This is a genomic window from Streptomyces sp. Z26, from assembly GCF_003665095.1.
Taxonomy (GTDB): Bacteria; Actinomycetota; Actinomycetes; order Streptomycetales; family Streptomycetaceae; genus Streptomyces; species Streptomyces phytohabitans.
The window spans coordinates 3362548-3475913 of record NZ_RCHV01000002.1; the positions used below are offsets into that span (position 1 = coordinate 3362548).

The 113366-nt window shown below is 72.3% G+C and carries 106 protein-coding genes, 3 tRNA genes, 2 pseudogenes and 1 CRISPR repeat array (1 of these 112 running past the window's edge); of the genes and pseudogenes, 60 read left to right on the forward strand and 51 right to left on the reverse strand.

Features of this window, described 5'->3' with window-relative positions; all coding sequences use genetic code 11:
* The 4 genes from casA to D7M15_RS14945 form a co-directional block, all read right to left on the reverse strand.
* On the reverse strand, positions 1–1282 hold the 5' portion of the coding sequence (casA, locus tag D7M15_RS14930; RefSeq protein ID WP_240649313.1) for a type I-E CRISPR-associated protein Cse1/CasA. It extends 473 nt beyond the left edge of the window; only the first 1282 of its 1755 coding nucleotides appear in the window; the start codon lies at positions 1280–1282; the stop codon falls past the left edge of the window.
* A complete protein-coding gene (gene cas3, locus D7M15_RS14935) occupies positions 1272–4232 on the reverse strand; it encodes a CRISPR-associated helicase Cas3' (protein WP_165906256.1) in 2961 nt (986 codons plus the stop codon). Before cas3 ends, casA begins: the two co-directional genes overlap by 11 nt.
* Positions 4233–4522: 290 nt before the next feature.
* Positions 4523–5345: direct repeats of the CRISPR family, unit length 28 nt; unit sequence CTGCTCCCCGCGCACGCGGGGATGGACC.
* An 18-nt stretch (positions 5346–5363) separates the two neighbouring features.
* Positions 5364–6017 (reverse strand): hypothetical protein, encoded by a 654-nt coding sequence (locus tag D7M15_RS14940; protein ID WP_121517971.1) that lies wholly within the window; start codon positions 6015–6017, stop codon positions 5364–5366.
* Positions 6018–6118: 101 nt separating this feature from the next.
* Positions 6119–6379 carry a hypothetical protein gene (locus tag D7M15_RS14945; RefSeq protein WP_127201752.1) on the reverse strand — a complete coding sequence of 87 codons (261 nt, stop codon included), beginning with the start codon at positions 6377–6379 and terminating at the stop codon, positions 6119–6121.
* A gap of 228 nt (positions 6380–6607) precedes the next feature.
* On the opposite strand from D7M15_RS14945, the gene D7M15_RS14950 reads away from it, so the two are divergent.
* The 7 genes from D7M15_RS14950 to D7M15_RS14980 all read left to right on the forward strand — a co-directional run bounded on the left by D7M15_RS14950 (position 6608) and on the right by D7M15_RS14980 (position 14142).
* Positions 6608–7795, forward strand: coding sequence for a histidine kinase (locus D7M15_RS14950; RefSeq protein ID WP_121517973.1), 1188 nt, complete (start codon positions 6608–6610; stop codon positions 7793–7795).
* Between the two features lie 5 nt (positions 7796–7800).
* The gene (locus D7M15_RS14955) at positions 7801–8484 is read left to right on the forward strand and encodes a response regulator transcription factor (RefSeq protein ID WP_121517974.1); all 684 of its coding nucleotides are present in this window, start codon (positions 7801–7803) and stop codon (positions 8482–8484) included.
* Between the two features lie 304 nt (positions 8485–8788).
* Positions 8789–9457 (forward strand): O-methyltransferase, encoded by a 669-nt coding sequence (locus D7M15_RS14960; protein WP_121517975.1) that lies wholly within the window; start codon positions 8789–8791, stop codon positions 9455–9457.
* A gap of 381 nt (positions 9458–9838) precedes the next feature.
* Entirely contained in the window at positions 9839–10072 is a 234-nt protein-coding gene (locus D7M15_RS14965; RefSeq protein ID WP_121517976.1) for a hypothetical protein, read from the forward strand.
* A gap of 295 nt (positions 10073–10367) precedes the next feature.
* Positions 10368–11489, forward strand: coding sequence for a DUF1906 domain-containing protein (locus tag D7M15_RS14970; protein WP_346428809.1), 1122 nt, complete (start codon positions 10368–10370; stop codon positions 11487–11489).
* A gap of 155 nt (positions 11490–11644) precedes the next feature.
* Positions 11645–12280 (forward strand): SigE family RNA polymerase sigma factor, encoded by a 636-nt coding sequence (locus D7M15_RS14975; protein WP_240649314.1) that lies wholly within the window; start codon positions 11645–11647, stop codon positions 12278–12280.
* A 200-nt stretch (positions 12281–12480) separates the two neighbouring features.
* Positions 12481–14142 (forward strand): long-chain fatty acid--CoA ligase, encoded by a 1662-nt coding sequence (locus D7M15_RS14980; protein ID WP_121517978.1) that lies wholly within the window; start codon positions 12481–12483, stop codon positions 14140–14142.
* A gap of 165 nt (positions 14143–14307) precedes the next feature.
* On the opposite strand, the gene D7M15_RS14990 is transcribed toward D7M15_RS14980, so the two are convergent.
* Entirely contained in the window at positions 14308–18606 is a 4299-nt protein-coding gene (locus D7M15_RS14990; RefSeq protein ID WP_121517979.1) for a PAS domain-containing protein, read from the reverse strand.
* A gap of 446 nt (positions 18607–19052) precedes the next feature.
* Complete coding sequence (locus D7M15_RS14995; RefSeq protein WP_121517980.1) at positions 19053–19490, reverse strand: SSI family serine proteinase inhibitor; 438 nt, start codon at positions 19488–19490, stop codon at positions 19053–19055.
* Between the two features lie 302 nt (positions 19491–19792).
* Here D7M15_RS14995 and D7M15_RS15000 point away from each other — a divergent pair.
* Both D7M15_RS15000 and D7M15_RS15005 read left to right on the forward strand, forming a co-directional pair.
* Positions 19793–19883 (forward strand) — tRNA-Ser (locus D7M15_RS15000).
* Positions 19884–20083: 200 nt separating this feature from the next.
* Positions 20084–20156 (forward strand) — tRNA-Arg (locus tag D7M15_RS15005).
* Positions 20157–20212: 56 nt separating this feature from the next.
* On the opposite strand, the gene D7M15_RS15010 is transcribed toward D7M15_RS15005, so the two are convergent.
* The 4 genes from D7M15_RS15010 to D7M15_RS15025 are packed head-to-tail and all read right to left on the reverse strand — an operon-like array spanning position 20213 to position 22698.
* A complete protein-coding gene (locus D7M15_RS15010) occupies positions 20213–20734 on the reverse strand; it encodes a GNAT family N-acetyltransferase (RefSeq protein WP_121517981.1) in 522 nt (173 codons plus the stop codon).
* Positions 20731–21147, reverse strand: a complete 417-nt coding sequence (locus tag D7M15_RS15015) for an arsenate reductase ArsC (protein ID WP_121517982.1) — start codon at positions 21145–21147, stop codon at positions 20731–20733. Before D7M15_RS15015 ends, D7M15_RS15010 begins: the two co-directional genes overlap by 4 nt.
* Positions 21140–22264 (reverse strand): ACR3 family arsenite efflux transporter, encoded by a 1125-nt coding sequence (gene arsB / locus D7M15_RS15020; protein ID WP_121517983.1) that lies wholly within the window; start codon positions 22262–22264, stop codon positions 21140–21142. The genes D7M15_RS15015 and arsB overlap by 8 nt, the downstream gene beginning before the upstream one ends.
* On the reverse strand, positions 22261–22698 hold the full coding sequence (locus D7M15_RS15025; protein ID WP_121517984.1) for a metalloregulator ArsR/SmtB family transcription factor: 438 nt from the start codon (positions 22696–22698) through the stop codon (positions 22261–22263). The genes arsB and D7M15_RS15025 overlap by 4 nt, the downstream gene beginning before the upstream one ends.
* Before the next feature lie 80 nt (positions 22699–22778).
* Between D7M15_RS15025 and D7M15_RS15030 the strand changes: the two genes are divergently transcribed.
* The 3 genes from D7M15_RS15030 to D7M15_RS15040 all read left to right on the forward strand — a co-directional run bounded on the left by D7M15_RS15030 (position 22779) and on the right by D7M15_RS15040 (position 25952).
* Positions 22779–23198, forward strand: a complete 420-nt coding sequence (locus D7M15_RS15030; RefSeq protein WP_121517985.1) for an ArsI/CadI family heavy metal resistance metalloenzyme — start codon at positions 22779–22781, stop codon at positions 23196–23198.
* Between the two features lie 171 nt (positions 23199–23369).
* Positions 23370–24356 (forward strand): guanitoxin biosynthesis L-enduracididine beta-hydroxylase GntD, encoded by a 987-nt coding sequence (gene gntD, locus D7M15_RS15035; protein ID WP_240649315.1) that lies wholly within the window; start codon positions 23370–23372, stop codon positions 24354–24356.
* Positions 24357–24518: 162 nt separating this feature from the next.
* Positions 24519–25952 (forward strand): hypothetical protein, encoded by a 1434-nt coding sequence (locus tag D7M15_RS15040; RefSeq protein ID WP_121517986.1) that lies wholly within the window; start codon positions 24519–24521, stop codon positions 25950–25952.
* A gap of 195 nt (positions 25953–26147) precedes the next feature.
* Here the strand turns inward: D7M15_RS15040 and D7M15_RS15045 are convergent, their stop codons facing one another.
* Together D7M15_RS15045 and D7M15_RS15050 are read right to left on the reverse strand one after the other, a co-directional pair.
* Positions 26148–27032, reverse strand: coding sequence for an IS982 family transposase (locus D7M15_RS15045; protein WP_121517663.1), 885 nt, complete (start codon positions 27030–27032; stop codon positions 26148–26150).
* Positions 27033–27126: 94 nt separating this feature from the next.
* On the reverse strand, positions 27127–27699 hold the full coding sequence (locus D7M15_RS15050) for a TetR/AcrR family transcriptional regulator (RefSeq protein ID WP_121517987.1): 573 nt from the start codon (positions 27697–27699) through the stop codon (positions 27127–27129).
* Between the two features lie 260 nt (positions 27700–27959).
* On the opposite strand from D7M15_RS15050, the gene D7M15_RS15055 reads away from it, so the two are divergent.
* A complete protein-coding gene (locus D7M15_RS15055) occupies positions 27960–28319 on the forward strand; it encodes a darcynin family protein (RefSeq protein ID WP_121517988.1) in 360 nt (119 codons plus the stop codon).
* Positions 28320–28375: 56 nt separating this feature from the next.
* Positions 28376–29059 (forward strand): siderophore-interacting protein, encoded by a 684-nt coding sequence (locus D7M15_RS15060; protein WP_121517989.1) that lies wholly within the window; start codon positions 28376–28378, stop codon positions 29057–29059.
* Between the two features lie 110 nt (positions 29060–29169).
* Here the strand turns inward: D7M15_RS15060 and D7M15_RS15065 are convergent, their stop codons facing one another.
* The 5 genes from D7M15_RS15065 to D7M15_RS15085 form a co-directional block, all read right to left on the reverse strand.
* Positions 29170–29823: a hypothetical protein gene (locus D7M15_RS15065; RefSeq protein ID WP_121520807.1), complete on the reverse strand. Its 654-nt coding sequence runs from the start codon at positions 29821–29823 to the stop codon at positions 29170–29172.
* Positions 29824–30489: 666 nt separating this feature from the next.
* Positions 30490–32358, reverse strand: a complete 1869-nt coding sequence (locus tag D7M15_RS15075; protein ID WP_121517990.1) for an ABC transporter ATP-binding protein — start codon at positions 32356–32358, stop codon at positions 30490–30492.
* 295 nt (positions 32359–32653) lie between these two features.
* The gene (locus D7M15_RS28465; protein ID WP_165906257.1) at positions 32654–32803 is read right to left on the reverse strand and encodes a hypothetical protein; all 150 of its coding nucleotides are present in this window, start codon (positions 32801–32803) and stop codon (positions 32654–32656) included.
* Positions 32804–33287: 484 nt separating this feature from the next.
* A complete protein-coding gene (locus D7M15_RS15080) occupies positions 33288–34520 on the reverse strand; it encodes a HAMP domain-containing sensor histidine kinase (RefSeq protein WP_121517991.1) in 1233 nt (410 codons plus the stop codon).
* The gene (locus tag D7M15_RS15085) at positions 34517–35287 is read right to left on the reverse strand and encodes a response regulator transcription factor (protein ID WP_121517992.1); all 771 of its coding nucleotides are present in this window, start codon (positions 35285–35287) and stop codon (positions 34517–34519) included. The genes D7M15_RS15080 and D7M15_RS15085 overlap by 4 nt, the downstream gene beginning before the upstream one ends.
* 133 nt (positions 35288–35420) lie before the next feature.
* On the opposite strand from D7M15_RS15085, the gene D7M15_RS15090 reads away from it, so the two are divergent.
* The 5 genes from D7M15_RS15090 (at position 35421) to D7M15_RS15110 (ending at position 40061) form a co-directional block, all read left to right on the forward strand.
* Positions 35421–36053, forward strand: a complete 633-nt coding sequence (locus D7M15_RS15090; RefSeq protein ID WP_240649316.1) for a hypothetical protein — start codon at positions 35421–35423, stop codon at positions 36051–36053.
* 41 nt (positions 36054–36094) lie between these two features.
* Positions 36095–37153, forward strand: coding sequence for a peptidoglycan-binding protein (locus tag D7M15_RS15095; protein ID WP_121520811.1), 1059 nt, complete (start codon positions 36095–36097; stop codon positions 37151–37153).
* A complete protein-coding gene (locus tag D7M15_RS15100; protein WP_121517993.1) occupies positions 37150–37902 on the forward strand; it encodes an ABC transporter ATP-binding protein in 753 nt (250 codons plus the stop codon). The genes D7M15_RS15095 and D7M15_RS15100 overlap by 4 nt, the downstream gene beginning before the upstream one ends.
* Positions 37902–39200: an ABC transporter permease gene (locus D7M15_RS15105; RefSeq protein ID WP_121517994.1), complete on the forward strand. Its 1299-nt coding sequence runs from the start codon at positions 37902–37904 to the stop codon at positions 39198–39200. The genes D7M15_RS15100 and D7M15_RS15105 overlap by 1 nt, the downstream gene beginning before the upstream one ends.
* A 318-nt stretch (positions 39201–39518) precedes the next feature.
* Positions 39519–40061, forward strand: a complete 543-nt coding sequence (locus tag D7M15_RS15110; RefSeq protein ID WP_121517995.1) for a GNAT family N-acetyltransferase — start codon at positions 39519–39521, stop codon at positions 40059–40061.
* On the opposite strand, the gene D7M15_RS15115 is transcribed toward D7M15_RS15110, so the two are convergent.
* Together D7M15_RS15115 and D7M15_RS29420 are read right to left on the reverse strand one after the other, a co-directional pair.
* Positions 40044–41627: an asparagine synthase-related protein gene (locus D7M15_RS15115; RefSeq protein WP_121517996.1), complete on the reverse strand. Its 1584-nt coding sequence runs from the start codon at positions 41625–41627 to the stop codon at positions 40044–40046. The two genes, D7M15_RS15110 and D7M15_RS15115, sit on opposite strands and share 18 nt — an antisense overlap.
* A gap of 66 nt (positions 41628–41693) precedes the next feature.
* Complete coding sequence (locus D7M15_RS29420) at positions 41694–41819, reverse strand: hypothetical protein (protein ID WP_257578117.1); 126 nt, start codon at positions 41817–41819, stop codon at positions 41694–41696.
* 431 nt (positions 41820–42250) lie between these two features.
* On the opposite strand from D7M15_RS29420, the gene D7M15_RS15120 reads away from it, so the two are divergent.
* Complete coding sequence (locus tag D7M15_RS15120; protein ID WP_121517997.1) at positions 42251–43588, forward strand: XRE family transcriptional regulator; 1338 nt, start codon at positions 42251–42253, stop codon at positions 43586–43588.
* 4 nt (positions 43589–43592) lie between these two features.
* On the opposite strand, the gene cutA is transcribed toward D7M15_RS15120, so the two are convergent.
* Positions 43593–43919 carry a divalent-cation tolerance protein CutA gene (gene cutA, locus D7M15_RS15125; protein ID WP_121517998.1) on the reverse strand — a complete coding sequence of 109 codons (327 nt, stop codon included), beginning with the start codon at positions 43917–43919 and terminating at the stop codon, positions 43593–43595.
* Positions 43920–44128: 209 nt separating this feature from the next.
* Here cutA and D7M15_RS15130 point away from each other — a divergent pair, with 209 nt between their 5' ends.
* From D7M15_RS15130 to D7M15_RS15145, 4 genes are all read left to right on the forward strand, one after another.
* A complete protein-coding gene (locus D7M15_RS15130) occupies positions 44129–44686 on the forward strand; it encodes a hypothetical protein (protein ID WP_121517999.1) in 558 nt (185 codons plus the stop codon).
* Positions 44687–45345: 659 nt separating this feature from the next.
* Positions 45346–47142, forward strand: coding sequence for an SPFH domain-containing protein (locus D7M15_RS15135; RefSeq protein ID WP_121520813.1), 1797 nt, complete (start codon positions 45346–45348; stop codon positions 47140–47142).
* Positions 47139–48503 carry an SPFH domain-containing protein gene (locus D7M15_RS15140; RefSeq protein WP_121518000.1) on the forward strand — a complete coding sequence of 455 codons (1365 nt, stop codon included), beginning with the start codon at positions 47139–47141 and terminating at the stop codon, positions 48501–48503. The genes D7M15_RS15135 and D7M15_RS15140 overlap by 4 nt, the downstream gene beginning before the upstream one ends.
* A gap of 190 nt (positions 48504–48693) precedes the next feature.
* A complete protein-coding gene (locus tag D7M15_RS15145) occupies positions 48694–49992 on the forward strand; it encodes an FAD-binding protein (RefSeq protein ID WP_121518001.1) in 1299 nt (432 codons plus the stop codon).
* Positions 49993–50040: 48 nt separating this feature from the next.
* On the opposite strand, the pseudogene D7M15_RS15150 reads toward D7M15_RS15145, so the two are convergent.
* Positions 50041–50226, reverse strand: a pseudogene (locus D7M15_RS15150) (DUF397 domain-containing protein); the annotation flags it as partial.
* A gap of 244 nt (positions 50227–50470) precedes the next feature.
* Here D7M15_RS15150 and D7M15_RS15155 point away from each other — a divergent pair.
* The 6 genes from D7M15_RS15155 to D7M15_RS15180 all read left to right on the forward strand — a co-directional run bounded on the left by D7M15_RS15155 (position 50471) and on the right by D7M15_RS15180 (position 56089).
* Complete coding sequence (locus D7M15_RS15155) at positions 50471–51109, forward strand: HhH-GPD-type base excision DNA repair protein (RefSeq protein WP_121518002.1); 639 nt, start codon at positions 50471–50473, stop codon at positions 51107–51109.
* Between the two features lie 130 nt (positions 51110–51239).
* Positions 51240–52220 (forward strand): zinc-binding dehydrogenase, encoded by a 981-nt coding sequence (locus D7M15_RS15160; protein WP_121518003.1) that lies wholly within the window; start codon positions 51240–51242, stop codon positions 52218–52220.
* 65 nt (positions 52221–52285) lie between these two features.
* Positions 52286–52912: a TetR/AcrR family transcriptional regulator gene (locus D7M15_RS15165; protein WP_121518004.1), complete on the forward strand. Its 627-nt coding sequence runs from the start codon at positions 52286–52288 to the stop codon at positions 52910–52912.
* A gap of 123 nt (positions 52913–53035) precedes the next feature.
* Positions 53036–53599: a hypothetical protein gene (locus tag D7M15_RS15170; protein ID WP_121518005.1), complete on the forward strand. Its 564-nt coding sequence runs from the start codon at positions 53036–53038 to the stop codon at positions 53597–53599.
* A gap of 7 nt (positions 53600–53606) precedes the next feature.
* Entirely contained in the window at positions 53607–55529 is a 1923-nt protein-coding gene (locus D7M15_RS15175) for an alpha/beta hydrolase (protein ID WP_121518006.1), read from the forward strand.
* A 101-nt stretch (positions 55530–55630) separates the two neighbouring features.
* Positions 55631–56089, forward strand: a complete 459-nt coding sequence (locus tag D7M15_RS15180) for a hypothetical protein (RefSeq protein ID WP_121518007.1) — start codon at positions 55631–55633, stop codon at positions 56087–56089.
* A gap of 219 nt (positions 56090–56308) precedes the next feature.
* Here D7M15_RS15180 and D7M15_RS15185 read toward each other — a convergent pair whose 3' ends face one another.
* Positions 56309–56623: a 4a-hydroxytetrahydrobiopterin dehydratase gene (locus D7M15_RS15185; protein ID WP_240649317.1), complete on the reverse strand. Its 315-nt coding sequence runs from the start codon at positions 56621–56623 to the stop codon at positions 56309–56311.
* A 347-nt stretch (positions 56624–56970) separates the two neighbouring features.
* Between D7M15_RS15185 and D7M15_RS15190 the strand changes: the two genes are divergently transcribed.
* On the forward strand, positions 56971–58029 hold the full coding sequence (locus D7M15_RS15190; protein WP_121518008.1) for a hypothetical protein: 1059 nt from the start codon (positions 56971–56973) through the stop codon (positions 58027–58029).
* A gap of 91 nt (positions 58030–58120) precedes the next feature.
* Here the strand turns inward: D7M15_RS15190 and D7M15_RS15195 are convergent, their stop codons facing one another.
* On the reverse strand, positions 58121–59515 hold the full coding sequence (locus tag D7M15_RS15195) for a cation:proton antiporter (RefSeq protein ID WP_121518009.1): 1395 nt from the start codon (positions 59513–59515) through the stop codon (positions 58121–58123).
* A 6-nt stretch (positions 59516–59521) separates the two neighbouring features.
* Entirely contained in the window at positions 59522–60007 is a 486-nt protein-coding gene (locus tag D7M15_RS15200) for a TrkA C-terminal domain-containing protein (protein WP_121518010.1), read from the reverse strand.
* Positions 60008–60574: 567 nt separating this feature from the next.
* Here D7M15_RS15200 and D7M15_RS28755 point away from each other — a divergent pair.
* Both D7M15_RS28755 and D7M15_RS15210 read left to right on the forward strand, forming a co-directional pair.
* Positions 60575–60913: pseudogene (locus D7M15_RS28755) on the forward strand (metalloregulator ArsR/SmtB family transcription factor); the annotation flags it as partial.
* Between the two features lie 373 nt (positions 60914–61286).
* Complete coding sequence (locus tag D7M15_RS15210; protein ID WP_121518011.1) at positions 61287–61712, forward strand: hypothetical protein; 426 nt, start codon at positions 61287–61289, stop codon at positions 61710–61712.
* Between the two features lie 34 nt (positions 61713–61746).
* On the opposite strand, the gene D7M15_RS15215 is transcribed toward D7M15_RS15210, so the two are convergent.
* The gene (locus tag D7M15_RS15215; protein WP_206337369.1) at positions 61747–62157 is read right to left on the reverse strand and encodes a hypothetical protein; all 411 of its coding nucleotides are present in this window, start codon (positions 62155–62157) and stop codon (positions 61747–61749) included.
* Positions 62158–62500: 343 nt separating this feature from the next.
* On the opposite strand from D7M15_RS15215, the gene D7M15_RS15220 reads away from it, so the two are divergent.
* Together D7M15_RS15220 and D7M15_RS15225 are read left to right on the forward strand one after the other, a co-directional pair.
* Entirely contained in the window at positions 62501–62797 is a 297-nt protein-coding gene (locus tag D7M15_RS15220; protein ID WP_014155093.1) for a type II toxin-antitoxin system VapB family antitoxin, read from the forward strand.
* Between the two features lie 71 nt (positions 62798–62868).
* Positions 62869–63627: a LytR C-terminal domain-containing protein gene (locus D7M15_RS15225; RefSeq protein WP_240649318.1), complete on the forward strand. Its 759-nt coding sequence runs from the start codon at positions 62869–62871 to the stop codon at positions 63625–63627.
* A 52-nt stretch (positions 63628–63679) separates the two neighbouring features.
* On the opposite strand, the gene upp is transcribed toward D7M15_RS15225, so the two are convergent.
* A complete protein-coding gene (gene upp / locus D7M15_RS15230; RefSeq protein ID WP_121520819.1) occupies positions 63680–64315 on the reverse strand; it encodes a uracil phosphoribosyltransferase in 636 nt (211 codons plus the stop codon).
* Positions 64316–64409: 94 nt separating this feature from the next.
* On the opposite strand from upp, the gene D7M15_RS15235 reads away from it, so the two are divergent.
* The 4 genes from D7M15_RS15235 to D7M15_RS15250 all read left to right on the forward strand — a co-directional run bounded on the left by D7M15_RS15235 (position 64410) and on the right by D7M15_RS15250 (position 66234).
* Positions 64410–64610: a hypothetical protein gene (locus tag D7M15_RS15235; RefSeq protein ID WP_121518012.1), complete on the forward strand. Its 201-nt coding sequence runs from the start codon at positions 64410–64412 to the stop codon at positions 64608–64610.
* A 153-nt stretch (positions 64611–64763) separates the two neighbouring features.
* Positions 64764–65315 (forward strand): hypothetical protein, encoded by a 552-nt coding sequence (locus tag D7M15_RS15240; protein ID WP_121518013.1) that lies wholly within the window; start codon positions 64764–64766, stop codon positions 65313–65315.
* Between the two features lie 165 nt (positions 65316–65480).
* On the forward strand, positions 65481–66137 hold the full coding sequence (locus D7M15_RS15245) for a nucleoside deaminase (RefSeq protein WP_121518014.1): 657 nt from the start codon (positions 65481–65483) through the stop codon (positions 66135–66137).
* A 10-nt stretch (positions 66138–66147) separates the two neighbouring features.
* Positions 66148–66234: transfer RNA gene (locus tag D7M15_RS15250), tRNA-Ser, on the forward strand.
* A 106-nt stretch (positions 66235–66340) separates the two neighbouring features.
* Here D7M15_RS15250 and D7M15_RS28230 read toward each other — a convergent pair.
* The 12 genes from D7M15_RS28230 to D7M15_RS15305 form a co-directional block, all read right to left on the reverse strand.
* Complete coding sequence (locus D7M15_RS28230; RefSeq protein WP_127201753.1) at positions 66341–67390, reverse strand: hypothetical protein; 1050 nt, start codon at positions 67388–67390, stop codon at positions 66341–66343.
* A gap of 129 nt (positions 67391–67519) precedes the next feature.
* Positions 67520–68743, reverse strand: a complete 1224-nt coding sequence (locus D7M15_RS15255) for a site-specific integrase (protein ID WP_121518015.1) — start codon at positions 68741–68743, stop codon at positions 67520–67522.
* An 84-nt stretch (positions 68744–68827) separates the two neighbouring features.
* Complete coding sequence (locus D7M15_RS15260) at positions 68828–69046, reverse strand: excisionase family DNA-binding protein (protein ID WP_121518016.1); 219 nt, start codon at positions 69044–69046, stop codon at positions 68828–68830.
* A gap of 457 nt (positions 69047–69503) precedes the next feature.
* Positions 69504–70979: an ATP-binding protein gene (locus D7M15_RS15270; RefSeq protein ID WP_121518018.1), complete on the reverse strand. Its 1476-nt coding sequence runs from the start codon at positions 70977–70979 to the stop codon at positions 69504–69506.
* A gap of 3 nt (positions 70980–70982) precedes the next feature.
* Complete coding sequence (locus D7M15_RS15275) at positions 70983–71870, reverse strand: bifunctional DNA primase/polymerase (protein ID WP_121518019.1); 888 nt, start codon at positions 71868–71870, stop codon at positions 70983–70985.
* 130 nt (positions 71871–72000) lie between these two features.
* A complete protein-coding gene (locus D7M15_RS28475; protein WP_165906259.1) occupies positions 72001–72162 on the reverse strand; it encodes a hypothetical protein in 162 nt (53 codons plus the stop codon).
* Between the two features lie 16 nt (positions 72163–72178).
* Positions 72179–72484 carry a hypothetical protein gene (locus D7M15_RS15280; protein WP_121518020.1) on the reverse strand — a complete coding sequence of 102 codons (306 nt, stop codon included), beginning with the start codon at positions 72482–72484 and terminating at the stop codon, positions 72179–72181.
* A 19-nt stretch (positions 72485–72503) separates the two neighbouring features.
* On the reverse strand, positions 72504–72698 hold the full coding sequence (locus tag D7M15_RS15285) for a hypothetical protein (protein ID WP_121518021.1): 195 nt from the start codon (positions 72696–72698) through the stop codon (positions 72504–72506).
* Positions 72695–72985: a hypothetical protein gene (locus D7M15_RS15290; RefSeq protein WP_121518022.1), complete on the reverse strand. Its 291-nt coding sequence runs from the start codon at positions 72983–72985 to the stop codon at positions 72695–72697. Before D7M15_RS15290 ends, D7M15_RS15285 begins: the two co-directional genes overlap by 4 nt.
* 140 nt (positions 72986–73125) lie before the next feature.
* Complete coding sequence (locus D7M15_RS15295; RefSeq protein ID WP_121520821.1) at positions 73126–75309, reverse strand: cell division protein FtsK; 2184 nt, start codon at positions 75307–75309, stop codon at positions 73126–73128.
* Positions 75310–75462: 153 nt separating this feature from the next.
* Entirely contained in the window at positions 75463–76323 is an 861-nt protein-coding gene (locus D7M15_RS15300) for a DUF2637 domain-containing protein (protein WP_121518023.1), read from the reverse strand.
* Positions 76324–76430: 107 nt separating this feature from the next.
* Positions 76431–77204, reverse strand: coding sequence for a DUF4097 family beta strand repeat-containing protein (locus tag D7M15_RS15305; protein ID WP_121518024.1), 774 nt, complete (start codon positions 77202–77204; stop codon positions 76431–76433).
* A gap of 531 nt (positions 77205–77735) precedes the next feature.
* Between D7M15_RS15305 and D7M15_RS15310 the strand changes: the two genes are divergently transcribed.
* Positions 77736–78506, forward strand: a complete 771-nt coding sequence (locus D7M15_RS15310) for a helix-turn-helix transcriptional regulator (RefSeq protein ID WP_121518025.1) — start codon at positions 77736–77738, stop codon at positions 78504–78506.
* Positions 78503–78976: an NUDIX domain-containing protein gene (locus tag D7M15_RS15315; RefSeq protein WP_121518026.1), complete on the forward strand. Its 474-nt coding sequence runs from the start codon at positions 78503–78505 to the stop codon at positions 78974–78976. Before D7M15_RS15310 ends, D7M15_RS15315 begins: the two co-directional genes overlap by 4 nt.
* Here D7M15_RS15315 and D7M15_RS15320 read toward each other — a convergent pair.
* The 4 genes from D7M15_RS15320 to D7M15_RS15335 all read right to left on the reverse strand — a co-directional run bounded on the left by D7M15_RS15320 (position 78973) and on the right by D7M15_RS15335 (position 83733).
* Complete coding sequence (locus D7M15_RS15320) at positions 78973–79533, reverse strand: HD domain-containing protein (RefSeq protein WP_206337370.1); 561 nt, start codon at positions 79531–79533, stop codon at positions 78973–78975. The two genes, D7M15_RS15315 and D7M15_RS15320, sit on opposite strands and share 4 nt — an antisense overlap.
* Before the next feature lie 11 nt (positions 79534–79544).
* Positions 79545–79991, reverse strand: a complete 447-nt coding sequence (locus D7M15_RS15325) for a winged helix-turn-helix domain-containing protein (protein ID WP_121518028.1) — start codon at positions 79989–79991, stop codon at positions 79545–79547.
* Between the two features lie 614 nt (positions 79992–80605).
* Positions 80606–81694 (reverse strand): restriction endonuclease subunit S, encoded by a 1089-nt coding sequence (locus D7M15_RS15330; protein WP_121518029.1) that lies wholly within the window; start codon positions 81692–81694, stop codon positions 80606–80608.
* A complete protein-coding gene (locus D7M15_RS15335) occupies positions 81691–83733 on the reverse strand; it encodes an N-6 DNA methylase (protein ID WP_165906260.1) in 2043 nt (680 codons plus the stop codon). Before D7M15_RS15335 ends, D7M15_RS15330 begins: the two co-directional genes overlap by 4 nt.
* 1002 nt (positions 83734–84735) lie before the next feature.
* Here D7M15_RS15335 and D7M15_RS15340 point away from each other — a divergent pair.
* The 4 genes from D7M15_RS15340 to D7M15_RS15355 all read left to right on the forward strand — a co-directional run bounded on the left by D7M15_RS15340 (position 84736) and on the right by D7M15_RS15355 (position 89140).
* The gene (locus D7M15_RS15340) at positions 84736–85491 is read left to right on the forward strand and encodes a (5-formylfuran-3-yl)methyl phosphate synthase (protein ID WP_121520823.1); all 756 of its coding nucleotides are present in this window, start codon (positions 84736–84738) and stop codon (positions 85489–85491) included.
* Positions 85472–86911: an aldehyde dehydrogenase family protein gene (locus tag D7M15_RS15345; protein WP_121518031.1), complete on the forward strand. Its 1440-nt coding sequence runs from the start codon at positions 85472–85474 to the stop codon at positions 86909–86911. The genes D7M15_RS15340 and D7M15_RS15345 overlap by 20 nt, the downstream gene beginning before the upstream one ends.
* Complete coding sequence (locus tag D7M15_RS15350) at positions 86908–88077, forward strand: zinc-binding dehydrogenase (protein WP_121518032.1); 1170 nt, start codon at positions 86908–86910, stop codon at positions 88075–88077. Before D7M15_RS15345 ends, D7M15_RS15350 begins: the two co-directional genes overlap by 4 nt.
* Positions 88078–88234: 157 nt before the next feature.
* The gene (locus D7M15_RS15355; protein WP_121518033.1) at positions 88235–89140 is read left to right on the forward strand and encodes a class I SAM-dependent methyltransferase; all 906 of its coding nucleotides are present in this window, start codon (positions 88235–88237) and stop codon (positions 89138–89140) included.
* A 115-nt stretch (positions 89141–89255) separates the two neighbouring features.
* Here the strand turns inward: D7M15_RS15355 and D7M15_RS15360 are convergent, their stop codons facing one another.
* Positions 89256–89672 (reverse strand): MarR family transcriptional regulator, encoded by a 417-nt coding sequence (locus D7M15_RS15360; protein ID WP_121518034.1) that lies wholly within the window; start codon positions 89670–89672, stop codon positions 89256–89258.
* A 112-nt stretch (positions 89673–89784) separates the two neighbouring features.
* Between D7M15_RS15360 and D7M15_RS15365 the strand changes: the two genes are divergently transcribed.
* A complete protein-coding gene (locus D7M15_RS15365) occupies positions 89785–90723 on the forward strand; it encodes an alpha/beta hydrolase (RefSeq protein ID WP_121518035.1) in 939 nt (312 codons plus the stop codon).
* A gap of 204 nt (positions 90724–90927) precedes the next feature.
* Entirely contained in the window at positions 90928–91446 is a 519-nt protein-coding gene (locus D7M15_RS15370) for a DUF4232 domain-containing protein (protein ID WP_240649319.1), read from the forward strand.
* 42 nt (positions 91447–91488) lie between these two features.
* Here D7M15_RS15370 and D7M15_RS15375 read toward each other — a convergent pair whose 3' ends face one another.
* On the reverse strand, positions 91489–91875 hold the full coding sequence (locus D7M15_RS15375) for a VOC family protein (protein ID WP_121518037.1): 387 nt from the start codon (positions 91873–91875) through the stop codon (positions 91489–91491).
* Positions 91872–92216, reverse strand: a complete 345-nt coding sequence (locus tag D7M15_RS15380) for a metalloregulator ArsR/SmtB family transcription factor (protein ID WP_121518038.1) — start codon at positions 92214–92216, stop codon at positions 91872–91874. Before D7M15_RS15380 ends, D7M15_RS15375 begins: the two co-directional genes overlap by 4 nt.
* A 240-nt stretch (positions 92217–92456) precedes the next feature.
* Between D7M15_RS15380 and D7M15_RS28480 the strand changes: the two genes are divergently transcribed.
* The 3 genes from D7M15_RS28480 to D7M15_RS15390 all read left to right on the forward strand — a co-directional run bounded on the left by D7M15_RS28480 (position 92457) and on the right by D7M15_RS15390 (position 94929).
* Entirely contained in the window at positions 92457–92618 is a 162-nt protein-coding gene (locus tag D7M15_RS28480; protein WP_165906261.1) for a hypothetical protein, read from the forward strand.
* 413 nt (positions 92619–93031) lie between these two features.
* Positions 93032–93838, forward strand: coding sequence for an RNA polymerase sigma factor SigF (locus tag D7M15_RS15385; protein ID WP_240649320.1), 807 nt, complete (start codon positions 93032–93034; stop codon positions 93836–93838).
* Positions 93839–94035: 197 nt separating this feature from the next.
* Entirely contained in the window at positions 94036–94929 is an 894-nt protein-coding gene (locus D7M15_RS15390) for an RNA polymerase sigma factor SigF (RefSeq protein ID WP_121518039.1), read from the forward strand.
* A gap of 148 nt (positions 94930–95077) precedes the next feature.
* On the opposite strand, the gene D7M15_RS15395 is transcribed toward D7M15_RS15390, so the two are convergent.
* A complete protein-coding gene (locus tag D7M15_RS15395; protein ID WP_121518040.1) occupies positions 95078–95287 on the reverse strand; it encodes a hypothetical protein in 210 nt (69 codons plus the stop codon).
* A 192-nt stretch (positions 95288–95479) separates the two neighbouring features.
* On the opposite strand from D7M15_RS15395, the gene D7M15_RS15400 reads away from it, so the two are divergent.
* The 3 genes from D7M15_RS15400 (at position 95480) to D7M15_RS15410 (ending at position 99672) form a co-directional block, all read left to right on the forward strand.
* The gene (locus tag D7M15_RS15400; RefSeq protein WP_121518041.1) at positions 95480–95944 is read left to right on the forward strand and encodes a MarR family winged helix-turn-helix transcriptional regulator; all 465 of its coding nucleotides are present in this window, start codon (positions 95480–95482) and stop codon (positions 95942–95944) included.
* A gap of 214 nt (positions 95945–96158) precedes the next feature.
* A complete protein-coding gene (locus D7M15_RS15405) occupies positions 96159–98669 on the forward strand; it encodes an MFS transporter (RefSeq protein ID WP_121520827.1) in 2511 nt (836 codons plus the stop codon).
* 127 nt (positions 98670–98796) lie between these two features.
* Positions 98797–99672 carry a YceI family protein gene (locus D7M15_RS15410; protein WP_121518042.1) on the forward strand — a complete coding sequence of 292 codons (876 nt, stop codon included), beginning with the start codon at positions 98797–98799 and terminating at the stop codon, positions 99670–99672.
* A gap of 45 nt (positions 99673–99717) precedes the next feature.
* Here D7M15_RS15410 and D7M15_RS15415 read toward each other — a convergent pair whose 3' ends face one another.
* Together D7M15_RS15415 and D7M15_RS15420 are read right to left on the reverse strand one after the other, a co-directional pair.
* Positions 99718–100557: a TetR/AcrR family transcriptional regulator C-terminal domain-containing protein gene (locus tag D7M15_RS15415; protein ID WP_121518043.1), complete on the reverse strand. Its 840-nt coding sequence runs from the start codon at positions 100555–100557 to the stop codon at positions 99718–99720.
* Positions 100558–100678: 121 nt separating this feature from the next.
* On the reverse strand, positions 100679–102202 hold the full coding sequence (locus tag D7M15_RS15420) for an MFS transporter (RefSeq protein ID WP_121518044.1): 1524 nt from the start codon (positions 102200–102202) through the stop codon (positions 100679–100681).
* A gap of 384 nt (positions 102203–102586) precedes the next feature.
* On the opposite strand from D7M15_RS15420, the gene D7M15_RS15425 reads away from it, so the two are divergent.
* From D7M15_RS15425 to D7M15_RS15435, 3 genes are all read left to right on the forward strand, one after another.
* The gene (locus tag D7M15_RS15425) at positions 102587–103009 is read left to right on the forward strand and encodes a subtilase-type protease inhibitor (RefSeq protein WP_121518045.1); all 423 of its coding nucleotides are present in this window, start codon (positions 102587–102589) and stop codon (positions 103007–103009) included.
* Positions 103010–103384: 375 nt separating this feature from the next.
* Positions 103385–106618: a glycoside hydrolase family 2 TIM barrel-domain containing protein gene (locus D7M15_RS15430; RefSeq protein ID WP_121518046.1), complete on the forward strand. Its 3234-nt coding sequence runs from the start codon at positions 103385–103387 to the stop codon at positions 106616–106618.
* Between the two features lie 141 nt (positions 106619–106759).
* Positions 106760–107224, forward strand: coding sequence for a DUF2000 domain-containing protein (locus D7M15_RS15435; protein ID WP_121518047.1), 465 nt, complete (start codon positions 106760–106762; stop codon positions 107222–107224).
* A gap of 141 nt (positions 107225–107365) precedes the next feature.
* On the opposite strand, the gene D7M15_RS15440 is transcribed toward D7M15_RS15435, so the two are convergent.
* A complete protein-coding gene (locus tag D7M15_RS15440) occupies positions 107366–110215 on the reverse strand; it encodes an FAD/NAD(P)-binding protein (RefSeq protein WP_240649321.1) in 2850 nt (949 codons plus the stop codon).
* A 219-nt stretch (positions 110216–110434) separates the two neighbouring features.
* Between D7M15_RS15440 and D7M15_RS15445 the strand changes: the two genes are divergently transcribed.
* Entirely contained in the window at positions 110435–110938 is a 504-nt protein-coding gene (locus D7M15_RS15445; protein ID WP_121518048.1) for an Rrf2 family transcriptional regulator, read from the forward strand.
* A gap of 42 nt (positions 110939–110980) precedes the next feature.
* On the opposite strand, the gene D7M15_RS29525 is transcribed toward D7M15_RS15445, so the two are convergent.
* Both D7M15_RS29525 and D7M15_RS15455 read right to left on the reverse strand, forming a co-directional pair.
* On the reverse strand, positions 110981–111466 hold the full coding sequence (locus D7M15_RS29525) for an ATP-binding protein (RefSeq protein WP_346428810.1): 486 nt from the start codon (positions 111464–111466) through the stop codon (positions 110981–110983).
* Positions 111430–111837 (reverse strand): hypothetical protein, encoded by a 408-nt coding sequence (locus D7M15_RS15455; protein ID WP_121518049.1) that lies wholly within the window; start codon positions 111835–111837, stop codon positions 111430–111432. Before D7M15_RS15455 ends, D7M15_RS29525 begins: the two co-directional genes overlap by 37 nt.
* A gap of 221 nt (positions 111838–112058) precedes the next feature.
* Between D7M15_RS15455 and D7M15_RS15460 the strand changes: the two genes are divergently transcribed.
* From D7M15_RS15460 to D7M15_RS15470, 3 genes are read left to right on the forward strand one after another with little or no spacing between them, the layout of a single operon-like run.
* Positions 112059–112889, forward strand: coding sequence for a helix-turn-helix transcriptional regulator (locus D7M15_RS15460; protein WP_121518050.1), 831 nt, complete (start codon positions 112059–112061; stop codon positions 112887–112889).
* On the forward strand, positions 112886–113107 hold the full coding sequence (locus D7M15_RS15465) for a DUF397 domain-containing protein (RefSeq protein WP_121518051.1): 222 nt from the start codon (positions 112886–112888) through the stop codon (positions 113105–113107). Before D7M15_RS15460 ends, D7M15_RS15465 begins: the two co-directional genes overlap by 4 nt.
* A 26-nt stretch (positions 113108–113133) precedes the next feature.
* Positions 113134–113355 carry a DUF397 domain-containing protein gene (locus D7M15_RS15470; RefSeq protein WP_121518052.1) on the forward strand — a complete coding sequence of 74 codons (222 nt, stop codon included), beginning with the start codon at positions 113134–113136 and terminating at the stop codon, positions 113353–113355.
* The last annotated feature ends 11 nt before the right edge of the window (positions 113356–113366 follow it).

Consider the following 113366-nt stretch of genomic DNA (forward strand, 5'->3'; position numbering starts at 1 on the left):
GGTCGTCGGGGGAAAGCAGCACCAACGACATGTCGAGGCTGTCGTCCACGGCGTCGGCGACGACCGACTGCTGCGTGCCGTACCGGCAGCCCAGCAACCGCGCCCGGACCACGTGGTTCCGGTCCAGCGCGTCGCTCTCCACGGCCATGTCGCCCAGCCACGCGAGCACGCGCGGCGAGATGCCCGGGTCCGCGCCTCTGCCGGACTTCTGGACGGCCTCGGGCGGATAGCCGGTGATCAGTGAGGCCAGGCCCCGCCAGGCCGTACGGGACGGATCGTGGGTACGGGGGAGGTAGACCGGGCTCTCGCGCAGCTTCTTCTCCTGCTGCTCGCTGCGCCGCCAGCCCGACATCGGCTCGCGGCCGTGCATGTTGCGGTAGGGGAGGGGATCGCCGTACGCGAGGACCACGCCGTACGCCTCCCGCCCGTCGTGGTGCAGCCGCACCCGCCGGGCCTGCCAGGTGTACAGGTCGCGTGGCCCGTACGGGCGGGCGTCGGCGTCCGTCTCGGGAGCCGCCCCGGGCGGCTGCGGGCGGCGCCAGACGGGGAGGTCCCGGTCGTCGTGCTGGAGGAGGGCGGTCTCGTCGCGGGGGACCAGGTTGAGCAGCAGCGTCTCCCGCAGGCTGAGCCCCTCCACGAGGACACCGCCGAGCATGCCCACGGACCCGACGCCGTTCGGGTAGACCTTGCCCGCCTTCTTACGGGGGTCGCCCACCGCACCGGACTTGATGCCCGCGACGTCCCACGCGTGGACGTGCACCACCCAGCGGGCCGCCTCCGCGAAGGACAACCGCTGCGCGCCGTGCGCGCGCATGGTGAGGAACCGGTCGTTGCTGGGCACGTCCGCGACGATCCGGTCCAGCGGAAAGACGTCTTCCTTGTCCGTGCGCAGGTCCGCCACCTGGAAGAACGGGCGTTCGGGGTGCAGCAGGTCGAAGCGCTCACGGTGCTCGGCCAGGTAGCCGGTGATCCGTGCCACCGGGAACGCCTCCGGTCCGCCCGTCCACAACTCCTCCCACGCGCCGCGCTCCGCGGGGCCGCCGTCCAGGGCGTCGTACAGCACCGCCAGCAGCAGCCGTACGAGGGCGAACTCCTGGGTGGGCAGGTCGCCCGGCACCCGGCGGATCTCCTCCGCCTGCTCGAAGAGCTCGGTGAGGGACAGCTCCTTCTCGACGCCGTCGTGCCGCAGCACCGGCAGCCAGGGCTGCGTGGTCAGGTCGAACGAGGGCACCCCTTCCGCGACGGCGGCCGGAGCGGGTGAAGGATGGGCGTCAGGGGGCACGGGTCACCTCAAGGCCGTCGGCGGACGAGTAGCGAAGGTCGAAGCCTGCCAGTGAGCACTGACAGTCCTCGTCGAGCGTGAGGACCAACTCCCCTGCCAGCCAATGGCAGTCGCGGCCCTGCCACGCGGCGACGTACAGGCCCTCCAGCTCCGTCACCGCCTGGTCCCCGGTCTCGTACGAGAACTCGCGCGGGAGGCGCAGCGCGCTGGCGGCGACCACCTTGGCGCGGTACGCGTCCGGCGGTGATTCGGTCGGCAGCTCCAACCCGCCGCGTACGCGGTCCTTTTCGTCCGGGGGGAGGTGCGGGAGGGTGCGCAGTGCCCCGTCGGCGGTGCGCTGGACGACGAGCACCTCCACGTTGTCCTCGGTGTCGCGCACCTGCTGCCGTCCGGCCTGGGTGTCGTCGGCGTCGCCGATTCCCGCGTCGAGCCAGCCGAGCAGCGAGCTGCCCGGCGACTTGGGGGAGGTGAGCTGGAACGTCCTCGCCTTCCCCCGTTGCCCGATCCGCCGCGCCCCGTCCGCCTTCTTCGCCGCCTCCATCACTTCCTGCCAGCCCTCGGGGCCCTGCGGGGTTGTGCCGTAGGCGTCCTGGACCAACGGGCTGATGTCCTCCGGGAGTCGTACGGTCGGACCGCCGTCGTGGAGATGCGGACGGAGCACCGTCGCGGCGCGGAGGAGCGGCCACATCCCGTACACCGCCTTGGAGCCCGGCACCGGCACCGGCGGCGGCCCGGACGCGCTGGTCCACCCGCCGCCCTGTGCGCCCGCGTCGTCCGGCTCCACGCCGGTGACCAGGCAGCGCGCGGTACGCAGCCGGGCCGGGCGTTCCCTGACGTGGCGGTGGAGGCGGCCCATCCGCTGGAGGACGAGGTCCACGGGGGCGAGGTCGGTGACCAGCAGGTCGAAGTCCACGTCGAGGGACTGCTCGGCGACCTGCGTGGCCACCACGACGTGTGCGGCTTCCGGTCGCCGTGCGGCGCACGTCTCCGGTGGCCCGAAGCGCTCCCGCAGATCGGTGTCGTTCGCCGCGCGGTCCAGGTCCACGAAGCGGGAGTGCGCGACCGTCACCGCCGACGCGCCGAAACGCGCGCTCAGCACGGCAGCGGTCTCGCGCGCCTGTGCCACCGTGTTGCGGACGACCAACGCGCATCCGCCGTCGGACAGTTCGGCGGCGAGCCGGTCCGTCAACACGCTCAGGTCGTCGGGGAGCGCCTCGACGTGGATCTCCGTGGCACGCCCGGAGGCGGCGGGGGTCCGCTCGACAGCCGTACCGCCCGGCGCGACGGCGGTGAGCAGGGGGTACGCGTGCGGGGCTCCCTCCGGCCGCAACGTCTCCGGGTACGCGCCCGCGCCCGCGTACGCCCGGCACAGCTCCCGGCGCCGGGCCGCGGGCAGCGTGGCCGAGAGCACGACCACCGGCACCTTGTAGGCGCCCAGCCAGGCGAGCGCGGCGTCGAGGTAGGTGTTCATGTACGCGTCGTACGCGTGCGCCTCGTCGATCACGACCACCTTGCCCGCCAACGCCAGGTGGCGCAGGGCGAGATGACGGGTCTTCAGCGCGCCGAACAGGAGCTGGTCGACCGTGCCGACCACGAAGGAGGAGAGCATCCCCTTCTTGCGGCCCCGCAGCCACTGGTGCGCCACCAGTTCGGCGGTGTGCGAGACCTCGCCCTTCGCGCGGTGTGAGCCGCGCTTCCGCCGGTCCTCCGGCTCCACGGACAGGAATCGGAACGGGGCGCCCATCAGCTCGGTGAAGCGCGGGTTGAGGGCGGACTTGGCGTGCGCGAGGAACACCGAGCGCGCGCCCCGTTTCCCGTCCTCGTCGGGCAACCGGCCCAGCCAGTCCAGGAGTCGGGGGAACATCGCGTCCCCCGTCGCCCGCGTCGGCAACGCGAAGAAGCAGCCACCCGCGCCCGACCGGGCGGCGAACACCTCCGCTGCGGCGAGCGCCGCCTCCGTCTTCCCCTCGCCCATGGGCGCCTCGACGATCAGCAGACCCGACTCGGGCAGTTCACGAGCCAGTCGTACGGCTGCCGCCTGAACGGGGCGTACGTGGGCCCCGGAAGGGAGGGCGAACCGCGAGCGGAAGTGCGCGTCCGCCTCCTCCGGAGGGTCCACCGCCCGCCACGGCGCCGGGAGTTCGAGCCCCCGCCAGGCCGCGTCGACCCGTTCGGCGGAGGTCTGGCTCTGCGCGTCGGGGTAGTAGGGGAACAGGTCCGGGTTGCTCGCGATCCAGTCCGCCACGATCACCGTCGCGGACAACAGCACCTGCGCGGGCTGGGGAAGCCGTACGTCCCTCCAGGGCCCGAGCCGTTCCTCCACCCCGCACGCCGCTGCGGCGGCGTCCAGCAACTCCGTCTGGACCTCGCGCCACAACGCCTCGGACGCCCCGCGCGTACGCAACAGGGAACTCCTGGCATGGAGCTGCCTGACCTGATCCGAGTCCGGCGGTACGCCGTGGTGCCCGCCGACGACCACCGTGAACTGCCCGCGCGCGGACTTGGGGAACTTGCCCCGCTCCTCCAGCCACTCGTCGAGCAGGAGCTGCCCGGCCAGACCGTGCGGAGCCGCACTCCGCTCGGCGAGCAGCCGTCGCGTGGACATCGCCAAGCCGTGGTCCTGCATCACCCCGGCCAGATCCTCCACCTGACAGGCGAAGGCCGGTGTCGCCTTGCCGATGTCGTGCACGGTCGCCAGCCATACGACCAGCAGCCGCGCGTCCGACTCCCCGTTCGGCAGAGCCCCGGCCACCAACTGCCGTACCTGCCGCGGCAACCAGTGATCCCAGAGCCTCCCGGCCACCGCTCCGCTGTCCGCCATGTGCCGCCACAGAGGCAGCCACGCCCCACTCCGACCGCCCTCACGCTGGTCTGACTTCGCCCACACCTTCCGCGCGGGCGAGGACAACCCCTTGCCCAGCCGGGCGGGATCAGGCCCCTCGTCGTTCATGGAGGGGATTTAATCCTTTGAAAGAGTGACTGTCATGAGAATGCAGGGACTTTGGCTGATAAGTCCTGTTACTCGTTGGTGTGTTGAGGACCCGGGGGCTCTCTACGCGGCCGATTCTCGTGCCTCACGCCGTCCGTCGGGATCGCTCGTTCGGGTGGCATCGCGGGGCCTAGGCTGGGCGTCGCGCGGTGCCAGGCGGTGGCTCGTTCGACGGGGTGGTCGAAATGTCGGAATCTTTGAAAGTTGCTCGGAACGGTCCCCCGGGCCGATAAACCCGCAGGTCAACGAGACTGCTCCCCGCGCACGCGGGGATGGACCAGGTTCGGCAACAGGGGAAAAGTGGGCATGAGCCTGCTCCCCGCGCACGCGGGGATGGACCCTCCGCATCGGCCAGCGCCGAGCCCAGCAACTCCTGCTCCCCGCGCACGCGGGGATGGACCCCTTCAGGCCGTCGAATCCCTTCGGCGTGACGTCTGCTCCCCGCGCACGCGGGGATGGACCCGGGAGCGATCGTGCAGCCACCCGCGCCTGCCCCTGCTCCCCGCGCACGCGGGGATGGACCCGCCTCGGTGCGCGTCTTGATGACGCGGTAGTCGCTGCTCCCCGCGCACGCGGGGATGGACCCCCCATCCGGGGTCGCGGCGGCAGGGGCCGGGGCTGCTCCCCGCGCACGCGGGGATGGACCCCGTGGTGGGACCGGACGGTCTACAAGCACCGCCTGCTCCCCGCGCACGCGGGGATGGACCCCGTGGTGGGACCGGACGGTCTACAAGCACCGCCTGCTCCCCGCGCACGCGGGGATGGACCCACCGACTCGCTCACCGCTGGCTCCTAGCCCACCTGCTCCCCGCGCACGCGGGGATGGACCCACCGACTCGCTCACCGCTGGCTCCTAGCCCACCTGCTCCCCGCGCACGCGGGGATGGACCCACACCGCGATCCGCGCCCTCATCAGCCAGGCACTGCTCCCCGCGCACGCGGGGATGGACCCTCGTCATCCGATGGTGCGACGAGATCGAGCCCCTGCTCCCCGCGCACGCGGGGATCGACCTCCTTACCAGCAGGGTCGCACGACGCCTTGCGGCTGCTCCCCCGCGCACGCGGGGATGGACTTCCGTCCGCCCTGGCGCGTCAGCCCGCGCCGCCGTCCAGGAGGTGGTGGTAGCGGAGGCGGAGGGCGCGTTCCGTGCTGGCGGTCAGGGTGACGAGGACGACCGCGATGTTCGTCCACACCGACAGGTGCACCGGTGCGGTGAACGACCCGATGTGCTGGGCGATTTCCGGGGGCTCGGTGAGTTTCTCCGCCACCTGGGAGAGCAGCAGGAGCAGCGCGGTGGTGAGGGCCACGGCCGAGACGCCGCCGATGGCGCGGCTCAGTGTCGGGTGTCGTCGGGCGAGTTGTGCGCGGCGGCCCTCGGCGGAGGCGGGGTCGGGGGTGAGTTGGCGCGCGTGCCCGTCGGCGGTGACGTGGTGGCAGCGTTTCAGGCCGAAGCCGCTCATCGCGACCTCGATGGTGCCGCCCTCGACGGGGAAGACGGCGGGGAGTCGGCATACGGCGCGCTGTCTGCCGTCGACGTACAGTTCCGCGTCGACGTTGCCGGAGCCCTGGTTCTGACCGTGCCGGACGTCCACGGCGTAGACGGTCCACCGGCCGGTGGAGTCCGCCGTACGGAGGTAGAACAGGGCCCGGGTGAGCTGCTGCCACCAGCGGAAGCGCTTCAGTTCCCGCCCGTCTCCGGGCCTGACGCGCTGGAGGGCCCGACGCCGTCGCCATTCCTTGAGCATGTGCCTGCTCCCGTTCCTGTCCCTGTTCCCGTGCTTGTCCCTGTTCGGGGCCGTTTCCGTCGTCCGCGCGCGCGGTGGTACGCGATGCCGCGGAGGGAGCGTCAACCGGTGCCCGGCCCGGGGGCGCCCCGTCCGGCTGCCGACTGGAGTCGCAGGTGTGCCCAACCGCCGTACGCGATGCCGACGGCCGCGACCAGGCACAGCAGCACCGTCCGCCCCACCAGCCCACCGGGCAACTGGTCGAGCGGCCCCCACCACCGCCCGGCCCCCCGGTCGAGCACCCCGTGGATCGCGGTCGGCGCGGCCAGGGCCGCGAGCGCCATGCCGAGGGCCTCCAGGACCACGTGGCCGCCTCTGCTCATCACGACGTACTCCCTTCCGCGGACGGTCGTTCCGGCCGATGGCCCATCCGGCCCGCCCGGCCGTTCCGGTACGTGGACGAGTCTGTTCAGCCGCCGCCCCCGGCACATCGGACCGGCGTCCACAGCCGCCCCCGACCCCGGTCGGGGGGCCCGTACGACCGGGGGCGGGGACGGCCGTCGACCCAGGTCCGCTGCGAGCGCCCGTACGTCCTCGCGAGAATTGCCGCCATGAACACGGACGTGGTGCTGCCCCGCCCCGGCTGGTGGCAGCAGACCTGGCGGCTCGGCGCGGCAGCGGCGGTGGGTGTCCCGGTGTGGCTGTCCACCGGGGTGCTGCTGCCGGACGGGCGGGCGGCGGAGGCGGGCACCTGGTACGCCACCGGCGACCCGCTGGTGGCCCTCGGCTGCCTGACGCTGCTGCTGTGGCGGCGGCGGTTCCCGCTGGCCGTCGCCATGACGGTCGCGATCGCGTCGACCGCGTCGACGCTTGCCACCGGCGCCGCGCTGCTGGCGCTGACGTCGATCGCCACGCGCCGCCGCCCGGTGGAGATCGGGGCGGTCGTCCTGGCGTACGTGGTCGCGTCGTCGTTCTCCGTCGGGCTGTACCCCGTGGAGGAGGGCGACGGCGCGACGTGGCTGGAACGGGCGGTCATCCCCGCGTTGACGGCGGGGATCGCGGTGGCCGTCGGTACGGCGATCGGGGCGCGGCGCGTGGAGTTGCGGTCCCTGCGCGAGCGGGCGGAGAGCGCGGAACGGGAGCAGGTGGCGCGCGCGGCGCAGGCGCGCGCCCTCGAACGCAACCGCATCGCGCGGGAGATGCACGACGTACTGGCGCACCGCATCTCGCTGGTCGCCATGCAGGCCGGGGTCCTCGGCCACCGTTCCGACCTCACGGCCGAGGAGAGCGGCACCCTGGTGCGCGGCATCGCGGACGGCTCCCAGCAGGCGCTGGAGGAACTGCGCGACGTGCTCGGCGTCCTCCGCGCCGACCCGGACCGGCCGGAGCCGCCGCAGCCGTCCCTCGACCGCGTTCCCGAACTCGTCGACGACGCCCGTACGTCGGGGCTGGACGCCACGTTCACCGGCACGGTGACCGGTACGCCGTCCGACGCCCTCGGCCGTACCTGCTACCGCGTCGTGCAGGAGGGGCTGACCAACGCGGCGAAGCACGCCCCCGGCGCGGACGTACGCGTCACCGTGGCGGGGTCGCCCGGCGGCGAGCTGCGCGTCACCGTGCGCAACTCCCGCGCCGGGGCGGCCCGTACCGTACGTCCGCCCTCGTCCGGCTTCGGCCTGCCCGGCCTCGGCGAACGCGTCACCCTCGCGGGCGGGACGCTCGACCACGGCCCCGCGCCCGACGGCGGGTACGTCCTCACCGCACGGCTACCCTGGCCGCCCCAGCCCCAGGAGAGATGAGGACCGTGGACAGCGAGCGGGAGTTGGTACGTGTCGTCCTCGTCGACGACGACCAGCTGGTACGGATGGCGCTGCGCCTGATCATCGACGGCGAACCGGACCTGGCGGTCGTCGCGGAGGCGGCCGACGGCGACGCCGCGCTCGGTGTCGTGGCCGAACACCGGCCCGACGTCGTCCTGATGGACGTGCGGATGCCCGGCCGTGACGGCCTCAGCGCCACCCGGGAACTCCTCGGCCGCCCCGCGCCGCCGCGTGTGCTCGTGCTCACCACCTTCGACTCCGACGACATGGTGCTCGGCGCGCTGCGCGCCGGTGCCCTCGGCTTCGTCCTCAAGGACACTCCCCCCGCGCGGATCGTCGAGGCGGTACGGACGGTGGCCGACGGAAACCCCGTACTGTCCCCCGAGGCCACCGCGCGCGTGATCGCCGCCGCCACCGGGCCGCGTACCTCCGGCTCCGACGCCCGGACCGCGTCCCGCGCGGCCGCGCGGAAGCGCCTCGCCGCGCTGACCGAACGGGAACTCGACACCGCGCGCGCGATCGCCGACGGCCTGGGCAATCCGGAGATCGCCGGGCGGCTGCACATCAGCGTCGCCACGGTGAAGGCGCACACCAGCAGCCTGTTCGCCAAGCTGGCGGTGGAGAACAGGGTGCAGATCGCCCTCGTGGTACGCGACGCGGAGGAGTGACCACCGCTCACCCGGCCTCCTACCCGCTCCGCCAGTGTCCTTCCCGCTCCGCCGCCGCCGCGCGCGCGGCGAGCGCCGACGTGCTCGCGTGCGCCATGCGGTGCCACCTCGGGGTCGACGGGCCCGGCGGATCCGGCCGGACGGTGTGTCCGACGCAGGGTGGGCGTACGGGTCCGCGCCGCACCCGTACGGGTCCCGCGCCCGTACGGGATGGACGGCGCCCTCCGGCACGTTCACCCTGACGTGGCGGTCCGCGCACCCGCCGTCACGTACCCCGCCGTCACGTACTCCAGGGAAGGAACGCATGTCCCAGAACCAGTGGACCGCCGTCGACCAGTTCCTCACCGACCGGCTGATCGGCCCCGACGCCGTGCTGGACGCGGCCACGGCCGCCGCCACCGCGGCCGGGCTGCCGGAGATCAGCGTCTCGCCGCCGCAGGGCAAGCTGCTGCACCTGCTCGCGCTCGTGCAGGGCGCCCGTACGGTGCTGGAGATCGGCACCCTCGGCGGCTACAGCACCATCTGGCTGGCCAGGGCGCTGCCCGCGGACGGCAGGCTCGTCACGCTGGAGGCCGACCCGGCGCACGCGGAGGTCGCGCGGGCGAACCTGGCGCGGGCCGGGTTCGACGGGCGGGCCGAGGTGCGGGTGGGGGCCGCGCTGGACACGTTGCCGGGGCTGGTGGACGACCCGGCGGCCCCGTTCGACCTCGTGTTCATCGACGCGGACAAGCCCAACAACCCCTCGTACCTGGAGTGGGCGCTCCGGCTCACCCGGCCCGGCAGCCTCGTCATCGGGGACAACGTCGTACGGGACGGCGCCGTCGCGGACCCCGCAGCGACCGATCCCGGCACGGAGGGCAGCCGCCGCCTGGTCGAACTCATCGGCGCTCACCCGCGGTTGAGCGCGACGGCGGTGCAGACGGTGGGCAGCAAGGGCTACGACGGGTTCGTGCTGGCCCGGGTCATGGCGTAGGCGCCGTACGGGGAGAGGCGCGTGGTGCGGGCCGCGCGCCCGATTCGTACGCGGGTTCGGTGGCGGGCGTGCGCGTGCGCCGGGGGCGCACGCCCTGACCTGCGGTTTTGAAGATGGCCGGAAATGCGCAGAAACGGTTCAGCTCGGGCGTCCGGGGGTGGTGTGCGGCGTACGCCCGGCGTGTGGCGAGTTGGGGGCGTGAAGCGGGTTTATCGACAGATCGCCATGCTTGCGAGCGAATAGTCCGGCTCGGGCTGGTGTGACGGGTGTCCCGTGGGCAACTCTGCTTCCGCGACGTCGCAGTCACATCACGGCGGCCGGCCGGTTCGACCGGGCGCCGGGGGGAAACACCGAATCTGCGGTTCATGGAGGAGCAAGAACATGGCACGTATCCGTACCGCCCGCGTCATCGCCGCGGTTGCCGCCCTTCCGCTGGCCTTCGCCGTCATGGGAGGCGTGGCGCAGGCGGACGACGGTCTGAACTCGACCGTCAACAACCAGTGGGCCGTGGGCTCCGGCGCCTCCAACGAGGCCAACAACGCCAGCATCAACAACTCTCCCTTCGCCGTGGTGGACCAGTCCGACACCGTGATCACGTTCACGAACCTCTGGTGAGCGCGGCCTCGTCCTGAGGGGCGAGTGCTGGGGGAGTCGAGGCGGCGGCGCACACGTACTGCGGGTACGGGTGCGCCGCCGTCGTCCTCCGGGCGGGCGTCGCGTACGGCTGCGGGCGCCGTACGCGACGCCCGCGCGCGGGCCCGTACGCGCGTACGCGGGTGTGCGTCTGGTGCGGCGGGGTGCGCGGGCGTACGGGAGGCGCGCCGGGCGCCGTTGCGGCGAACGGCTGAATGTCCCGCCGCGACCGGCATGTCTGTCCCGTCCGGTCGTCCGCGCCGCTTTCACTCTGGCCATGCGACAGACACATCAGCACATTGTGCGACGAACGGTCATCACGATGACGGCGCTCGCCTCCCTGCTGGCCGGACTCGCCACCGCGGCCACCCCCTCCGCGAACGCCGACAGCGCCGACCGCCCGGCGGCCCCGCGCCCGTCCCTCTCCCCGGACGCGACGCCGACGCCGACCGCGACCCCGACGCGCACCCAGGCCCAGGTCCAGGCCCAGGCGCGGACCGGGCCCGACGGCCGGACCCGGGCCGAGGCCCGTGTCCAGGCCCCCGGCCGGTCCGCGAGCGGCGAGCCCCCCACCGGCTCCACCCCCGGGCCCACCACCGGCCCCACGATCGACACCTCGAAGATCGACCCGAGCGCCGCCGTCGACACCGACGCCGCCGCCGACCCGACGACCTCCGGCGCCAAGGTGTTCCAGGGCGAGGCGTTCGACACCTGCGTCGCGCCCCCGCTGTCCACGATGCGCGCGTGGAAGGCGTCCCCGTACCGTGCCGTCGGCGTCTACATCGGCGGTCGCGGCCGCGCCTGCCCGAACCAGCCGAACCTCACCCGCGACTGGGTCCAGGGGGTGACCGGCCTCGGCTGGCGTCTCCTGCCCCTGTACGTCGGGTCGCAGTCGCCGTGCGTGCACGCCGACCGCAAGCGCCCGTACGCGATCGACGCGGACGGCGCGTGGCAGCAGGGCGTACGCGAGGGGCGCGACGCGGTCGCGCGGGCGCGCGGGCTGGGCATGGCGGAACGCAGCGCGCTCTACCTCGACATGGAGGCGTACGACCAGCGCGACGCCAAGTGCGGGCGTACGACCCTCTCGTTCATCCGCGGCTGGAACCGCGAGGTGCGCCGCCTCGACTACGTGCCCGGCTTCTACAGCAGCGCCGTCTCCGGCGTGAGCCATCTGGAGGGCGCGCGGGCCGCGGGTACGCGGGACCTCCCGGCCGCGATGTGGTTCGCCCGCTGGCGCGTCGGCCCGAACGTGCACGGCGAGCCCGTGCTGGCGCCCGGTTCGTGGCAGCCGCACCGGCGTATCCACCAGTACGCGGGGAACGTGAAGCAGACGTTCGGCGGCCGGACGCTCCAGATCGACAAGAACGTCGTGGACGCCCCCGTGGCCGTCGTACGGTGACGCTGGAGTCACCCTGAGGTGTGCCCTGATGCCTGCGCCGTACCTCCTCCACCCGCAGAAGGTGTACTTAGCAACACCCGTACTCCCTGAGGGTGACGCGCCATCGCGACCTCCGGGCGATCCCGGCGGTACCCCCGCGCTTCTAGCGTTGAGCCATGACCACGCCTGGCACCGTAAGGAGCACGAACAGCTCCGAAGCGACCGTGACGCCGCTCACGTTCACGTCGTACGTGCGGACGCGCGGCCCGGTGCTCCTCCGCACCGCCCGCTCGCTGACCGCGAACCCGTGCGACGCCGAGGACCTGTTGCAGACAGCGCTCGCCAAGACGTACATGGCCTGGGAGCGGATCGAGGACCACCGCGCGCTGGACGGCTACGTCCGCCGCGCCCTGGTCAACACCCGCACCTCGCAGTGGCGCAAGCGGCGCATCGACGAGTTCGCCGTCGAGGAGCTGCCCGAACCGGAACCGCTCCCCGGGCCCGACCCGGCCGAACAGCAGGCCGTACGCGACGCCATGTGGCGCGCGGTGCTCAAGCTGCCCGCGCGGCAGCGCGCGATGGTCGTCCTGCGGTACTACGAGGACCTGAGCGAGGTCCAGACGGCCGAGGTGCTGGGCGTCTCCGTGGGCACGGTCAAGAGCGCCGTCTCGCGCGCCCTGGCGAAGCTGCGCGAGGACCCGCAGCTGGTCGCGGACACGCGGGGCGAGCAGCCGGTGGCGCGGGCGGGCCGCGGGGAGCGCGGGGACACCGTGCGGAGTCTGGGACGGGTCGAGGCCGCGACGGCGGCGTGACACCCCGTCCCGTACGCCGACCCGGGTCCCGTCCCGCCCGCCGGCGCCGGTACGCACCGCGCCCCGCGCGACGACCGGCGGTTCCGGTGGCGCCGATCTTCGGGTGATACGCCCTTCCCGCGCCGCGGGTAGTGACATACCGACTGGTATGCACGGAGAATCGCAGCACCTTTACCCGCCCGTAGTCTGGGAGGCACCCGGTGCTCAGCACGATGCAGGACGTCCCGCTCACTCTCTCGCGCATCCTGCGCCACGGCTCCGTCGTGCACGGTGACTCGCTGGTCACGACGTGGACGGGGGAGGGCGAACCGCACCGCCGGACGTACGCGGAGATCGGCGAGCGGTGCGCGCGGCTCGCGCACGCGCTGACCGACGGACTCGGGGTGCGCCGGGGCGACCGCGTCGCCACCTTCATGTGGAACAACGCGGAGCACCTGGAGGCGTACTTCGCCGTCCCCTCCATGGGCGCCGTGCTGCACACCCTCAACCTCCGGCTCCCCGCCGAGCAGTTGGTGTGGATCGTCGGCCACGCCGCCGACCGCGTCATCCTCGTCAACGGTTCCGTGCTGCCGCTGCTCGCGCCGCTGCTGCCGCGGATGGGGAGCGTTGAGCACCTCGTCGTCGTGGGCCCCGCCGACACCTCCGTGCTGGAGGGCTGTCCGCAGACGGTGCACGAGTACGAGGCGCTGCTCGCCGGGCGGCCGACCGGCTACGACTGGCCCGACGTGGACGAACGCGACGCCGCCGCCATGTGCTACACCTCCGGCACCACCGGCGACCCCAAGGGCGTCGTCTACTCGCACCGTTCGATCTTCCTGCACTCCATGCAGGTCAACATGTCCGAGTCGATCGGCCTCACCTGCCAGGACACCACGCTGCCCGTGGTGCCGATGTTCCACGTGAACGCGTGGGGCATCCCGCACGCGACGTTCATGACGGGCATCGGGATGCTCATGCCCGACCGTTTCCTCCAGCCCGAGCCGCTCGCCGAGATGATCGAGTCGGAACGGCCCACGCACGCCGCCGCCGTGCCCACGATCTGGCAGGGGCTGCTGAACGAGCTGGACGCGCGGCCCCGCGACATCTCCTCCCTCCACACCGTCACCATCGGCGGCGCCGCCTGTCCGCCCGCGATGATGCGGGACTTCGAGGAGCGGCACTCCGTACGCGTCTGCCACGCCTGGGGCATGACGGAGACGTCGCCGCTGGGCACCGTCGCGCACCCGCCGGGCGGTCTCACCCCGGAGGAGGAGTGGCCGTACCGCGTCACGCAGGGGCGGTTCGCGGCCTCCGTCGAGGCGCGGTTGCGCGGCCCGGAGGGGCAGTTCATGCCGTGGGACGGCAAGGCGGCCGGTGAGCTGGAGGTGCGCGGGCCGTGGATCGCGGGCGCGTACTACGGGGGCGCCGGTGGGGAACCGGTGCGGCCCGACGACAAGTTCAGCCCGGACGGCTGGCTGCGTACGGGCGACGTCGGCGTGATCAGCCCGAACGGCTACCTGACGCTCACCGACCGCGCCAAGGACGTCATCAAGTCCGGCGGCGAGTGGATCTCCTCGGTCGACCTGGAGAACCAGCTGATGTCGCACGACGCCGTCGAGGAGGCCGCCGTGGTGGCCGTCCCGGACGAGAAGTGGGGCGAACGGCCGCTGGCGGTCGTCGTGTTCAAGGACGGCGCGGACGGCGCGGACGGGGCCGGGTACGAGGAACTGCGGACGTATCTCGGCGATCGCGTCGCCAAGTGGCAGCTGCCCGAGCGGTGGGCGCGGATCGAGGCGGTGCCGAAGACGAGTGTGGGCAAGTTCGACAAGAAGGTACTGCGGGCGCAGTACGCGGCGGGTGCCCTGGACGTCGTCACCCTGTGAGCGGGTGGGCGGTGCCGCCGGTGACCCGTAGGGGACTCCCGTAGGGGACCGCCGTACGGGACGGGGCAGTGGTAAGGGGCGCTCTCCTGGAGGGCGCCCCTTACCGTGTCGCGGGGGCGGCGGGCGAGGGGCGGTCCGGGGACGCCAGGGACGTCCCGGGGACGCTCAGTTGGCGCCGATCTTCGCCAGCAGGTCGACGATCCGCGACTGCACCTCCGCGCTCGTCGAGCGCTCCGCGAGGAACAGCACGGTCTCCCCCGTCGCGAGCCGCGGCAGCCCCGCCGGGTCCATCCCGGAGGAGGTGTAGACGACGAACGGGGTGCGGTGCAGCAGCCCGTTGTCGCGCAGCCAGTCGATGATGCCCGCGCGCCGACGCCGTATCTGCATCAGGTCCATGACGACGAGGTTCGGCCGGATCTGCGTGGCGACGTGCACCGCGTCCGCGTCCGACGGCGCGTGCGCGACCTGCATGCCGCGCCGTTCGAGGGTGGCGGAGAAGGCGCCCGCTATGGCGGCGTTCTCCTCCACCAGCAGGACGCGCGGCGGGTGCTGCTCGCTGTCGCGCGGCGCGAGGGCCTTGAGCAGGACGGCCGGATCGGCGCCGTACGCCGCCTCGCGCGTCGCCTGCCCCAGCCCGGCCGTCACCAGCACCGGCACCTCCGCGGCGACCGCCGCCTGGCGGAGCGACTGGAGGGCGGTACGGGTGATCGGGCCGGTCAGCGGGTCCACGAAGAGCGCGGCGGGGTACGCGGCGATCTGCGCGTCGACCTCCTCGCGGGAGTGGACGATCACCGGGCGGTAGCCGCGCGCGGACAGCGCCTGCTGCGTGGAGACGTCCGGTTCCGGCCAGACGAGCAGCCGCCGCGGGTTGTCCAGCGGCTCCGGCGGCAGCTCGTCGTCCCGCAGGTGGTCGGGCGCGCCGCCGCCCGTGCCGTCGGTGACCTCGACGGCGCCGTTCGGCCCGTCCAGCGGCTCCGGCCCCTCGGCCGCGCCGACATCGGGTGCCCCTATGGCGAACTGCCGCGCCTGCTGGTGCTGATGCTGTTGCTGGTGGGGTTGCTGCGGGGCCGCCGCCGGGTGCTGCTGCGGCGGCGCCGCGGGCTGCGGCGGGACCGGCGTCTGCCCCGTCTGCCCGCCGGGCTGCCCGCCGTTCTCCCCCGGCGACGACAGCCTGCGGCGGCGGCCGGAACCGGCGGGCGGCGCGGGCGTCGAGGGGGTCGACGGGATGGCGGGCGCGGGGGAGGGCGCGGCGGGCACCTGGTACTGGCCGGTGTGCTCGCCCGTGGCCCGGGAGAACGGCACGCCCTGGCCCAGCGTCCGTACGCTTATGCCGCTCGCCTGGTCCTGCCCGTACGGCTCCACCTCCGCGCCCGGCATCGGCAGCGGCTGGGCCGCGGCCGGAGGCTGCTGCGGCAGCGGGCCGCCGCCGAGGATCGGGCTGCCCGCGACCACGGAGTGGTCGGCGAGCCGCGGGTCGGCGGCGGGCTCACCGGGGGCCGGTTCCAGCTCGGGCAGCGGCAGCGGGCCGCCGCTCGGCGGGGGCAGCGGCTGCGCGCCCGGCAGCGCGGGGGGCGCGCCGCGACCGTCCGAGCCGTCACCGGGGGCCGGCGCGGCGACGCCCCCGGCGTCCGTGCCCGGACCCGGGCGGGCGTCGTGCGCCACCGGCTCCGGGGCGGACGGCGGCATGGCGAACGGCGTGTTCGACGAGGGCTGCCCCGCCGCCTGTTCCTCGGCGCGCGCCCGCGCGGCGGCGAGGCGCCGGGCGCGGCGCCCGCCGGGCGCGGCGGGCTCGGCGGCGGGGTCCGTGGGCGCCTCGCCCGACGTGTCCGGGGCCGGGCCGGGCTGGGTGCCGGGCTGCTCGGTGCTGGTGGGCGGGGTGCCGACGGAGGGGGTGCCGCTGGGCAGCGCCGGTTGGCCCGCGCCGTTCGCCCGGCTGTCGGGCGTACCGCCGCCGCCCGGACCGAGCGCGGGCAGCGCGGAGCCCCCCGCGCCGTGCTGCTGCGGAATCGATTGCCCGTGCGGCCCCGTACCGGCCCCGTTCGCCGCCACGGGACGCGCGTCCGCCTCGCCGTCCGGTGCCCCGGCCGGGGGCGCCAGCGCCCGGCGCGCGCGGCGCCCGGCCGCGGACCGCTGCGGCGCCGCGCCCGGCGCGTCCGCCTCCGGCTGGCCGTCGCCCGTACGCGGTCCCCCGGACAGCGGGCGCCGTGCGGCCACCGGCTGCTCCGGCGCGCCGACCTGCTCCAACTCGCCCTGCGGACCCGGCCCGTACGGCCCGGACCGCTCGGGGCCGACCCGCCCCGGTCCCGGCTGACCCGGCCCGGCCTGACCCGGCCCGTACGGCTCGCGTCCGTGCTGCTCCGCGCCGGGCCGCTCCGGCCCGTGCGCCCCGCCCGGACCGGCGCCCGGGAACTGGCCGCGCGGGTCCACCGGCTCCAACCGCCCGCCCCCGCCCGGGGCTTGCGCCTCCGCGGGGCTCGGACGGCCGCGCCGGCGCCCCGTGGGGCGCGGCTGCTGCGCGCCCGCGTCCGGCGACCCGGCCTGCGCGGGGACGAGGGCGCCCGCCGAACCGTCCGACGCGTCGCCGCCGTGCGCTCCCCCGGCGTGCGCGCCGGAGGAGCCACCGCCGTCCGGGGCGCCCGCGTGCGCCCCGGACGCGCTGTGCGCGCCGCCGCCGGGTGCCGCCTGCCGTGCCTCCTGTGTGCCGCGCGCCGGTTGGGCCGGAACGGGCATCACCGTCGTCTCGTTGCCGCCCGGCAGCGCGTGCGCGCCCGAACCGCCGTCACCGGCACCGCCGTCGGGGAGCCGTGGGGCGGAGCCGCCACCCGCACCGCCGCCGTCCGTACCGCCGCCGCCGTGCCGCCCGCCACCGCTCGTACCGGCGCCGCTCGTACCGCCGCCGCCGTTCGTACCGCCCGCGCCGCGCCCGCCGCCCGCGCGCCCCGCCACCGCGGCACCGGCCGTGACGGGCACCTCCAGGACGTACGCGCTGCCGCCGTTCCCCGGCACCTCGTGCGTCTGGAGCACGCCGCCGTGCTGCCGCACGATGCCCCGCGCGATCGGCTCGTGCACCGGGCTGCCGCCCGGGTGCGGGCCGCGTACCTCGATGCGTACGACGTCGCCGCGCTGGGCCGCCGCGACCACGATCGTGGAGTCGCCGCCCCCGTTCGCCGCCACCGGCGCGCTGCCCGTCGCGTCCACGCCCGCCACGTCCGCGACGAGATGCGCCAGCGCCGCGACCAGGCGCTCCGCGTCGACCTCCGCCTCTATCGGCGGCGCGTGCACCGCGAACTGCGCGCGCCCCGGCCCGATCAGCTCCACGGCGCCCTCGACGCCCGCCGCCACCACGCCGTCCAGCGCGACGCGCGCGACCCGCAGCTTCTCCTGGCCGGAGTCGAGACGCTGGTAGCTGAGGACGTTGTCGACGAGGGTCGTCATCCGCGCGTACCCGGCGGCCAGGTGGTGCAGTATCTGGTTCGCCTCCGGCCACAGCTGACCCGCCGGGTCCGCCGCCAGCCCGCTCAGATCGCCGCGCAGCTGCTCCAACGGGCCGCGCAGCGCGTCCCCGAGGACCGCCTGGAGCTGCGCGTGCCGCTCGGCCAGCGACTCGTACGGCCGCCGGTCGGTGAACGTCAGCACGGCGCCCACGAGCTGCTCCCCGTCGCGTACCGGCGCCGTCGTCATGTCGACCGGCACCGGCCGCCCGTCCTTCGCCCACAGCACCTGCCCGACCCGTACGCGGTGCTTCCGCCCGGAGCCGAGGGTGTCGCTCAGGGGCGTCTCCTCGTACGGCAGTTGGCTGCCGTCGGGACGCGAGTGGTGCACGAGGGGGTGCAGGTGCTTGCCGCCGAGGTCGCTGGCGCGGTAGCCGAGGATCTGCGCGGCGGACGGGTTCACCAGGACGACGCGGCCCTCGGTGTCGACGCCGACGACACCCTCGGAGGCGGCGCGCAGGATCATCTCCGTCTGGCGCTGCTGGCGGGCGAGTTCCGCCTCGGTGTCGAGCGTGCCGCTCAGGTCGCGCAGGACGATCATCAGCAGCTCGTCGCCGGTGAAGTGCTTGCCGCGGCCCCCGCCGGACCCCGACGTGCCGTGGTCGGCCCAGGCCGCGTCGAACGACGACTGGTAGGTGGCCCGCCCGTCGGCGACGTTCGCGCTGGTCACCTCGGCGAGGAACTCGGTGCCGTCCGTACGCCGCGCGACCATGCGCGTCGGCTTCGTACGCGCCTCGCCCTCGTCCTCGTCCGGCCTGCGCATCGAACCCGGGATCCGCTTGGAGTCGAACTCCGGCAGCAGATCGAGCAGTCCGCGCCCCACCAGGGCCGTGCCCGGCGTCTCGAACGCCTCCAGCGCGATGGTGTTCGCGTTCACCACGGTGCCGTTGCAGTTCACCAGCAGCAGCGCATCGGGCAACGCGTCGAGTATGGCGGCGAGGCGAGCAGCGCCTCGGGATGGCCTGCTGCTCACGACGGTGCATCCTCCCTGTAACCGCATGGTGCCGGGTAACCGCATGGTGCCGGAGACCGGCCGCCCGGTGGTCCGGCGGTGGCTGCCAGTCTGCCGTCCGCTCCGGGCGTGTCACTAGAGGGGAGTCTACGGGCAGTGCTCGTCGGCCCGGCGGAGTACGGCGGAGAGGAACGCGTGAGGGGGCTGTGTGCGGCCGCGCCGTGCACCGCCCGTACGCGGCCCGTGCACGGCCTGTGCGTGTGGCGGCGGCCGTCGTACGGAGGGCGCGCGCGGGGAGCGCCCCGGACGGACGCGGGTGGACGCGGGGAAACGCGCCTCCGCCGGGCGACCTTCGCAGGTCACCCGGCGGGCGGCGGCTGCCGGAGGCGGGGCGGTCGGGGGAGGGTGGCGTCCCGCGGGTGCGTGATTTCCGGCACCCTCCGGCCGCGCCGGGGCGGGGGTGTGCCTCAGGCCGCCTCGGGGAGGGCGGGGACGAGCGCGTTCCAGCGGTAGATCTCGCAGCCGTTGGAGCGGTCGAAGCGCGCGTCGACCGGCTTGCCGTGCCACGTCCCCTGGACGCGTGCGGTGACGGGGCCGCCGTAGACCATCGTGCACTCGGCGTCCTCCGCGACGGGCGCGAACAGGTCGGTGCCCTTCCGCGCGGCCTTGTCGATCGCGTCGCAGGCGGCGGCCGCGTCGGGGTGGCTGCCGCCCGAGGGGTGGCAGTCGAGCGTGAACGAACCGTTCATCGCGCGGTCCGTGCTGTCCCGCACGGTGAAGCTGAGGCTGTCGGCCTTCGCGGGCGGTACGGCACCGCCGCCCGGCAGCAGGGCCGACGCCGGAGCGGCGGCGGCACCGGCGAGGGCGGCAGCGGCGGCCAGGGTGACTACGGTACGGCGAAGCATGGTGGCTCCCGGTGAGTGCTGGCAGGCGCGCGACCACCGCGCTCCTTGCCGTACTAACGCTCCCCGGCGCCCACCGTTGCGCAACTCGCTCCACCCGTACGGCCGCACGCGCGCGCGGGCGAGCACGTTCGCGCGGAGGGTGGGGGCGTTCGGGCACCGGAGGGGGCGGGTCTCGGGTCGGAGGGGCAAAGGTTTTGCCCGGCCGTACGACTGCCTTGTAACGTGGGGGCCGATTGGTGACAGCCGACGGTGCTGTGCCATCATCTGCAAGCACACTTCGCGGCGACGCCGCAGAGGTGTCTGGAGGCTTCGCCTAGTCTGGTCTATGGCGCCGCACTGCTAATGCGGTTTGGGGCTATCACCCCATCGAGGGTTCAAATCCCTCAGCCTCCGCTCGATCCCCAGGATCACCGAAGCCCCGGCCGTACGGCTGGGGCTTCCGTCGTTCCCACCCCTTCCCCGTACGAGTGACACGCCGCCGGTCTGGCGCGCGGGCGCACGCGGAGGGGTTTCCGCAGGTGGGAGGGGGTGCGGGTAACGGATTTCACCTGCGGCCGAGGGTCATGTAATGTTGTTCCCGCACCGCAGGACAAGCGCTCGTAGCTTAACGGATAGAGCATCTGACTACGGATCAGAAGGTTGCAGGTTCGAATCCTGCCGAGCGCGCAGCAGGTGAGAGCCCCGCCCCGAACCATCGGAGCGGGGCTCTTTCGTGTGTCGGGTCAGTCGATGGCCCTGCTGCGGCGTTCGAGGAGGATCACGTCGCGCCATACGCCGTGGTGGCGGCCGACGCGTTCGCGGGTGCCGATGACGCGGAAGCCGGCGCGTGCGTGCAGGGTGAGGCTCGCGGTGTTCTCCGGGAAGACGCCCGACTGGATCGTCCAGATGCCCGCGGCTTCGGTGGAGGCGACGAGGGCGGCGAGCAGGGTCCGACCGACACCACGGCCACGGGCGTCGGGGTGGACGTAGACGGAGTGTTCGACGACGCCGGCGTACGCACACCGGTCGGAGACCGGGGCCACGGCCGTCCAGCCGAGCACGTGGGTGCCGTCCAGGGTGACCAGGCGGTGCGCGGGTAGCTTCGCCCCGTCGAACGCCGCCCAGGTGGGGGCGGTGGTCTCGAAGGTGGCGTCTCCCTCGTCGATGCCGAGTTGGTAGATCGCCAGGACCTGTTCGGCGTGCCCGGAGGTCATCGGCGCGACGCGTGGCGCGGACGGCACGGTGGCCGTCGTCCCGGCCGTCATGGCGCGGCCTGGACGCCGAGTTCGGCGAGCAGGTCGCGGACGTGCTGCTCGATGGCATCGCGGATCGGGCGTATGGCGTCGGTGTCCCGCCCGGCGGGGTCGTCGAGTTGCCAGTCGAGGTAGCGCTTGCCGGGGAAGACGGGGCAGGTGTCGCCACAGCCCATGGTGACCACCACGTCGGACGCCCGGACGGCTTCGGTGGTGAGCACCGCGGGTGTCCGGGCGGACAGGTCGATGCCGACCTCCGCCATCGAGGCGACGGCGGCGGGGTTGACGGAGTCGGCGGGGGCGGACCCGGCGGAGCGGACCTCCACGCCGCCCCGCGAGAGGTGGTCGAGGAAGGCGGCGGCCATCTGGGAGCGACCGGCGTTGTGGACGCAGACGAAGAGCACGGACGGCTTGGGCTCAGACACGGGCGGAGTCCTCCGGGGCGGCGGCCGGTCCGGCCGGGGGCGTCGGCGGGGGGAAGTAGCGGCGGGCGGCCAGGGCGACGTGGACGAGGCCGATGAGGACGGGGACCTCGATGAGCGGGCCGACGACTCCGGCGAGGGCCTGCCCGGAGGTCGCGCCGAAGGTGGCGATGGCGACCGCGATGGCGAGTTCGAAGTTGTTGCCCGCGGCGGTGAACGCCAGCGTCGTCGCCTTCGGGTAGTCGAGTCCGACCGCCCGCCCGACGGCCATGGAGCCGGTCCACATCACGGTGAAGTACACGAGCAGCGGCAGCGCGATGCGGGCGACGTCCCACGGCTTGGAGGTGATGGCGTCGCCCTGGAGCGCGAACAGCACGACGACGGTGAACAGCAGGCCGTACAGGGCGAACGGGCCGATGCGCGGGACGAGGACGGTCTCGTACCAGGCGCGCCCCCTGGCCCGTTCCCCGAGGCGGCGGGTGAGGAAACCGGCCAGCAGCGGGATGCCGAGGAAGATCAGGACGGAGCGCGCGATCTCCGCCACGGACACGTCGAGGGTCGTCCGGTCCAGTCCGAGCCAGCCGGGCAGCACGCTCAGGTAGAACCAGCCGAGCAGGCTGAACGCGAAGACCTGGAAGACGGAGTTCAACGCGACGAGGACCGCGGCGGCTTCGCGGTCCCCGCAGGCCAGGTCGTTCCAGATGACGACCATCGCGATGCAGCGGGCGAGGCCGACGATGATCAACCCGGTGCGGTACTCGGGCAGGTCGGGCAGGAGGAGCCACGCCAGCGCGAACATCAGCGCCGGGCCGACGAGCCAGTTCAGAACCAGGGAGGGGAGGAGCAGCCGCCGGTCCCGGGTGACGGTGTCGAGGCGGTCGTAACGGACCTTGGCGAGCACCGGGTACATCATCACCAGCAGGCCGAGCGCGATGGGCAGGGAGACGCCCGTGACCGTGACCTCCGCGAGCGCGTCACCGAGGCCGGGCACCAGGCGGCCGAGCCCGAGACCGGCGGCCATGGCCGCGATGATCCACACGGCCAGGAAACGGTCCAGGAACGACAGTCGGGCGGCGACGGGTCCCGCGGGGCTCGCCCCCGCGTCAGCCCCGGCGTTCACGAAGCGGCCCCGGCGGTGGTGCCGGCGGCGCTCCCGGCGGGCACGGCCTCGGCTGCGGCCTGGGCGAGCAGTTCGCCGGTGGGGCGGGTGAGGGTGGCCGCGAGGCGGTCGGTGGTCTCGGGCAGCAGGCGGTAGTACACCCACGTCCCGCGCCGTTCGGAGGCGATGAGGCCCGCCTCCCGCAGCAGCTTGAGGTGGTGGGAGACGGTCGGTTGCGACAGGTCGAAAGCGGGCGTGAGGTCGCAGACGCACACCTCGCCGCCCGCGCGTGACGCGATCATCGACAGCAGCCGTAGTCGGACCGGGTCGCCCAGCGCCTTGAACACCTTCGCCAGCGTCTCGGCCCGGTCCCCGTCCAGCGGAGCGCTCAGCAGTCCGGGACAACATCCGCCGACGCCGTCCTCGCCGAGCCGCAGGCTCTCTTCCTTCGACATGCTTCTATGTTGACGTTCTTCTATCCAGGGCGCAAGGTTGCATAGACACATCTCGATGCAGGCTGATCGGAGAGATCGACATGTCCCGTGTGCAACTCGCGCTCAACGTCCCCGACCTGGAGGCGTCGATCGCCTTCTACTCCAAGCTGTTCGGCGCTGAGCCCGCCAAGCGCCGCCCCGGCTACGCCAACTTCTCCCTCGCCTCGCCGCCCTTGAAGCTCGTCCTCATCGAGGGCGAGCCCGGCCGGGAGACCCGCCTGGACCACCTCGGCGTCGAGGTCGACTCCACCGAGGAGGTCACCGGGGCGACCACCCGGTTGCAGGACGCCGGGCTGGCCACCTTCGAGGAGAACGACACCACCTGCTGCTACGCCCTCCAGGACAAGGTCTGGGTCCACGGCCCCGGCAAGGAGCCCTGGGAGGTCTACGTCGTGAAGGCCGACGCCGACGGGATGGGCGGGAGTGCGGTGCCCGACGGCGCTGCCTGCTGCGGTACGTGAGCGCCGCGGACCCCGTACGCCCGTCGCCGCGCTGCCCGTTCCGGGTCCGGGTGGGCCCGGGTCGTGACCGATGGGCGCGGGGGGAACGCAGGGGGGAAGCTGACGGGGTGTGAACGGGTGTGTGGGGGAAGGCTGTTGCGGACCGATCACCCGCCGACCACGGGACGCGCCTTGCTGCGACACGCCTGGACCATCATCGAGCTGGACGCGGCGCGGGCCGCCGAGGCCCGCGAACTGACCGCCGCCCTGGCGCGCGAGTACCCCGCGCCCGACGACGAGGGATTCCTCCGCGCGGCCCGTGACCGGGCCGCCGCCCTGCCGCGACAGGTGGTGGAGGGGCTGGCCCGGCTGCGGTACGACGACGGGCCGCCGGGGGCGGTCGTCCGCGGGTTCCCGGTGGCCGACGGGGAGTTGGGGCCGACGCCCGCGCACTGGCGGGAGCGCGCGCCGGAGGCGACGCTCCTCCACGACTACTGGCTGGCGCTGCTGGGGTCGCTCGCGGGGGAGCCGTTCGGCTGGGCGACGTTGCAGGACGGGCGGTTGTTCCACGACGTGCTGCCCATCCGCGGTGACGAGGAGGCGCAGACGGGGCACGGCAGCAGCGCGCTGCTGGAGTTCCACACGGAGGACGCCTTCCACGAGCACCGCTGCGACCATCTGTTGCTGCTGGCGCTGCGCAACCACGACCGGGTGCCGACGACGCTCGCGTCGGTACGGGGTGTGGAGCTGTCGGCGGACGACCGGGACGTGCTGTTCGCGCGGCGGTTCGTCGTACGGCCGGACGCCGAGCATCTGCGGCACATGGGCGCGGAGGCGGCGGCGGAGTTCGAGCGGCCCGTCGCGGTGTTCTTCGGGGACCGCGACGACCCGGCGGTGCGGATCGACCCGCCGTACATGGCGGCGCTGCCCGGCGACCGGGAGGCGGCCGCCGCGCTGGAACGTCTCTGCGCGGGGCTGGAGTCGCGCCTCTCCGACGTGGTCCTGGAGCCGGGTGACACGTTGGTGGTGGACAACCAGCGCTGTGTGCACGGGCGGGCGCCGTTCCGGGCCCGGTTGGACGGTACGGACCGCTGGCTGCGGAAGTTGACCGTCACCCGTGACCTGCGGCGGTCGGCGGGGCGGCGTACCGGTACCGCCTCCCGCGTCCTGCGCGGCTGACCGCCCGCCGGGCCGCCCCGGGCCCGCACGGGCCGCCCGGGCCCGTCACCCCCGAAACGCGCTCCGCGCGCGCGGAGCGCGTTTCGGCAGTCGCCCCCCGGCGTACGTCCCCCACGCCCCCGCGTCCCCCCCACCGCGACCACACCCCCCAAGGAGTTCCCCGTGCGCATCGCTCTCGTCTCGGGTGACGGACTGCCCACGTCCGGCCTGCTCACCGTCTTCCGCAACGTCCTGGAGACCGGCCGCGCGCTCGGTCTCGTGGACGGCTCGGTGCCGACCGACCTCGGCTACGCCTGGCGCCCCGACAAGGAGGGCTACTACCCCGCCGGTGGTCCCCGCCCGGCGCACTCGCCGTGGATGGAGATGACGCGACGGCAGCCGCGCGACGGCCTGGACGTCGCCGCGCGCGCGGACCGTCTGTTGGAGGTACGGGACGGGGTGGCCGCCTGGGACGGTCTGGACGCCGCCGCGCGCGCGGAGACGGCACGGCGGACGGAGGCGCTCGCCGCCCCGTTCGAGGCGTACTTCACGGAGTGGCTGGAGGAGCACCGCCCGGACTGGGTGTTCGCGCTCAACATGACGCTCTCCGACGGCGTGCCCGCGACGGCGGGGCTGCACGCGGCGGCCGAGGCGTTCTACGCGGACCGGCCGGGCGGTGTCGTCTTCTGGGACCACGACCTGTTCGGCAGCTGCGCGATCCACGACCCGGGCACGGGCGCCCGCCTCTACCCGTACGAGCCCCACGAGTTGACGCCGCTGCCGCGCGCGGGGGAGCACACCCGTTGGGTGGTGATCTCCGACGGGCTGGCGAAGGAGGCCGCGGGCTATCCGACGGACGCGGTGCCGGAGGTGCTGACGAACGTGCTGCCGCGCGTCCCCGAAGGGCCGTTGGAGGAACGGCACGTGGAGTTCGCGCGGCAGCAACGGCTGGACGAGGGGCGGCCGTTGCTGCTCGACCCGGTGCGCGTCTTCCAGGTGAAGGGCGTGGACGTGGCCGTACGGCTGCTGGCGGGCATGCGGGACGCGGCGCTCGCGGCGGGTGACCCGGTGCCGTACCTGCTGGTGTTCGGCGGGCTCGACGAGGACCCCCGGTACGCGCGGGAGGTCGTCGCGCTCAGCGAACGGCTCGGGGTGGCGGCGGATGTGCGTTTCCTGGACGGGGTGCCGCTGTCCAGTTTCCGTGCGGAGGACGGGAGTTGGCGGCTGGACGAGGTGGATCTGCTGCGGTTGGCCGCCGCGCGCGCGGGTGGTGTCGTCTTCACGCCGGGGGTGCCGGACGTCGAGACGATGGGGCTGGGGCCCGCGTTGGCGGCGGTGGCGGGCATGCCGTGCGCGGTGACGGAGTACGACGTGTTCGAGCCGGTGTACGGCGCCGGGTTCGGCTGCGTACGGATGGGCACGGGGGACGCGGAAGTACGTACGGGGGCAACGGAGTTCGGGGCGGTGCTGCGGCGCTACCGGACGGGGGACGCGGCGCTGCGGGAGGAACTGGCCGCGAACCGGCGGGAGATGGAGGCGCGTTTCCCGGAGGAGCCCTGGCGCCGGTTCTGGCGCGAGCTGGCGGCGGGCGCGACGTCGACGCCGGAACGCCGGTGACCGCCGTTAGGCGATGTCCGGGCGATCTTCTCGGGCCCGCGACGACGGCTACGGCACCTCGCCGCGTTGTCGGCGTCGCCCACGTACGGCCCGGTACGAGGACGATCCTCCGCCTTGCGCCGCACCGCATCCGACGCCGCGAGCCACGCCTAAAAGGTCGCCCGGACACCACCTAGATGAATGAGTCCGATGTCTTCAGTGGTCGTAGGCGATCAGTGATCGTTTGATGGGTGCGCCGGTGGTCCAGTTGTGCCAGATGCCGGCGGCGAGGGCGAGGAGTCGTTGTCCGGTGCGGGCGAAGACTCCGGCCGGGGTTCTGCCGCCGTGTTGTTCGAGGCTGAGCTGGCCTTTGAGGGTGTCGATGACGGCTTCGATCCACTGGCGGACCCGGGCGATCTTCCCGTGCCGGACCGGTTCGTCCTTGCGGTCCGGCCGCACCAGGTGTGCGCCGAGCCGCTCGGCGACGAACGCTTCGAACTCCTTGCCCGCGAAGCCCTTGTCCGCGAGGATCACCTGCCCTTGGCGGACGAGGTGGTGTTCGCGTTCCAGGAGCGCGGTCATCACCTCCCGTTCGCCGAGTTTCGGGTTGGCCAGGCACCAGGTGACAGGCATGCCCTCGGCGGTGGTGACCAGGTAGAGGCGGAAGCCCCAGAAGAAGCGGGAGTGGCTGCGGCAGAAGCCGTAGCCGCAGTGCCCGGCCAGGTCGGAGCGTTTGACGGTCTCGCGGGAGGCCGCGCAGGGCAGCGGGGTGGAGTCGATCAGCCGCAGGTCGTCGTTCCAGGTCGGCACCTGCCTGGCCAGTGCCTCGATCACGCGGCTGATGAGCGGACCTGCGGCGTTGAGGCGCTTGTTGTAGGCGGACTGTTGGGGCAGGTAGCGGAAGAGGTGGCCGAGGCGGGCGTGGGCGAAGCGGATCCAGTGCCGGGTCGAGGGGAACCCGAGGAGGACCTGGGCCACGGCCAGGCACATCAGTTCGGCGTCCGTCAGCTTCGGCGGTCGCCCGATCCGGCGACAAGGCGCCACGTGGTCGTCGATGAACACGTACAGTGCCGCCAGAAGGGCGTCCAGGTTTGTCTTCACACACTGACCAACGGGCGCCCTTCGCCATGGTCGCGACCAGGACGGACATCGGACTCACTCATCTAGGCGACCGGGGGCGGCCCGGCGGGCCCGCTCAGGATTCCTCGGGTTCGAGACCTCGGAGGAAGCTGCGTGCCAGCTCGTGCGTGTCGAGCCGCGCCGGGTCGCGCCCGCTCATGATCCAGAAGAAGGCGGGTCCGATCAGCCGGTCGATCGCCTGGTCGTCGGCCGGTCGGTCCGGGTCGACGCGACGCAGGACGGCGCTCGCGCTGGCGCCGAGCACGTCCTTGGTCGCGATCAACTCCTTGACGGCCGGGTCGTGTTGGGCGGCGGCGACCAGGGCGCGGTAGCCGGCTCCGGCCGCCGAGTGGGCGAGGAAGCCGACCAACGCGTCGAGGTAGGTCGTGATCTCGGCGAGCGGGGTGCACGACGGCGCGACGGCGAGTTCCTCCTCGGCGTCGTCCACGCACGCCTCGAAGAGGATCTCCGCCTTCGTCGACCACCAGCGGTAGACCGTCTGCCGCCCGACGCCCGCCCGCTCGGCGATGCCCTTCATGGTCAGGGCCGCGTAGCCGACCTCGACCAGCAGGTCGTCGACGGCGTGCAGGACGGCATCGCGCGCCTGCTCGCTGCGGGGTCGGCCGCCGCGGCCCTTCACCTGGATCATCGCGTCATGGTAGCGAGACGGCCCGACGGGGCAGGGGCTCCGAATAACTAGACACCGTGCACCGATACCGCCTATGGTTTCGGCACACGGTGAACCGAAACTGGTTCGAGGGGACCCGCACGTCTCGTCGCGGGACCACGGGAGCCATCGGCGTCCGCACGCCCGGGTCTCCCGGGCGGAGCCCGACCGTCCCGGCCCGTCCGAGGGCCCGCGGCGCCGCACCGTGCCGACCGTCCAGCCACCCCGCGAGGAGATCCGCCATGTCCGAATTCGAGCCCGCCGTCACGGCGTTCATGCTTCTCAAGACCCGGCGCGCCTGGTTGGAGATGTCCGTGCCGGAGCGCGTCGCCGCCTTCAAGGAGAACGTGCTGCCCGCCGTCAAGGACAAGGCCGAGGACGTACGTTGGCGGTACTTCGACACCGAGTTCTACACGGCCCGCGTCACCGACATCTGGGTCTGGGAGGCACGCAGCCACGAGGCCTTCCAGCTGGTCGTCGAGGCGTTGCGCGAAACGCCGTTCTGGGACCACTACTTCGAGGTCGTCGAGATCCTCGTGGGCGTCGAGAACGCGTACGCGAAGAACTACGACCCCGACATCATGGCGACCATCCAAGCCTGAGCAACTCCCGGTGACCGCCCGCCGAGTACGACGCCCCGCCCGCTGAGGAGCCCCGCATGCCCACCGTCCCGAACCCCGTCCTCGATCTGCTGACCTTACGCGGCACCGTCACCGAGGCCGAGCAGCTCACCGCCCGGCTGCGTCGACTGCGTGTCGAGGGCGGGCAGTTGGCCGGACTGGAGGTCCTGCCGGGCCAGCAGGTGCGGGTCCTGGTCGGCGGGCTCACCCTCCGTACGTACTCGATCTGGTGCTACGACCCGTCCGGCGCCGTCGAGTTGTGCGTACTGGACCACGCGGCGGACGGGCCGGGCGCCCGCTGGGGCCGCACCGTCGCGCCGGGTGAACAGGTGCGCCTACGGCGTCCCGAGGGCACCTTCACGCTGCGTCCCGACGCCGCCCACCACGTCTTCGTGGGCGACGAGACCGCCTCGGTCGCCTTCGGCGCGATGCTCGCGGCCCTGCCCGACGAGGCTGTCGTGTCCGGGTGCGTCGAGACCGCCACGGCCGAGGACCGGCTGCCCCTGGCGGGCGCCGACCGCCTCGACTGGGTGCTCCGGGGGGAGACGTCGCTGCCGGACGCGGTACGACGTCTCGCCCCCGCACCCGGCGGGATCGCGTACGTCGCCGGGGAGGCACGGGACGTACAGGCCGTGCGGCGGGTGCTCCGGGAAGCGGGGTGGGACCGGCGCGCGGTCCTCACCAAGCCGTTCTGGACGCCGGGCAAGAAGGGCATGGAGTGACGGCCGGGACGTACGCCTCCGTCCGCCACCGGTGATCCGCACGGGGTCCGCGCAGCGTCGGCCCCCGGGGGGCGTCCCCGCGGTGGCCGCGAACTGCCGGGCCCGGGTGGTCAGTTCGCGGCGCCGTCGAGGAGCCAGTGGTAGCGCAGGCGCAACGCCCGTTCCATGCTGGCCGCCAGGGTGGCGAGGACGAGGCCCGCGTTGAGCCAGACCGGCAGGCGTACGGGGGAGACCCGCGTGCCGAGGTGTTCGGCGACGGGCTCGATCTCCGTGAAGGGCGCGACGAGTTGGGGGACCAGGAGGAGTACGGAGACGGTGAGGACGGCCGCCGAGGCGTACCCGACGTAGCGGCTCAGGGCGGGGTGCGCGCGTTCGAGGCGCGCGCGGCGGCCCTCCGCCGAACGGGGGTCCGGGGTGAGCTGGTGTGCGGACCCGGCGTGCGTGACGTAGTGGCAGCGCCGCAGCCCGAAGCCGCTCATCCGCACCTCGACGAGACCGCCCGGCACGGGGAACGCCGCGGGGAGGCGGCACGCGGCGTGGTGGTGGCCGTCCAGGTAGAGGTCGGCGGTCACCTTGTCGGAGCCCATGCCCTGCCAGTGCATGACGTCGACGGTGTACGCCAACGGCCGCCCGTCGTGCTCCTGGAGCCGGAGGTGGAGCAGCGCCCGGAACGGGAGCTGCCACCGGCGGAAGCGCTTCAACGGGCGTCCGTCGCCCGGGGTGACGCGCCGTACCGCCCGGTCGTTCCGCCACTTGTCGAACACGCCCCGCTCCATCCGTCCACTGCCCGCGCCCCGTGCCTGTCCGGCGAGATCCAGTGTTCGTCCGGCGCCACGGGGGTCGGCAGTGACACTTGTCATCACTTGGCGCGGCCCCGCGCGCGAGGGTGAGCCCGTCGGCGAAACAGCGGCGAAACCCCCGCGCGCGGTACACAGGCGCGCATGCGTGTGGTGATCGTGGACGAGGCGCGGGACATCGGGGACGTACGGCGAGGGGAGTCCGCCGCCGAGCGGCTGGCGGCCGAACTGCGGCGCGCCGGGCACGCGGTGGAGGTCGTCGCGGAGGACGGCGCCCCGACCGGCCCGCCGCGCCCGGCCGGTCCGCCCGTGCTGGAGTACGCCGGGCTCGTGGTCGACGTGTCCGCCCGGCGGGTCAGCCGATACGGGTGGCCGGTGGCCCTGTCCGGCCGGGAGTTCGGCGTGCTGGAGGCGCTGGTGCGCGCCGGGGGCGCGGTGGTCAGCGGGCCGGAGCTGCTGGCGCGCGTGTCGGGCGGCGGGGTGGGCGCGCGCAGCAACGCCGTACGGATCGCCGTGAGCAGGCTGCGGGCCAAGCTGGGGCGGCCGGAGGTGGTGGAGACGGTGCCGCGCGCGGGGTACCGCCTGCGGTGCGGGGACCGTACGGAGGGTCCCCCTGCCCCGACCGCCCCCGCCTCAACGGGCGGCCGGGCGGCGGGCGTCGCCCTCCCCGTACAGCCGGGCGTACGTGCCGCCGCGCGCCAGCAGTTCCTCGTGGCGGCCCGACTCCACGAGGCGGCCGTGGTCGAGCACGAGGACGCGGTCGGCGTCCGGGGCCAGCCGCAGGTCGTGGGTGACGAGCAGCGTCGTACGGCCGGACATCAGGCGGCGCAGCGGCGCGACGACCTGGCGGGCGGCGAACGCGTCGAGACCGGCGGTCGGCTCGTCGAGGACCAGTACGGGCGCGTCGCGCAGCAGGGCGCGGGCGATGGCGACGCGTTGCAGCTGGCCGCCGGAGAGCCGGGTGGTGCCGGGGGCGACGTGGGTGTCGTAGCCGTCGGGGAGCGCGTCGATGAAGTCGTGGGCGGCGGCGGCACGCGCGGCCCGGACGATCTCGTCACCGGTCGCGCCGGGCCGCCCGCAGGCGATGTTCTCGCGGAGGGTGCCGTGCAGGACGAGCGTCTCCTGCGGGAGGAGGGTGACGCGTTCCCGCAGGTACTCCAGGGGGAGGGCGTCGAGGGCGGTCCCGTCGAGCCGTACGCTGCCCGCGCCGGGGTCGTAGAAGCGCGGCAGCAGCTTGGCGACGGTGGACTTCCCGGCGCCGCTGGGGCCGGTGATCAGGACCAGTTCGCCGGGGCGGGCGGTGAAGGACACGTCGTGGAGGGCGGGCCGTACGGAGGCGGGGCCGGTCTCGGCTTCGGTGCCCGGGGCCGGGTTCGGGTCGGGGTGGCGGAAGCCGACCCGTTCGAACTCGACGACCCCGCGGACCTCCCCCGCCGGACGCGCCGCCCCCGGCGGGTCGGTGACGGCGGGCCGCGCGGCGAGGATCTCCAGCAAACGTTCGGCGCCCGCGGTGGCGGCGGTGACGGTGAGGCCGAGCTGCCCCAACTGCCGTACGGGCGGGAAGAGATAGCCGAGGAAGGCGGCGAAGGAGAGTAGCTGGCCGAGCGTCATGCGGCCCTCGGAGATCTCCCACGCGCCGAGCCCGATGACGGTCAGGACGCAGACGGTCTCCATGACCCGGACCAGCTGCTCGTACAGCTCGCTGAGCCGGTTCCCGCGTACGGACGCGCGCATCCAGGCGCGTGCCTCGGTGCGCAGCCGCCGTTCCTCGGCGTGGCGCCGGTTGTACGCCTGGGTGAGGACGACGTTGCCGAGGGACTCCTCGACGACGGAGGTGATCGCCCCGTCCGCGACGCGCTCCTGCCGGGCGGCGGTCCGTACGCGGTCCGCGAACTGCCGGGCGGTCAGCCAGAACAGCGGCGCCAGGACGAACGTCGCGAGGGCGAGGTCCCAGCGCAGCACGAGCGCGGCGCCGAAGAAGAAGACGGTGCTGAACAGCGCCGACACCGTCTGGACCACACCGGAGACGACCATCTGCTCGATGGCCTCGACGTCGCCCGTGAGGCGGGTGACGAGGTCGCCCTGCCGGTGGCGCTGGAAGAAGTGCGGGGGCAGGGTCTGCACGTGGGCGAACACCCGCGCGCGCAGTCGCAGGACGAACCGCTCGGCGACCCAGACCGCGGCGGAGTTCCCGACGTAGCCGACCACGGCGCCGAACACGGCCATCGCCAGCCACTGCCCGGCGGGCCCCCAGAACGCGCTGACCGACCCGTCGCGCAGCGCGTTGTCCGTCAACTCCCCGAAGAGGAGGACGGAGCCGGTCTCCGCGAGAGCGGCGGCCACGACGCACAGGCAGATGAACACCAGCCAGCGCCGGTCGCCCCGGGTCAGCGGCCAGAACGCGCGGAAGGCGTGCCGGGCGGTCGTGCCGCGCGGTGCTTCGGCGGGCGTTTCGGCGGACGTTTCCGGGGATATCCCGGTGGAATCGTCGCCGGTTTCCATGAAGGGGGCGCCAGCGGATTTCCGCGCGTTCTCCGGAACGGGCCCAGGGGGGAATTCACGCGCGGACTCCCCGCCGTGGGTGGTCGTGGTCGTGGCCGGTTCCGGTACGGCCCGCAGCCGTACCGTCGGCTGATCGTCGTACGGAGGCACCTCGCCGCTCCTCTGCCGTCTCGTCCGTGCCCGCTGATGACCGCTCGCGCCGCCCGTGCCCGCCGTTCTCGACGTCCGCGCGCGGTGCCCGCGTACGTGCCCGGAGGCGGGCCCCCCACGGGCCCGCCTCCGGAATACGTGCTGGTCAGCAGCCGCCGATGGGGCGGGTCGGCCGGGTGGGGCCGTGGGACGGGCGGGTCGGCGCGGGGCGGCCGGGCCGGATGACGCCGATGCCGCCCGGGACCTTGATGACGTCGATGGGCTTGGCGGGACGGGTCTTGCGGAAGTCGCTCATGGTGTTCTCCTTCTTCTCGTGACACCGAATGCGTGGTGCATTCGTGGTTCGTCATTCGTCGGCCGCCTCCGGATTTCCTTTCCCGGTGGCGACGAGAAATACGTTACGCGGTCCGGAAGGGGTCGCGACACCATTTCCGGTGAGGGCTCGCTTAATTGATGATGAGAGCGTTTCTCATGTGTAACGGGTGGCTTTATCGCCGGGTGATACGGGACCGCGCGGACGCCGAACGGCCGCGCGCCACCCACGGGTTGAGGACGTGGGTGGGCGACGGCGCGTGGGTGTAGGGGGGGTGGCCCGCCGTCATCGGCGCTCGCCGCGTCGACGCCTTCGGACACTGCGCGGCGGACGCGGCGAACGCGGCTGGCGTGACTGGCGTGGCTGGCGTGGCTGGCGAGGCGGACGCGGTGACCGAGCCGGAGTCGTGCCCGCGCGTCCACAGGGACGGTCTCGCGGACACCGTCGGCCGCTGAGGGCCCCCGGGTCAGACGGCGGCGGGAACGGCGGCGGTGGCCGGAGCCACGGCGGCCGTACGCGGGAACCGTACGCGGATGGTGAGGCCGCCGTCCGCGTTCGCCGCCGCGTGCGTGGTCGCGCCGTGGGCGCGCGCGATGGACGCGACGATCGACAGGCCGAGGCCCGCGCCGCCGTCCGCGCGGCCCCGCCGGTGGTCGCGTGCGGCCGCGCGCCGGAACGGCTCGAAGAGCAGCGGTACGTCCCCGAACGGTACGACCGGGCCGGTGTTGACGACCTCGACGCCGTCCGCGTCCACCCGTACGCGTACGTGGCCGCCGGGGTGGTTGTAGCGCAGCCCGTTGGACACCAGGTTGTGGACGGTGTGTTCGAGGAGGACGGGGTCGCCGTCGACGGACAGCGGCCGTGCCGCGTCCACGTCCAGCGTGACGTCGCGCCGCGCGGCCTCCTCGCGCAGGTCGTCCGTGGCGCGGGTGGTCAGCTCGTGCAGCGCGACGGGCTCGCTGTGCTGGAGCTGCCGGTCGGAGACGGCGAGCAGCAGCAGGGACTCGATGAGGTGCTCGCTGCCGTCGGCGTTCTCGATGAGTTTCCGCCGCATGCGGGCGACCTTCTCCGGCGGCGGGTCGTCCGCGAGGCCGATCTCGGCGGCGGCGCGCTGGACGGCGAGGGTGGTGCGCAGCTCGTGCGCGGCGTTGGCGGCGAACCGCTGCCGGGCGGCGACCAGGTGCTCTATCCGGTCGAGCATCTCGTCGAAGGTGTCCGCGAGTTCCTTGAGTTCCCCGCCGCGCGAGTCGAGGGCGAGCCGTTCGTGCAGGTTCGCGCCGGAGAGCTGGCGGGCCCTGGCGGTGATGACGCCGACGGGACGCAGCACGCGTCCGGCCATCCACCAGGCGAGCGCGGCGGACAGGACGGTGAAGACGGCGAGGGAGACGCCGGAGACGGTCAGCAGCCGGTTGAGCGTGGCTTCCCCGGCGGCGTCGCTGACCTGTTGGATCTCCAGGCCCGCCAGCTCGCTGTCGCTGTTCGTCCCCATCGGTCGGGTGGGCGCGAACGCGCCCACCGTCGGCTGCGCGGGACCGCTCGCCTCGATCTCCGACGCGGGTACGGCGCGGGTGACGGCGCTGCCGATACGGGAGTCGAGGCTCTGCTGGAGGAGGACGTACACGAGCGCGGTGAGCAGGACGCCCGCCAGGACGAGCAGGCCGGTGTAGAGGGCGGTGAGGCGGGCGCGTTCGCTGTTCACCGCGTACCGCCGTCCGCCGTGTCCGCCGCGCCCGCCGCGTCCTCCGCGTCCGCCGGTCCCGTCGTGCCCCGCCCGTCGCCCGGCCCCACCCCGGACCCGGCGCCCGTTCCCGTACCGACGCGGTAGCCGGAGCCCGGTACGGTCTCGATGACCGGCGGGTCCCCCAGCTTGGCGCGGAGCTTGGAGAGGGTCACGCGGACGGCGTTGGTGCGGTAGCTGGTGTCCTCCTCCCACACCTGCTCGATCAGGTCGTCGCCGCTGACGACCGCGCCCTCCGCCCGCAGCAGCGCCTCCAGCACCGCGAACTCCTTGCGGGACAGGGCGAGATAGCGCCCGTCGCGGCTGACCTGCCGCCGCGCGGTGTCGAGGACCAGCCCGGCCCGTTCCAGCACCGGCGGCAGCGCGGGCTGCGCGCGGCGGCCGAGAGCGAGGACGCGCGCCAGCAGCTCGTCGTACGCGAACGGCTTGCTGAGGTAGTCGTCCGCGCCCAGCCCGAGGCCCGCCACCCGGTCCCGTACGTCGCCCGCGGCGGTCAGCATGAGGATGCGGGTGAGCAGCCGCTGCCGTACGACGCGGCGGCACACCTCGTCGCCGTGCAGCCGGGGCAGGTCGCGGTCGAGGACGAGCACGTCGTACGCGCCGAAGCGGAGCTTGTCCATCGCCTCCTGGCCGTCGTGTGCCACGTCCACGGCCACGGCGTCGCGCCGCAGACCCTCGGCGATCATCTCGGCCAGGAACTCCTCGTCCTCCACCAGCAGCACACGCATGGCACCTGTCTACCGGAGGTGGGGGTTTCGTCGGTGTAAACGGAAACGCAGAGAGAAACGAAACACGCTCCGGCGGCACGGTCGTCGTGTCGGGCGCACCGTGCGCCGCGACGTCGTCGATGAGGAGACCGTCATGCAGCAGTCGTCCGTGCGGGAGCAGCCGGAGCGGGAGCCGTCGGCGCGCGCCACCGACCCGTCCGTCACCGACCCGTCCGCCACCCTCCCGTACGCCTCCGCCCCGTACGCCGCCCGCCCGGGGCGCCGCCGTCGGCTCGCCACCGCCGTCGTCGCCGTGGCGGTGCTGGGGCTGTTCGGCACCGCCTGTTCCGGGGGTGACGACGACGGTGACGACGGCGGCGGCAAGGACACGAAGGGCTCGTCGTCCACGCGGGACGGCGGCAAGAGCGACGAGGACCAGGCCGTCGCGTGGCGCAAGTGCCTGCGCGACAACGGCGTGGACATGCCCGAGCCGAAGCCGGGCAGCAACGCGGCGCCCGGCCTGGAGATGACGAAGGAGAACCAGGCCGCCACGGAGAAGGCGTTCGAGGCGTGCAAGGACGAGGCGCCGAAGAACGGGCCGGGCTCCGAGATGACGCAGGAGAAGAAGGACGCGCTGATCGAGTACGCCACGTGCATGCGGGAGCAGGGCGTGGACATGCCCATCCCCAAGGAGGGGGAGGCCATGGCCCTGCCCGCGCCGTCGACCCCCGCCGAGAAGAAGGCGTACGAGAAGGCGGGCAAGGCGTGCGAGGACGTACGGCTGTGAAGCGCGCCGCACGTACGTCCCCCGTGCTCGGAGCGCGCGGGGTGAAGCGCGGCGCCGTGGCGGTGGCCGCCCTGGCGATCGTGGCGGTGGTGGGCGGCTCCACCGCGTTCACCGCCCTCAGTTCGGACGGCGGCGACGGCGGTGCGCGCGGCGACGGGCTGCCCCCGGCCACCGAGTCCGTGCGGCGCGGGGACCTGAGCGACAGCGCGCAGGCCGACGGCACCCTCGGCTACGAGTCCAAGCGGAAGATCAACGGCGCCACCGCGGGCACCCTGACCTGGGCCCCGAAGGGCGGTTCGGTGGTGAAGCGGAACGGTCGGCTGTACGCGGTCGACGGGCGTTCCGTACGGCTGATGTACGGCTCCGAACCGATGTACCGCACGCTCAAGGAAGGCGTCGAGGGCGCCGACGTGCGGCAGTTCGAGCGGAACCTCGCGGACCTCGGCTACACCGGCTTCACCGTGGACGACGAGTTCACCGGGCTCACCGCCGCCGCCGTGAAGCGCTGGCAGGACGCGAACGGCGCGGAGGAGACCGGCACCGTCGGCCCCGAGGACGTCGCCTTCGCGTCCGGCGCCGTACGCGTCGAGGGCACCGTCCCGGCCGTCGGCGACCGTACGGCGCCCGGCCAGCCCGTACTGGAGACGACCGGCTCGGAACGCGTCGTCACCATGAAGGTCGACGTCGCGGAACGGGGCACGGTCAAGGAGGGCGAGAAGGTCACCGTCACCCTCCCGGACGGCGAACCGGCGCCGGGGAAGGTCCGTTCGGTGGGCACCTCCGCCGAGAAGGGCGACGACCCGGCCGAGGACTCCCCGAAGATCTCCGTCACCGTCGCCCTCGACGACCCGGACGCGGTGGGCGCGCTGGACCAGGCGCCCGTCACGGTGGAGTTGACGGGCGAGACCCGCGAGGACGTGCTGCACGTACCCGTGGAGGCACTGCTGGCGCTACCCGACAAGGGCTACGCCGTCGAGGTCGTGGAGGGCGACACGTCCCGCGAGGTGAAGGTCGAACTGGGCCTGTTCGCCCAGGGACGGGTCGAGGTGAGCGGCGGCGGGCTGCGCGCCGGGACGAAGGTCGGGGTGCCGGAGCTGTGACACGCGTCGTCGGCCTCACGGGGGTCACGAAGGAGTACGCGGGCGGGGTCACCGCGCTGCGCGAGGTCGATCTCACCGTCGAGGAGGGGGAGTTGGTGGGCATCGTCGGGCCGTCGGGGTCGGGCAAGTCCACGCTCCTGCACATCGTCGGCACGCTGGACCGGCCGACGTACGGGACGGTGGAGATCGCCGGATTCGACGTGGCGGCGCTCTCCGACCGCGAACTGTCCGCCCTGCGGGCGCGGCACGTGGGTTTCGTCTTCCAGGCGTTCCACCTGGTGCCGGGCGTCAGCGCGCGCGACAACGTCGCGGAGGGGCTGCTCTACTCCGGCATGCCACGCGCCGTACGCCGCCGCCGCGCCGACGAGGCGCTGGCCCGGGTCGGCCTCGCGGACCGCGCCGGGCACCGGCCGCACGAACTCTCCGGCGGGCAGAAGCAGCGGGTGGCCATCGCGCGCGCGGTCGTCGGTGAACCCGACCTGCTGCTCGCGGACGAGCCGACCGGCGCGCTGGACACGGCGTCCGGCGAGTCGGTGATGGAGCTGCTGCACGAACTGAGCGCGGCGGGGGCGACCATCGCGGTCATCACGCACGACACGGAGGTCGCGGACCGGCTGCCGCGCCGCGTACGGCTGCGGGACGGCGCCGTCGTCGAGGACGTTCTGGGCCGCGTACCCGACCGGGTGGGCGGGAACGTCCCGGGCCGGGCGCACGGGCTCGTGGCCGGCGGCGCCGGGGCGGACGCCTGATGGCGCGCCGCCGACCCGCGCGCGGCGGGGACGGAACAGGTCCGGAGGGTACGAGCCAGGGGGGTACGGTCCAGGAGGGTACGGGCGGTGCCGGTACGGGAACCCGCCCCCGGCTGGTGGCGGCGCGGCTCAGCCCGCGCGACGTGCTGCACGTGGGCTCGGGCGGGCTGCGCAGCCGGCCGCTGCGCGTCGTGCTCTCCGCGCTGGGCATCGCCATCGGCATCGCCACGATGATCTCCGTGATCGGTGTGTCGGCGTCCAGCGAGGAGCAGTTGATGCGCCGCCTCGACCAGTTGGGCACCGACATGCTGGTCGCGACACCGGGCAAGTCGGTGTTCTCCGGGGAGGAGGTCGAGCTGTCCCGGAACGCCGTCGGCCAGGTCGCCCGTATCGACGGCGTGCAGCACGCCGGGGCCACCGGCACCGTCGACGCGGACGTCCGCCGCAACGCGCGCATCCCCGCCGACGACGGCGTCGGCGTCAGCGTGCAGGCCGCCTCCGAGGGGCTGTTGAAGGTCGTACGGGGCGAGGTCGGCAGCGGCACCTGGCTGAACGGCGCCACCGGCCGCTACCCGGCCGTCGTCCTCGGACACGTCTCCGCCGAACGCCTCGGCGTCGGCCGGGCGGGGCAGCAGGTGTGGCTCGGCGACCGGTACTTCACGGTAGTCGGCATCCTCGACCCGCTGCCGCTGGCACCGGAGTTGGAGCGCTCCGCGCTCGTCGGCTGGGACGCCGCCGAGGAACTGCTCGGCTTCGACGGCCACCCGACGGCGGTGTACGAGCGCTCCGCGAGCGACGCGGTGAGCGCCGTACGCGACCTGCTGCCCGCCACCATCGATCCCCAGAACCCGCAGGACATCGAGGTCACCGACCCGTCCGCGAAGCTCCAGGCGCGGGCCGCGTCGGAGGGCGCGTTCGACAGCCTGCTGCTGGGACTCGGCGGGATCGCGCTGCTCGTCGGCGGGGTCGGCGTCGCCAACACCATGATCATCTCGGTGCTGGAACGGCGCTACGAGATCGGGCTGCGCCGCTCGTTGGGCGCGGCGCGGGGGCAGATCCGCATCCAGTTCGTCACGGAGTCGCTGCTGCTGTCGGGGCTCGGCGGCGCGGTCGGCGTCGTGCTGGGGGCGGCGGCCACGGCGCTGTTCGCACACGTCGACGGCCTGCCCTGGGTCGTACCGGCGTGGTCGGTCGCGGGCGGCTTCGGCGCCACCCTGCTGATCGGTACGCTCGCCGGCCTCTACCCGGCGGTCCGCGCCGCCCGCCTCTCCCCGACTCTGGCGCTGCACGCGGTGTAGGGCGCGTACGGGGAGGGGTCGGGCGCGGGCCCGCACCTCAGCCGGTCGACAGGGAGCCGACTCCGCGGCAACAGCGACGGACCGGCTGACATGGCCCGGCGCCTCTCGGAGGCTCCGGGCCATGCCCCCTGACACGGATCACGACGTCACGGCTCGACAGCAGATGTCGCCGTTGCCGCTACAGGTGCCGCAGGTCTTCCCCGTATCGGGGTCGGCGCCGGTTCCTCCGCAATCGGGGCAACCACCCGCGGAACGCGGCGAGCGAGGGGTGGGCGGGACTACGGTGGTGCCGGCTCGTCCAGTCGAAGGGACACTGCGATGTTCGTGATCCGCCGTGCGACAACGGCCGACCGGGAAGCGGTCGAGGAGCTGACGCGAGCGCGCGCGCACTGGATGGCTGCGCGGGGTGTCAGGGGCGCTCAGGGCTGGGAGCGGTTCGCCGGGGAGTCGGGCCGCCAGGCAGCCGCGCCGGACACGCCCGTGTGGGTCGTCGCGACGGAGGCGGGGCGCGTGATCGGTCGGACGACGCTCGGAGAGCAGACGCCGTTGTGGGGCTGGACGGAGGAGGAGCAGGCGCAGCCCGCGTACTTCCTCAACACGACCCTGACACACCCGGAGTTCGCCGGTCAGCGCGTGGGCTCCCTGCTCGCCTGGTGGGCGGTGGACCGGGCCGCCGCGACCGGCCGGGGATGGGTCCGCCGTGCGGTCGGCCCTGACCCCGGGTTGCTGCGGTACTACTGCGACGTTCAGGGCTGGCGGATCATCCACCGAGTGGAGCGCCACGGGGAAGACGCGTACATGCTGGGGCGTGAGGCTGAGCCGCTCCCGGCCCTCGCGCGTCATCTACTCACCCCCGCCTGACATCCCACGCAAGCCGATCTCGGTGGACGCGATCTGAAACAGCGTCCGATCCATCTCCTCGTGCGGACTTTTCAGGAATTCCGAGTCCACCGTCTTCGCGAGTCCGTCTCCGTCCACGAATCCGGCGTCAATCAGCGCGGCGCCTTCTCGGAGCATGGATTCCAGGAACGGGACGACGTTTTCGCGCATCGCGGCGTTCATCGCGTGGGCGAAGTTCTCCGGGACCGGAGCATGAACGGCTTCCGGAGAGAGGCCGAGGCGGGCCAGGCGAAGCCTGTTCAATGCTTTGTGCTCCCGCCAGGGGCGCGGTAGCCATTCCGCGAATCTGATCAACTCCGGGTCCGCGAGCGGCGATACGGGCCACAGCCCGTTGCGCATGAACTGCGGGGTGCGGCACGCGAATGCCAGGAGCGTGCTGTCGTACAGCACCGGGGACGGTGCGATGCCGTCGTTGATGTGGTCCAGGACGGCCAGCGTCCGCTTTCCGGTCCAAGGCCCCGGGGCCGGGGCCTCCCCAGCGGGTGGGCGTTCGTCGTCGCGTAGGGAGGTGAGTTCGTCACCGCCCGTGCCGCCGAACGACCACCGGACGCCCGTCCGTGTCAGGGCACGCATCATGGCTTCTTCCGCCTCGCTCCAGGGGTCGTCGTACGGGCTGACCGCCTGGCCGTTCGCGCGTCGACCAGCGGGGTTGAGCGGCAGATGCGCCATCACGTCCACGCACATGTCCTGTGCCACCCCGAAGGCGCTGATCATCTCTTTGCGGCGGCGGATCTGCTGCTCGCGGGCCTCGCCGCCGAGGAGCATGGCGGCGGCTGTGATCTCCGGGCGGCCGGGCGCCGCGAGACCGGCCGCGACGTTCGCCGAGTCCATCCCGCCGGACAACTCCACCGCGGCGTGGTCCGGGAAGAAGTGCCGTTGCGCGATCGCGTGCGCGAGCAGTTGTTCGTACGCGTCGAGCACATCCGTGCCCGGCCGCAGCGCCCGAGGCTCGGTGTGTGGAGCCCCCGGCGGGTGGACCAGCGCGAGACCGTCGACGGTCCACCACGCAGTGGAACGCTCCGTGAGCCGGTGCACGCCCTGCCACAGGGTGTCGTGGGTGTACCGATGCTGGAGCCGCAGCAGACGGGCGACCTCACGGTCCACCAGTGCGCCGACGCGGCAGTGCCTGCGGAGATCGGCCAGATCCCATGAACCGTCCAACGTGCCGCCGCCGCTTGCGAGGTAGAGCGGCGCCACGGCCCAAGTGCCCGCTCGGACCGTCGCTGTACGGGGTGTCAGCTCGATGGCCGTCCAGTCCAACGGCCCGTGGCTGGCAGCCCGCAGGCGTGCTCGGTAGGCGTCCGGGCTCATGCGGACCGGCGGACCGGCGGGCGACGGTTCTGCTCCGCGTCTGCGTTCTGTCGAGATCACCGCAACTGCCGTACCGTCGCAGATCATTTCGTGGCAGAGGGCCGGGTGCACGTAGGGCTCGATGCGGGATGCGCCGTGCTGCCACTCGTGGCCGGTCCATGTCCACTCGACCGGGCCGTTCTCCCAGCTGGCGCGCGTAACGCTGAACTTGAGCAAGGAGTTCTCCTCTCGGACTGGAACGGCCCACCGTCAGCAAGGACGGTGGGCCGTGGGACTTCGGGGCTACTCGTGTTCGTCCCGCTCGGTGTTCGTGTCGCTGTTGCCGGAGAACTTCTTGGTCTCCAGCCGTTCGCGGAGCGTCGGCACGGTGAAGACCGGCGTTCCCGAGAACACGTCTTCCAGGTTCATGCGTTGTCCCTCTCTTCTGCTGTTGCGGGCCGTCAGGGAAAGCCACCTGCCCGCGCTGCTGGGCTGGCCGACCGATGCGCGGAACAGGGGCGGCCGTGGGGGCGCCTGCGCGACGGCTCAGGAGGCCCCCGGGCGGTGCTTCGTCTCTCCTGCCGGGGCCTCGTCCTCGGCCGCTTCCCGTCGGCGTTTTCCCCAGGGGAGCATGCGGAGGCTCAACAGCAGCTCGAGAGTGTGGGAGATGAGAAGCGGCACGTCAGCGCTCCCCTCAGCTGTGGCCATGCCCGGACCGTGCCCTCGGTCGCGGGGACTGTTTGCCAACTGTCCTGCTGAGCAAGGGTGCTGACTTCCCGTCGATGGGTACCCCATGATGGGTAGGCTGAGAGTCACATCATTGCGACACACTGTCACCAGCGGGCGCAACGGGGCACCTCATGACCGCGTACCACCCACCGACAGCGCTGCCGCGTGCCCTCCTGAATCGGGAGGACATGCGAGCAGCCATCACAGCCCACGACTTCGGCACCGTGTTTCTCCTCGCACGGGCAGAAGCCCGGATCAGTTACTCGAAGATCGCGGCCGAGTGCGGCATCAAGCCGGAGCGCGTAGGCGCCCTGGCTCGCGGGGACGGCAGCGTGACAACGTTCCAGAAGATCGCCACCATCGCCGACGCCTTACGTATTCCCGGGCACATGCTCGGCCTCGTCCCCCGCGACTGGGAGGCGGTTGAGCAGCCGCCCCGACAATCCGCCGCTCCCATAGGCACTACCGGCACGACCCGAGACGGAGACAGCACAGTGCGGCGAAGGGAGTTCTTCAAAACCTCGGCCACGGCCGGACTGGCAGCCGGCCTACCCGAACTCGCCCCACCCGCGATCGGCCGCCGGATCGGCCGCGACGTCCCGGACCGACTGCGTCAGCGCACCGCCCGCCTCCGTCGCCTCGATGACGTTCTCGGCGGAGGCGACACCTACCGCGTCTATCTCGGTGAGTACCAGTCCACCAAGGCCATGATCCGGGAAGCCAGGTACACCGAGCGGACCGGTCGTGCTCTGCTCTCCGTGCTGGCCGAGCAGGCACAGCAGGCCGGATGGGCCGCGTTCGACGCGGGCAAGCACGCTGACGCTCGTGGCCTGTACGAAGCCAGCCATGAGTCCGCCACGGAAGCCGGAGACGCATCCCTCGCCGGAAACGCCCTCGCCTTCCTCGCCTATCAGAGGCTCGACGGTGATCGGGCCGCCGGAGTCGAGACCGCCGAGCAGTCCTGCCGCACCGCAGGCCCAGACGCCCCACCCGGTGTCCGGGCGCTGCTTCACGAACGCCTTGCGTGGGCCTACGCAGTCGCCGGGGACGAGGGCGGGACAGAACGGGCGCTGAGCACTGCTCAAGCTGCCCTTGATGACAACGACGGCGCACCGCAGCCCGATTGGGTCGCCTGGGTGGACCGGGACGAACTCCGCATCATGACCGGCCGGTGCTGGACCGAACTGCGCCGCCCGCTCCGCGCGGTTCCCGTGCTGGAAGACGTGCTCGCCCGCTACGGCGACACCCACGCCCGGGACAAGAGCCTGTACCTGTCCTGGCTGGCCGAGTCCTACCTGGCCGCTCGGGAAGTCGAGCAGGCCGCGACGGTCGCCAGCCGGGCGCTGGACTTGTCCACCGGAGTCGCCTCCGTACGTCCTCGCCAGCGCCTCGAACCGACGCTGCGGGCGCTCGGCCCTCACCGGGACCTGTCGCTGGTGGCCGTGGTTCTCGAACGTGCCAGGGCGTGAGAGATTAGCCCTCGTCCTGCTGGGTGGTCCTGTCGATCCAACGCAGGTAGCCCTCTGCCCCGGTGAGTGGCACCGCCGAGATCTCCGGGTTCTTCCAGGGATGATGCTCCAGGAGAAGCGCTTCCAGCGCGGCGTACCGGTCGGCGCGGGTCTTCAGCAGGATCTGCCACTCTTCGCCAGTGCCGAACTCGCCTTGATGCCAGAACACCGACGCCACCGGACCGACGATCTGTGCACCCGCCGCCAACCGGGCCGCCACAACCGACTGCGCCAGCTTCACGGCGTCATCGCGGCTTTCCGCGGCCGTGGCCACCTGTAGGTACTCAGCCATGCGGGCGAGCCTAGCCCCGGATCAGGTCCGGGCACATGAGGCATCGAGCCGTCGACGGGTCCTCCGGTGTCCTCTCCCGGAGTGGGCGTCGTACGGCGGTGGGTGGAGCGGTGTGCGGTGCGCGCGTGTTCGCGTACAACCGTCCGTCCCCTTCGGTGGTCACACCATCATCACCCCCCGCGCCACGTGCCTTCACATCCGGGAGCGCCATGACGCAGCAGCAGCGCCCGTCGCGACAGCAGTACGGCCACGCCACCGAGCCCCCGCCGTCCCCGTCGCCCAACAAGCAGGTCCAGCCGCTCTGGCTCGCGGTCGGCGTGGCCGCCGGGCTGATCGTCGTCGCCTCGGCGCTCGGCGGCGGCGACCGCGGCGCCCCCGTGGACGCCGATGGGGAGCGGGCGGCGGCCCGGCAGGGCCCGGAGGAGCGGGCGCGGCCGGAGCCGACGCCCACGCCCGGACCGGTGGCCGCGCCCGTACGCGCCGTGGCGGACGGGGAGTTCGGGAACGGGCGGCACGTCGTGGGGCGGGACGTGGCGCCGGGCACGTACGAGTCCACGGGCGCGGTGGACGGCGCGGACGGCGGTTGCGTCGTCACGACGGCGTCGGCGGGCGGCGGGGCGCCGCAGCGCGCGACCACGTCGGCGGACGAGACCGGCACCGGCACCGGCACCGGTATCGGTGGCGCGGACGGGCGGGTGCTCATCACGTTGGAGGACGACGACGGCACGGTGACCGTACGGGGCTGCGCGCCGTTCACCGCGCGCTGAACGACCGCCGTACGGCACGCCGTTCGGGCCACCGTACGGGCCGGTGCGCGGGCGGACGACGCCCTCCGCGCGCGTGTTTCCCGCCCTCCGCGCGCGCGGAGGTGGTCTTCCGTGCGGACGGAGGCCGGGAAGTGGGCGGACGGTGGTCAGAAAGTCCGCGGACGGATGACGGAAACGGACCGCACCGCTCGTGCCACCCGCACGGAACGACCGGGCAACCGGGCCGCCCGGCTCGCTTCCGGGTCCGCGCACTGACCCGGTGGCCGTGAGCTGCGAGGATGGCCGCCGCGTCGCCCCCGACCACCGCTGCCGGGCCCGTACGGACGGCCCGCCGGGCGGTACGTCCCTCGTGCGGTGGTCCGACTCCCGCGAGCGGTCCGCCCGTTGCCGCTGACCGAACCGACCGGACCGGACCGTGGGCGGCGGCGCGGCCGGGCGCCCGAGGGGCGCCGACCGGGGCGACCGTCCCCGGCACCACGTGGCTCCGCCGCGCGCGCGGTGGGCCGCTGTACGGGGAGCGATCCCGCCGCCCCGCCGCGCGCCGCCGCCCGTCACACGGCGCGACGCGCAACCGTGGGCGGTACACGCGGCGTGTAGAGAGGTTCACGCCCGCGTGGCGCGCGTACGTGCCGTACGCGTGCCGTACGCGCGGCGTACGGATGGCAGAACAACGGCGACAGGGGGCTCGTGTGGCACGTGTTCAGGACGTGAGGAGAGCCGCTCGCGCGGTGGCCGGAGGGGCCGACCCGCGGGCGGTGTTCGAGGAGGAGGTCCGCCGCCGGACCGGTGGCGGCAGCGGTGGTGGCGGCGGTGGCCGCAACGGCGGTGGCGGCCGGGACGACGGGGACGCCGACGCCTACGGGAGCGACGGCGACGGGGACGGCGGTCGCCAACGCCCGTCCCAGCAGGACGGCATGGACCCGTCCGACTTCCCCGCCGCCCGCGAACAGGGCGGCGACATCGACACGGTGATGTCGGAGCGCTCCGTCCCGCTGGACGAGGCGGGCGAGACGCTGAACCGCAGCGAGCAGGTGCGCGAGAACGGCCGCAAGGTGCACGCGATCTGCCCGATGGTGATCCCGCGCGGCCGCTCGTTCCTGAGCATGCTGCCGGTGTCGCTGCTGCTCGTGGTCGGCGCGGTCGGTTCGGCGGCGGTGGCGGCCTCCTCCGGCGGCGTGCTCACGCACCCGCTGTTCGGCTGGCACTACTGGCTGATGTCGCTGGGCGCGGTGGGCTTCGTGTGGTGGCGGCAGGGCATGGTGATGGTGCCCGACGGCTGCCACGCGCTGATCACCCGCTTCGGGAAGCTGGAGCAGGTGGTGGGCCCGGGTCGGGTGATCCTGCTGAACCCGTGGAAGCGGGTGTCGTACATCGTGAACACCACGCGCGAGTACCCGTTCAACGCGCCCGTGCGGGAGGCCCCGACGAAGGGCGGCGTGAAGGCGTCGATCGACCTGTTCATCCAGTTCCGGATCAGTGACCCGGTCGAGTTCGTCTACACGTTGGGCGCGGTGCGCGGCTTCCAGGAGAAGCTGAGCAACGCCGTGAGCGAGACGATCCGCAGCCTCATCTACGAGCAGGAGGCCGCGACGATCTACGACATGGTGGGCGAGGACACCGGGCGGCTGCTGGAGCAGCTGAACCAGCAGTTCCGGCCCGCCGTCGAGCTGACCAACGCCAACATCACGCACGCCGAGCCCGCCGACCGCAACTACCGCATGGACCTGGCCGCGCCGGAGATGGTGCGGTTGGCCAAGGAGGCGTACACGCACGAGTACGCGCTCCAGCTCCGCAAGGAGCAGGACGAGGGCGACCTGAGCCGCGAACTGGCCACCCGGCGCGAGACGTTGTCCTCGATCCAGGCGGACATCGCGCAGCACCAGGCGCGGATGGACACGGCCGTGGAACGGGAGACGAACCGCGCGCGGGCCCTGGCCCGGCAGCGCTACGTACAGGCGGAGTCCGAGGCGAAGGCGAATGCGGCGCTGCTGGAGGCGCAGGCGCTGGACATCCGCGCGGTGACGGCGGCGGAGGCGCCGGAGATCCTGGAGTACCGCTACCAGCAGCAGGTCCTGGACACCCTCGAAGAGGTGGCCGGTCACCTGCCGCGGCTGGTACGGATCGGCGGCGCCGTCGACGACGGGAACGGCGGGAACGGCGGTACGGGCGTGGACTTCCTCGCCCTCGCGCGCGAACTCGTCGGCGAGCACGGCGGGGAGCTGTTCCCGGAGGGCGAGATGGCGGCCGTACGGGCGCGGTTGGCCGAGGTGTCCGCGCGGATCGACAGCAGGCAGGCGGAGATCGCCACCCTGCTGGCGGCGGCGGACCGGCCGACGGTCCCCGACCCGGCCACCGGCGGCACCCCGGACGGCGCCACCCCGGACGGCGGCACCGGCACTGGCACGGAGACCGGCACCGGCACCGGCACCGACCACGACGAGGAGAGCGCCGAATGAGCAAGGGACGCGCCGGCCGCCGGTCGGTGATCACGGAACAGGTCGCCCCCTGGGGCGACATCCCGCAGCTCCTGCGCGGGGGCGAGGCGGGGACGATCGTCCCGGTCATCATCCCGCGCAACCGCCAACGGGTGTGGTGGATGGCCCCGTTGTGGCTCGGCGTCCTCGCGCTGCTGACGGCCGTCATGGCGGGTCTGGCGGGCTCGGACGCCGACACGGCGGCCGGTCTCGCGTACGGCACCCTCGCCACGCTCTCGTACCTCGGCGGCGTGCTGCTGCTGGCGGTCGGCGGGCTGTGGTGGTGGCGTTCGTCGATCGTCCGGATCGAGCAGGGCACCACCGGCATCCTCACCCGTTACGGCGCCATCGCCCGCACCCTCGACCCCGGCCGGCACTTCCTGTGGCACCCGTGGTCCCGGGTGGAGTTCGTCGTGGACACGGCCACGGAGATCCCGTACTCGGCGCCGGTCGTGGCCTGCCCGACGCGGGAGAACGTGCCGCTGCGGTCCATCGAGTTCTTCCTGAAGTTCCGCATCACGGACGCCGTGCTGTTCGTCCGGACCATCGGCGCGGGCAACTTCGACCTCGTGCTGTCCAACGCCGTCCAGGACGCCATCCGGCAGCGCGGCCGCCAGGTGCGTACCGAGCGGGCGTACGACCTGCGCGGCTCGGACGTCGCGGACATGCAGGAGCTGCTCAACCACCAGCTGTCCCGCTACGGGGTGCGCATCACCGGCAGCAACATCCCGGACGTGCAGCTGCCCGCGCAGTACCAGCAGCACCTCGCCACCCGCGAGCGCGTCGCGAAGGAGCGCACCGCGTACGAGCAGGAGTGGGGGCTCACCCGCAAGCGCCGTACGGACAGCCTCCAGATGGACATCGAGCGGGCGAAGAAGGTACGGGACGCGCGCATCGTGGAGGTGCGGGCGGCGCTCAACAAGGCGCGGGAGGACGTCGCGCAGCTGCTGGAGGAGCGGGAGACGGACGCGCAGAACGTGCGCTTCGAGATCGAGACGCGCGGCCGCAGCGGCCTGATCGCGGCCGAGAACGAGGCGCGGGCGCAGCGCAGGCTGGCGCAGGCGTACCGCGACAACCGCGCGGTGCTCCAGTACGAGTTGGCGCGCCGCCGCCTGGAGGTGGGCGCGACCCTCGCGGGCAACGCCCCGCAGCCGCTGGTCGTACGGACGGACGGCGGGGGCGGTGGCGACACCTCGGCGCTGTCGACGCTGATCACGGCGCAGCTGCTGCCGCGCCTCGCGGCGCTCCCCTCGGGCGACGCCGCGGCCGGTGCCCCGGCCGCCGGTGGCGGCAAGGGCGCGGCGCGCGCGAAGGGCGGTTCCGGCGGGGACGGTACGGCGTAGCCGCGCGCGTGGGCGTGACGTACGGGGCGGGCGTACGGGTCGGTGGCGGGCCACGGGTCCGTAGGCGCGCCCCGTACGCCCGCCCCGTCTGGCCGGAACGCCCCGCTGACCGGCACACTCGTCGGAGCGCGCGCCGTACGCGGGGCGTACCCACGGAACGCGTACACCTACGGAGAGGGAGCCGGAGCCCATGACGGGAAACGTGACGAACTGGGCGCGGAACATCACGTTCCAGGCGTCCGGCGGCCTCCGCACCCCGGAGTCCCTCGACGAGCTGTGCGCGGTGGTCGGCGGGGCGGAGCGCGTACGGGCGCTGGGCGCCGGGCACTCGTTCAACCGCGTCGCCGACACCACCGGCACCCTCGTCAGCCTCAGCCGCATGCCCCACCTGACGGAGGTGGACGCGGACGCGCGCACCGTACGCGTCGGCGCGGGCGCGACCTTCGCCCAACTGTGCGCCGCGCTCCGCCCGTACGGCCTCGCCCTCGCCAACCTGCCGTCCACGCCGCACTTCACGCTCGCGGGCGCGTACGCCACCGGCACGCACGGCTCGGGCGACGCCCACGGCTCACTCGCCACCGCCGTACGCGCCGTCGAACTCGTCACCGCCGACGGCGGGTTGAGCACCGTACGGCGCGGCGACCCGGACTTCGACGGGACCGTCACCTCGCTCGGCGCGCTCGGCGTCGCCCACGCCGTCACCCTCGACCTGCGCCCGGCCTTCGAGGTCGAGCAGCACGTCCACGAGGGCCTGCCGTGGGAGGTGCTCACCGAGCACCTCGACACCCTCCTCGCCTCCGCCTACAGCGTCAGCGCCTTCACCGACTGGGGCGGCGACGCCGTACGGCTGTGGCTGAAGCGCCGTACCGGCGACCCGCTGCCCGACCTCGGCTGGACCGGTGCCCGCCCGGCCACGCGCGCGCACCACCCGATCGAGGGACTTCCGGCGGCCAACTCCACCGAGCAGCTGGGCGTCAGCGGCGCGTGGGACGAACGGCTGCCGCACTTCCGTTCCGGTTTCCTGCCCAGCTCGGGCGCGGAGTTGCAGTCCGAGTACCTGGTGCCGCGCGCGGACGGCGCCGCCGCCGTGACCGCCCTACGGGAGCTGCGGCCCTGGTTCGCGCCCGTACTCCAGGTCGCGGAGATCCGCAGCGTGGCCGCCGACACGCACTGGCTCAGCCCCAACTCCGGGCGGGACAGCGTCGGATTCCACTTCACCTGGGTCCGGGACGCGGACGCCGTCGCCCCCGTCGTCGCGCGCATGGAGGAGGCGCTCGCGCCCTTCGACGCGCGCCCGCACTGGGGCAAGGTCTTCGCCACGGCGCCGGACGTGCTGCGCGGCTCGTACGCGCGCTGGGACGACTTCGCGGACCTGCTGCGCCGCCGCGACCCGGCTGGCACCTTCCGCAACGCCCTGGTCGACCACCTCTTCCCGGCGACGCCCGACCCGGCGACGCCCGACCCGGCGGCGCCCGACCCGGCGGCGTAGCCGGGCGCCACCGGGGCCGCCGCTACGCGCCGCGGGGGCGTGCCGTACGAAGGCGGTGAACTGGCCGTCGGTGAAGGCGAGTCGGGGCCCGTGCGGGTCCTTGCTGTCGCGCAGGAGCCGTCCTCCCTCGGGAAGGGCGGCCACCTCGACGCAGTTGCCGCTGTTCCCCGAGTACGAGGACCTCACCCAGTCCGGCCCGATGGCCGTCGCGTACTCGACGTGCGGCTGCTCCATGGTCACTCCATCTCCTCCATGGCGCTCGTGATGAGCGCCCGCGACTCGTCGACGTTCGCGGCGGCCATGTCGAGCCGCCGGAACGGGGTGGTGTACGCCTCCACGTCGGGGACGTCCTCGTAGCACGCCGTGCGGCGCGCCTGCCCCCGAACGGAACAGGCGCGATACCGGCCACCCGTGCGCGGTGACGCGCGGTGCCCGTGTCCCGGTCGCGCGGGGGCGGTGCGGGCGCGATCATCGGGGGATGGACACGACCGTACGCCTCGCCCAGCAGCCGGAAGCCGACGCGCTCCTCAGCCGCGACCCGCTCGCCGCCCTCGTCGGGATGCTGCTGGACCAGCAGGTGGCGATGGAGTGGGCGTTCACCGGCCCGTACACCATCGCCCGCCGCATGGGTCGGGACACGCTCGACGCCGGGGAGATCGCGGCGTACGGGCCCGAGGAGTTCGCGGCGCTGCTGGTGGAGAAGCCCGCGGTGCACCGGTACCCGGGGTCGATGGCGAAGCGGGTGCAGCAGTTGTGCCGCCACCTCGTCGACGAGTACGGCGGCGACCCGCGCGCCGTCTGGCGCGACGCGGCGACCGGTCGCGAACTGCTCGCCCGCCTCAACGCCCTGCCCGGCTACGGGAAGCAGAAGTCGCAGATCTTCGTGGCGCTGCTCGGCAAGCAGTACGGCGTACGGCCCGAGGGCTGGCGCGAGGCGGCGGGCGCGTACGGCGAGGAGGGCGCGTACCGCTCGGTCGCGGACATCACCGGGCCGGAGTCCCTGGACCGCGTACGGGCGCACAAGCGTGAGATGAAGCAGGCGGCGAAGACGGCGAAGACGGAGAAGGCCGCGGAGTCGGAGAAGACGGCGGGCGCGGGCAAGACGCCGAAGGGGTAACGGGGCCGCCGTGGGCGGAGTTGAGGGCGGCGGTCGTACGGGGGTCGTGCGGGCGCGTGTTGACGGGTGCCGTGCGCCCGCATATCGTTCCGATCCGGATCGGAACGGAACGATTGAGGAGTCCCCCGCCATGCGCGCAGCCGTCGTCAAGTCCCCCGACCACCTGGCCGTCACGGAGCTGCCGGACCCGGTGCCCGCCGCCGGAGAGGTGCTGGTCGAGGTCGACGCCGCCGGGGCCGGATACGTGGACGTGACGGCGGTACGCGGCGGCTACCGCACCCCGCTCCACCCCGGCGACATCCCCGGCATGGAGGTCGCCGGTCGGGTCACGGCGGTCGGGCCGGACGTCCCCGACGCCCTCGTCGGGCAGCGCGTACTCGCCCTGATGCTGGAGGCGGGCGGCTACGCGGAACGCGCCGTGACCGGCGCCGACGCCGTACTCCCCCTGCCCGACGGGCTCGACGCGGACGCCGCCGTCGCCGCCGGGATCAACGCGATGGTCGCGGAGATCGCCCTCCGGCGCGCGGGGTTGCGGGCCGGGGAACGCGTACTCGTCCTCGGCGCGGGCGGCGGCATCGGCGTCCTCGCCACCCAACTCGCGCACGCGCGGGGGGCCGAGGTCACCGCCGTCACCTCGTCCGCCGAGCGCGCCGCACGGCTGCGCGCGCTCGGCGCCACGCGCACCGTCGACCGCCACAGCGTCACCGTCCCCGAAGGGACGGGGGCGGGTACGGGCGAGGCGGACGCGTACGGCACGTACGACCTCGTCCTCGACACCGTCGCCGGTCCCGACACGGCCAAGCACCTGCGCCTCCTCCGTACGGAGGGCCGCTACGTACTGTGCGGCGCCGCCGCGGGCGCACCCGGCGCGGACACCCTCACGGCGCTGCTGACCGACTTCCACAAGTCACCGACGCTGTACGTCCTCAGCCTCAACTCCGTGAGCACGCAGGAGCGTCGGCAGTCCTGGCGGCGGGTCACCGAGCTGATCACCGAGGGCGGCCTCACGCCCGTGGTCGACGAACGCCTCCCCCTCGACGAGGCGGACGCGGCGCTGCGGAGGGTGGCGGAGGGGCGGCAGTTCGGGAAGGTCGTCCTGCTGCCTCGGTAGGCTGGCCCGCGCGCGGAGCCCGGTACGGGCGGCAGGGACGCGCGCGCGGACGCGGGGAGAGAGCGATGGCACGGCAGCGGGACGAACGCATCGACCACGCCGTACTGGCCGCCGTCACCGCCCTCCTGCGCGAGGTCGGCTACTCCGCCCTCACCATGGAGGCCATCGCCCAACGCGCGGGCACCACGAAACCCGCCATCCGCCGCCGCTGGCGCACCCGACGGCACCTGGTCGTCGCGGCCATGGCCGAGGAGCGCATCGGGGTGGTGGACGTCGACACCGGATGCACCCACTGCGACATCGTCGAACACCTCGACGCCCTCCGTACGGGCCTCGCGGACCCCGCCCTCGCCCACGTACTGCCCGCCCTCATCGCCGACCTCGCGGACGACCCGGAACTGCGCGCGACCTTCCTCGACGTCGTGTGGGAGCCGCGCCGGGAGGCGTGCCACGCGTCCCTGGAGAAGGGCCGCGCGCGCGGCGACCTCCGTACGGGCGTCGACCCGGAGACGGTGCTCGACCTGTTCGCCGCACCGGTCTTCTTCCGCGTGCTGTTCGGCCACCGCCCGGCGGGCCCGGGCTTCCCGGAGGAGGTGACCCGCGCCGTGCTGGGCGGCGTCGGCCGCGGCGCCATCTGCGCCCGCACGCCGGAACGGGCGGGGGAACGCTTACGCACGCGGGGTGACGGGTAGGGCTGCGGGCGGTCGCGGTGCCCGCACCGGGGCATAATGCTCGACCGGTGCGGTGGCCAGCCCGTTCGGCCTGGCGGTGCTGCCGCCCGTACGTACCTGAAGTGACCACGGGAGGGCGGGCGCATGGGGGACGAACGCGGTTCCGCGATCTGGGGGCTCGTCGGCGGGCGCGGCGTCGAGGGTCCCGGCGAAGCCGGTGACGTACGGATGTCCCTCGCCGGGGCCGACGACGCCGAAGGGGCCCGGCCCGGTACGGAGGGTGGTGGGGACGCCGGTGACCACGGAGGTGCCGGTGACCCCGCCGGCCCGGACGGCGACCTGAAGTCGTCGAGAAACGCCTGGACCCGCGCCGGAGGCGACGTCGACTCCCTGCGCGGCAACATCAAAACCGCGCTCACCGGCCTGGAGAAGGACCAGACGGGCATCGGCGCGGCTTCCCGTACGGGCCGTACGGCGAGCGCCGCGGCCCAGCGCGACGTGTACGCCTCCTGGAAACGCTACCTGGGCGACGTCAGCGCCCGTTGCGGGGTGCTCAAGGACCGCCTGCACAAGGCCGGTACGGACCACTACGCCAACGAGGCGGCCACCAAGGGCGCGTTCGACCGGCTGGACGACGCGTACGGGGACACCCCGGCGCTCGGCGGCGAAAAGGGCATGCGGTCCGACGGCGCGGGGCACGGAGGCTGAGCGCGCGGTGGACTACCAGACGCTCCAAGCCCTGGACCCCGGTGAGTTCGAGGACGCGGCGGGCGGCTACCGCGGCACCAGCGAAATGGCCGGGCAGGCCAAGGACAACATCGACCATGAGATCACCGCCCGCATGCGCACCGACCTCGCGGGACAGGCTCGGGACGCGGCACTCGGCCAACTCCGGCAGCTCTCGCGGAACTTCCACTACGCGCAGGTCGAGTGCGGCCTCGTGAGCGCCGCGCTGCGTGCCCTCGCCGCCGACTTCCGCGCCGCGAAGGCCACGCTGGACGGGGCGGTGGCGGACGCGCGGGCGCAGAAGCTCACGGTGAACCCCGACGGCTCGGTGACCTTCCCGGCGGGTGGCGACGCGGTGGACGGCGAGATCCCGGCGGGCGGGACGGTCACGGGAACACCGAAGGGAACGTCGAACGGTGAGCCGGGCGGCGGACCCGGAGCCGACACACCGACCCTCGACCCCAGCGGCACCGCGGGTGACCTGGCGGACGCACTGGAGCGGCAGGCGGCGCACGCCCACCCCAACCCGCACTACGGCGCGGCTGTCGCGTACGCCGACCGCATCGCCACCGCCGTACAGGAGGCCACCGAGGCCGACGAGAAGTGGGCACCGAAGCTCCGCAAACTCCGTGCGGACGACGATCTCACGGTCTCGCACGCCGACTGGGCCGACGCGGGCCGCGACCTGAGCGCCGTACGGAAGGGCGCCGCCGACTACCTCGCCGACATCAACGGTCCACCGTCCGACGGCACTCCGAAGGAGAACGCCGAGTGGTGGCGGGGCCTGACCGCCGAGGAGCGGGACGCGTACGTCACACTCGACCCGGCGAGCGTCGGCCGCTTGGACGGCGTCCCCGCCACGGTCCGCGACGAGGCGAACCGTACGGTACTGGCCGAGACGCGCGGCACGTACGAGCTGGAACGGGCCGCGATCCCACCGGAACCCGCGCGGTACGCCCCCAACCCGAACGGGTCGTACCCGGCGGCGGTGCAGACGGCGGCCTGGACGGACTGGAACGCGAAGTACGGCGCCCGCAAGGACTATCTGGACAGGGCGATCACGGCGATGCAGCGGATCGACGACCCTTTCGAAGGAAGGGCGGTTCCGCAGCACAAGAAGCTGTACGTTCTGGACTTCGACGCGAGCGGGGACGGCAAGGCGGTCGTGGCTCTGGGTGACCCGGACGCGGCCGACCACACAGCGGTCTTCGTCCCGGGCACGAACACGGAGATCGAAGGGCTCGACGGACAGATCGAACGGGTCAGCAAGTTGCAGGACGCGGCCATGGACCGGGCTCCCGGCGAAAGCGTCTCCACGATCAGCTGGCTCGGTTACGACGCTCCCGAGTTCGGTCCCGCCGACGACCACGGACCTCCCGAGGTGAATCGCGACGTGGCAGGTCAGGGCCGGGCGGAGGAGGGAGCCCGAGACCTCAGGAGTTTCACTGAGGGGCTACGGCAGGCCCGCGAGGATTCCCCAGGGCATCTCACCGTCGTCGGGCACAGCTATGGCACGACGACGATCGGTGTCGCGGCGCGAGAGGGGCAGGGTCTCGATGCCGATGAGATCATCGCTCTGGGCAGTCCGGGCATGGGCGTGGACCACGCGGCCGAACTCCAGGTGGATCCGCGGCACGTGTGGATCGGGTCGACCCAACAGGACCCCGTGGTGAAGCACCTGGCGGGTTTCACCCTGGGGGAGAACCCGGCCATGACGGACTTCGGTGGCCAGCCCATGAAGGTCAACGACGGGGGCCACAGCAGTTACTGGGACGAGGACCGCGCCAGTCTCCGTAACCAAGGGAGAATCATTGCCGGGCTGAAGCCGGAACTCGGGCCCTTCTACGAACGGGGGGTGGCGCACAAGCCCGTCGACATCGGCCCCGACGGCCACCATCCTGTCATCGATTAACCGCTCCGATCCGTTGGGCCAACATGCGTTCTTCCGTACGACCGTCAGCCCTCCGCGTGGCCGGTGGAGCAGTCCTGCTGTCATTCCTGCTGGGAGGTTGCGTGTCCGAGAAGGACGAGCCCAACGAGCCCCTGCCCGTCATGAGCGAGAAGAAGAGCGAGGCGTGGGCGCGGCACTTCGCGGCGTCGATGGCCCGTTCCGCGCGCGTCATGGTGGACGACAGCACCGAGCGTCCGAAGGTCCAGGGGTGTACGGGAAAGAACGGTGAGACCGCGGGCGACGGCCGCTTCTCCATGGACTACGCGGTACGCGCGCCGCTGCCCGTCGCCGACCACGCGACGGCGGTGGGGCGGGTGCGGGAGGCGTTGGAGGAGCGCGGTTACGAGATCACCGGATACCAGGAACTCCAGGGCGACGAGCCCTCGGTGATCCTCGAAGCCGTCAGCCGGAAGGACGGATTCAGCGTCGCGGTCGAAGGGCTCCCCTCCTCGGAGAGTTTGCTCTTCTCGGTGAGCACGCCGTGTCTCCTGCCCCCGGGAGCCAAGCAGGAGAAGGTCTGAGTCGGGGGACGTCACCGCGAGCTGTCATCAAGCTGACAGCAGCCACCCCCGCGCCCCGGCCCCCGGTCAACAGGGCGGTGCTGGACGGCCACCGCGCGCGCGGCACCATCCCGCTGCGGCAGCCCGACCCGTAGGTTCTTCGGCCTCCGCGCGAGCGGAGGCCGAAAACCGGGTGAGGCGGGCGGTCGAGGCGAGCAGCGGGGTCACGGCGTCAGGGCGTCACGGCGCGCCCGCGTCGTGGGCCGCCGCGATGCGGTCGATACGGCGGGCGACGTCGAAGTCCGCCTCCGTCAGCCTGCTGCCCGCCGCGCGTGTGGTGACGCCGAACCGCACCAGCTCGAAGCGGAGGTCGACGTCCGCGTGGTGCCCCATCCGCCGCACCACGTCGGCGACGTGCACCACCATCGCCACGCCGCCGTCGAACGGGATGCGGAACGAGCGGGCGATCTCGTGCCCCACCCGCGTCCAGCCCGGCAACTCCCGCAACCGCGCCTCTATCTCGTCGTCCCTGAGCTCCACGGGCGCCTCGGACACGTCGTCTCCTCACGGTGATCCGGAATCGTAGGCCGTCCCGGCCGGGGCATCCTGCCACGGATGTCGGCCGGACATCCAGAGCCCCCGACACCCTTCCCGGCCAGGGCATTTGCGGATTTCGACGGCCGAAACGGGACCGGCGACCACCCCGGCGCGCACCCTCCGGCGGCCGGATGCGGACGCTCCCCCACGACGCGTGCACGCCCCCGTTCCCGCCCGTTCACGCACCCTTGCCCCCGCCCGTACGCGACGCCCTCCGCAACCGGGCCGCGCGCGGCGGGCGTCCCCGTACGGGAAGCGCCCCGCCGCGCGCGGTCGGGCGGGACGGACGACGAGGGGGCGCGGGGATGAGCGACGGACACCTGTACACGGAGACTTCCCGGAACCCGTTCGCCCGGCTCGTACGGCTCGACGCCGCGGAGCTGCGCTCCGGCCCCCGCCGCACGCCGCTCGACGAACTCAACCTGCCCGCCATGGCCGACGCCTACCTCCGCGGCGGCTGGCTCGGCGCCGCAGGCGCCGAACGCCCGCTCGCGCACCTCCCCGAGGCCCGCGGCAGCGTCCCGGTCACCCGCGTCTCCGGCTCGTCGACGCTCCTGAAGCCGCGCCGCGCCGCCGAGTTCGCGCGGACACTGGGCGAACTCGCCGTGCACCGCTCCGGCGGCCCCGAGGAGATCGGACGGCTCGCCGCCGCGGCGCGCGCGGTCGGCGTACCGCTGTGGATCGCCCGGCGCACCGCGCCCGGCAGCCACGGCCCGGTGACGGTCGCGGTGGACCGGCGCTCCGCGCGCGCGGACGTGTGGGCGGAGGGCGCGCCCACCGTACGGCTGCGCGCGCCCCACGGTGTCTCCCTGGACCGCCGGAACCCGTCCCGCAACCTGGAGTTCGCCCTCGACGGCGAGCCCGCCGTACTGACCGTCGAGACCGGCCGCGTGCTGGCGCGGGACCGCGTGACCCTCGTCTGCGGCCACCGCCGGTGGGAGCTGCGGGAACACGTCAGGCGCAGCTCCCGGCTCCTGCGCGACGGCGTACGGGTCGCGGTGCTCACCCGCCCCGACCGGCCGGTCGGACGCGCGCCGCTGCTGCCGCTGGCGGACGTGGCGTACGGGGACACGGAGCCGGTGGACGAGGTGGTGGCGCACGCGCTCGCGGTGGCGTTCGGGCTGGGCGACAGCACCGGCACCGTCCGCTTCCCCGACCACGGCGGGCGGGAACGGCCCGGCGACCCGGAGCTGTGGGGCGAGCCGTGGTTCACGGGGGTGGGGTCCGGACGCGGGGACTCCGGTCCGGGTGCCGCGGACGACGGCTGGGGTGGCGGCGAAGGGGGAGACGGCGGAGGCGGTGACGGAGGCGGCGGAAGCGACGGGGGAGGGGGCGACAGCGGGGGCGGCGGGGGCGGCGACTGACGCGCGGGCAACCCGTACGTACGCCCCCGCCCGCACGACTCGGCCCGTACGGACCCCCGTCCCGTACGGGCCGCCGCGAGTCAGTCGCGGGTCAGCCGTGCGTGCCGCTGGACGCCGGGTCCGACGCGGGCTCGGCACCGACGGCGCCGACCGCCCCGGAGCCACCGTCGTCGGCGCTCCCCGTACCCGTACCGGCGCCCGTACCCGCGTCCGCTCCCGCGCGGTCCGCCCCGGTGTCCGAACCCCCCGCCTCCGCGCCGGTCCTCGCCTCCTCGACGGCCTCCGCCGCCGCGGCACCGGCCGCCGCCGTCGCCGGGTTCACCGGGGTCGACGGCTTCGACTTCCCGAAGCGCCGCGCCAGCGGCTCCGTCCAACGCGCCGTCAGCGGCCCGAGGATGACCAGGATCAGCACGTACGCCGTGGCCAGCGAACCGATCCGCGGCTCCTCCGCGACCGCCAGCCCCGCGATGACGATGGAGAACTCGCCGCGCGCCACCAGCGTGCCACCGGCCCGCCAGCGGCCCTTCGTACCGATGTCCGCGCGCCGCGCCGCGTACCAGCCCGTCGCGATCTTCGTGCAGACCGACACCAGCGCCAGGATCAGCGCGGGCACCAGCACCGGCGGGATGTCGGTCGGGTCGGTGTTCAGGCCGAAGAAGACGAAGAAGACGGCGGCGAACAGGTCGCGCAGCGGCGTCAGGATGTTGAACGCGCCCTCCGCGACCTCCCCCGACAGCGCGATGCCGACGAGGAACGCGCCGACCGCCGCCGACACCTGGAGGTCCTGCGCCACACCCGCGACCAGCAGCGTCAGCCCGAGGACGACGAGCAGCAGCATCTCCGGGTTGTCCGACGAGACGGCCTTGCTGATGAGCCGTCCGTGCCGCAGCGCGACGTACAGGACGGCGCTCACAGTGCCCAGCGAGATCAGTACGGTGAGGCTGCCGCCCGCCAGGCTGACCCCGGCCAGCAGGGCGGTGAGGATCGGCAGGTAGATGGCCATCGCCAGGTCCTCGAGGACGAGGACGCCGAGGATGACGGGTGTCTCGCGGTTGCCGAGGCGTCCGAGGTCGCCGAGCACCTTCGCGATCACGCCGGACGACGAGATCCAGGTGACACCGGCCAGGGCCACCGCCGCCACCGGGCCCCAGCCCAGGATGAGCGCGGCGGCGGCACCGGGCAGGGCGTTCAGCCCGAAGTCCACCGCCCCCGACGGGTACTGCGTCTTGAGCGTCGTCACCAGCTCGGACGCGCTGTACTCCAATCCGAGCAGGAGCAGCAGCAGGATGACGCCGATCTCCGCGCCGGTCGCGATGAACTCCTCGCTCGCGCCCATCGGCAGCAGCCCGCCGTGGCCGAACGCGAGCCCCGCCAGCAGGTAGAGCGGGATCGGTGAGAAGCCGATGCGTACGGCGAAGCGGCCGAGGATGCCCAGGCCGAGGATGACTGCACCGAGTTCGATGAGCAGGGCGGTGGTGTCGTGCACGGGCTTCTATCCTCCGGCGATCAGTTCGGCGACGGCGTCGACGCCCTCGCGAGTGCCGACGACGACGAGGACGTCGCCGGTGGCGAAACGGAAGTCGGGGGTGGGGGACGGTTCTGCGGACGTGCGGCGCAGTACGGCGACGATCGACGCGCCGGTGCGCGACCGCACCTGCGTGTCACCGAGGGTCCGGCCGCTGTACGGCGACTTGGCCGTCACCGGGATGTGCTCGGTGACGAGGTCGATCTCGACGTGCTGCTTGAGGTGCGCGACCGGGTCGGGGGTGAGGAGTTTGGCCAGCACGGTCGCCTCGTGGGGCGCGAGCGGGGCGGCGTCCTTGCAGGCGTCGTCGTCCTCGGGGTCGTGGAAGGCGAGGATGCGGCGCCCGTCCTGGTGCACGACCACGGACAGGTGGTGCCCCGCGTCGGTGCTGAGGTCGTAGCGGGCGCCGACCCCGGGCAGGCTGGTCTTGCGGGGGTGGGCGGTGCGCTCCATACGGGGCTCCAAGTGGACGTGGCAGTTCGCTGTTCCGTTGAACGTTTCCGCGTGGGCTGTCCGGTACACGTACGGCGGACCCCGGCGGGCGCCCCGTGGAACCGCTCGCGCGGCACCGCGTACGGACCCGTGTGGTGCGGGCGCACGGCTCGCGTACGGACCCTGGTGTGCGGGGGCGCACCGACGGGTGCGTACGGCACGGGAGTTCCCGCCCCGTGACGCCCCCGCCGGAACGCTCCCGCACGGCCGCGGACGACCCCGCGTCCCGTGGCGCCGGGCCGGGCGGAACCGCCCGACCCCCGCCTCGGGAACGGGCTGTCGGCCCCCGCCTCGCACACCGCACAGCCGTGTGGAACCCGTTGCTTGACCAGTACATTACCTGGCGGCAGAAGAGGCATTTACGGCCAGAGCACGCCATCGGGGGCGATAATTCCCGTGAATTCGAGGCAACCCTCCTCTTCGCGGGCGCGTCCTCCCGTGCGGCGCGTACCTCCTGTCACCGTCCGGCGACGGACTGGTGACCATGCCCGATTTGGCGCCTGTATCGACAAGTGTCAACATAGGTCCATGCCGAAAGCGACGGAGCCGCCACCCTCCGAACCCGCCGTTCCGCGCTGCCCGCCCCTCGTCGAACCCGGCCTGTCGCTCGCGGACGCGGCGACCATGGCGGCGACGTTCAAGGCGCTCTCCGACCCGGCCCGCGTCCTCCTCTTCTCCCGCGTCGCGTCGCACCCCGGCGGCGAGGCGTGCGTCTGCGACCTCGGCGACGTCGGGGTCTCCCAGCCGACGGTCTCCCACCACCTCAAGAAGCTGCGCGAGGCCGGACTCCTGACGTCCGAGCGGCGCGGTACGTGGGTGTACTACCGGGTGGCGCCCGGCGTCCTCGCGGCGATGGGCGCGATGCTCGCGGAGGCCGAGGACGGCGCGATCGGCCACGGGGCGTCGCGGGGCGCGGAGGCGGGCACGTCCGCGCGCGGACGCGGGCGCGGGGCCGGGCGGCCCGCGTCGCGCGCCGCGGCCACCGCGACGGCCATCGCGGCGGCCGCGGCGGCGACCACGCCGAAGGCCGTGCCCGCCACCGCACCCGGGCCCGTACCGGCGGTCGACCCGCCCCGCACCCGCACCCGGCGGTGATCCGGGCGGCGCCCGCCCGCCCGCGGCGCCCGCCCGTCACTCCGCTGCACCCGCTCCGCTCGCACACCCGCCCGTACGCGCCTTGGCTTGGGGGGCCGCGACCGCACCCCCGCGCGCGGCACCGGCGAGCCAAGGAGTCACCGCCATGAGCGCAGCGGCCGGACTCGCGCTGACGATGGTCGGCGCCGTCCTCAGGTACGCCATCACCTGGGACAGTCCGTGGGTCGACCTCCGGACACTCGGCACGATCCTCATGGGCGGCGGCCTGCTGGGCCTGGCCCTCGCGGCGGCCCGCGCCCACGGCGCCCGCCGTACAAGCAGCACCCCGGCGCCGTACGCCGGTTCCGCGCCGTACGAGACCCCGCAGCCGTACGAACCCGCCCCGTACGACCCGTACCCGGAGACCCCCGCGGGCCCCGGCGGTCCCGGCGACCCCGACGGGCCCGACGGGCCCTACGCGGCGCACGATCCGGCCGCCCGCTTCCGGCCGTTCGACCCGCACCTCGACGCGCGCCAGGAGCTGCCGCGCGACCCGTACGACCCGCGCGACGGCAGCGGCCCCCGCTGGTGACCGCGCGCCTGGACGGCGCCGACCGCGTGCCCGGTCAGTCCTGGCGCGTGGAGAGGCGGTAGAGGACCGCCGGGGCGACGCCCGCCGCGACCAGGAGCCCCAGCACCGACGACCACAGCACGCTCGGCCCGGTCAGGGCGGAGAGGTAGCCGACGCCGATCCCGCACGCCGCCCCGTACCCGGCGGCCCGCGGCTCCGCCGGCACCGACGGCCGTACGGCGGCGAGCGCCGCCAGCACGAGCGCGGCCAGCACGCCCGACACCAGGCCGACCACGGTGGCCGCGGTGGTGAACCGTTCGTCGCGCGCGAGGAACCAGGCGTACGCCCCGTACGCGACACCGGCCAGCAGCGGCAGCGTCCACCACGCGGCGCCGTGCCGCCGTTCCGTCCGCGGCCCCGGCGCGCGTACGAGCGCGGGGGCACGCGCTTGCGCGTGTGCGTGCATGACGGGCTCCTCTCGTCGTCCCCCGCCGTCCGCCCCTACCAGGGCACACCCGCGCCCACCACCCGGCAACTCGAACACGTACGCCGTCCGCGCCGCCCCTCCGCGCGGGCGCCGACTCCCGCTCCCGGCAGGCCCGTTGGGGCCGCTGCGGGCGTGCGGCGCACGGCGAGGGGCGACCCCGCGCCACTCTTTCGGGTACGACCGCGACGGCCGCCGCGCCCTCCCGTACCGCCCGCTCCCGCCGCGCCGCCCGGCGCGCGGAAGACGCTCCCGCGCCCGTACGCGACGGAGAGCTGTCGCCGCATGGCTGCGCCTGACACCGCTTGCCCGGTAGGCTTTCCGTGTGATCTTCAAGCGAATCGGAAACGGGCGGCCGTACCCGGACCACGGCCGGGAGAGCACCCGCCAGTGGGCGGACGTCGCCCCACGCCCGGTGCGTCTTGACCAGCTCGTCACGACCAAGGGCCAGCTCGACCTGGAGACGCTCCTGGCCGAGGACTCCACGTTCTACGGCGACCTGTTCGCCCACGTCGTGAAGTGGCAGGGCGACCTCTACCTGGAGGACGGGCTGCACCGCGCCGTCCGCGCCGCGCTCCAGCAGCGGCAGGTGCTGCACGCGCGCGTCCTCGAAATGGGATAAACGGCTGAACTGAGCAACTCGCCGCAGATCATCTGGTAGGCATCTTCCCGCCCGCGGATTACTCTGCGCACATGAGCATGCTCACTCCCCCCGGCATGGGCGGTCCGTACCGCATCAAGGGTGACCGCTATCCGCGCATGCACCGCCCCCGCAACCGACGCAGAATCGTTCTCGCCACGGCCACCGCCGCCCTGGCCACGGGACTCGTCGGCTGGGGGACAGTCCAGCTCGTGGACGTCTTCACGGGCGGCGGCGGCAGTACGGCCGAGGCGGCCGGGCGGAGCGGCGACGGGGCTCGGGAGTGCACCGCGCAGGACCACAAGCCCGGCGGTGCCGACGGCTCGTCCGGAGACTCCGACAAGTCCGCCGGGAAGCAGGTCGGCACGGGCCCCGGCGGCGAGACCGGCACCCGTACGGGTGGCCAGCGCGGGACGGCGGGCGGGAAGTCCGAGCTGACGGGCGTGCCGAAGCCCGCCGGGATCACGGTCAACGTCCTGAACGCCACCGCCCGCAGCGGCCTCGCCGCCGACACCGCCGCCGAGTTGAAGAAGCGCGGCTTCAAGGTCGGAGAGGTCAGCAACGCGCCGAAGGCGCTCGACAAGAAGGTCAAGGGCAGCGGCCTCCTCATCGGCGCCACCGGCCCCGACACCTCCGCCCGCTTCGAGGTGCTCGGCAGCCACCTGTCCGGCGCCGACACCCGTTACGACGAGCGCAAGGGTGCCGACGTCGACCTGGTGCTCGGTGACGCGTACAAGAAGCTCACCCCGGCGAAGACGGCGACGCGCGCGATCGCGGCCCTGTCCGAGCCGAAGCCGTCGCCGAGCTGCTGAACCCGCCGTACCGCTGACCCGCCGCACCGGCGGGTCGTCCCGGTCAGCCCCGTCAGCCCGCGGTGCCGTACATGCGGTCGCCCGCGTCGCCCAGCCCCGGCACGATGAACCCGGCCTCGTTCAGCCGCTCGTCCACCGCCGCCGTGACGACCGTGACCGGCGTACCCGCCAACTCGCGCTCCATCAGGGCGACGCCCTCCGGCGCGGCCAGCAGGCAGAGCGCGGTCACGTCGTCGGCGCCGCGCGCGATCAGCTCGTTGATGGCCACGACCAGCGTGCCGCCCGTCGCGAGCATCGGGTCGAGTACGTAGACCTGCCGCCCGGAGAGGTCGTCCGGCATCCGCGTCGCGTACGTCGACGGCTGCAACGTCTCCTCGTCCCTGATCATCCCGAGGAAACCCACCTCCGCCGTCGGCAGCAGCCGCGTCATGCCCTCCAGCATGCCGAGCCCCGCCCGCAGGATCGGTACGACGAGCGGACGCGGGTGCGTCAGCCGTACGCCCGTCGTCGCCGTCACGGGGGTGGTGATCTCCACCGGCTCCGTACGCACGTCGCGCGTGGCCTCGTACGCGAGCAGGGTCACCAACTCGTCGGCCAGGCGCCGGAAAGTCGGCGAGTCGGTGCGCTCGTCGCGCAGGGTGCTCAGCTTGTGCGCCACCAGCGGGTGGTCGGCAACGTGGATGCGCATGCCCACGACATTAACGGAGAACGAGTCGGTGCCGAGGCTGGCGTACGAGCGCCGACTCGGGGGAAAGTAGGCATGTACGCCCGGAGGTGTGCAAATGCCCGAACCCAGCAGAGCTTCCGAAGGACACCCGTCCGAAGCCCGCCGTACCGCCGAGGACGCGGACCGGTTGCGGCGGCGGGCGCGCTTCCTGCGGGAGCTGGACGACGCCAAGGAACTGCGCGACCGCGTGCAGCCGCGCCGCGCCCGAGCGGCGCGTATGCGGCAGCACATGAGAATGCGGACGTTTCGCTGGTGAAGCGGGTGAGCCGGGGACGGTCCTCCGGGAAAAGACCGCCCCGACGCACACGCGAAGACCCTTCGCGAAGCCTCCGTTTCTGCCACGATTCGACAGGGCGGGGGCACGGTTCCCGCCGACACTCGACACACGGAAACCAGTGGGAGAGTCACGGTGTATATCGCCGCACTGCTCGCTCGCACCGAAGACGGGTGGGAAGCGAGTGACACGGAGCTCGACGAGGTGGAGACCCTCGCGGACCTCGCCGACCTGGCCCGGGAGGCCGCGTCCGACGACGAGACGGTACTGGTCTGCATCGAGCAGGACGGCACCTGGTTCGGCGTCGTACGCGTCGACGGAGAGGACGACCCCCGCGTCTTCGTCTCCGACGCGGCCGCCGCCATGCGGAGTTCGTACGGCGAGATCCTGCTCTCCGACGACCTCCTCGGCCGCGAACCGGAGGACCCCGCCGTCCTCGAACAACTCGTCGACCTCGACGGCACCGAGGACGGGGAACCGGCCGACGGCGACGGCGACGCGGACACCGCCGCCGACCCCGACGCCGCCCCCGGCGACGCGGTGCGCGCCGGGCCGATCGGGGACGCGGACCTGCTGACGGACCTCGGCATGGAGGAGAAGACCGTTCTGAACCTCACCGCCGAGGACGCCCTGGGCAGCATCGCCGATGCGCTGGGCTGCCCGGACATGCTGGAAGCGGTGCGCTAGGCGGGCGGCGTGCCGGGCGCGTGCCGGGCGCGTGCCGGTGAGGGCGGACGGCGGCGGACGGCCCGGGACCCGGGCCGTCCGGGACGGGCCCCGGAGCCCCTCGGTGACACCCGCTCCGGCGGGCGACGGAACGGCGCGGCGCCCCCGCCCGCCGGAAACGGAACGATGAACGACCACCACGACAACGGCCGCCCCCCTGCCGGACAGGACGGCGACGACCGCCACGACCGCCACGACGACGACCCCGTACGCGCGCCCTGGCACGCGCCCATGCGCCTCGCGCTGGACGAGGCCGTACGGGCGCCCGCGACCGGCGACGTACCGGTCGGCGCCGTCGTACTCGGCCCCGACGGCGCCGTACTCGGCCGCGGCCACAACGTACGCGAGGCCGTGGGCGACCCCACGGGCCACGCCGAACTCGTCGCCCTCCGCGCCGCCGCCCGCGCCCGCGGCGGCTGGCGGCTGAACGGCTGCACCCTCGTGGTCACGCTGGAGCCGTGCACGATGTGCGCGGGCGCGGCCGTACTCGCCCGCGTCGACCGCGTCGTCTACGGCGCCCGCGACGTCAAGGCGGGCGCCGCGGGCTCCCTCTGGGACGTCGTACGCGACCGGCGGCTCAACCACCGCCCGGAGGTCGTGAACGACGTGCTCGCCCCGGAGTGCGGACGCCTGCTGACGGACTTCTTCCGCGGCCCCAACCCGCCCTCGGCCACCCCGACACCGGCGGACCCCACCCCCGCCCCGGGCCCCGACACCCCCGCCCCGACGGCCCCGACCGCCGCCCGGGATACCGATTTCGAGCCACGGCCCCCGGTGGGCTAAGCTTCCTCTCGGTAGCGTGTCCGAGCGGCCGAAGGAGCTCGCCTCGAAAGCGAGTGAGGGTGCAAGCTCTCCGTGGGTTCAAATCCCACCGCTACCGCTCTGAGCACCACGAACGTAGGGCCGGACCCCCAGAGGGTCCGGCCCTACGTCGTGTCCGTCTCAGTTTCCGTCTCAGTTGCGCTGAGCGTGGCTGACCTCGACCGTCAACGCCCTCCCAAGAGGACACCGAGGTTCTCCATCCCCGCTCGCGCTGCACCCCGGTAGGCAACCGCTACAGAGATCGCGCCGACGGCGCTAGTCAACGGCGCAGCGATCGCCGCTGGCACGTTGAGTAACGCCGCTGTCACTGCAAATCCACCGACCACCAGAGCCACAGCGACGATGCGGAGTGCTTCCAAGTCGCGAGCAGGACTCACCCCTTGCAGCCGAGCCTCGTCCATGAGCGCGCCGAAACGCCCCTCCGCGCATCGCTCTGCCACCGAAATCAATGTCAGACCAAGGTCGCGCAAACCTGTTTGTGGATTTTCATCTATCAGGGCAGCCTGAGTCCGCAGGACAGTTATCACTGCACCTGCGTGACGTCTCAACCTAACACGCTCATGGCGAGGAATATGATGCAGTTGATTTCGAATTTTCCACCCTTTGCGAATTTCGCGTTCAATGAGAGTAAGTGATTGGGCCCTGGCAACTAGATGAGAGCGACTCAGCGTGTCATATTGAGAAGCAATGCCACAAATGGCGGCCCTCTTGTATATGATCACGGAACCCCGATACTGCCTTTCGGTCGATCGCCAATATCCAGATCTGCTCATCGAATGCGACGCCGTATCGCCATCTGGGCTCAGTACCTTCGCAATTGATCCGAATGCATAAAATACCAGCAATGCGAGAATCGAAAAATACGTAAGGCGGTCAAGTGTGGACAGGTATTCTGGTTCAATTGCATTGAACTGGTAATTTCCTGCCCTTCTCATCTTCTGTGTTATATAAAGCCATGCTTCCCATGTTTCGGCGGTAATATGATTGAAACCGTAGAGAGGGATAAGAATGACCCCCGTGGCTGCCCGGTATGCGCGCCCGGGGGTTACCCTCACTGTCGCAGTAATCCATCCCCTTGTAATTCTTTCGATCGATGCGGGAATTTCAGTATCGCGACACAGTAGGCTCAAGCCATCCGCAATTTCCTTATTGTAGTGGTTGTGTAAATGCGAGGACAGCCAGCGCCTGGGGAATGGCAGAAAAATGTGATGCATGTAGTAGTGCTACCTTCCAGGGTCTGCTGCGGCGCAGTTTTGCTGCATCTACCCTCCAGTTAACCAGGAGTAGGGCGCGATCCGCCCTACTCCTGGTATGCTTCGCCCTTCCCCAAAGCTATCCCGTGCCTACTTCTGCTGCTTCCAGATCAGCCCATCCACCTGCTCGGCCACGGTGGTTCTCACCGAGTCGACCATGTGCTGATACCTCGCAGCCATGGCGGTCGACGACCACCCCATGAGCCCCATGACGGCGCGTTCGGGCACTCCGAGGATGAGCAGGACCGTCGCGGCCGTATGACGGGCGTCGTGAAGACGGGCGTCTCGGACCTTGGCGTCCCGCAGCAGCTCCTTCCACTCGTCGTAGTCGATACGGGTCGACGTGCCCCGGCCGGTTCTCGTCGCGAACAGCCAACCCTCATCCGACCATGCGTCACCTGCCGCTACGCGCTCGGCATCCTGACGAATCCTGTGCGTGCGGAGCAGACCCACAAGCTGTGGAGGGAGGCCAACCGCCCGAAGGCCAGCGCGTGATTTCGTGTCGGCGGTCTCCGGGTTGACCCGCTTTCGCTCCAAGCAGTACCCGGCTTTACGGCCGCAGGCGCCTCCGCACCCGTGGGCGTAACGGGGACGCCGACGGCTACGGCGGACCATGAGGACCCCTCTGTTCAGGTCCACATCCGTCCACTTGAGGCCGAGCGCTTCACCCTGCCGCAAGCCGAGCGCCAGCGCGACGGCCCACCGTGCCGCGTTGCGCCGCTCGTCGGCTGCACGCAGTATGCGACGGACCTCCTCCACGTTGTACGGCTCTACCTCTTGCTCGCGCACTCTCGGCGCTTTGGCCAACCGCACCGGATTCTTACCGAGGTGGCCACGCCGTACGGCCTCGTTGAGGGCGGTTCGGAACGTCCGGTGCATCTGGTGAACAGTCGCGGCAGCGCTCCCGTTGGCCTGCATCTTCGCGTAGAAGATCTCGATGTGCTCCGGATTCAGCTTGTCGAGCCGGTGGGCACCCAGGCCGGGAATCAGATGCTTCCGCACGGCCACGCCGTAGCCGACCATCGTGTTCTCGCTCACGCTGAGTGGAGCAACGTTCTCGATCCAGTGCGTCAGCCACGCCTTGACCGTCCAGGGCTTTCCCGGCTTGCGTACGGTCGCGGCTTCTCGCTGCTTCTCCAACTCCCGTACCGCGTGTGTGACTTCCGCGCGAGTCTTGCGTTCGACGTGACGGCGGTCCGGCTTGCCGTCGTCGCGAATGCCGACGGTCACGCGGCCGTGCCACTTCCCGTCCTTGCCGAGATAGATGGAGCTTCGGCCGTTCGGCTGCCGGGAGCGCTTGTCCTTCTCTGCCATTGGCAGACTCCTGTTTCTTGTTCGTCGGGATGGAGGCCGGGGCGGCGGGCTGTCCTGTCCGGGAGTGCCGCCGCCCCGGCGTCGTCAAGCTGCGTGCTGGGTGGTCCGGAGACGGGTGACGTATTCGGGTACGGCGTCGACTGGTACGCGTCGGAGTCCGCCGACCAGGATGGATTCGAGTTCGCCGGTGCGGATGAGGGTGAAGCAGGTGGTGCGGCCGATACGGAGTCGGCGGGCGGCTTCTTCTACCTTGAGGAGTACGAGCGTGGAGTCGGCGTCGGCGGACGCGGCGGGGTCGGTCAAGGCTTGCTCCTGTCAGCGGTGTGCGGGTTCTTCCGGGGCGCGTGCTTGTCCGAGGTGTGGATTTCTGCGTCACTGCGTCACCTGCGTCATGCGCGCTTCTGACCTGTTGCTTTGCGTGACGCGATGCTTTGCCGGTGCGTCACCCGTGACGCGGCCTCTCTGTCACGGGTGACGCGGATGACGCGGCGTGACGCAGCAGATGGCCGTCTGCGTCACGCTCAACTGCGCAGGTGGGCGGCCGTTTGCTGGCCGTTGGTGACGAGGGTGACGCAGCGTTTCCCTACTTAGGAAAAAGAGGGGCGTCTGTTGTGGTCCGGTGGCGCCTCACCGCGTGATGAACGGTGCCGCTGCGCGGCGCGCTCTTCGGGCGGCGTTCCGCCGAACAGCAAGAGGAGCACCGCCGCGCGGCGGGGTGGTGCTCCTCTTGCTTGTCCCCCGAGTGCCGCCGGGGTTCGGTTCAGAACGCCGGTTTCTGCTCGTGCAGAGGCGTGCTCGGCGGGCGGCTCATTTCGAGGTAACGGCCCTCCCTGGTACGGCCGGAGTCGATGAGCAAGCCTCGTGCGGCGAGGGTGGGTTGGAGGCGCTTGAGGCGGTCGGAGAGGACCTTGCCCGTGGTCGGCCACCCCTTCGGCAGGGGACGCAGCTCGTCGCCGCTGTAGAGGCGGCTCAGGAGGTGCAGCCACTCCGTGGAGGTGAGCTGTTGTGCCGCGCCCGGCTCGATGCTCTCGGCGTGCCGGAGGACGGTCTGTGCCAACAGGTCGCCCTCGATGACGTCGTCGTTGAGGTCGTCCAGGCTCGCCCTGTAGGCGGCCAGCGCCCCCAGACCGGTCGCCGCGTCGAGCTGCGCGCACAGGTGCGCGAAGTCCGCCATCCGCAGATCGGTGGGAGTCTCCGCCTCGGCCGCGCGGACCTTCACCGCGAGGTCCAGAAGCGAGCCGAGCACGACCGGCAACACCTCCTCGTACTCCGCCCACAGCTCCGCCTCCGTACGCCGTATCCGGGGGCGTTCCAGCCGTAGCGGCAGGAGGCGTTCCGCGAGGTCGGGCCGGATCACGCCGACGTCGATACCGGTCAGCAGCAGCGGGCGGCGGTAGCGGGAACGGACCACGTCGCCGTCGGTGAACAGGGCGCGCTTGACGTTCTCGGCTCCGGTGACGATGCAGCACATGGCGTCGGACAGGTCCGGCGTCATGTGCGAGAGGTTGTCCAGCGCGGTGACCCACCCGGCGGCCACGGCCGCGATCAGGTTCTCCTCGTCCTTCGGGGCACGGCGCAGGTCACCGGTCATGCCCTCGATGATCCGTACCAGCATCCGCCCGCCGGTCGACTTCCCCGCGCCTTGCGGGCCGGTGAGGAACGGCGCGGGGACGGGCACCGACGGGCCCAGGCAGCCGAGCAGCCACGCGATGGCGAGGCATTCCGTCTCGGCGCCCGCGAAGTTGCACAACCTGAGCAGGGCGTCGATGCCCTTGCCGTCGGTGTCCTTGACCGGCAGGGGGAGTTCGCCGGTGAGTTGGGTGCGGCGCCAGCACACCTCGTGCGGGTCCGGGGTGGTGACGATCCAGCCGGTGGGGTGGATGCGTACGGACTGGCCGTCGGCGCGGCCGAGGTCCAGCCACGTCGCACCGTCGAGGCCGGGGGCGACGCGGATGTGCGTGGCCTGTACGTCCTCGTCCAGGGCGAGGGCCTCGATCAGGTCGAGGGCTTCCTTGAGCGCGGTGCCGTTGAACACGCCCCGGCCGTCCCGGAACATCCCCACCATGAGTTCCTGCCGGTGGCTGCCCGTCGTGCCCTGCGAGCGGATCGGACGGGCGACGGGGTGGCCGTTGCGCTGCGCGTACACGGTGCCGTCGGCGGTGCGGAAGTACCGGAAGTTGGCTTGCGCGTAGTCGGTGATGACCTCGCGGGCCGGAGTCTTCTCGTCCTCGGACATCGCTCACACCCCCAGCGCGGTGCGGGCGTTGGTCCACGCCTCGGCGCAGTGCCGGGCGCTCTCGCCCTTGGCCTGCGCGGCGGCGAACAACCGCGACACGTGGGCGTCGGTCAGGCAACCGCACCGGCCGTGCGTCGACAGGACCGCGAGGAACGTCCCGTACACGGTGGCGTGCACCCCGGCCGTGGCCTGGGTGATGCGCTGCACGCCCATCGTGATGCCGCGTTCCAGGAAGACCGGCGTGCGATGACGGCACACCCCGCCCCCCACCGGCACCGTCGCGGCCACGACACGGGCAGCGGGACGAACCGCGGTGCGCTCCTTCACCGCCAGAGCCCGTACGACGACGGGCAGGGCGGTCATGGTGCCGGTGCCGGGACCGAGCCAACGGGCGTAGGACATGGCCGACTTGATGTCGACGCCCGGCCGCACGTCGTTGCGCGAGGGCATCGCGCCCCGGTAGATCCAGTGCTCACCGCGCGTCGTAGCCACCGTGCGGGTGGCGGGCAACGCGGTACGGGCCCACGCGACGGCCGCCGCGTCGTCCAGGTCGACCACGGTCAGCCCGGCCCCGCCGGGGTGGTACGCCACAGCGGCAGCCTCACGCCACGCGGACGCCCACGCGGCCGAGGTGAGCACGGTGTGGTCGGTGGTGGCGGCGGCCCACGCGTGGCACGGCGCCGGACAGGCACAGGGGCCCGCGCGGAGCATGTGCGGGCGGTCACCACACGCCGACTTCGCGCAGGCGGGGCAGTTGCCGAACGGCAACTTCCCCGCTCGCAGAGGCAGTACCGGCACGTCATTCGCGGCGAGTTGGAGCGCGGTGCGCAGTCGGATTCCGTACGGGTGGTTGTCCGGGATGGAGCGGCGGACCTTGCTGTCAGCTGTCATGCTGGAGATCTCCTGTTCTGCTACGTCGGGATACGGAGACCGAGGGCGGCGGGCTGTCCTGTCCGGGAGTGCCGCCGTCCTCGGGTTACGCAAGGCGGTTCATTCGATGGGGCGTTGAGCCCCCCGTGGATCAGTCGGTGCCGGTCTGGTGGGCGGGGTAGCCGGGGCACGGGGTGTTGGGGCAGTCGCAGCCGTCGCACTCGTTGCAGATCTCTCCGGCGCAGGTGTCGCACAGTTCGTGGCCGGGGCAGCCGAAGGTGGTGCACTCGTCGCAGTAGTCGTCCTCGGTCAAGCGGTTCTCCTTGTGTTCAGCGGTGCTTGGGGCGGGCGAGTTTGAGGCCGATGCCGACTCCGATGGGACCGGTGGTGGCGGCGAGGGCGGCGGCGGTCTGCGCGGCGAACTGGAACAGCGCGAGGATCGCGGCGACGGTGCCGAGGAGGCCGATCGTGGCGGCGGTGCCGACCGCGAGCGGGACCAGGAACCTGGCGGTGTCCGGGCGTTCGGGCGCCGTGGTGTGGACGATGACGAGGGGCTGCCCGGTGGTTTCGGCGCGGCGGTAGGCGTCGGCGGGGATGTGCGGGGCGAGGTGTCCGGGGGGTTCGCGCTGCGTCATAGTGGTGCTCCTTTCTGGGTCAGCGGCCGATGTCTTCGACGGCGCTGGTGAGGTCGGTGACGAGGTCGTTGACGGCGGGGGCGCTGTCGGTGCTGGCGAGGTAGAAGCCGAACAGCACGGCAACGACGGTGGCCCCGGCGCGGAGGGAGCCGAACTTGATGAGCGTCAGCACGGTGACGCCGAGGACCAGGACGAGGGAGACGTTCACGGTCACGGCAGTTCCTTCCGTCCGGGCTGGCCGGTGGGCGGGGTGGCTTGTTCGCGGTAGGTGCGGGCGGCGTGGTTGAACAGCCACCGTCCGGCGCGCAGTCGGCGGCCGTGGCCCCGGCAGCGGCGGCAGTCCTTTCCGCGCTTGGGGCGTCCGGTGACGCGGCCGTACTTGAGCTGGAAGCCGAGCCCGCCGCAGCGGCGGCAGGGGCCGAACGGCGCGGCGGCACACAACGCCGCGTAACACAGGGTGAGTAGGAGGAGGCCGGGTATAGCGGCCAGGACAGGGGTCATCGGGGGCCCTCCCAGGCGGTTTCCGGGCATGACGAGGCCAGGCCGCTAGGAGCTAGCGGCCTGATCAGGGAGTGTTTCGGGTGCTAGCGGGCCCGCTAGACCTAGCGGGGGTTGCCGCTAGGTCTAGCGCCGGTCAACGGTCAGGCCGCACCCTGGTTTCCGTCACGCTCCGCAACAGCGGTGAGGAGGTCGGCGCGTTTGATGCCGCGCCGGTTCGCGCCCTTCCCGCTGTCGGTGGTGCCCCATACCTGGCCCGTCTTGACCCCGTAGGGCTTCAGGGCGGCGGTCAGCTGCTCGCCGGTCCACTCGCCGTAGACCTCCGGCCGCAACTCCGCCAGCCGGGAGACGACGGTTTCGGACCACACCTTGGGCTCCTCCGCCGACGTGACCGCCAGCAGATCGGAGAGCAGGTCGTACGAGGCTGCCGCGTCGGTCTCGGGCTCCTGTCCGAGGGCGTATCCGGCCAGCGTCCCCGCCGCCTCGCGCAACGTCCGCGCGCGGGTGGCGATGGCGTCCGCTGCCACGGCGTCGGCGAAGACGGAACGGACGATACGGGCGTCGGCGCCTTCACCCACGAAGTAGTGGATGCCCTTGTCCGCCCAGGAGAACATCGTGGCCCGTACTCCGCGCTTGTAGGCGGAGGTGCCGAGCACCATGTCGTTCTCCAGCTGGCCCATGACCTTCAGGCAGAACCGCGCTGATGCGTTCGCGGAGATGCCGGTGGGCAGGGCCTTCGCGTCGGGCCGCTGCGTGGCCAACAGCAACACGATCCCCGTCGCGGGGCCGCGTTTGACGAGGTCGGTGCAGATTTCCTCGAACTCGGCGCCGTGCTTGTCGTGCTCGAACCACACCTGGCACTCGTCCACCCCGACCACGATCGGGTGCAGCCCCAACGACGGCTTCGAGGCGAGTTCGCTGGTCACCTTCGACTCCGGGCAGATGTCACGCGGCAGGGACCGGATGACCTTGGTGCGGCGCCGTAGCTCCGCACGCAGTTCGCGGAGGTCGGTGAGGGCGTATTCGATGTCCTCGTCGTCGTCCCCGGCGCGGTGCCGGTAGCCGACGGCGTTGCCGACCGGGTCGAGGTCGCCGGTGCCCTTGAGGTCGTAGGTGTGCAGCTCCGCCCGCGCGTCCAACGCCGCGATCAGCAGCAGGAGGCGTAGGAGGAAGGTCTTGCCCATGCGGGGGATCGCGCCGATGACGGCCGCGATGTACATGAGCGTGATCTCGACCCATCGGCCGCGCGGGTCGGTCCCGAACGCGACCGGCTTGAACAGGTCCACGCTCCCGGTCTTGGCCAGCGGCCAGGCGGGTTGCTTGGCTTTGGACATGTCCCGGTCCCCGACCCACATCACCAGGTGACCCGTGTGCTCCTCCGGCACCCCTTCCGGCCATACACACCCCAGTGGGCGGCGCAGACCGGACGCGAGCTTGTCCCGACGGTCGATCACGTCGGTGACGGTCACGCCGTAGGGGAGGTCGCCCTCCGCACGCCAGCCCGGCCCGTCCCGGGTGATCGGCGCGGTGAACGCGAACCCGTCTCGACCCCGGCTCTGCGCCTGGTTGATCGCCGGGATACCCAGCGCCCCCAACGCGCGCAGCACGATGTCGGAGGTGAGTTTCTGCGCCTTGGGGATCTCCACCGCACGGTGGACGACGGGGGCGTCGGCCGGGGCGCCCAGCCACCCCATCGCGAGGGTGACCACCGCACCCGACAAGGCGAGCAGCCACGTCGGGGCGAGCACGTACAGGGCCAGCGCCGACCCCAACCCGACGACGCCGGAGACGACGGCGACCAGGGTCCGCCAGCGCACCCGACGGTCCCGCTGGCGGCACAGCTTCAGGTACTCGCCCACCGCCGCGTTCCCCGCGTTCGCGGTCGCCTGCCGCAAAGGCTCCCCCTCCGCATCGACCAGCCACCGCAGCGTGCCGCCGACGAACTTCGCCCCGCCCATCGGCGCGCGCAGCGCCAACCGCACCCCGTACCAGGGTGCGCGGACCGCGTGATACGCCGCCACATGCCCCGCGTACCCGGCAACCCACCGCGCGCCGGTCACGAACTCCGGGCGCGAGCGGGCCCACGCCGGAAGCACATCCCGTCGGGCAGCGCCCTGAATCCGGTCGGCCAGACCCGGCCCCGACGCACCACCCGACCCGTCGACCGACATCCGCCCCGACGGAACGGGTACGGCGTCGGCCGACTCGACACCCACGCCGTCACCCGACATGTCGGGGGCGTCGGTCGGGCGGGCGCGGGCCGACCGTTCCTTGTCCAAGTCGACCACCGGGCCACCCGACCCCTCGGGCGGGGTGTCGGCGTTCATCTCCGCTTCCAGCCGGGCGAACAGCTCGCCTTCCCGGCCCTCGTCGTCTGCGTGATTCACTGAAAGTCCTTCCGTGATTGGGGAGGTGCGGGGCCCGGCCCACAGCCGCCAAGCAAGCGGCCGGGCCCCGTGATGTGCTGTTCGCGCCGGATATCAGGCGCCGCCCCCGGCGACCGCCGCGAGTTGCGGACGGTCCGGTCGGGTGGTCGTGGCGCGCTCGTTCTTCAGGGCGTCCCGCAGCTGCCGGGAGCGGTCCTGTCCGCAGCCGAGTGCCTGCCGGATCGGTTCCGCCTTCAACTCGCCGTCCGCCCAACCGGCCGTTGTCTCGCGGGCCTTGACCAGCTGCTGCTCGAACGACAACCGCGGTGCCTTGGCTGCTGTCTTGCGCGGGGCTTTGGGCTTCGCGGGACGGGCCGGACGCGGTGCCGGCCTCGTGCCCTCCGGCCCCTGCTCCGGCTTCTCCAGCTCAGGTGTCGCGGGCGGAACCGGCGGGACATCCGGTGCGGCCGGGGCGGGTCGGGTGTCCTGCGGGGCGAGTTCGCCCAGCTTCAGCAGCACCCGTTCCCGGCGCGGCGTACGGGTGCGCCAGCGCCAGCCGTGCCGCTCCCGCAACTCCGCACGCGCCAACTGGCGACCCCGTTCGAGTTCGAGGGCGTCCCGGTAGCTGGTGGTCTCCCACAAAACCATCCGCCGCCACAACGCGAACGTGGAAGGGAACGCCAGCAGCCACCGCGAACGCCGGATGCGCTCCATGCGCTGACCGGTCGCGGCACCGATCCGGACCGCGTAGACGTGCGCGGCGATCTCGGACAGCACCACCCACAACAACGGCATCGTGCCGTGCGCCACCCGCGCCGACAGGCTGTGCCCGGCCGCGACGTTCAACCAGCACGTGACGCCGGTGAGCACCCACGGAACCCACCGCACCCAGCCCAACGGCATGCCCATGCGGATCAGCAGCAGGTTGGCGGCGTCGCGGGCCTCTTGACCGGCGACGTAGGTGCGCATGCGCATGGGTGGTGCTCCTCTTCAGGCTGCGTCGGGATGCGCGGGGCGGTCGGCTGTCCTGTCCGGGAGTGCGACCGCCCCGCGAATGTGCGGAGGTTCAGACGTGGCGCTGGTCAGTGGTTGCGGACACGGCCCGAGACCGTGTGGGCGTTCACGTTCAGGTGGCGGGCACCGAAGACGCGTACGTCGCCGGAGACGCTGCGGGCGCTGACGTGCCCGTCGGCCCCGCTGGTCGCCTGCACCGTGATGTCGCCGGAGGTGGTGCCGAGAGCGGCGCGGCGGCCGTCGTACAGGCTCACCGTGATGTCACCGGAGACCGACTGCGCGTCGATCTCCTCGGTGACGCGACCGGCGCGGATGTCGCCGGAGGTGGTGTTGGCCCGCAGCTCCCTCACGCCGTCGGCGTCCAGGTCGCCGGAGACGGAGCGGAACTCCATCCGGTCCAGTCCGCCGTAGACCGCCGCGTCGGTGGACTGCGAGACGACCGCGAGGGAGGAGTGCGGGGGCAGGAACACGGTCGCCTTGATCATGCTCACGGTGGGCATGGCGTGCATGCCGCCGGAGACGACGCGGCCGTTGATGACGTTCACGCTGGAGACCGATCCGTGGAACGAGCCGAAGTTCCGCACGATGCGGTTCCCCTGGCTTTCCAGCACCGTGACGTTGTCCAGCATCTCGGGAACCTCGATGGCGAACGCCTGCCCGTTCTGCGTGCTGCGGGCGCGGTCGATGGCGTCGGCGGCCGGGCCCGTGGTGTCGTCCGTACGCAGCACGACCCGGGCGGCGGTCACGTTGTCGAGCACCTGAACGCGGACGCTGCCGACCGGCAGCGAGAGGCCCAGCACGATAGGGCCGGAGGTCGCGGAGACGAATGCGCGCTCGGTCATGGGAGAACTCCTTGGCTGTGTCGGGATGGAAGCCGGATGCGGCGAGCTGTCCTGTCCGGGAGTGCCGCCGCGCCGGAACGGCCGGCACCGCAGAACGCGGTGGGCCGAGCGCCCCGGCCGCGAGTCGAACGCGGCCTACGACCATCGGGGCTGAGGTCTTGCGAATGTCTCCTTCGGGAACACGGGCTCCCTTTGAGGCGTATGGAGACGTGACCTTGCGGTCTGAGCCCTCCGGTTGACCAGGGGTCCGGGTCCCTCGGCCCGCTCTGTCCCGGGCCCCTTGACGTGCACTCGTTCACATCGCTGACGCGACCGAACGAAAAGAACATGTATTACTTGTTCCTCATCTTGCAGAGAAGGATTCGCCCCGTCAAGCCCTTCGGCTGTTCGGTGCTGCGCGCCCTTCGCGTTCGATGTACCTACAGGTTGGCCCCGGTACTGCCGACGATCGACTTCGCAGGTGTACGACTCGGGTCGTTCTTGGCTACCGTGAAGTCGTACCAAGTCGTCCCGGCAAGCCGGAGGTTGGACGTGTCGAACGAGCGGCTGCGCAGCGCGATCGTGGACCTGGGACTGACGCTCGATGAGGTCGCCCAACGGCTCGGCGTCGCGGCCAAGACGGTGGAACGCTGGATCAACGAACCCGACCGGAAGCCGTATCGACGCTTCCAGTACGCCACGGCCTCGCTCCTGAAGTGCGAAGTGTCGTACCTGTGGCCGGACGAACGGACATCAGCGGAGGTCACCGCATCCGGCAACGCGGAGTTGGTCAGGCTGTATCCGCACCGCTCCGTCGTGATGCAGAACCTCTGGACGAACCTCTACGCCCAGGCGAACACCCACTTCGACCTGTTGGCGTACTCCGGTTTCTGGCTCACGGAAGACCCGACGTTCCACCGCATCGTGAAGGAGAAGTCAGCCGACGGGGTGCCCATCCGCTTCATGCTGGGGGAGCCCACGTCCGCGGCTGTGGAAGTGCGGGGCGAGGACGAGGGCATCGGTGCCGCGATGGCAGGCAAGGTCCGGAACGCGCTCGTCAACTACGGTCCGCTGTTCGGCCTTCCCGGGGTGGAATTCCGGCTGCACGGTACGACCCTCTACAACTCGATCTACCGCGCCGATGACGAGATGCTCGCGAACGGACACCTCTACGGCGTCGGCGCCTACATGGCCCCCGTACTCCACCTGCGGCGCGTGCCCGGCGCTGAACTCTTCGACGCCTACGCTGAGAGCGTCGAGAAGGTGTGGGAATCGGCCCGCCCCATCTCCTCACCTGCCGATTGGGAGAGCACTGCCTCATGAGCCGCACCGACTACTTCCGCGACCCGGACGCCCCTCCGGCCAACTCGGTGGTGCCCTCGGTCACCGCCGTCGTCCAGGACGACGCGGGGCGGTTGCTGCTGATCCACAAGACCGATAACAACCTGTGGGCGCTTCCCGGCGGCGGGCACGACATCGGTGAGCGCATCGGCCACACCGCTGTCCGTGAGGTGGTGGAAGAGACCGGCATCAACGTTGAAGTGGACGGCATCGTGGGTCTCTACACCGACCCCGAACACGTGCTGGCGTACGACGACGGCGAGGTCCGACAGCAGTTCTCCATCTGCTTCCGGGCCCATCCCGTCGGCGGCTCCCTGCGCACGAGCAGCGAGTCGAAAGAGGTCCGCTGGGTTGACCCAGCGGACCTGGACGGACTGGACATTCACCCGTCGATGATGCTGCGCATCCGCCACGGCCTGGACGACTCGCGGCGAGAGCCCTACATCGGCTAACCGCCGGTGGACACCTGCGCCAACCGCGTCTCGACTCGTTGCGCCGCCGCGTGAATCTCCGGCGCCGCGCGCTGGATGAACCGCCCGACGATGGTGTCCGGACCGTACCGCCGCAGGATCTCGTCCAGCCGCGCGGTCGGTGTGGTCTGCGTTCCGTCCGGCGTCGTCGTCATGTCGCAGAACACCAGGGCGTCGACCAGCTCGGGCCGCTCCAACTCGAACTCCCCCGCCAACTCCGGACGCAGGCCGCGTTCCTCGGCCTCGAGGAGGGCGCACGAGTGGTGGGCAACGAGGCGTACGACCCGCTCGTCCGCATTCTCCTGGTCGCGGAGGAAGCGAGCGCCGTCCAGCGGGTGGAAGCCGGTGGTGGCGATGGCCGGTGAGTAGCCAACATCGTGCAGCACGGCGGCGGCTTCCAGCAGCTCGGCGTCGTCGCCCATGATCGGACCCAACGAGCGCGCACGTTCAGCGACCCCCAGCGAGTGCGTCCACCGACGCGGGAGCGGATCGGCCAGCATCGATTCGGAGAGCGAGTACGCCCACTCAGTCAGTCCCATGGGCGCCAAGGCTACGGCTGGTCGGTCGGCGTCGGGAGGGCGCGCACGGTTCGCCCCTTGCCGTGAACCGTGGCGAGGAGACCGTTGCCCTCCATCTGGGCGAGAACGCGCCGTACGGCAGTCCGGGACGCGCCGAACCGCTCGCAGAGCTTCGCTTCGGAGGGGTAGGCATCTCCGACGGAGAGCGAGTCTTCTGCGATTACGTCCGTCATGCGCTCAACGAGCGAACGGCGGTCGCCCTCTCGAACTACGCGCCACCCGATCCCGGGGGCGGACTCGACAATGCCGTCAGCTTCAAGGACCTTGAGGGCACGGCGAATCGTGTTTCGCGAGACGCCGTGTGAGTTCACCAAGTCCGACTCTGACGGCAACGGGTTGCCTTCAGAATGCGTCTGAATGTCGCTTCGCAGACGCTCTGCGATCGCCAGGTAGGTCCCGCGCGGACTGGCCTCCGACATTTCGGCCCCCTTACGTCAGTCCATCTTCAACTGTGGGTCCGTCTCCGCATACGCGAGGAACAGATCCCTAGATGCAACTTTCTAGGCAAGCCTAAGGGGTCTTCCCTGCACATGGGGCCAGGTAGTTTGCGTGGTCATGATCTAGGCGCGCTCGAGGTCCATACCTGTCTGCGAGCGTGGGGAGGCAAGTCATCGGAGCGAGCTAGCTGTACCGATCACGAGCGTTGTTCACGCTTACAGGCTTGATCATGACGAAGAGCTCCGGTGTGGTGGAGCTCTCTAGCATTGCACCGCACGAAGGTCTTCGCGTCCCACGCTTTGCCCGGCTGACCATTCACGGCAGACAGCTGTTGGTCGAACGTGTCCGAAATTTTGCTTGGGGTCGCTGGTCTTACTGTCCGAAAATTCCGTCATGAATAGTGTTGCCTGGCGACTCAATACGGTACCCAGGTCGACCGCTCCCTGTGGAGTGCAACAGGGCAGGAGACGACTGGCACGGCCAGGCGTACTGCCCGCCGAGCATGCAGGGGTGAAGTGCTGACAGGTCGCGATCGAGAAAGGATGCGAAGGGCCATGCGGGGCACCGCGAACCGGTTAGTGCCCCAATCAGATCGTCAGAGATCGATCGCCATGCGAGAGTCAAGCACATCTGTAATAGAAGCCAGAGCGGTGAGCTGGGATTTCTCTCTGCGATAGAAACTCGAAGCCAGCTCGTTCTGGCGCCTCAGCGAAATCTTCCCGTTCGCATCCACCGGAATCGTCACTTGCACGTTAGTCTTCACGTTCCGCAGGCTGGCTCGAAATACTCGGTCAAAACCATAGGTGTTCCGAGTCGTGCGCAAGTAGGCCAACAGGTAGGCGGGATCAAGTCGACTATCCAAGATCTCAGCGCGTCCGCAGTGGTCCGTGGTTGCGAAGCGCTCGCCAGCCGGAATGAAGTTCCAATCAAAGATTCCGTCGATTCCCCACAGCAATGACGAGTATTTGAATTCTTGCAGGTTTGATGCTTTAACATGACCAAAAATACTGCGAGCGTTCGCACTGTAGACGGGGATCCCGTCTGGGACATGCTGGCTACGCAGCACGCGATTCCCAATAGACAGGCGGAAGAAGCTCTCGTTGTCAAGATTGATCGCGATGCTGGGAGGGTCGCAGAAAAATGGAGAAGTGGCCCTGTCGAGGGTTTCGTGAACTTCACGAAGTCGCGCTTGTGCCGCTTCGATGCGCCGAAGCTTGGCCCCTATCTCTTTCATCCGGGCGAGGTCGATATTACCTGTCGAAGTGCTGGGAATCCGAATCACTTGCTCTAGTGCAGTCTGCGGGTAGATTTTGGTGTACTCATTAAGGCGTCCGTCCACCCGGCGGCCTACCGCAGCCGCTACAAGTTGAGGCTCCATGGCGAATCGGAGATACGTCAGGTCCGCCTGATCGATAACGGGCTTAGGGATAAGTACGCCGCGGTCCCGGTTTGCGGAAAACCGACCTTCAACCTCTTGTACGCGCCCGCCGTAGCCATTCATGACCCAAGTGAGAAAGCGTCCGTCGAATTCGTACTCGTCCACATAGCCGAATGGCCTTACAAGGGAGGCTGAGAATACTGGATACGGGCCGGGGTGCGCATCCATGTAATCCCGAATGAACTTAGCCCTCCCATTCACGGCTTCAAATAGGTCACCAATGGGGAATTCCGCGTAGGTCGTCACTCCAGCTCCTTCAACAGATCATCCAGGGCTGTGCGGGCGTCACCGATTAGAGCCCGAAAGGCATCTTGGTCTACCTCGAAGATCTCCTCAACCACTCCGAGGTCGACTTTCTCTTCATGGGTCCAACTGCGGTCTACCAGCCAGTTGGAGAGTCCGTCGAAGTTTGACCAATCGATGATTTTGCAGCGAGGATCCGAAGGGCTATAGCTCGCAGGGGCGGCTTTGAAGTATGCAAACTCTCGTACCATCGAGTGCAGGTCATTCGCCTCGATCGCCACTCGGCGCGTATCCCTGGATTCGCCGATCTCAGACACGATATAGGTAAAGATCGGCGATTTCTGTTCCCCTGGAGAAGTCTTCTTCTTCAAGCCAAGGATATATGTCTTTTTGGGAGTTGAGTAAAAGGTTCTACTCGGCAGTGCCGCCACACATAGAACCTCACACTCCTCCGTGATGTAGGCAAGGATCGGTTCCTGATTGAGTAGTCCATCAGGAACCACAACGAATGCCTGACCGCCGGGCTTAAGGTGGCGAATGATCCACTGAATTGCGAGAGACTCGGTTCCTCTACCGCCAGCGGTGTAGTAGTTACTCAGAGAGGAAGCTTCAATCGCATTCTTGATGCTGGCTGACCCGCTCGTCACGTATGGAGGGTTAGTCAGAATCAGGTCATAGAGCTCGTCCTCATCTACACGCTCATAGGTTCCCAGGTTTGAGCGAATGAGCCTGAATACCGAGTTGAAAGCGTTGTTTGAGAACTCCTTCAAGTATGCTTCAGAATGGTACGCAGTCAAAAGGTCAGAAAGATACACGAGCATGTTGGCTTTTGCCAGAATGATCGTGCGCTCATCGTCCTTCTCGTCTGATCCCTTATCGTAGCCGCGGATTTTAATTCGAGGCTTCACTTTCCCATTATTGGGAACAAACTGGTCTGTCAGATTCTGATTCTCGGCGATTGCTTCGAGGAGGAATCCGCCCACTCCACAGAAGGGATCGCAGAGGCTATCGCCATCGCGAAGCGTATGAGCGTTGGACATGCGTACGATTGCCTGCACTACATTGCGCGGTGTGAAGTATTGGCCCAGTGAGCGGATTCCGGCCTGCTGACGGAGAAAGGACTCGTAGAGGCGTGTCTTGAACTGATGATCGATGTACTCGAGAGATCCGTTTCCGTCGTCGTATTCCTGGAAGGATCGGATTACCTCACCAAAAAGGCTAGCCTGTGCGAAGTTGGGGTTACCGGCCTCGTTGACGAAGATAGTTCCATTGATGACCGTGGTTTGGTCTTCCCCCTTGGGGAAAAGCTTCCGAATGCGGTCGCGGGTAATGTTCCCGTAATGGTGCAGTGCACTATTATCGCCTTCGGTTGCGAGCAGTTCTACTATCTTGCGGAATGAGTAATTACCGGTTAGTACTCCGATGTCGCTCAAGAACTTAAAGAGAAGGATTTCAACAACGTTGTAAAGGCACTTTTCCGGTTCCTTGCCTGTATTGATCCAGATCTTTTGCCAGACTGTCTTGGCCAATCCGCTGGGATCAATAATGTGATGCTCTGTGAGTGCGTTGTTCTCCTCGGTCAAGCTCGAGTCTGCCAGGTTGATTATTTCGACGATCCTGGCTTCGGATTCCAGGGTGATCGACTGATCGTCGATCTTGGTGATATCGAAATGGAATGTAAGCGGATTACCGTTCTCGTCCAGTACGGGTTTCTCAGTTAGTGCGTTATACCAATAAGATTTCTTCCCGTCGGTGATAATCAGGAGCTTACATACTGCCCTTGCGATGGGGCTGTAGTGCTTAACAACTCCGGATAGTTTGGCTTTGGTGAGCTCTTTCGGCTGCTTTGCCTCGATTACCGCCTTGATTCCCCCCATGGGTAGGAAGACGATGCCATCGGGCTTGCGGAGAAGTTCATCGTCTGCCAGCTTTGAGCGGACGAACTTACTCTTCCGTAGTTGCGAGAGGGTGGTGCTTCCAAGGGTCAGGTAGCCGAACCGACCCAGCTTCCTCGCGTTGCGCAGTACCAGGTCCTCGCTCATCGCCATTCCAGTCGTATGCCAGGTAAGTGTGGAGTCCGCAGAGTCTTGCACGATCCCCGGCAGCGCCACAAGTCGCTCGGGATATGTGTCTCACATCTTCTATAAGTGCCTGGCACAGGCAGTGGTCGAGCGACGCAGCGTGCTTCCTCACGGCGTCGACGCGTCGCATGCGCCCCGTGGCCCTCCAGTGGCGTCGCAGCCGCGACGGCAACCAACTGTGCTGGCAGCAACCGCATGCCTACGCTTCCGGTGGCTACGTTCTGCTCACCGTGCCGTGAGAGCTTGGTCGAGGCGCCGGGGCCATGCCCGATACTACCGATCAGAAGTTACAAACCCTTGATGCGTAACAATGCCACTGGAACCCGTGTGGACCACGGCTCCCGAGCCCGGGCGCGAGCCCGGTACGCTGTATCCGATCCGCCCCATGTGGGACTGGGTTGCCCGAACGGCTAAGTGAATGGTCTTGAAGGCCGTTGTGCCCAGCAAACCCCGCGCCAGCCTCCTCGGTAGATGTGAGCACCGGATCCGTCTCAGTTTCCGTCTCGTTCAGTGCCGTTCAGGACCGTTCGGAGGTGGCTGTGCGAGGGGCCACCGGGCGGATCTGAACGGGTGTGCACGGCCTCGGATTTGCTCTGATCTGTCTGTTCAGACCTCGAAAGCGAGTGAGGGTGCAAGCTCTCCGTGGGTTCAAATCCCACCGCTACCGCTCTGAGCACCACGAACGTAGGGCCGGACCCCCAGAGGGTCCGGCCCTACGTCGTGTCCGGGGGTGGACAGGCCGGTCGTGGGCGGGAGTTGGTGGTCCCCCGGGCGTGGGCCGGTGCACGCCGGTGTGGTGCGGCGCGTCGGGGGTGGGGGCGCGCGCCCCGGGGGAAATCCGCGCGCCCTACCGGTGCTCTCGGGTCGGTGGAAATGATGAGCACACCGCACGCGGACCTGGTGATCCGCGCCCCTGCCTCCGGGCCGGGCGGACCTGCGGCCATGCGGCGGAAGGGGCCCCTGGTGTTGCTTCTCATCTCCCCGGACGGCATCGACGAGGCGCTCGACTGCGCGAAGGCGGCGGAGCACCTCGACATCGTGGACGTCAAGAAGCCCGACGAGGGCTCGCTCGGCGCCAACTTCCCCTGGGTGATCAGGGAGATCCGCGCCGCGGTCCCGGTGGACAAGCCGGTGTCCGCGACGGTGGGGGACGTGCCGTACAAGCCCGGCACGGTGGCGCAGGCGGCGCTCGGCGCGGTCGTCTCCGGTGCCACGTACGTGAAGGTCGGCCTCTACGGCTGTACGACGCCCGACCAGGGGGTCGACGTCATGCGCGCGGTGGTGCGGGCGGTGAAGGAGTACCGTCCCGAGGCGCTCGTCGTCGCCTCCGGTTACGCCGACGCGCACCGTGTCGGCTGCGTCAACCCGCTGGCCGTGCCCGACATCGCCGCCCGTTCCGGCGCCGACGCGGCCATGTTGGACACGGCGGTGAAGGACGGGACGCGGCTGTTCGACCACGTACGGCCGGACGCCTGCGCCGAGTTCGTACGGCTGTCGCACGCGTCCGGTCTGCTCGCCGCCCTCGCGGGCAGCGTGAAGCAGGAGGACGTCGGCCCGTTGACCCGGATCGGTACGGACATCGTGGGTGTACGGGGCGCGGTGTGCGAGGGCGGTGACCGGAACGCGGGGCGTATCCGGCCGCACCTGGTGGCGGAGTTCCGCGCGGAGATGCACCGCCAGGCCAGGGAGTACGCGGCCGGTGTCCCCGCAGCGGGCTGACCACCGTCGCGGCGCCGGTGCCGGCACCACCGCGCGCCGGGCGGCGCGGTTCCCCGTCGTCGACCCGGCCACCGGTGAGCCCTTCGACGAGGCCCCCGACCAGCACCCGGACGAGGTCGACGCCGTCGTCGCCCGCGCCCACCGGGCGTGGCGCGGCTGGCGCGCCGACGCCCCCGCCCGTACGGCCGCGCTGCACGCGGCGGCCGACGCGGTGGAGGCGGCGGGCGGCGACCTCGCGCCGCTCCTCACGCGGGAGCAGGGCAAACCGTTGGCGGAGGCGTACGGGGAGGTGGCCCGTACGGCGGCCCGCCTGCGCTACTTCGCCGAACTGGCCCCGGAGACCCGGCCGATCACCGACGGCCGCCCCGTCCGCGGCGAGGTCCGCTGGCGCTCCCTCGGCCCCGTCGCCGCGATCGTGCCGTGGAACTTCCCCGTCCAGCTCGCGGCGGCGAAGTGCGCGCCCGCGCTCGCCGCGGGGAACACGGTGGTGCTGAAGCCGTCCCCGTTCACGCCGCTGGCGACCCGGTTGCTGGGTACGGTCCTCGCGTCCGTCCTGCCCCCGGACGTCCTGACGGTGGTGACCGGCCGCGAGCCGCTCGGCGCCCGGTTGGCGTCGCATCCGGGCATCCGGCACGTGACGTTCACCGGTTCGGTGCCCGCCGGGCGTGCTGTCGCCGGTGCGGCGGCGGACTCGCTCGCCCGCGTGACCCTGGAGCTGGGCGGGAACGACGCGGCGATCCTGCTGGACGACGTCGAGGTGGAACGGGTCGCGGACCGGCTGTTCTGGGCCGCCTTCCGCAACTGCGGGCAGGTCTGCATGGCGGTCAAGCGCGTGTACGCCCCGGCGCGGCTGCACGCCGAGGTCGTCGAGGCCCTCGCGGAGCGCGCGCGGACGGTCGCCGTGGGGCCCGGCCTCGACCCGGGCACCCGGCTGGGCCCGGTGAGCAACGGCCCGCAGCTCGCCCGCGTCGAGCAGGTCGTACGGCGGGCGTTGGCGGACGGCGCCCGCGCGGCGGCCGGTGGCGGACGGCCGGACCGGCCCGGTCACTTCTTCGCGCCGACGGTCCTCACCCGGGTGCCGCCGGAGAGCGCGGTGGTGACGGAGGAGCAGTTCGGGCCGGTGCTGCCGGTGGTGGCGTACGGGAGCGTCGAGGAGGCCGTGGCGGCGGCGAACGGCACGCGGTACGGCCTTGGCGGCTCCGTGTGGTCCGCCGACCCGGACCGGGCGGAGGCGGTGGTCGACCGGCTCGACTGCGGTACGGCCTGGATCAACCACCACGCCGAACTCTCCCTGGCCCAGCCCTTCGCGGGCACCGGCGACAGCGGGGTGGGTGTGGCGGGCGGGCCGTGGGGGCTGTACGGGAACCTGCGGCCGTTCGTGGTCCACCGCCCGCCGGGGGAGCCGGGAGAGGCGACATGAGGTTCCGGGCGGCCGTACTGCGCGGGTACGAGACGCCGTTCGCCGTCGAGGAGGTGGCCCTCCGCGCGGAGCCCGCCCCCGGCGAGGTGCTGGTGCGGATCGCGGGCTGCGGGATGTGCCGTACGGATCTCGCGGTCCGGCGGTCGGCCGGGCGCAGCCCGCTGCCGGCGGTCCTCGGCCACGAGGGGGCGGGGGTCGTGGTGCGGGTGGGCGCCGGGGGCGGGACGCAGTCCGGGCCGGACGCCGAGCTGCGCGTCGGGGACCATGTCGTGCTGAGCTTCGACTCCTGCGGCCACTGCCCCAACTGCCGTGCCGCCGCCCCCGCTTACTGCGACTCCTTCGCCGCCCTCAACCTCCTCGGAGGGCGCGCGGAGGAGTCGCGGCCGCTCACCGACGCGGCCGGAGGGGCGTTGGCGCCGCGGTGGTTCGGCCAGTCGTCGTTCGCCGAGTACGCGCTCGTACGGGCCCGGAACGCCGTACGGGTCGACCCCGCGCTGCCCCTCGCCCTGCTCGGACCGCTCGGCTGCGGCTTCCTGACCGGCGCCGGAGCGGTGCTGAACGCCTTCCGCGCGGGCCCCGGCGACACGCTCGTCGTCGTCGGCGCGGGCGCGGTGGGCCTGGCCGCCGTGCTGGCGGCGACGGCGGCGGGCGCCACGACGGTGGCGGTCGACCGGCACCGCGGGCGGCTGGAGCTGGCCGAACGGTTCGGCGCGACACCGCTGCCCGCCGGGACGCCGGGACTGCCCGAGCGGATACGGCGGTTGACGGACGGCGGCGCGCGGTTCGCGTTGGACACCACCGCCTCGGCCCCGCTCGTCAACGACGCGCTCCGGGCGCTGCGCCCCACCGGCAGCCTGGGCCTGGTGGCGCGGTTCCACACGCCCCTGCCGCTGGAGCCGGGCACGCTGGACCGGGGCCGCGGCATCCGGCACATCTGCGAGGGCGACGCCGTACCGGCCCTGCTGATACCCCGGTTGACCCGGCTGTGGCAGGCCGGACGCTTCCCCTTCGACCAACTGATCCGCACGTACGCCCTGGACGACGTCAACGAGGCCGAACGCGACTGCGAGGCGGGCCGGGTGGTCAAGCCGGTCCTCGTCCCGGACGGCGCGGCACCAGGCGGCGCGGGGCCGTACGGCGGGGCACCGTACGGCGCGGCCCGGTGAGTGCGGCCCGGTGAGCGCGGCGTACGACGGCCGCCGCCCGTACGACCGACCCGCCGTCGTCGCATCCGACGGGCGCGCCACCGCGTCCCACCAGCAACGGCACCACACATTCGACCAGCGGGACTCCCGAAGTCCCGCTTCCGTCAACGGAGGAGACATGACCGACACGGCGCCACCGCTCCCGGACCGGGACGGCGTACACGGGGGCGTGGGCCTGACCGCGCTGCTCGTCGCCGCGGCACGGGCGATCGAGACGCACCGCCCCGACAGCCTCGCGCGCGACGTCCACGCGGAGCACTTCGTACGGGCCGCCCCGGCGTGCGCGCGCTGGCCGGTGCACCCCGACCAGGTGCCGGACGGTGACGCCGACCCGCTGTGGGGCCGGTTCGCCCGGTACTTCGGCCTGCGGACCAGGGTCCTCGACGACTTCGTCCTCCGCTCCGTCCGTACGGGCGGGCGCCAAGTGGTCCTGCTGGGCGCCGGGTTGGACACCCGGGCATTCCGGTTGGACTGGCCGTCCGACTGCGTGGTCTACGAGTTGGACAGGCCGGGCGTGCTGGACTTCAAGCACCGTGTGCTCGCGGACCCGCCGGCGGCCCCGGCGGTGAAGCGCGTCCCCGTACCGGTCGACCTGCGGGACGACTGGACCGCCGCGCTGACCGCCGCCGGATTCGACCCGGCCGCGCGCAGCGTCTGGCTCGCGGAGGGGCTGCTGTTCTACCTGCCGAGCCACGCCGAGACCTGCCTGATGGAGACCGTCGACCGGCTGACGGCCGGGGGCGGCGCCCTGGCGTACGAGGCGAAGGTGGAGGAGGACCTGAGGGCGTACCGCGACAGCTCGATCTACACGGCGGCGCGGGAGCGCATCGGCATCGACCTGCTGGATCTCTTCGAGGAGGGGCCGCGGCCGGACTCCACCGTCGACCTGACGGCCAGGGGCTGGTCCACCACCGTGCACACGCCCTTCGACTTCACCCGCCGCCACGGCCGGGGCCCGCTGCCCGAGCCGAACGACGCGCTGGAGGGCAACAGATGGGTCTTCGCGCACAAGACCCGGATGTGAGGCGGGAGCGGGCGGCCTCCGTACGGGTACGCGCCCCGGACGGGTACGGGTACGGGTACGGGCGCGGGTCGGGGGAGGTCAGCGGGCCGGGGTGGGCCCGTGGCGAGGCGTGCGCTCACTCCGGGGTGTCGAGCATCTGCCGCAGAATGCGCCGGAGCTCCGTGCGGTCCCGCGGTGTGACGCGCGCCAGCCTGCGGTCGAACTCGGCGGCGAGCGCCGCGAGTGCGCGCTCGCGGGCGGTCTCGCCCTCGGTGGTGAGGACGAGCCGGTGCCGCCGCAGGTCCTCGTCGTCGATCTCGCGCCGCAGGAAGCCCTTCGCGACGAGGTTGCGCACGTAGACCGTCATGCTCGCCTTGGGGATCATCAGCGCCGCGGCGAGCTCGGCCGGGTACGGGGAGGCGGTCACCTCGGCGAGGACGAAGAACTCCTTGGTCTCCAGGCCCAGTTCGGCCAGTTCCGCATGGCAGGCGTCCATGGTGACGCTCAGCAGGCGCTGGTTGAGCGTCCACAGCTGTGCCCCGTCGGCCGTCACGTGGGTCCTCCGTTCCCAGGTGGTACCGTTCTGAACTAGTTCGAAACTGTACCAAGTGCTGCTTCGAGCATGACAAGTATCGAGCGGCCCCCGACGTGAAGGGCACCACCGGATGATCCGCCACCTCACCATCCCGCGCGGGCCGATCGAGCTCGCCGCCGACCTGCACCTCCCCGACACCGACACCGAAACCGGCCCCGGCCCCGACGCCGAACCCGCCCCGGCCCGTACGGTCGTGCTCGCCACCCCCGGCAGCAGCGTCAAGGAGCAGATCGGCGCGGAGTACGCGTCCCGCCTCGCCGCCCGCGGCATCGCCGCGCTCGTCTTCGACCCCGCCCACCAGGGGCGGAGCGGCGGCGAACCACGCGACCTGGAGGACCCGTACCGCCGCGGCGAGGACCTCTCGTACGCGATCGACGCGCTGCCCACCCTCCCCGGCGTCGACCCGGAGCGCGTCGGCGTCCTCGGCATCTGCGCAGGTGGCGGCTACGCCGTGCACACCGCGCGTACGGACCACCGCATCAGGGCCGTCGGCACGGTCGTCCCCGGCGACATGGGCACCTCCTTCCGCGGCTTCCAGCCGGACGGCGCCGCGGCGGCGCTCGACGCGATGGCCGACGCGCGTACGGAGGAGAACCGCACCGGCCGGGAGGTCCGCGTCCCGTGGCTGCCCGACACCCCGGCGGAGGCCGTCGCGGAGGGGCTGACCGACCTGGACACCACGCAGGCGGTCACGTACTACCGTACGGAGCGCGGCGGCCACCCCCGCTCCACCAACCGCCGCCTCGCGCGCGGCGATTCGCTGCTCCTGGGGTACGACGCCTACCACCTCGTCGACCCGCTCATGACCCAGCCGCTCCAGGTCGTGCTGGCCGGGCGTCGGGGCAACACCGGCTCGTACGAGTCGGGCATGCGGCTGTGGGAGCTGGCGCCGAACCCGGTCGACCTGATGGTGATCGAGGAGGCGGGGCACTACGAGATGTACGACGAGCCCGCGTACGTCGACGCCGCCGTGGACCGCCTCGCGGCGTTCTACACCCGCCACCTCTGACCGCCCGCCCCGCCCACCGGCCCGCGCGCCCACCCGCCGGGGGTGCGTCCGTTCGATGAGGTGACGGTCCGACGCCGCGGCTCGTGGCGGGACAGAACCCGGACATTCACACGATCATTTGAAGATGGTTCCGGCCGTAGTGTCGATCACGTCAGCAGGACCCAGCCGTCACCAGCAGTAGTGGAGTCTCCGATGCGTGCACGTATGTCTTCCCGTCCCGCCCGTCTTGTCCTGGCCGCCGTCGCGGCGCTGGCGCTCGCCGGTGGGGCCGCCGCCACGGCGACCGCCGCCTCGTCCGCCACCTCCGGTGGGGTGGAGCCCACGTGCGGGACGAACGACCTGGACTTCTCGGTGAGTGAGAAGTCGCAGGCGGGTGGCTACTACCAGATCACGGCGAAGGCGAAGCCGGGGGTCACGTGCTGGTTGGAGGGTGTGTACCCGTCGGCGTCGTTCGGTTCGTCGGCGGACAGCGAGGTGTCCCCGGCGCAGCAGGCGGTGTCGGACAGCGTGCGGCTGACGGGTGACACGGAGGCGTACGCGGGGATCAACCCGAAGCCGGTGAACGAGGACGGCGGCTTGCAGTACGACTTCCTGCACCTGTCGCTGCTGGGCGACACGACGCACTCGGTGACCCTCGAACTGCCGAGCACCGCCACCGTGATCGACCCCATCGCCACCAACTGGCACGCCGACGCCTCCGACGCCGTCCCCTTCCCCAACTGACCGCGCACGCCCGTACGTGATGCCGCCGCACGGCGGCACGCGTCACGCGGTGTGCAGGATCTGGATCAGGTTGCCGCAGGTGTCGTCCAGGACCGCCGTGGTGACCGGCCCCATCGTCAGCGGCTCCTGCGTGAACCGCACGCCGAGCCCGCTCAGCCGCTCGTACTCCGCCCGCACGTCGTCCACGGCGAACGAGGCCGCGGGGATGCCGTCGTTCACGAGCGCCGTCTTGTACGGGGGTACGGCGGGGTGGCCGGAGGGTTCGAGCAGCAGTTCCGTCCCCTCGGGGGCGTCCGGTGAGACGACCGTCAGCCAGCGGTCCGTACCCAGCGGGACGTCGTGCTTGGGCAGGAAGCCGAGCACGTCGGTGTAGAAGCGCAGGGCGACCTCCTGGTCGTCCACGTGCACGGTGGTGAGGTGGATCCTCATGGTGTGCCCTCCGGGGCTTCGGGTGTACGGGATGTTGCCGGGGCGGATGTGTCGGGTGGGGTGGACGCGCGGGGGCGCAGCCACCGGGTCGCGATGACTTCCAGGGGGCCGGTGTTGAGGTCGTGGAACTTGTAGCGGCCCTCGCGCCGCGTACGGACCAGGTCGGCGGCTTCGAGTACGGCGAGGTGCTGGCTGACCGCCTGCCGGGACAGGCCCAACCCGTGTTTCGTCAGCAGCCGCGCGCAGATCTCGAACAGCGTCTGGCCGTCCCGTTCCACCAGCTCGTCCAGGACGTGTCGGCGGGTGGGATCGGCGAGTGCCTTGAAGACATCCTCCGTCATGGGAGCCACCATAGGCAAGTGGTGACTTGCCTATCAAGGGCTGTCGGGGGTGCCTCGTGGACGGCCCGCGCGGGACGGGGGCGGGGGTGCGGGTCGGGGTCGGGAGGGCGGTCCGGCGGGCAAGGGGCCCTGGAATCCCCGGGCTTCGTCCCACCCGAACTGCTCCGGGCCCGTGGCGCTCTGGTTAGACTCGCGCGATCGCACAGGGGGTGCGGGGGCCGTTGTGGAGGGCAAGTCGAAGTGGACATAAAGAAGGTCGCGCAGTACATCCTCGTCGTCTTCGTGCTGTACACGATCATCAACTCACCGGAGCGGGCCGCCGACCTCGTCCAGGTGGGCTTCGAGGGCATCTCGGACGCGGCCGAGGGTGTCGGTGACTTCATGACCGAACTCATCAAGTGACGACCGCCGGTCCGCCACCGGCTCCCCGCGCGGCGACCCCGTGGGCCCGCGCCCGCCCCCGTACGCGCGCCCGGCCGCCCGTACGCGCCAACTGACGCCCGCCGTACCGGCGTAGCGTCCTTCGCCGTACCCGCCTCCCGGCTCCTTCCGCGCCCCCGTCCGCGCCGCCGTCGCGCGGGGTGCCCCCGTGCTCCCGCGTACGGCGCTTCGCGCGCGCCGTGCGGCCCGCGTGAGCCCGCACCCCTGTTCGGCGTGCGAGTGGCCCAACTGGCCAGCAACACGGAATGACTCGGTGCTTGCACACTGTGCACATGTCTTGTGATGCTATGACCGCTTTTGCCAGAGATGGATCACGTGGACCGCGACCGCGAAGGGGTGGTGGCTGAGTGGACAGCTCCCCGACCCTGCCTCAGGTGGCGCCGCCCCCGGCGTCGCCGGGGGGCGCACCCCGTAGCCGGAGCGCCGCCGCGCGCGCCTTGACGCAGGTGCTGTTCGAGCAGCTGAAGGACCAGACGCCGGGTACGGCCGAGCACACCCGGGTGCGCGAGGCGCTCGTCGAGGTGAACCTCCCGCTGGTGCGCTACGTCGCCGCGCGCTTCCGCAGCCGCAACGAGCCGATGGAGGACGTCGTCCAGGTCGGCACCATCGGTCTGATCAACGCGATCGACCGGTTCGACGCCGAACGCGGCGTGCAGTTCCCGACGTTCGCCATGCCCACGATCGTCGGGGAGATCCGCCGCTACTTCCGCGACAACGTGCGCACCGTGCACGTCCCCCGGCGCCTGCACGAGATGTGGGTGCAGGTCAGCGCCGCGACCGAGGATCTGACGGTGCTGCACGGGCGGTCTCCGACGACGGCCGAGATCGCAGAACGGCTGAATCTCGCCGAGGAGGACGTCCTCGCCTGCATCGAGGCCGGGCGCTCGTACCGGGCGACCTCGCTGGAGGCGGCCCAGGAGCGCGAGGACGGGCCGCCCGGACTGCTCGACCGGCTCGGCTACGAGGACCCGGAGCTGGACGGCGTCGAGCATCGCGATCTCGTACGTCACCTGCTGGTACAGCTCCCGGAGCGGGAGCAGCGCATCCTGCTGCTGCGCTACTACCGGAATCTGACGCAGTCGCAGATCAGCGTCGAACTGGGCGTCTCGCAGATGCACGTCTCCCGGCTGCTGTCGCGCAGCTTCGCGCGGTTGAGGGCGGCGAACCGCATCGACGCGTAACCGGATCGAGTGAGCTGGTTCCAGCCGAGGTGGCGCCGGTCGGCAAAATTTTGTCGACTTGGCGCTACGTCGCGTTGCTGACTTGTGACATTCTGCGAGAGCTGCGTTTGCCGTGGCGGCGCTTCCGGTATTCAGGGGGAGGTGCCTCCCTCAACCGAGGGCGCCGCCCGACCCGTCCGCGACCTCTAGGGGGTGGCATGTCCGTAGAATTGGGCAGCTCGAAGGTGCTCTCCGAGAACACGACCGCCGACGCTTCCCGCGTTGTTCCCGAAGTCTCCGAGGACCTCGCGGTTCCCGAGCCCCGGCAGCCCGCCGCGGCCGGTGCCGCGATCGACACCCGCACCCTCTCCCGCTCCCTGTTCCTGCGGCTGGCAGCCCTCGACATGGACAGCCCGGAGCGCACGTACGTCCGCGACACCCTGATCGAGCTGAACCTCCCCCTCGTGCGCTACGCGGCGGCCCGCTTCCGCAGCCGCAACGAGCCGATGGAGGACATCGTCCAGGTCGGCACGATCGGTCTGATCAAGGCGATCGACCGCTTCGACTGCGAACGGGGCGTGGAGTTCCCGACGTTCGCGATGCCGACCGTCGTCGGGGAGATCAAGCGCTTCTTCCGGGACACCTCCTGGTCGGTACGGGTCCCGCGGCGCCTCCAGGAGCTGCGCCTCGCCCTCACCAAGGCGAGCGACGACCTCTCGCAGACGCTCGACCGGTCCCCGACGGTGCCCGAACTCGCCGCGTGCCTCGGGGTGTCGGAGGAGGACGTGGTCGACGGCCTGGCGGTGGGGAACGCGTACACCGCCTCGTCGCTGGACACGCCCGCAGCCGAGGAGGACGGCGGCGAGGGCTCGCTCGCGGACCGACTCGGCTACGAGGACACCGCGTTGGAGGGCGTGGAGTACCGCGAGTCCCTGAAGCCGCTGCTGGCCAAACTCCCCGCGCGGGAGCGGCAGATCATCATGCTGCGCTTCTTCGCGAACATGACGCAGTCGCAGATCGGCGAGGAGGTCGGCATCTCGCAGATGCACGTCTCCCGGCTGCTGACCCGTACGCTCGCGCAACTCCGCGAAGGGCTGATCGCGGAGAGCTGAGGACGTGCGCCGTACGGGATGGCGTGTACGGGGTGCCGGTGCGGACCGGCGTCGCGTACGGGGCCGGCATCCCGTACGGATTCGGGAGGCCCGGGGGACCGGGCGACCCGGGGGCAGGGAGACCTGGGGGCCGTAGGGCCCGGGTGGGTCAGGAGAGCGCGAGCCACGCGACGGCCGCGACGACCGCCACCACGGCGACGACGCCGACGATCAGACCGATACGCGGGCCCGACGAGCCCTGGACCGCGGCCGGACGCTGCGGACCGCCCTCGTCGACGAAGGCGCGGAACATCTGCGTGCTGCCCGCGGGGTCCGGAGTGCCCTGGGGGTTCTGCGGTGCGTTCGGGTTGTGAGCCATAGGGCAGGACACTAGCGAACGTGGTGGGGGCCCGACAGTCCGGTCCGCGCCCCGCGCGTACTTGACCGGGGCTTGGGGTGGAGCACGCGCACTCTTTGTTGAATGTTTGCCTCGGATGCCCGGATTGAACTTGCCTGTAGCAACTAACCGGTCTTACGGTTGCCTAAAGCAACAAAATCCGGAGGGTGACCCGTGACAGCAGGCCGAGCCGAGTTCAGGGAGCTCGCCCGGCAGCTCCGATCCGTCCACGCCGTCAACCGCGAGCTGGCCCGGCAACTGCCGTCCGAATGCCCTCCCGCCTCCGCCGGACTCCTGTCCCTGCTGCGCAAGCACGGCGAGATCCGGATGAGCGAACTCACCGAACTCCTCGGCATCGACATGTCGGTCACCAGCCGCCATGTCGCCCACGCCGCCGAGCGGGGCTGGCTGGAACGCCTCCCCGATCCGCACGACGGCCGGTCGCGACTGCTCCGGCTGACCGAGAGCGGCGACCGCCAGCTCGACGACCTCTCCGAACGGGCCACCGAAACGCTCGCGCACCACCTGTCCGACTGGCCGGACGACGACGTCGCGGCACTGAACGCACTGCTGGACCGGCTGCGTACGAGCTTCTGCCCCGCTCAGATTCCCACCGCACGAGACTCACGCACCAAGTAAGGAAGCAATGGCCACCCCCACACCCTCAGGTGTGCACGAAGCCGGAGCAGCCCGGCCCGAGTCCATATCCGGCGCCGGGCCGGCGTCCGGTTCCGCGTCCGCCCCCTCGACGGGCTCGTCCGGTGCCGGTTCCGGCCCGAACGGCTCCGGCCCGAACGGCTCCGGGCACGGCGGCAAGCACGCGGCGCACGCCGCCTCCGGCGGCCACGCCCCCATGACGCACAAGCAGATCATGGAGGCGCTGTCCGGGCTGCTGCTCGGCATGTTCGTCGCGATCCTGTCGTCCACGATCGTCTCGACCGCGCTGCCCGAGATCATCTCGGACCTCGACGGCAGCCAGAGCTCGTACACCTGGGTGGTCACCGCCACCCTGCTGACCATGACCGCGTCGACCCCGCTCTGGGGCAAGCTCGCGGACCTGACCAGCAAGAAGATGCTGGTCCAACTCGCCCTGGTGATCTTCGTGCTGGCGTCGGCCGGCGCGGGACTGGCGCAGAACACCGCGACGCTGATCGGCTTCCGCGCCGTCCAGGGCATCGGCATGGGCGGGCTCACCGCCCTGGCCCAGATCATCATGGCGGCGATGATCTCGCCGCGTGAGCGCGGCCGTTACAGCGGCTACCTCGGCGCGACCTTCGCCGTCGCCACCGTCGGCGGCCCGCTCCTCGGTGGCGTCATCACCGACACCGAGTGGCTCGGCTGGCGCTGGTGCTTCTACGCGGGCGTGCCGTTCGCCGTCCTCGCGCTGACCGTCCTCCAGAAGACGCTGCACCTGCCGGTCGTCAAGCGGCAGGGCGTGAAGATCGACTGGCTCGGCGCGTTCGTCTTCGCGGCGGCCGTCTCGACGCTGCTGATCTGGGTGACGCTGGCGGGCGACGAGTACGACTGGATGTCCTGGCAGACGTACTCGATGGTGGGCGGCGCGTTCGTGCTGGCGCTGCTGTTCGTCTTCATCGAGACGAAGGCCAAGGAGCCGATCGTCCCGCTGCGCCTCTTCCGGAACCGGACGATCACCCTCGCGTCGCTCGGCTCGCTGTTCGTGGGTGTGGCGATGTTCGGGGCGACGGTCTTCCTCAGCCAGTACTTCCAGCTGGCGCGCGGCAAGTCGCCGACGATGTCCGGGCTGATGACGATCCCGCTGATCGCGGGCCTGTTCGTGTCGTCGACGGTCTCCGGCCAGATCATCACCCGTACGGGACGCTGGAAGGCGTGGCTGACCGCGGGCGGCGTCCTGCTCACCGCCGGGCTCGGGCTGCTGGGCACGATGCGCTACGACACCCCGTACTGGCACGTGGCCGTCTTCATGGCGCTGCTCGGCCTCGGCGTCGGCATGATGATGCAGAACCTGGTCCTCTGCACGCAGAACCAGGTCGACGTCTCCGACCTCGGCGCGGCCAGCTCCGTGGTGGCCTTCTTCCGCTCGCTGGGTGGCGCCGTGGGCGTCTCCGCCCTGGGCGCGGTGCTCGGTCACCGCATCACCGAGTACACCCGTGAGGGCTTCGTCGACGCGGGCATCGACCCCCGCGCGGCGATGGGCGGCGGTGGCGGCTCCATCCCCGACGTCGGCAGCCTCAAGGAGCCGGTGCGCTCGATCATCGAGAGCGCCTACGGGCACGGCATCGGTGACGTCTACCTCTACTCGGCGCCGATCGCGTTCCTCGCGCTGGTCATGGTCGTGTTCATCAAGGAGGTACCGCTCCAGACCAAGTCCGCGATGGAGCAGGGCCGTCCGGACGCCGACGGCGCGCCCGCCGGGTCCGACGCGGACCGGCAGGAGGACGGGCACGGGGCACCGCACGGGGCGCACGCCGCCCCCGCGCGCGGCGCCGAGCCGGCCGACCCGGCGCGGGCGCCCGAGCCCGCGGCGCTGGCCGTCGAGGTGCCGCCCGCGACGGCGTTCACGCCCGCCGACCCGGCGGGCGACGCGGTGGCCGACCCGGCGCCCGCGCCCGTGGGCGGGGGTGTGGCGGTGCGCGGCACCGTACGGGACGCCACGGGTGAACCGCTCGTCCGCGCCACCGTCACGCTGATCTCGCTCAGCGGCCGCCAGCTGGCCCGTTCCGTGGCGCACACCGACGGGCTGTTCGCGCTGGACGCGCCCGCGGTCGGCTCGTACGTGCTGATCGCCGCCGCCGACGGCTTCCAGCCGCAGGCCACGACCGTGCTGGTGGGTGAGGGCGGGCTCGCGCACGACGTGCTGCTCACCGGTACGAGCGGGCTCAGCGGCGTCGTACGCGGCACCGCCGACGGGAAGCCGGTGGCGGACGCCATGGTCGTGGTGACCGATGTGCGCGGCGAGGTCGTCGCCACCGGGAAGACCGCCGAGCGCGGCGACTTCGCCTTCCAGGAGCTGGTCACCGGCGCGTACACGGTCGCCGTCAACGCGGACGGCCACCGTCCCGCCGCCCGGCCCGTCGAGGTCGGCGGACAGGGCGTCACCCGGGTCGAGGTCGCGCTGCGGCCCGCCGCCCGGGTGCGCGGCACCGTACGCGGCGGCGGCGACCGCCGTCCGCTGCCGGACGCGCGGGTGACGCTCGTCGACGCCGACGGGAACGTCGTCACCAGCGCGACCACCGACGACGACGGGCACTACGCGTTCACCGACCTGGACGCGGGCGAGTACACCGTCGTCGCCAGCGGCTACCCGCCGGTGGCGGGTGCGCTCACGGTGGACGGCCACGGTGTCGACGGCCACGACGTGGAGCTGGGCCACCCCGAGGTGTGACCGGGGCGGTCGGGGGCGGGTACGGCGGGCGCGGACAGCGCGGCCGTACCCGCCCCCCGCGTTGTCACCGGCGCCTGGGAAAATCACCGGGACCGGCGGGACCGGACGGAAGAAGGAGAGACAGCTGATGTCAGGCGTACGCGCGCAGATCCGGACCCGTGACGGCTGGCCGCTCCAGCACGCGGTGCTCACCGTCACCGACACGGCGGGGGCGCAGGTGCTGCGGGCGGTGGCGGACGACGACGGGACCGTACGCGTACGGGAGTCGCTGCCCGCGGGTTCGTACACCGTCCTCGTCACCGCCGTCGGCTTCGCCCCGGCGGCCTCCACCGCGCTCGTGGCCCGTTCCGGCCGTGCCGAGCTGGGCACGCTGGTGCTGGAGCGGCAGGGCGGTTCGGAGCTGCCGCCGCCCGGACCCTGGACCATCGACCCGGCGCACTCGCGGGTCGCGGCGACCGCGCAGCACCTGGGGATCTCCAGCGTGCACGGGCGGTTCACGGAGCTGAGCGGGCGGATCGACGTGGCCGAGGTGCCGGAGAGATCCGGTGTCGCGGCGAAGATCAGAGCGGCCAGCATCGACACGGGCAGCGAGATGCGGGACCGGCACATCCGCTCGTCGGACTTCCTGAACGTCGCGGAGTACCCGGAGATCACCTACCGCGCGAGCGGTGTCGAGGCCGTGGGCCCGTCCCGGTGGACGGTGCGCGGGGAGCTGTCGATGCACGGCGTCGTACGGGAGGTGCCGCTCGACCTGACCTGCCTCGGCACGGGGCCGGACGCGGAGGGGGCGTTGCGTACGGCGTTCCGCGCGACGGCCGAGCTGCGGCGCCACGACTTCTCGATGAACTACAACCAGGTGGTGGCCGCCGGGATCGCCGCGATCGGCACCACGTTGAAGGTGGAGCTGGACATCCAGGCGGTGCAGGGCGAGGCGCTGCCCGCGGGCGGCGCGGCGGGGGCCGCCGGGGCGAGCGGCGTCGACCTCGCGGGGGACGCGCCGTAGCCGTCGCGGCGGAAGCCGTACGCGGGGTGCCGTACGCCGGGTGCCTCACGTCCCGTTCGGGCCGGGGCGCATCGCCTCGATGCCCGCGACGACGCAGTCCAGCGCGACCGCGAAGTCCCGGTCGCGCAGCTCCTCGACGCCGCCCTCGCCGGGGGCGGCGGTCACGAGCAGCGAGTGCGCGTACTCGGGCCGGTCGCGCACCTTCGCGTGGACGGCACCGGCGAACTCGTCCGGGGTGAGGCCCGTCTCCGCGCGGCGGTTGTTCCAGTTCGCCTCGACGCCCGCGAAGCCGATCACGAACTGGAACAGCGCCGCCATCGCGCCCGCCAGCAGCGGCTCGGGCAGCCCCGTACGCCGGGTGACGCGCCGCGCGGCCTCCGCGAACTCCATCGCGCGCGGGCCGATGTTGAGGTAGCCGCCCATCAGCCGGGACAGCCACGGGTGGCGGTCGAACATCGCGCGGTACGAGGTGGCGAGCCGCCGCAGCTGGTCCTGCCAGGGGGTGTCCGTGTCGGCCGGGTCGGGCAGTTCGATCTCCCCGGCGACGGCGTCCATGGCGAGTTCGAGGACGTCGTCCTTGCCGTCCACGTACCAGTACACGGACATCGCCGTGACGCCCAACTCGCCCGCCAGGCGGCGCATGGAGAACTTCGCGAGCCCCTCGGCGTCGAGCAGCCGTACGGCCGCCTCCGTGATCCGGCCCCGGTCGAGGCCGCCGGGCTGGTCGGGGCCGCTGACCTGGTCGGGGCCGCCGGGCCCGCCGGGCGCCGCGTCGCGCGCCCCGTCCGCGCGGCCCCGCGCGGGCGCGCGGCGGCGGGACGCGGGGCGGTCCTCCAGCCACACGCTGGTCCGGGGCGCGGGGCCGGTGCGGGGGTCGGACGCCATGGCGGGCTCCTTCGGGACGGTACGGGCACCGGGCCCCGTACGCGCCGGTCCCGGGGCGCAACCGATGCTATGCGGAGGGGGCCCGCGCGGCCGGGCACGCCGTACGCCGCCGCGCGCTGCCTCACGTACGGGCCGGTGCCCCCGCCCGTTCCGCGCGGTGGAGGAGGGCCGCGGCGAGGACGCCGCCCGCCAGTACGGCCGCCGCGCCCGCGAGTTGGGCCGTGCCGAGCGCGTCCGCGAACGCGTCGACCGCCGCGCGCCGTTCCGCGCCCGTACGCGCGTCGGCGAGGGCCTCCGGCAGCGAGCCCGCGTCGGCCGTGCCCGGCAGCAGCGCGCCGAACCGGGCGCCGAGGACGGCGCCGAGCACACCGACGCCGAGGCCGTTGCCGAACTCCGCGAGCGTGCCGTTCACCCCGGCCCCGACGCCCGCCCGTTCGGGCGGGATCGCGGACATGACCGCGTTGGCCATGGCGGGCATCGCCAGGGCCGTACCGGCGCCCATCACGACCAGACCGAGCAGCATCCCGTCGTACGAGGCCGCGCCGAGCGTCGCGACCGCCGCGAGCCCGGCGGCCATCGCCCCCATGCCGTGGAGCACGAGGGCCGGGGTGCCGAGGCGGGCGAGCAGGCGGGCGCCGAAGCCGCCGAGGTTGAGGGCGACGGTGGTGAGGGCGAGCGGCGCGGTGCGCAGACCGGCCTCCAACGGGCCGTAGCCGAGGACGAGTTGGAGGTGCTGGGTGAGGAGGTAGAGGGAGCCCGCCATGCCGAAGGCGACGAGGACGCCGCCCGCGACGGCGCCGACGAACCGCTGGTCGCGGAAGAGGCGCAGGTCCAGCACGGGGTGCGGGACGCGCCGCTCCCACAGGACGAACACCGCGAGGAGGCCCGCGCCCGCGGCGGCGGGTACGGCGACGGGGGCGGAGAGCCAGCCGCCGTCGGCCTCGGGCCCGGAGATGATCGCGTACACGACGCCGACCATGCCCACGGTGGAGAGCAGCGCCCCGACGGCGTCCGGGCGCGTGCCGGAGGGGTCGCGGGACTCGGGGACGAGGACGGCGACGCCGACGGCGGCGCACGCGACGACGGGGAGGTTGACGAGGAATATCGCGCCCCACCAGAAGTGGTCGAGGACGAGGCCGCCGACCAGCGGCCCGGCGGCGAACCCGAGGGAGCTGACGGCGCCCCAGACGCCGATGGCCCGGGGGCGTTCGGCGGCGTCGAAGACCTGCGCGACGACGGCGAGGGTCGTGGTCATGAGCAGTGCCCCGCCGACGCCCATGCCCGCGCGCGCGGCGATCAGTTGGCCGCCGGTCCGCGCGCATCCGGCGAGCAGCGAGCCGGTCCCGAAGAGGGCGAGCCCGGCGAGCAGCATCCGCCGCCGACCGTAGCGGTCGGCGGCGTTGCCCGCGGTGAGCAGCAGGCCGGACTGGACGAGCGCGTACGCGTTGATCATCCACTGGGTGTCGGCGGTGGACGCGTCGAGGTCGGTGGTGAGGGAGGGGATCGCGACGTTCAGGACGGTGTTGTCGAGCAGCACGGTGAGCTGGGACAGGCACACGACGGCGAGGATCAGCCAGCGTCGGGGGTGACCGGCGCCGGGCTGGGAGGCGGGGGGCGGGGTGGGGCGTGCGGCGGGGGCGGGCATCGCGGTCCTCTACGGCGTAGGGGAGGTTCGTCGTACAACGTAGAGGAGTCGCCCGGGGGCCGGCCCGAGAGGGCGCGCGGGGGCGTGGGTGGGGGCGCGCGGGGCGCGGTGCGCGGTCGGCCACGGCGGCCTCTTCCGGCCAACTTCCGTACCGCCCCGACTCGTACGGAGACACCGCGTGACCTCCGCGGGGTGCGCGCGTGTCCGTGACGCCGCTGGTCACGAGTCCGTGTCCGGACGGCAACTCGCTCGTACGGGCGGTTACTTCACGCTGTCGAGTGACTACGTGTCGTTACCGGAATTGACCGGTCGAGGTGCGCGCCGACGCTCCCCGTGGCGAGACTCGCCCCGCAGTCCGTCACATCAAACGGAAGGTCCCACGACATGCGGAATCCGATCAGGTCGGCGATGGCGATCCCGTTGCTGTCCGCGGGGGCGCTCCTGGCGCTGAGCGGTACGGCCACCGCCGAGCCCGCCTCCCTGTACGCCCCCTCCGCGCTCACGCTCACGGTCGCCGAGGGCGGCGACGCGAGCGCCGCCGCGCCCGCGCGCGCCGTGACGCTCAGCTGCCGGCCGACGGACAGCGGCACCCACCCCGCGCCCGCCGCCGCCTGCGCCGAACTCCGCGGCGTCCACGGAGACTTCTCCGCGCTCGGCGCCTCCGGCACCGGCGCCTGCCCGATGGTCTACGCGCCCGTGGTCGTCACCGCGCAGGGCGTGTGGGAGGGCGAACGCGTCGACTTCGAGCGCACCTACGGCAACGGGTGCGTGCTGGCGGCCGAGGGGACGCCGGTCTTCGACTTCTGACCGACGGGTCGACCGCCGACCGACCGCCGGGCGCGCGCCCCGCCCCGCGACACCCGTACCACCGACGTCCCGCGGCCTCCCTGACACGCGGGACGGGCCGCCACCGCCCAGCGGCCCCGCCGGGGGCGGCTCCGGAGCAGCGCGCTCCGTGGAGCCGCCCCCGTTCGCGTGCCCCGGGGGCCCGGAGCCGTACGCCCCCACGGCCGGGGCTCCCGACACGAACGGTTCAACAACCCGCCGCGCCCGGGTCATTGACATCGCTGACCGCCCGGCATGGGATTCCCTGCGGGAACCAGATCAGAAATGTTCGTTCTTGAGTGCTTTCCGGCCGGTGATCCCCGCTGGCCGAGCACATCGGGTCAGAGAGGACATGCGATGAGCCCTGCACGACCCCCCACCCGCCGGAGATTCCTCACCGCCGCCGGAGCGGCCGCCGGGATGCTGGCCGTACCGTCCGCCCAGCGCGCGGCGTTCGCGGCGGACGCCGCCCCCGGGACCGCCGCCCCCGGCTCGGAGTGGAACGCCGACCCGACCACGTTCCAGGTCAACCGCCAGCCGCACCGCGCCGCGCTCGTCCCGTACGAGAACGCGGCGGCGGCACTGGAGGGCAGGGCCGCCGAGTCGCCCCACCACCGCTCGCTGAACGGGAAGTGGCGCTTCCACTGGGCCGAGAACCCGGAGAAGCGCGCCGTCGGCTTCCACCGCCCCGACTACGACGTCAGCGGCTGGGACGAGATCGCCGTCCCCGCCAACTGGGAGCTGAACGGCTACGGCAAGCCGATCTACCTGAACATCGACTACCCGTGGAAGGGCCACGAGGAGCCCTCGTACCCGGACGTCCCCACCGGCTACAACCCCGTCGGCTCGTACCGCCGCACGTTCGCTCTGCCCGACGGCTGGGGTGGCGGGCGCCGCACGCTGGTGTCGTTCCAGGGCGTGAAGTCCGCGTTCTTCGTGTGGCTCAACGGCGAGCGGGTCGGCTACAGCGAGGACAGCTTCACGCCCGCCGAGTTCGACCTGACGCCGTACGTGCGCGGGCCGGGCGAGGGCGAGAACGTGCTGGCCGTCGAGGTCTACCGGTGGTCGGACGGCTCCTGGCTGGAGGACCAGGACATGATCGACCTCGCGGGGATCTTCCGCGACGTGTACCTGTACTCCGTGCCCGAGGTCGGCGTCCACGACCTGTGGGTCCGCACCGAGCTGAGCGACGACCTGGCGAGCGCGGAGCTCCTCGCCGACGTCACCCTCCGGGACCGCTCCGTGAACGGGGCCCGTAAGGCCCCGACGCGCGCGCCGCAGCGCGTGGAGGCGGTGCTGTACGACGCGGAGGGTGAGCCCGTTCTGCCCGAACCGCTGTCGGGGGAGGCCGAGTTCGACGCGGACGGCACGGCCCGGCTCCAGCTGCGCGCGACCGTGCGGGACCCGGCGCCGTGGTCGGCGGAGGACCCCGCGCTAAACACGCTCGTGGTCACCCTCCCCGACGGCGACGGCGACGGCGACGGCGACCCGCTCGACGTGCAGCGCGCGCGGATCGGCTTCCGTACGGTCGCGTGGGGCGACGGGAAGTTCACCGTCAACGGCAGACCCGTGATGTTCCGGGGCACGAACCGGCACGAGATGCACCCCGACACCGGCCAGGTCATCTCCGAGGAGACGATGCTGGAGGACGTGCTGCTGCTGAAGCGCCACAACTTCAACGCCGTCCGCACCTCCCACTACCCGAACGACCCCCGTTGGCTCGACCTGTGCGACGAGTACGGGCTGTACGTCGTCGGGGAGGCCAACCTGGAGACCCACGGCGTCCGCGACACCCTCCCCGCGAGCCTCCCCGACTGGACCGGCGCGTGCCTCGACCGGATGCGCGCCATGGTGGAGCGGGACAAGAACCACCCGTCCGTCGTCGTGTGGTCCCTCGGCAACGAGGCCGGGCAGGGCGACAACTTCCGCGAGATGGCCGACTGGGCGCGCGAGCGGGACCCGTCGCGGCCGGTGCACTACGAGGGCATGAACGAGGTCGCGGACCTGCACAGCGAGATGTACACGAAGCCGGACGCGGTCGAGGCGTACGGGAGGTCGGGCAACCCGAAGCCGTTCATGCTGTGCGAGTACGCGCACTGCATGGGCAACAGCCTGGGCAACTTCCAGGAGTACACCGACCTCTTCGAGAAGTACCCGAACCTGCACGGCGGTTTCGTCTGGGACTGGTGCGACCAGAACCTGCGCCGTGAGATCCCCGGCCGCCCCGGCGAGACGTACCTCTCGTACGGGAAGGACTGGGACCCGGACTACCCGACGGACGACAACTTCTCCGGCAACGGCCTCGTCACCAGCGACCGGCGAGTCAAGTCGCAGCTGCTGGAGGCGAAGAAGGTGCAGCAGACCGTGCGCGCCGCCCTCGACGACCTCGGCGCGGGCACCGTACGCGTCCGCAACCTGCACCTCTTCACCGGCCTCGACGCGTACGAGCTGCGCTGGGAGGTCACCCGCGACGGCGAGCGCCTCCAGCACGGGACGCTGCCCGCGCCGCGCGTCGGGCCGGGCGAGGAGGGCACCGTCACCGTGCCGTACCGCGCGCCGGACGACGTGCCGCCGGGCGCCGAGCACTGGCTGCTGCTGGACTTCGTGCTGCGCGAGGACGCGCCGTGGGCGGACGCGGGGCACAGCGTGGCCGCCGAGCAGCTCGCGTTGGAGTGGGAGGCGCCCGAACCCCCGGAGCCGGAGCCGGGGCCGCCGCTCGACGTGGTGGAGACGGACGACGCGATCACCGTCACCGGGGAGGACTTCGACCTCGTACTGGACCGGGCGACGGGCACGCTCAGCCGCTACCGCGTCGGCGGCCGGACCCTGCTCACCCGGGGTCCGGTGCCGAACTTCTGGCGCGCGCCCGTCGACAACGACCTGGGGCGCGGAGCCCACGAGTCGCTGCGCACGTGGCGTACGGCGGGCGCTGAACCCACCGTCGACGAGGTGCGGTTGAGCCGCCCCTCGGACGGCGAGGTGGCCGTCACCGTGGTCGCGACGCTGCCGACGAGTCCGGCGGAGTCGGCGCTGACCACGGAGTACGCCGTACGGGGTGACGGCGAGGTGCGCGTACGGCACACGCTGGAGCCGGGCGCGGGGCTGCCTGATCTGCCGCTGGTGGGCGCGCTGTTGACGGTGGCGCCGGGCTTCGACACGTTCACCTGGTACGGGCGGGGGCCGCACGAGAACCACTGGGACCGGCACCGGAGCGCGTTCGTCGGCCGCCACACGGCGGCCGTGGGCGCGGGCGTCGCGGTGTACCAGCGCCCGCAGGAGGCGGGCAACGTGACCGGCACCCGCTGGGCGCGGCTCACCGACGGCGACGGCGACGGCCTGGAGGTGCGCGGCGACGAGCCGTTGGAGGTCGGCGCGCGGCACCAGCACCCGTTCGACCTGGAGGGCGTACGCCACCCGCACGAGCTGCGGCAGCGCGAGGAGGTGCTGCTCAGCGTGAACCACCGGCAGGCGGGCGTGGGCGGGAACGACTCGTGGGGCGCGCCGCCGCTGGAGGAGTACCTGCTGCACGCGGACCGCACGTACGCGTACGGGTACCGTTTCCGCGCGGTGACGGGGGAGGGGACGCGGTGACGTACGGGCGCGGGCGCGCGTGGACGCGCCCGCGCCCGTCACTTTCGTACAAGACCGGCGGGCGCGGCCGGGCGGACGCTGGGGACCGGCGGGCGCCCGGTGCCCCGCCGGAACCGAGACGCGAAAGTGAGCTGCCGACCGATGAACACCCCGCACACCCCGCCCGAGCAGGGCGCCCCCTCCGAGCCGCACCGGGTCGTCTGGGACACCCGGATCGCGGTCGTCCTCCGGGAGGGCCTGGCGGACTGGCAGAAGCTGAACGTCACCGCCTTCGTCGCGAGCGGCGTGGCCGCCGCGGCGGAGGGGGTGATGGGCGAGCCGTACGTGGACGGGGACGGCGTCGGGTACCTGCCGATGCTCGGCCAGCCGGTGTTCGTGCTCACGGCGGACGCCGCCCGGATGCGGACGATCCACCAGCGGGCCGTACGCCGTGGGGTGCGGGCCGCGATCTACCCGGAGTCCGTCTTCGCGACGAACAACGACGCCGCCAACCGCGCGACCATCACCGGGGTCGCCACGGCGGACCTGGTGTTGGCGGGGCTCGCCGTGCACGGTGACAAGCGGGAGGTCGACAAGGTGGTCAAGGGCGCGTCGCCGCACCCCTGAAGCCCACCCGGCGCCCGGCGTAGCGCGCTGTTCTCGGGGCACCCTCCGGCACGGAGGGTGCCTCCCTCCGCGCGGTCGCGTGCTCCGCGCGCGCGGAGCACCACTTCCGCGCGCGGAGGGAGGCCCGGAACCGCGCGCGGGTCAGTCGGTCGGCAGTTCCGCCAGCCGCCGCCGGTCCAGCGGGGAGGGCCTGCGTTCCAACCGTTCCTCCAGCAGCCGTCGCCCCGCGTCCGTACGGCCGCCCGCGAGCAGCGCGTACAGCAGCGTGTCCTCGACCACCTCGCGCTGCGCCGCGCTGCCGCCGACCCGGTGCAGCCCGCCCCGTACGCCGCGCAGGCCGGACACCGCCGCGTCCCAGCGTTCCTCCACGACGGCCTCGAAGGCCGCGCACAGCGGCGCGATCACCGCGCGCTGCACGGCGTCCGCCTGCCCGGCGTGGTGCGCGAGCCGCCGCAGCGCGGCCACGTCACCGGCCGCCGCGAGCGCCACCGCGCCGTGCAGCGCGCCGAACGCCCGCGCGGGCCGCTCCAGTTGCGCGCCGTCGACCGCCGTCAGCACGTCGTCCGCCGGGAGCGGCCCGCGCCAGACCCGCGCGAGGTGCGCGCGCCACAGCAGCGAGCCGGAGTCGACGAGGGCCCGCATCCCGCACACCCGGCCGCCTCCGGCGTCCCCGGCGGCCGGGTCGCCGGTGCCCGCGTCCGCGCGTCCCGGCGCCAGCTGGGTGGCCCACCGTCGGCGTACGGCCTCGGCGTCGTCCAGGGCGAGTTCGTGCAGCGCGGCGTGCCACGAGAAGTGCGTACGTTGCGTCGCCGTGCGTCCGCTGCCGACGATCCAGCCGTCCAGCCAGTCCCGTCCGGCCGCGTGGTCGCCGGTCTCGTAGCGCACGTGGGCGAGGGCGTGCACGGCGTGCCCGGCGGCCGGTTCGGCGTCCAGCGCCCGTACGGCCAGCTCGGCCGCCTCCTCGAACCGGTCCTCGCCCTGGCGCAGGAACGCCAGCAGCGACGTGGGGAACCAGTGCCCGCCGTACGCGGGCGCCGCCCGCTCCACCAGCTTCCGCGCGAACTCCTCGTCCAGGTCGTCGAATCCGGAGAACGCGATGGTCGGGACGGCCGTGCTCAGCGCCAGCGCGTCGCCCGGGTACGCGCGCAGGTGCGCGAGCAGGGCCTCGTCGCCGCCGTCGCCGTGCACGCGGCGCGTGACGACGTCGACGAACGAACGTTCCCGCGCGTCCCCCCGGTCCCGTACGCTCCGCTGCGCCTCCGCCAGCCGTCGCGGTACGTCCGTCGCCGCGCCGCCCTCGTGCCCGAGGAGCGCGAGCGCCGCGTGCCCCAGCGCGAAGCCGCCGTCGAGCGCCGTGGCCCGCGCGAACTCCTCGACGGCGCCCGCCCGCATCGCCATGACGCGGTCCAGCCCGGCGGCGTACGCGGTGGCCGCCTCGGTGTGCGTCGACAGGGGCAGCCCGAACGGGTCGGCCGGGCGCACCCGTACGGTCCCGGTGTCGTCCGCGCGCGCGGAGGCCCGTACGGCTGCGGAAGGGGGCTCGTCCGCGCGCGCGGGCAGTACGGCGTCCGCGACGGCCGCCGCCTGTGCGCGGATCTCGGGGATGGCGACGGTCTCCCACAGTTCGCCGCGCCGGGGCGCCCCCAGGGTGAACAGGCCGCGCGCGCACCGCCCTTCGGCGTCCCGCAGTCGTCCGCCGTCGGTCGCGACACCGATGCCCAGCGGTCCGCGTACGGCGAGTCCGGCGTCCAGCAGGGACCGCCACAGGGGGTCGGCCCCGCTGTCCGTGCGCAGCCCCGGCCCGGTGCAGTCCACGACCCGCTGGACGGGCAGCGTACGGCCGTCGGTGAGGGTGACGTCGAGCGGCGCGGACGGGCCGTGCGCGCGTCCGCGCGCGCGGGCGGCGGAGACCACGCGGGCGGCGTCGACCCGCAGGCGGCGCGCGGCGCGGGCGCGTTCGACGGCCTCGGCGGTGGCGGGCGGCATGCGGTGGCGGTGCACGTTCCAGAGGGTGATCTCGCGGTCCAGCACCTCCGTGCGCTCCGCGTCGGACAGCCCCTGCCACAGCCGTGCCGTCACCGGGCGCAGCCCGTCGAAGGCGGGCCGCCAGTCCCCGAACTCCCGCAGCGCGCCCGCGAGGTGCCGCCGCAACGCGGTGCGCAGGGCGGGCAGCCCCGGCGGCCGGTCGGCGTCGGCGAGCGCGGGCGGGGCGGGTACGGGCGGCAGCGGGCGGAGGGCGTGCGGGCGGGGGAGCAGGCCCGTACGGGAGACCATGTGCACGCGGTGGCCCCGGCGTTCGAGGCTGAGCGCGACGTCCACGGCCGTGAGCCCGGCGCCGACGAGCAGCACGTGCCCGGCGCCGTCCGGACCGCCGTCCGGACCGCCCTTCGGTGCCGCGTTCACCTCGCCGTCCGCCGTCCACGGGTGCGCCACGAAGCAGCCCGACGCGCGCAGTTCCTCCGGCGCCCAGTCGCCGCCGCCCGGCGCGGGCCCCGTCGCCAGCACCACGCTGTCGGCGGCCACGGTCCGCCCGTCGGCCAGTACGAGCCGGGCCCGCGCGCTCCGCTGGGGCCACTCGCACGCGGTGGCGCGCGTACGGAGGCGGGTGACGGACGCGAAGCCGCGCGCGCGGATGATCGCCCGGCCGAGGGTGTCCGCGAGGTACGAGCCGAAGCGGTACCGCGACGCGAAGTCCCCGGCGCCGACGTCCGCGTCGCCGTGCCCGCACAGCCAGCGGCGGAAGTGCCCGGGGTCGTCGGGGTAGGCGCTCATGCCGCCCACCGGCACGTTCAGCAGGTGCCGGGGGTCGCGCGTGGAGTACGCCGTGCCGCGCCCCGCCTCGGGCGCCGGGTCGATGAGCACCAGGTCCAGCGGTACGCGTCTGCGTACGGCCGCCTCGCACAGCTGCGTCGCGACCAGCGCTCCGGCGGCTCCGGCGCCGACGACCGCCACGGTGCGGCGGCCGGGACAGCCGCCTTCGACGTCTTCCACGGGGCTCCTCCGGTATCCGGCAGCGTGCGGGCGGATGTTCACTATTTCCGTGAACAATCCGCGCCCGCAAGCCCGGAGTCTTCCCGCGCCCGTCCGCGCCCGTTCTCTCACTCCCCGTGCCCGGTCGCGCTCCGCGCGCGCGGGCGGTGCCGTGCTCCGCGCGCGGAGGGTCGGGAACGGGCCTCGCCGGGCGCGACGGGGGTGTGGGAGATTGCAGCGGTGAGGATCTCAGCGAAGGCCGACTATGCCGTCCGGGCCATGGCGGAACTCGCGCGCGCGCCGGGGCGTCCGCAGAAGGCGGACGACATAGCCGGGCGCCAGGACATCCCCATACGGTTCCTCTTCACCATCCTCAGCGACCTCCGCCAGGCGGGCCTCATCCACAGCGTGCGCGGCCCGGTCGGCGGCTACCTGCTCACCCCCGAGCCCGCCGACCTCACCCTCGCGGACGTGCTCCGCGCCGTGGACGGCCCGTTGGCCAGCGTGCGCGACCTGCGGCTGACGGGGCTGGAGTACGCGGGCGCGGCGGCGGCCCTCCCCGACGTGTGGCGCGCGGTGCGCACCAGCCTCCGGCAGGTGCTGGAGGAGACGACGCTCGCGGACCTGGCGGCGGGCGACCTGCCGCCGCTCGTACGGGAACGCGCCCGCACGTACGAGGACGACGTGCGCACGTACGACGACGCCGCGCGCGCGGGCGGCGACGCGGGCACCCCGCCCGGCTGAGGGACCGGCCGCCCCGCGCCGGGCACCACCGCGCCCGGCGCCTCAGTGGTGCGGCTCCCCGGTCAGCTCGCCCCACACCCGCTTCCCCCTCGGCTGCGCGTCGACGCCCCAGCGGCGGGACAGCGCCTCCACGAGGAGCAGTCCCCGGCCTCGGTCGGCGGTGTCGTCCGGGTCGCGGCGTACGGGCAGGGTGCGGGACCCGTCCGTGACGGCGATCCGTACGGTGTCGCGTCTCGTGCGCGTGACGGTGACCTGTACGTGGTCGGACGCGGTGTGCTCCACCGCGTTGCCGATCAGCTCCGAGACGAGGACGGTCGCGTCGTCGGTGAGGTCGTCGAGGCGCCAGGCGGTCAGCACGGTACGCACCAGGGCGCGCCCCGTCCGCGCGCTCCGCGCCGCGCGCGGCAGGCTCCAGGTGCGGCTCGGCCGCGCGTGCCGTCGGCACGTGGCGGGTCGGGTGTCCGTGCCCGGGACGGTGGGGGCGCACGCGTTCACCACGCCACCGCCCTTCCGGCCGGAGGCGCCCACGCGTACGCCGGTACGGGCGCCGTTACGGGCATCGTCACGGGTACGGGCACCGGCACACGGGCCGTCAACACCGCCCGCTGACCACGCCGTTCGCGCCGTTCGCGCCGTTCGCGCTGCTCGTGCGCGAGGACGTACGGCCGCACGAGCGGCAGCGTGTCCACGACCACCGTGTCGGCGGGCGCGGGCCGCCGCTCCTGCGGGTGATACGGGAGGGCGGCGCGGCAGGTGCACGCGTACGACCCCGCGTACGTTCCCGACCCGGCGACGGCCGCCTCGCGGGGCGCGGGCGCGGGCACGGCTGCGGGGGCGGTGACGGGCGGCGCGGAACGGACCCGCAGCCAGGCGTACCAGCGTCGGACGGTCTCGAACACGGCGGAACTCCTTGTCGGTTCGCGAGGACGAGCCCCTTCCGGACCGCCGGTGCGCGCACACGGCGCGGACAGCACGGGCTCCCTCACTCTGGGTAATGACAGGATCGCTTTCCGCGCGTACTGTCGGAAGGGCTCGGTGTCCCAGCCGCGTTGTGGGACGTCGCGCGCCGCGTGAGAGCTGAGGGACGCCATGACGCGTTCCGCGACGAGGAGTTGACCGCATGGCGGCACGACCGCGTGAACTGACCCCGGACCGCAGCGCCCGCCACCTCTTCGGCGCCGAACTGCGGGCCCGTCGCGAGGCCGCCGGGATGAGCCTGGAGCGGCTCGCCTCGATCGTGCCGCAGAGCCGCAGCCACCTGGCCCGGATCGAGACCGCGGCGTACATGATCCCGCCGGAGCTGCCCGCGCACCTCGACGCGGCGTTCCACACGGACGGCTTCTTCGGGAAGCTGTACGCGCTGGCGCGGCACGAGGTGCACCCGGACCAGTACCGGCGGCGGATGCAGCTGGAGACGCGAGCGCGCGCGATCACCTTCTACGCCGGGCAGTTGGTGCCGGGCATCCTCCAGACCGAGGCGTACGCCCGCGCGGTGTTCCGGGCCAGCAACCCCCAGGCGTCGGAGGGCGAGATCGAGGAGATGGTCGCGGTCCGGCTGAGCCGTCAGGCGCTGCTGTCGGGCGACTCGGCGCCGTACCTCTCCGTGGTGCTGGACGAGGCGACGATACGGCGTCCGATCGGTGGTCCCGCCGTCATGCGCGCCCAACTGGCACGGCTGGCCGGGCTGGTGGACACTCCGACCTGTGTGATCCAGCTGCTGCCCTACAGCCATGGTGAACACGCCCTGCTGGGCGGCTCGTTGAATCTGCTGATGCTGGACGACGGCAACACGGTGGCGTACGAGGAGAGCATCGACACGGGCCAACTGCTGGAGGACGCGGAACGTGTGGCGGCGCGCAGCCGGTCGTACGATCTGCTCAGGGCGTACGCCCTGTCGCCGACAGACACGGCGGCATTCATCCGAGCCGTCATGGAGGCGCTGGAAGCATGAGTGGTATCCCGGACCTGTCGTGTGCCGTGTGGGTCAAGTCGAGCCACAGCAACGGTGGCGGCGGTGAGTGCGTGGAGTGGGCGCCGTCGGTGGCGGCCGGGACGGGTGTGGTGCCGGTGCGGGATTCGAAGGTGCCGTCCGGTCCGGCGTTGGTGTTCGCGCCGCAGGGTTGGTCGTCGTTCGTGACGGCCGTCCGGTCGGGGCGGTTGAGCGCCTGAGTCATGTCCGTTCTGCCGTGAGGAGCGTGAGTCGCGTGCTGGATCTGTCGGGTGCGGTGTGGGTCAAGTCGAGCCACAGCAACGGGGACGGCGGTGATTGCGTGGAGTGGGCGCCGTCGGTGGCGTCCGGGGCGGGTGTGGTGCCGGTGCGGGATTCGAAGGTGCCGTCCGGTCCGGCGCTGGTGTTCCCGCCCCGGGGCTGGTCGTCGTTCGTGCGCGCCGTACGGACGGACCGGCTGACCGCCTGAGCCCGGTCCGT

Bases quoted from the DNA above. Each gene is read 5' to 3' on its own strand.
- D7M15_RS15315 (WP_121518026.1), top strand. From the start codon at position 78,503: ATGAGCCGCACCGACTACTTCCGCGACCCGGACGCCCCTCCGGCCAAC.
- D7M15_RS14975 (WP_240649314.1), top strand. From the start codon at position 11,645: ATGACCACGCCTGGCACCGTAAGGAGCACGAACAGCTCCGAAGCGACC.
- D7M15_RS15300 (WP_121518023.1), bottom strand. From the start codon at position 76,323: ATGCGCATGCGCACCTACGTCGCCGGTCAAGAGGCCCGCGACGCCGCC.
- D7M15_RS15255 (WP_121518015.1), bottom strand. From the start codon at position 68,743: ATGGCAGAGAAGGACAAGCGCTCCCGGCAGCCGAACGGCCGAAGCTCC.
- D7M15_RS15215 (WP_206337369.1), bottom strand. From the start codon at position 62,157: ATGCACGCACACGCGCAAGCGCGTGCCCCCGCGCTCGTACGCGCGCCG.
- D7M15_RS15010 (WP_121517981.1), bottom strand. From the start codon at position 20,734: ATGACGGCCGGGACGACGGCCACCGTGCCGTCCGCGCCACGCGTCGCG.
- D7M15_RS15025 (WP_121517984.1), bottom strand. From the start codon at position 22,698: ATGTCGAAGGAAGAGAGCCTGCGGCTCGGCGAGGACGGCGTCGGCGGA.
- D7M15_RS15465 (WP_121518051.1), top strand. From the start codon at position 112,886: ATGAGTGGTATCCCGGACCTGTCGTGTGCCGTGTGGGTCAAGTCGAGC.
- cas3 (WP_165906256.1), bottom strand. From the start codon at position 4,232: ATGAACGACGAGGGGCCTGATCCCGCCCGGCTGGGCAAGGGGTTGTCC.
- D7M15_RS15290 (WP_121518022.1), bottom strand. From the start codon at position 72,985: ATGACCCCTGTCCTGGCCGCTATACCCGGCCTCCTCCTACTCACCCTG.
- upp (WP_121520819.1), bottom strand. From the start codon at position 64,315: ATGCGCATCCACGTTGCCGACCACCCGCTGGTGGCGCACAAGCTGAGC.
- D7M15_RS14970 (WP_346428809.1), top strand. From the start codon at position 10,368: ATGCGACAGACACATCAGCACATTGTGCGACGAACGGTCATCACGATG.
- D7M15_RS15395 (WP_121518040.1), bottom strand. From the start codon at position 95,287: ATGGCTCACAACCCGAACGCACCGCAGAACCCCCAGGGCACTCCGGAC.
- D7M15_RS15460 (WP_121518050.1), top strand. From the start codon at position 112,059: ATGGCGGCACGACCGCGTGAACTGACCCCGGACCGCAGCGCCCGCCAC.
- D7M15_RS15325 (WP_121518028.1), bottom strand. From the start codon at position 79,991: ATGTCGGAGGCCAGTCCGCGCGGGACCTACCTGGCGATCGCAGAGCGT.
- D7M15_RS14960 (WP_121517975.1), top strand. From the start codon at position 8,789: ATGTCCCAGAACCAGTGGACCGCCGTCGACCAGTTCCTCACCGACCGG.
- D7M15_RS14965 (WP_121517976.1), top strand. From the start codon at position 9,839: ATGGCACGTATCCGTACCGCCCGCGTCATCGCCGCGGTTGCCGCCCTT.
- cutA (WP_121517998.1), bottom strand. From the start codon at position 43,919: ATGGCTGAGTACCTACAGGTGGCCACGGCCGCGGAAAGCCGCGATGAC.
- D7M15_RS15085 (WP_121517992.1), bottom strand. From the start codon at position 35,287: ATGCGTGTGCTGCTGGTGGAGGACGAGGAGTTCCTGGCCGAGATGATC.
- D7M15_RS15355 (WP_121518033.1), top strand. From the start codon at position 88,235: ATGACCGACACGGCGCCACCGCTCCCGGACCGGGACGGCGTACACGGG.
- D7M15_RS15365 (WP_121518035.1), top strand. From the start codon at position 89,785: ATGATCCGCCACCTCACCATCCCGCGCGGGCCGATCGAGCTCGCCGCC.
- D7M15_RS15350 (WP_121518032.1), top strand. From the start codon at position 86,908: ATGAGGTTCCGGGCGGCCGTACTGCGCGGGTACGAGACGCCGTTCGCC.
- D7M15_RS15200 (WP_121518010.1), bottom strand. From the start codon at position 60,007: ATGGAGCGCACCGCCCACCCCCGCAAGACCAGCCTGCCCGGGGTCGGC.
- D7M15_RS15375 (WP_121518037.1), bottom strand. From the start codon at position 91,875: ATGAGGATCCACCTCACCACCGTGCACGTGGACGACCAGGAGGTCGCC.
- D7M15_RS15420 (WP_121518044.1), bottom strand. From the start codon at position 102,202: ATGCCCGCCCCCGCCGCACGCCCCACCCCGCCCCCCGCCTCCCAGCCC.
- D7M15_RS15235 (WP_121518012.1), top strand. From the start codon at position 64,410: ATGCCCGAACCCAGCAGAGCTTCCGAAGGACACCCGTCCGAAGCCCGC.
- D7M15_RS15225 (WP_240649318.1), top strand. From the start codon at position 62,869: ATGAGCATGCTCACTCCCCCCGGCATGGGCGGTCCGTACCGCATCAAG.
- D7M15_RS28465 (WP_165906257.1), bottom strand. From the start codon at position 32,803: ATGAGCGACTTCCGCAAGACCCGTCCCGCCAAGCCCATCGACGTCATC.
- D7M15_RS15320 (WP_206337370.1), bottom strand. From the start codon at position 79,533: ATGGGACTGACTGAGTGGGCGTACTCGCTCTCCGAATCGATGCTGGCC.
- D7M15_RS15155 (WP_121518002.1), top strand. From the start codon at position 50,471: ATGGACACGACCGTACGCCTCGCCCAGCAGCCGGAAGCCGACGCGCTC.
- D7M15_RS15165 (WP_121518004.1), top strand. From the start codon at position 52,286: ATGGCACGGCAGCGGGACGAACGCATCGACCACGCCGTACTGGCCGCC.
- D7M15_RS15135 (WP_121520813.1), top strand. From the start codon at position 45,346: ATGGCAGAACAACGGCGACAGGGGGCTCGTGTGGCACGTGTTCAGGAC.
- D7M15_RS15380 (WP_121518038.1), bottom strand. From the start codon at position 92,216: ATGACGGAGGATGTCTTCAAGGCACTCGCCGATCCCACCCGCCGACAC.
- D7M15_RS15370 (WP_240649319.1), top strand. From the start codon at position 90,928: ATGTCTTCCCGTCCCGCCCGTCTTGTCCTGGCCGCCGTCGCGGCGCTG.
- D7M15_RS15430 (WP_121518046.1), top strand. From the start codon at position 103,385: ATGAGCCCTGCACGACCCCCCACCCGCCGGAGATTCCTCACCGCCGCC.
- D7M15_RS15050 (WP_121517987.1), bottom strand. From the start codon at position 27,699: ATGATCCAGGTGAAGGGCCGCGGCGGCCGACCCCGCAGCGAGCAGGCG.
- D7M15_RS15415 (WP_121518043.1), bottom strand. From the start codon at position 100,557: ATGGCGTCCGACCCCCGCACCGGCCCCGCGCCCCGGACCAGCGTGTGG.
- D7M15_RS15075 (WP_121517990.1), bottom strand. From the start codon at position 32,358: ATGGAAACCGGCGACGATTCCACCGGGATATCCCCGGAAACGTCCGCC.
- D7M15_RS15410 (WP_121518042.1), top strand. From the start codon at position 98,797: ATGTCAGGCGTACGCGCGCAGATCCGGACCCGTGACGGCTGGCCGCTC.
- D7M15_RS15275 (WP_121518019.1), bottom strand. From the start codon at position 71,870: ATGACAGCTGACAGCAAGGTCCGCCGCTCCATCCCGGACAACCACCCG.
- D7M15_RS15120 (WP_121517997.1), top strand. From the start codon at position 42,251: ATGACCGCGTACCACCCACCGACAGCGCTGCCGCGTGCCCTCCTGAAT.
- D7M15_RS14945 (WP_127201752.1), bottom strand. From the start codon at position 6,379: ATGAGCAGAGGCGGCCACGTGGTCCTGGAGGCCCTCGGCATGGCGCTC.
- D7M15_RS15030 (WP_121517985.1), top strand. From the start codon at position 22,779: ATGTCCCGTGTGCAACTCGCGCTCAACGTCCCCGACCTGGAGGCGTCG.
- D7M15_RS15335 (WP_165906260.1), bottom strand. From the start codon at position 83,733: ATGAGCGAGGACCTGGTACTGCGCAACGCGAGGAAGCTGGGTCGGTTC.
- D7M15_RS14940 (WP_121517971.1), bottom strand. From the start codon at position 6,017: ATGCTCAAGGAATGGCGACGGCGTCGGGCCCTCCAGCGCGTCAGGCCC.
- D7M15_RS15055 (WP_121517988.1), top strand. From the start codon at position 27,960: ATGTCCGAATTCGAGCCCGCCGTCACGGCGTTCATGCTTCTCAAGACC.
- D7M15_RS15160 (WP_121518003.1), top strand. From the start codon at position 51,240: ATGCGCGCAGCCGTCGTCAAGTCCCCCGACCACCTGGCCGTCACGGAG.
- D7M15_RS15245 (WP_121518014.1), top strand. From the start codon at position 65,481: ATGAACGACCACCACGACAACGGCCGCCCCCCTGCCGGACAGGACGGC.
- D7M15_RS14995 (WP_121517980.1), bottom strand. From the start codon at position 19,490: ATGCTTCGCCGTACCGTAGTCACCCTGGCCGCCGCTGCCGCCCTCGCC.
- D7M15_RS15130 (WP_121517999.1), top strand. From the start codon at position 44,129: ATGACGCAGCAGCAGCGCCCGTCGCGACAGCAGTACGGCCACGCCACC.
- D7M15_RS15140 (WP_121518000.1), top strand. From the start codon at position 47,139: ATGAGCAAGGGACGCGCCGGCCGCCGGTCGGTGATCACGGAACAGGTC.
- D7M15_RS28230 (WP_127201753.1), bottom strand. From the start codon at position 67,390: ATGCATCACATTTTTCTGCCATTCCCCAGGCGCTGGCTGTCCTCGCAT.
- D7M15_RS15170 (WP_121518005.1), top strand. From the start codon at position 53,036: ATGGGGGACGAACGCGGTTCCGCGATCTGGGGGCTCGTCGGCGGGCGC.
- D7M15_RS15405 (WP_121520827.1), top strand. From the start codon at position 96,159: ATGACGCACAAGCAGATCATGGAGGCGCTGTCCGGGCTGCTGCTCGGC.
- D7M15_RS29420 (WP_257578117.1), bottom strand. From the start codon at position 41,819: ATGAACCTGGAAGACGTGTTCTCGGGAACGCCGGTCTTCACCGTGCCG.
- D7M15_RS15105 (WP_121517994.1), top strand. From the start codon at position 37,902: ATGGCGCGCCGCCGACCCGCGCGCGGCGGGGACGGAACAGGTCCGGAG.
- D7M15_RS15190 (WP_121518008.1), top strand. From the start codon at position 56,971: ATGAGCGACGGACACCTGTACACGGAGACTTCCCGGAACCCGTTCGCC.
- D7M15_RS15145 (WP_121518001.1), top strand. From the start codon at position 48,694: ATGACGGGAAACGTGACGAACTGGGCGCGGAACATCACGTTCCAGGCG.
- D7M15_RS15305 (WP_121518024.1), bottom strand. From the start codon at position 77,204: ATGACCGAGCGCGCATTCGTCTCCGCGACCTCCGGCCCTATCGTGCTG.
- D7M15_RS15110 (WP_121517995.1), top strand. From the start codon at position 39,519: ATGTTCGTGATCCGCCGTGCGACAACGGCCGACCGGGAAGCGGTCGAG.
- D7M15_RS15295 (WP_121520821.1), bottom strand. From the start codon at position 75,309: ATGAACGCCGACACCCCGCCCGAGGGGTCGGGTGGCCCGGTGGTCGAC.
- D7M15_RS15435 (WP_121518047.1), top strand. From the start codon at position 106,760: ATGAACACCCCGCACACCCCGCCCGAGCAGGGCGCCCCCTCCGAGCCG.
- D7M15_RS15390 (WP_121518039.1), top strand. From the start codon at position 94,036: ATGTCCGTAGAATTGGGCAGCTCGAAGGTGCTCTCCGAGAACACGACC.
- D7M15_RS14950 (WP_121517973.1), top strand. From the start codon at position 6,608: ATGAACACGGACGTGGTGCTGCCCCGCCCCGGCTGGTGGCAGCAGACC.
- D7M15_RS15090 (WP_240649316.1), top strand. From the start codon at position 35,421: ATGCAGCAGTCGTCCGTGCGGGAGCAGCCGGAGCGGGAGCCGTCGGCG.
- D7M15_RS15280 (WP_121518020.1), bottom strand. From the start codon at position 72,484: ATGACGCAGCGCGAACCCCCCGGACACCTCGCCCCGCACATCCCCGCC.
- D7M15_RS15425 (WP_121518045.1), top strand. From the start codon at position 102,587: ATGCGGAATCCGATCAGGTCGGCGATGGCGATCCCGTTGCTGTCCGCG.
- D7M15_RS15210 (WP_121518011.1), top strand. From the start codon at position 61,287: ATGAGCGCAGCGGCCGGACTCGCGCTGACGATGGTCGGCGCCGTCCTC.
- D7M15_RS15270 (WP_121518018.1), bottom strand. From the start codon at position 70,979: ATGTCCGAGGACGAGAAGACTCCGGCCCGCGAGGTCATCACCGACTAC.
- D7M15_RS15060 (WP_121517989.1), top strand. From the start codon at position 28,376: ATGCCCACCGTCCCGAACCCCGTCCTCGATCTGCTGACCTTACGCGGC.